This window comes from Psychroserpens sp. (assembly GCF_036960315.1).
GTDB lineage: Bacteria > Bacteroidota > Bacteroidia > Flavobacteriales > Flavobacteriaceae > Psychroserpens.
In genome coordinates this window covers 1-115,343 of the sequence record NZ_JBALVR010000005.1, presented here as the reverse complement: position 1 = coordinate 115,343, position 115,343 = coordinate 1, and the positions used below count along the sequence as shown (strand labels likewise).

At 34.9% G+C, this 115,343-nt stretch carries 101 protein-coding genes and 1 tRNA gene (1 of these 102 running past the window's edge); 61 read left to right on the top strand and 41 right to left on the bottom strand.

Annotation, left to right across the window (positions count from 1 at the left end):
• From V7719_RS10240 to V7719_RS10155, 18 genes are all read left to right on the top strand, one after another.
• A protein-coding gene (locus V7719_RS10240) for a YceD family protein (RefSeq protein ID WP_335729995.1) crosses the window boundary here: on the top strand, nt 1-115 show its final stretch. Its footprint begins 428 nt before the window's first position; 115 of the gene's 543 nt are visible here — the last part of the coding sequence; its start codon lies beyond the left edge, outside the window; it ends in the stop codon at nt 113-115.
• A gap of 8 nt (nt 116-123) precedes the next feature.
• Entirely contained in the window at nt 124-327 is a 204-nt protein-coding gene (gene rpmF / locus V7719_RS10235) for a 50S ribosomal protein L32 (RefSeq protein ID WP_335729808.1), read from the top strand.
• A gap of 179 nt (nt 328-506) precedes the next feature.
• Nucleotides 507-1,502, top strand: a complete 996-nt coding sequence (locus V7719_RS10230) for a beta-ketoacyl-ACP synthase III (RefSeq protein ID WP_335729807.1) — start codon at nt 507-509, stop codon at nt 1,500-1,502.
• A 37-nt stretch (nt 1,503-1,539) separates the two neighbouring features.
• Nucleotides 1,540-2,022, top strand: a complete 483-nt coding sequence (gene accB / locus V7719_RS10225; RefSeq protein WP_335729806.1) for an acetyl-CoA carboxylase biotin carboxyl carrier protein — start codon at nt 1,540-1,542, stop codon at nt 2,020-2,022.
• A 76-nt stretch (nt 2,023-2,098) separates the two neighbouring features.
• Nucleotides 2,099-3,448, top strand: a complete 1,350-nt coding sequence (gene accC / locus V7719_RS10220) for an acetyl-CoA carboxylase biotin carboxylase subunit (RefSeq protein ID WP_335729805.1) — start codon at nt 2,099-2,101, stop codon at nt 3,446-3,448.
• Nucleotides 3,449-3,769: 321 nt separating this feature from the next.
• Nucleotides 3,770-6,040, top strand: coding sequence for a zinc-dependent metalloprotease (locus V7719_RS10215; RefSeq protein WP_335729804.1), 2,271 nt, complete (start codon nt 3,770-3,772; stop codon nt 6,038-6,040).
• A 231-nt stretch (nt 6,041-6,271) separates the two neighbouring features.
• Nucleotides 6,272-8,530: a zinc-dependent metalloprotease gene (locus V7719_RS10210; RefSeq protein ID WP_335729803.1), complete on the top strand. Its 2,259-nt coding sequence runs from the start codon at nt 6,272-6,274 to the stop codon at nt 8,528-8,530.
• A gap of 50 nt (nt 8,531-8,580) precedes the next feature.
• The gene (locus tag V7719_RS10205; RefSeq protein WP_335729802.1) at nt 8,581-9,690 is read left to right on the top strand and encodes an NAD(P)/FAD-dependent oxidoreductase; all 1,110 of its coding nucleotides are present in this window, start codon (nt 8,581-8,583) and stop codon (nt 9,688-9,690) included.
• Between the two features lie 9 nt (nt 9,691-9,699).
• Nucleotides 9,700-10,407 carry a monofunctional biosynthetic peptidoglycan transglycosylase gene (mtgA, locus tag V7719_RS10200; protein ID WP_335729801.1) on the top strand — a complete coding sequence of 236 codons (708 nt, stop codon included), beginning with the start codon at nt 9,700-9,702 and terminating at the stop codon, nt 10,405-10,407.
• Entirely contained in the window at nt 10,391-10,852 is a 462-nt protein-coding gene (locus V7719_RS10195; RefSeq protein WP_335729800.1) for a 3-oxoacyl-ACP synthase, read from the top strand. The genes mtgA and V7719_RS10195 overlap by 17 nt, the downstream gene beginning before the upstream one ends.
• Before the next feature lie 65 nt (nt 10,853-10,917).
• On the top strand, nt 10,918-12,048 hold the full coding sequence (locus V7719_RS10190) for an NAD(P)/FAD-dependent oxidoreductase (RefSeq protein WP_335729799.1): 1,131 nt from the start codon (nt 10,918-10,920) through the stop codon (nt 12,046-12,048).
• A complete protein-coding gene (locus tag V7719_RS10185) occupies nt 12,045-12,758 on the top strand; it encodes a methyltransferase domain-containing protein (RefSeq protein ID WP_335729798.1) in 714 nt (237 codons plus the stop codon). Before V7719_RS10190 ends, V7719_RS10185 begins: the two co-directional genes overlap by 4 nt.
• A 1-nt stretch (nt 12,759) precedes the next feature.
• Nucleotides 12,760-13,812: a type III polyketide synthase gene (locus V7719_RS10180; protein ID WP_335729797.1), complete on the top strand. Its 1,053-nt coding sequence runs from the start codon at nt 12,760-12,762 to the stop codon at nt 13,810-13,812.
• On the top strand, nt 13,806-14,603 hold the full coding sequence (locus tag V7719_RS10175) for an SDR family NAD(P)-dependent oxidoreductase (protein WP_335729796.1): 798 nt from the start codon (nt 13,806-13,808) through the stop codon (nt 14,601-14,603). The genes V7719_RS10180 and V7719_RS10175 overlap by 7 nt, the downstream gene beginning before the upstream one ends.
• A gap of 3 nt (nt 14,604-14,606) precedes the next feature.
• The gene (locus V7719_RS10170; RefSeq protein ID WP_335729795.1) at nt 14,607-15,047 is read left to right on the top strand and encodes a 3-hydroxyacyl-ACP dehydratase FabZ family protein; all 441 of its coding nucleotides are present in this window, start codon (nt 14,607-14,609) and stop codon (nt 15,045-15,047) included.
• Between the two features lie 7 nt (nt 15,048-15,054).
• A complete protein-coding gene (locus tag V7719_RS10165; RefSeq protein WP_335729794.1) occupies nt 15,055-16,326 on the top strand; it encodes a beta-ketoacyl-[acyl-carrier-protein] synthase family protein in 1,272 nt (423 codons plus the stop codon).
• A gap of 3 nt (nt 16,327-16,329) precedes the next feature.
• Nucleotides 16,330-16,584, top strand: coding sequence for an acyl carrier protein (locus tag V7719_RS10160; protein ID WP_335729793.1), 255 nt, complete (start codon nt 16,330-16,332; stop codon nt 16,582-16,584).
• The gene (locus tag V7719_RS10155) at nt 16,581-17,150 is read left to right on the top strand and encodes a 4'-phosphopantetheinyl transferase family protein (protein WP_335729792.1); all 570 of its coding nucleotides are present in this window, start codon (nt 16,581-16,583) and stop codon (nt 17,148-17,150) included. Before V7719_RS10160 ends, V7719_RS10155 begins: the two co-directional genes overlap by 4 nt.
• 101 nt (nt 17,151-17,251) lie before the next feature.
• On the opposite strand, the gene V7719_RS10150 is transcribed toward V7719_RS10155, so the two are convergent.
• The 10 genes from V7719_RS10150 to V7719_RS10105 all read right to left on the bottom strand — a co-directional run bounded on the left by V7719_RS10150 (nt 17,252) and on the right by V7719_RS10105 (nt 31,077).
• Complete coding sequence (locus tag V7719_RS10150; protein ID WP_335729791.1) at nt 17,252-18,163, bottom strand: ABC transporter ATP-binding protein; 912 nt, start codon at nt 18,161-18,163, stop codon at nt 17,252-17,254.
• A gap of 70 nt (nt 18,164-18,233) precedes the next feature.
• Nucleotides 18,234-20,402 (bottom strand): prolyl oligopeptidase family serine peptidase, encoded by a 2,169-nt coding sequence (locus V7719_RS10145; RefSeq protein ID WP_335729790.1) that lies wholly within the window; start codon nt 20,400-20,402, stop codon nt 18,234-18,236.
• Nucleotides 20,403-20,491: 89 nt separating this feature from the next.
• A complete protein-coding gene (locus tag V7719_RS10140; RefSeq protein WP_335729789.1) occupies nt 20,492-22,939 on the bottom strand; it encodes an FG-GAP-like repeat-containing protein in 2,448 nt (815 codons plus the stop codon).
• An 80-nt stretch (nt 22,940-23,019) separates the two neighbouring features.
• Entirely contained in the window at nt 23,020-25,068 is a 2,049-nt protein-coding gene (locus V7719_RS10135; protein ID WP_335729788.1) for an FG-GAP-like repeat-containing protein, read from the bottom strand.
• Between the two features lie 16 nt (nt 25,069-25,084).
• Entirely contained in the window at nt 25,085-26,452 is a 1,368-nt protein-coding gene (locus tag V7719_RS10130; RefSeq protein WP_335729787.1) for an Ig-like domain-containing protein, read from the bottom strand.
• A gap of 388 nt (nt 26,453-26,840) precedes the next feature.
• Entirely contained in the window at nt 26,841-27,614 is a 774-nt protein-coding gene (locus V7719_RS10125) for a glycosyltransferase family 32 protein (protein WP_335729786.1), read from the bottom strand.
• 50 nt (nt 27,615-27,664) lie between these two features.
• Nucleotides 27,665-28,654 (bottom strand): aspartate-semialdehyde dehydrogenase, encoded by a 990-nt coding sequence (locus tag V7719_RS10120; protein WP_335729785.1) that lies wholly within the window; start codon nt 28,652-28,654, stop codon nt 27,665-27,667.
• Between the two features lie 196 nt (nt 28,655-28,850).
• A complete protein-coding gene (mscL, locus tag V7719_RS10115) occupies nt 28,851-29,255 on the bottom strand; it encodes a large conductance mechanosensitive channel protein MscL (protein WP_335729784.1) in 405 nt (134 codons plus the stop codon).
• 72 nt (nt 29,256-29,327) lie between these two features.
• Nucleotides 29,328-30,437, bottom strand: coding sequence for an alanine racemase (gene alr, locus V7719_RS10110; RefSeq protein ID WP_335729783.1), 1,110 nt, complete (start codon nt 30,435-30,437; stop codon nt 29,328-29,330).
• A complete protein-coding gene (locus V7719_RS10105; RefSeq protein ID WP_335729782.1) occupies nt 30,424-31,077 on the bottom strand; it encodes a thymidine kinase in 654 nt (217 codons plus the stop codon). The genes alr and V7719_RS10105 overlap by 14 nt, the downstream gene beginning before the upstream one ends.
• 103 nt (nt 31,078-31,180) lie before the next feature.
• Here V7719_RS10105 and V7719_RS10100 point away from each other — a divergent pair, with 103 nt between their 5' ends.
• Complete coding sequence (locus V7719_RS10100) at nt 31,181-31,903, top strand: hypothetical protein (RefSeq protein WP_335729781.1); 723 nt, start codon at nt 31,181-31,183, stop codon at nt 31,901-31,903.
• Nucleotides 31,904-31,923: 20 nt separating this feature from the next.
• A complete protein-coding gene (locus V7719_RS10095; protein ID WP_335729780.1) occupies nt 31,924-32,304 on the top strand; it encodes a DoxX family protein in 381 nt (126 codons plus the stop codon).
• Here the strand turns inward: V7719_RS10095 and V7719_RS10090 are convergent.
• Entirely contained in the window at nt 32,273-35,674 is a 3,402-nt protein-coding gene (locus V7719_RS10090; RefSeq protein WP_335729779.1) for a DUF7933 domain-containing protein, read from the bottom strand. The genes V7719_RS10095 and V7719_RS10090 overlap by 32 nt on opposite strands.
• A 174-nt stretch (nt 35,675-35,848) precedes the next feature.
• Between V7719_RS10090 and rsmI the strand changes: the two genes are divergently transcribed.
• The 3 genes from rsmI to V7719_RS10075 are packed head-to-tail and all read left to right on the top strand — an operon-like array spanning nt 35,849 to nt 37,806.
• A complete protein-coding gene (gene rsmI, locus V7719_RS10085; RefSeq protein ID WP_335729778.1) occupies nt 35,849-36,538 on the top strand; it encodes a 16S rRNA (cytidine(1402)-2'-O)-methyltransferase in 690 nt (229 codons plus the stop codon).
• A gap of 30 nt (nt 36,539-36,568) precedes the next feature.
• On the top strand, nt 36,569-37,138 hold the full coding sequence (locus V7719_RS10080; protein ID WP_335729777.1) for a uracil-DNA glycosylase family protein: 570 nt from the start codon (nt 36,569-36,571) through the stop codon (nt 37,136-37,138).
• The gene (locus V7719_RS10075; RefSeq protein WP_335729776.1) at nt 37,135-37,806 is read left to right on the top strand and encodes a hypothetical protein; all 672 of its coding nucleotides are present in this window, start codon (nt 37,135-37,137) and stop codon (nt 37,804-37,806) included. The genes V7719_RS10080 and V7719_RS10075 overlap by 4 nt, the downstream gene beginning before the upstream one ends.
• A gap of 50 nt (nt 37,807-37,856) precedes the next feature.
• On the opposite strand, the gene V7719_RS10070 is transcribed toward V7719_RS10075, so the two are convergent.
• Nucleotides 37,857-38,459, bottom strand: coding sequence for a carboxymuconolactone decarboxylase family protein (locus V7719_RS10070; RefSeq protein WP_335729775.1), 603 nt, complete (start codon nt 38,457-38,459; stop codon nt 37,857-37,859).
• A gap of 56 nt (nt 38,460-38,515) precedes the next feature.
• On the opposite strand from V7719_RS10070, the gene V7719_RS10065 reads away from it, so the two are divergent.
• Genes V7719_RS10065 through V7719_RS10055 form a run of 3 tightly spaced genes read left to right on the top strand, consistent with a single transcriptional unit; the run spans nt 38,516 to nt 41,929 of the window.
• Nucleotides 38,516-38,938 carry an OsmC family protein gene (locus V7719_RS10065; protein ID WP_335729774.1) on the top strand — a complete coding sequence of 141 codons (423 nt, stop codon included), beginning with the start codon at nt 38,516-38,518 and terminating at the stop codon, nt 38,936-38,938.
• Nucleotides 38,939-38,960: 22 nt separating this feature from the next.
• Nucleotides 38,961-40,649: a single-stranded-DNA-specific exonuclease RecJ gene (gene recJ, locus V7719_RS10060; RefSeq protein WP_335729773.1), complete on the top strand. Its 1,689-nt coding sequence runs from the start codon at nt 38,961-38,963 to the stop codon at nt 40,647-40,649.
• A gap of 2 nt (nt 40,650-40,651) precedes the next feature.
• Nucleotides 40,652-41,929, top strand: coding sequence for an MFS transporter (locus V7719_RS10055; RefSeq protein ID WP_335729772.1), 1,278 nt, complete (start codon nt 40,652-40,654; stop codon nt 41,927-41,929).
• Here the strand turns inward: V7719_RS10055 and V7719_RS10050 are convergent.
• The 5 genes from V7719_RS10050 to V7719_RS10030 all read right to left on the bottom strand — a co-directional run bounded on the left by V7719_RS10050 (nt 41,919) and on the right by V7719_RS10030 (nt 46,616).
• Entirely contained in the window at nt 41,919-43,226 is a 1,308-nt protein-coding gene (locus V7719_RS10050; RefSeq protein WP_335729771.1) for a sulfatase-like hydrolase/transferase, read from the bottom strand. The genes V7719_RS10055 and V7719_RS10050 overlap by 11 nt on opposite strands.
• 63 nt (nt 43,227-43,289) lie before the next feature.
• A complete protein-coding gene (locus tag V7719_RS10045) occupies nt 43,290-44,045 on the bottom strand; it encodes a UDP-2,3-diacylglucosamine diphosphatase (protein WP_335729994.1) in 756 nt (251 codons plus the stop codon).
• Between the two features lie 10 nt (nt 44,046-44,055).
• On the bottom strand, nt 44,056-44,508 hold the full coding sequence (locus V7719_RS10040) for a 6-pyruvoyl trahydropterin synthase family protein (protein WP_335729770.1): 453 nt from the start codon (nt 44,506-44,508) through the stop codon (nt 44,056-44,058).
• A 171-nt stretch (nt 44,509-44,679) separates the two neighbouring features.
• Nucleotides 44,680-46,014 carry an MATE family efflux transporter gene (locus V7719_RS10035; protein WP_335729769.1) on the bottom strand — a complete coding sequence of 445 codons (1,335 nt, stop codon included), beginning with the start codon at nt 46,012-46,014 and terminating at the stop codon, nt 44,680-44,682.
• 95 nt (nt 46,015-46,109) lie between these two features.
• On the bottom strand, nt 46,110-46,616 hold the full coding sequence (locus V7719_RS10030) for a GNAT family N-acetyltransferase (protein ID WP_335729768.1): 507 nt from the start codon (nt 46,614-46,616) through the stop codon (nt 46,110-46,112).
• Nucleotides 46,617-46,676: 60 nt separating this feature from the next.
• Here V7719_RS10030 and V7719_RS10025 point away from each other — a divergent pair, with 60 nt between their 5' ends.
• Entirely contained in the window at nt 46,677-47,471 is a 795-nt protein-coding gene (locus tag V7719_RS10025; RefSeq protein WP_335729767.1) for a universal stress protein, read from the top strand.
• A gap of 7 nt (nt 47,472-47,478) precedes the next feature.
• Nucleotides 47,479-47,552: transfer RNA gene (locus tag V7719_RS10020), tRNA-Ala, on the top strand.
• Between the two features lie 100 nt (nt 47,553-47,652).
• On the opposite strand, the gene V7719_RS10015 is transcribed toward V7719_RS10020, so the two are convergent.
• From V7719_RS10015 to V7719_RS09995, 5 genes are all read right to left on the bottom strand, one after another.
• Entirely contained in the window at nt 47,653-48,495 is an 843-nt protein-coding gene (locus tag V7719_RS10015; protein ID WP_335729766.1) for an alpha/beta hydrolase family protein, read from the bottom strand.
• Nucleotides 48,495-51,257, bottom strand: coding sequence for a PD-(D/E)XK nuclease family protein (locus tag V7719_RS10010; protein ID WP_335729765.1), 2,763 nt, complete (start codon nt 51,255-51,257; stop codon nt 48,495-48,497). Before V7719_RS10010 ends, V7719_RS10015 begins: the two co-directional genes overlap by 1 nt.
• A gap of 67 nt (nt 51,258-51,324) precedes the next feature.
• Nucleotides 51,325-52,692, bottom strand: coding sequence for an OmpA family protein (locus V7719_RS10005; protein WP_335729764.1), 1,368 nt, complete (start codon nt 52,690-52,692; stop codon nt 51,325-51,327).
• A 125-nt stretch (nt 52,693-52,817) separates the two neighbouring features.
• A complete protein-coding gene (gene kbl, locus V7719_RS10000; protein WP_335729763.1) occupies nt 52,818-54,011 on the bottom strand; it encodes a glycine C-acetyltransferase in 1,194 nt (397 codons plus the stop codon).
• 22 nt (nt 54,012-54,033) lie between these two features.
• A complete protein-coding gene (locus V7719_RS09995; protein ID WP_335729762.1) occupies nt 54,034-57,186 on the bottom strand; it encodes a UvrD-helicase domain-containing protein in 3,153 nt (1,050 codons plus the stop codon).
• Nucleotides 57,187-57,299: 113 nt separating this feature from the next.
• On the opposite strand from V7719_RS09995, the gene V7719_RS09990 reads away from it, so the two are divergent.
• On the top strand, nt 57,300-57,908 hold the full coding sequence (locus tag V7719_RS09990; RefSeq protein WP_335729761.1) for a superoxide dismutase: 609 nt from the start codon (nt 57,300-57,302) through the stop codon (nt 57,906-57,908).
• Between the two features lie 593 nt (nt 57,909-58,501).
• On the opposite strand, the gene V7719_RS09985 is transcribed toward V7719_RS09990, so the two are convergent.
• The 5 genes from V7719_RS09985 to purN all read right to left on the bottom strand — a co-directional run bounded on the left by V7719_RS09985 (nt 58,502) and on the right by purN (nt 63,392).
• On the bottom strand, nt 58,502-60,400 hold the full coding sequence (locus V7719_RS09985) for an amidophosphoribosyltransferase (RefSeq protein WP_335729760.1): 1,899 nt from the start codon (nt 60,398-60,400) through the stop codon (nt 58,502-58,504).
• Nucleotides 60,401-60,489: 89 nt separating this feature from the next.
• Entirely contained in the window at nt 60,490-61,416 is a 927-nt protein-coding gene (locus tag V7719_RS09980) for a PfkB family carbohydrate kinase (RefSeq protein ID WP_335729759.1), read from the bottom strand.
• Nucleotides 61,417-61,470: 54 nt separating this feature from the next.
• Nucleotides 61,471-62,109, bottom strand: a complete 639-nt coding sequence (locus tag V7719_RS09975) for a ribonuclease H family protein (RefSeq protein WP_335729758.1) — start codon at nt 62,107-62,109, stop codon at nt 61,471-61,473.
• Nucleotides 62,110-62,122: 13 nt separating this feature from the next.
• On the bottom strand, nt 62,123-62,818 hold the full coding sequence (locus V7719_RS09970; protein ID WP_335729757.1) for a cyclase family protein: 696 nt from the start codon (nt 62,816-62,818) through the stop codon (nt 62,123-62,125).
• Between the two features lie 4 nt (nt 62,819-62,822).
• Nucleotides 62,823-63,392 (bottom strand): phosphoribosylglycinamide formyltransferase, encoded by a 570-nt coding sequence (purN, locus tag V7719_RS09965; protein WP_335729756.1) that lies wholly within the window; start codon nt 63,390-63,392, stop codon nt 62,823-62,825.
• A 186-nt stretch (nt 63,393-63,578) separates the two neighbouring features.
• Here purN and V7719_RS09960 point away from each other — a divergent pair, with 186 nt between their 5' ends.
• The 5 genes from V7719_RS09960 (at nt 63,579) to pyk (ending at nt 67,885) form a co-directional block, all read left to right on the top strand.
• Nucleotides 63,579-63,812, top strand: a complete 234-nt coding sequence (locus V7719_RS09960) for an acyl carrier protein (protein WP_008269813.1) — start codon at nt 63,579-63,581, stop codon at nt 63,810-63,812.
• A 14-nt stretch (nt 63,813-63,826) separates the two neighbouring features.
• Nucleotides 63,827-65,077 (top strand): beta-ketoacyl-ACP synthase II, encoded by a 1,251-nt coding sequence (gene fabF / locus V7719_RS09955; protein ID WP_335729755.1) that lies wholly within the window; start codon nt 63,827-63,829, stop codon nt 65,075-65,077.
• Between the two features lie 7 nt (nt 65,078-65,084).
• Entirely contained in the window at nt 65,085-65,828 is a 744-nt protein-coding gene (gene rnc, locus V7719_RS09950) for a ribonuclease III (protein WP_335729754.1), read from the top strand.
• Nucleotides 65,829-65,960: 132 nt separating this feature from the next.
• On the top strand, nt 65,961-66,443 hold the full coding sequence (locus tag V7719_RS09945) for an IPExxxVDY family protein (protein WP_335729753.1): 483 nt from the start codon (nt 65,961-65,963) through the stop codon (nt 66,441-66,443).
• Nucleotides 66,443-67,885, top strand: coding sequence for a pyruvate kinase (gene pyk, locus V7719_RS09940; RefSeq protein ID WP_335729752.1), 1,443 nt, complete (start codon nt 66,443-66,445; stop codon nt 67,883-67,885). Before V7719_RS09945 ends, pyk begins: the two co-directional genes overlap by 1 nt.
• A 148-nt stretch (nt 67,886-68,033) precedes the next feature.
• Here the strand turns inward: pyk and V7719_RS09935 are convergent, their stop codons facing one another.
• Nucleotides 68,034-69,038: a TolB family protein gene (locus V7719_RS09935; protein WP_335729751.1), complete on the bottom strand. Its 1,005-nt coding sequence runs from the start codon at nt 69,036-69,038 to the stop codon at nt 68,034-68,036.
• A gap of 92 nt (nt 69,039-69,130) precedes the next feature.
• On the bottom strand, nt 69,131-70,243 hold the full coding sequence (gene dinB, locus V7719_RS09930) for a DNA polymerase IV (protein ID WP_335729750.1): 1,113 nt from the start codon (nt 70,241-70,243) through the stop codon (nt 69,131-69,133).
• Between the two features lie 124 nt (nt 70,244-70,367).
• Here dinB and V7719_RS09925 point away from each other — a divergent pair, with 124 nt between their 5' ends.
• Entirely contained in the window at nt 70,368-70,838 is a 471-nt protein-coding gene (locus V7719_RS09925) for a CYTH domain-containing protein (RefSeq protein WP_335729749.1), read from the top strand.
• A gap of 47 nt (nt 70,839-70,885) precedes the next feature.
• Here V7719_RS09925 and V7719_RS09920 read toward each other — a convergent pair whose 3' ends face one another.
• The gene (locus V7719_RS09920; RefSeq protein ID WP_335729748.1) at nt 70,886-71,395 is read right to left on the bottom strand and encodes a heavy-metal-associated domain-containing protein; all 510 of its coding nucleotides are present in this window, start codon (nt 71,393-71,395) and stop codon (nt 70,886-70,888) included.
• A 93-nt stretch (nt 71,396-71,488) separates the two neighbouring features.
• Between V7719_RS09920 and V7719_RS09915 the strand changes: the two genes are divergently transcribed.
• Nucleotides 71,489-72,367 carry a DMT family transporter gene (locus tag V7719_RS09915; protein WP_335729747.1) on the top strand — a complete coding sequence of 293 codons (879 nt, stop codon included), beginning with the start codon at nt 71,489-71,491 and terminating at the stop codon, nt 72,365-72,367.
• A 55-nt stretch (nt 72,368-72,422) separates the two neighbouring features.
• Here V7719_RS09915 and V7719_RS09910 read toward each other — a convergent pair whose 3' ends face one another.
• Both V7719_RS09910 and V7719_RS09905 read right to left on the bottom strand, forming a co-directional pair.
• Nucleotides 72,423-74,468, bottom strand: coding sequence for a M16 family metallopeptidase (locus V7719_RS09910; RefSeq protein WP_335729746.1), 2,046 nt, complete (start codon nt 74,466-74,468; stop codon nt 72,423-72,425).
• Nucleotides 74,469-74,479: 11 nt separating this feature from the next.
• Nucleotides 74,480-75,814, bottom strand: a complete 1,335-nt coding sequence (locus tag V7719_RS09905) for a M16 family metallopeptidase (protein WP_335729745.1) — start codon at nt 75,812-75,814, stop codon at nt 74,480-74,482.
• Nucleotides 75,815-76,162: 348 nt separating this feature from the next.
• On the opposite strand from V7719_RS09905, the gene rplU reads away from it, so the two are divergent.
• Nucleotides 76,163-76,699: a 50S ribosomal protein L21 gene (gene rplU / locus V7719_RS09900; RefSeq protein WP_335729744.1), complete on the top strand. Its 537-nt coding sequence runs from the start codon at nt 76,163-76,165 to the stop codon at nt 76,697-76,699.
• 27 nt (nt 76,700-76,726) lie between these two features.
• Nucleotides 76,727-76,987, top strand: a complete 261-nt coding sequence (gene rpmA, locus V7719_RS09895; protein WP_335729743.1) for a 50S ribosomal protein L27 — start codon at nt 76,727-76,729, stop codon at nt 76,985-76,987.
• Nucleotides 76,988-77,058: 71 nt separating this feature from the next.
• Here rpmA and V7719_RS09890 read toward each other — a convergent pair whose 3' ends face one another.
• The 5 genes from V7719_RS09890 to V7719_RS09870 form a co-directional block, all read right to left on the bottom strand.
• The gene (locus V7719_RS09890) at nt 77,059-78,828 is read right to left on the bottom strand and encodes a MutS-related protein (protein WP_335729742.1); all 1,770 of its coding nucleotides are present in this window, start codon (nt 78,826-78,828) and stop codon (nt 77,059-77,061) included.
• 81 nt (nt 78,829-78,909) lie between these two features.
• Complete coding sequence (locus V7719_RS09885) at nt 78,910-79,656, bottom strand: succinate dehydrogenase/fumarate reductase iron-sulfur subunit (RefSeq protein WP_335729741.1); 747 nt, start codon at nt 79,654-79,656, stop codon at nt 78,910-78,912.
• Between the two features lie 8 nt (nt 79,657-79,664).
• Nucleotides 79,665-81,680 (bottom strand): fumarate reductase/succinate dehydrogenase flavoprotein subunit, encoded by a 2,016-nt coding sequence (locus tag V7719_RS09880; RefSeq protein WP_335729740.1) that lies wholly within the window; start codon nt 81,678-81,680, stop codon nt 79,665-79,667.
• Between the two features lie 3 nt (nt 81,681-81,683).
• Nucleotides 81,684-82,379 carry a succinate dehydrogenase cytochrome b subunit gene (locus V7719_RS09875; protein WP_335729739.1) on the bottom strand — a complete coding sequence of 232 codons (696 nt, stop codon included), beginning with the start codon at nt 82,377-82,379 and terminating at the stop codon, nt 81,684-81,686.
• Between the two features lie 96 nt (nt 82,380-82,475).
• Nucleotides 82,476-83,711 carry a hypothetical protein gene (locus V7719_RS09870; RefSeq protein ID WP_335729738.1) on the bottom strand — a complete coding sequence of 412 codons (1,236 nt, stop codon included), beginning with the start codon at nt 83,709-83,711 and terminating at the stop codon, nt 82,476-82,478.
• A 310-nt stretch (nt 83,712-84,021) separates the two neighbouring features.
• On the opposite strand from V7719_RS09870, the gene V7719_RS09865 reads away from it, so the two are divergent.
• Nucleotides 84,022-84,180: a hypothetical protein gene (locus tag V7719_RS09865; RefSeq protein ID WP_335729737.1), complete on the top strand. Its 159-nt coding sequence runs from the start codon at nt 84,022-84,024 to the stop codon at nt 84,178-84,180.
• 208 nt (nt 84,181-84,388) lie between these two features.
• Here V7719_RS09865 and V7719_RS09860 read toward each other — a convergent pair whose 3' ends face one another.
• Nucleotides 84,389-87,226, bottom strand: coding sequence for a VPS10 domain-containing protein (locus V7719_RS09860; protein WP_335729736.1), 2,838 nt, complete (start codon nt 87,224-87,226; stop codon nt 84,389-84,391).
• Between the two features lie 185 nt (nt 87,227-87,411).
• Here V7719_RS09860 and V7719_RS09855 point away from each other — a divergent pair, with 185 nt between their 5' ends.
• From V7719_RS09855 to V7719_RS09845, 3 genes are all read left to right on the top strand, one after another.
• Nucleotides 87,412-87,711, top strand: coding sequence for a hypothetical protein (locus V7719_RS09855; RefSeq protein WP_335729735.1), 300 nt, complete (start codon nt 87,412-87,414; stop codon nt 87,709-87,711).
• A 101-nt stretch (nt 87,712-87,812) separates the two neighbouring features.
• Nucleotides 87,813-88,388, top strand: a complete 576-nt coding sequence (locus tag V7719_RS09850) for a Crp/Fnr family transcriptional regulator (protein WP_335729734.1) — start codon at nt 87,813-87,815, stop codon at nt 88,386-88,388.
• 74 nt (nt 88,389-88,462) lie between these two features.
• The gene (locus tag V7719_RS09845) at nt 88,463-89,755 is read left to right on the top strand and encodes an aminopeptidase P family protein (protein WP_335729733.1); all 1,293 of its coding nucleotides are present in this window, start codon (nt 88,463-88,465) and stop codon (nt 89,753-89,755) included.
• Nucleotides 89,756-89,794: 39 nt separating this feature from the next.
• Here V7719_RS09845 and brnQ read toward each other — a convergent pair whose 3' ends face one another.
• A complete protein-coding gene (gene brnQ, locus V7719_RS09840) occupies nt 89,795-91,090 on the bottom strand; it encodes a branched-chain amino acid transport system II carrier protein (protein WP_335729732.1) in 1,296 nt (431 codons plus the stop codon).
• A gap of 78 nt (nt 91,091-91,168) precedes the next feature.
• Here brnQ and V7719_RS09835 point away from each other — a divergent pair, with 78 nt between their 5' ends.
• Both V7719_RS09835 and V7719_RS09830 read left to right on the top strand, forming a co-directional pair.
• Nucleotides 91,169-91,942 carry an alpha/beta fold hydrolase gene (locus V7719_RS09835; protein ID WP_335729731.1) on the top strand — a complete coding sequence of 258 codons (774 nt, stop codon included), beginning with the start codon at nt 91,169-91,171 and terminating at the stop codon, nt 91,940-91,942.
• A 407-nt stretch (nt 91,943-92,349) separates the two neighbouring features.
• Entirely contained in the window at nt 92,350-92,625 is a 276-nt protein-coding gene (locus V7719_RS09830) for a hypothetical protein (protein ID WP_335729730.1), read from the top strand.
• On the opposite strand, the gene thiL is transcribed toward V7719_RS09830, so the two are convergent.
• Nucleotides 92,606-93,658 carry a thiamine-phosphate kinase gene (gene thiL / locus V7719_RS09825; protein ID WP_335729729.1) on the bottom strand — a complete coding sequence of 351 codons (1,053 nt, stop codon included), beginning with the start codon at nt 93,656-93,658 and terminating at the stop codon, nt 92,606-92,608. The genes V7719_RS09830 and thiL overlap by 20 nt on opposite strands.
• A gap of 161 nt (nt 93,659-93,819) precedes the next feature.
• Here thiL and V7719_RS09820 point away from each other — a divergent pair, with 161 nt between their 5' ends.
• The 12 genes from V7719_RS09820 to V7719_RS09765 all read left to right on the top strand — a co-directional run bounded on the left by V7719_RS09820 (nt 93,820) and on the right by V7719_RS09765 (nt 102,960).
• A complete protein-coding gene (locus V7719_RS09820; RefSeq protein WP_335729728.1) occupies nt 93,820-94,059 on the top strand; it encodes a hypothetical protein in 240 nt (79 codons plus the stop codon).
• 159 nt (nt 94,060-94,218) lie between these two features.
• Nucleotides 94,219-94,545 carry a HesB/IscA family protein gene (locus V7719_RS09815; protein WP_335729727.1) on the top strand — a complete coding sequence of 109 codons (327 nt, stop codon included), beginning with the start codon at nt 94,219-94,221 and terminating at the stop codon, nt 94,543-94,545.
• A gap of 9 nt (nt 94,546-94,554) precedes the next feature.
• Nucleotides 94,555-96,006 (top strand): Fe-S cluster assembly protein SufB, encoded by a 1,452-nt coding sequence (sufB, locus tag V7719_RS09810; RefSeq protein ID WP_335729726.1) that lies wholly within the window; start codon nt 94,555-94,557, stop codon nt 96,004-96,006.
• A gap of 10 nt (nt 96,007-96,016) precedes the next feature.
• Complete coding sequence (locus tag V7719_RS09805; RefSeq protein WP_335729725.1) at nt 96,017-96,454, top strand: hypothetical protein; 438 nt, start codon at nt 96,017-96,019, stop codon at nt 96,452-96,454.
• A gap of 1 nt (nt 96,455) precedes the next feature.
• A complete protein-coding gene (sufC, locus tag V7719_RS09800) occupies nt 96,456-97,208 on the top strand; it encodes a Fe-S cluster assembly ATPase SufC (RefSeq protein WP_335729724.1) in 753 nt (250 codons plus the stop codon).
• Nucleotides 97,209-97,343: 135 nt separating this feature from the next.
• Entirely contained in the window at nt 97,344-98,657 is a 1,314-nt protein-coding gene (sufD, locus tag V7719_RS09795; protein ID WP_335729723.1) for a Fe-S cluster assembly protein SufD, read from the top strand.
• Between the two features lie 131 nt (nt 98,658-98,788).
• On the top strand, nt 98,789-100,009 hold the full coding sequence (locus tag V7719_RS09790) for an aminotransferase class V-fold PLP-dependent enzyme (protein ID WP_335729722.1): 1,221 nt from the start codon (nt 98,789-98,791) through the stop codon (nt 100,007-100,009).
• Between the two features lie 51 nt (nt 100,010-100,060).
• Nucleotides 100,061-100,555 (top strand): hypothetical protein, encoded by a 495-nt coding sequence (locus tag V7719_RS09785; RefSeq protein ID WP_335729721.1) that lies wholly within the window; start codon nt 100,061-100,063, stop codon nt 100,553-100,555.
• 57 nt (nt 100,556-100,612) lie between these two features.
• On the top strand, nt 100,613-101,035 hold the full coding sequence (locus V7719_RS09780; protein ID WP_335729720.1) for a SufE family protein: 423 nt from the start codon (nt 100,613-100,615) through the stop codon (nt 101,033-101,035).
• Nucleotides 101,036-101,041: 6 nt separating this feature from the next.
• Nucleotides 101,042-101,368, top strand: a complete 327-nt coding sequence (locus V7719_RS09775) for a DUF59 domain-containing protein (protein WP_335729719.1) — start codon at nt 101,042-101,044, stop codon at nt 101,366-101,368.
• A gap of 1 nt (nt 101,369) precedes the next feature.
• Complete coding sequence (locus V7719_RS09770) at nt 101,370-101,876, top strand: DUF2480 family protein (RefSeq protein WP_335729718.1); 507 nt, start codon at nt 101,370-101,372, stop codon at nt 101,874-101,876.
• A 145-nt stretch (nt 101,877-102,021) separates the two neighbouring features.
• The gene (locus V7719_RS09765) at nt 102,022-102,960 is read left to right on the top strand and encodes a DUF3078 domain-containing protein (protein ID WP_335729717.1); all 939 of its coding nucleotides are present in this window, start codon (nt 102,022-102,024) and stop codon (nt 102,958-102,960) included.
• Nucleotides 102,961-103,029: 69 nt separating this feature from the next.
• Here the strand turns inward: V7719_RS09765 and hflX are convergent, their stop codons facing one another.
• Nucleotides 103,030-104,244: a GTPase HflX gene (gene hflX, locus V7719_RS09760; RefSeq protein ID WP_335729716.1), complete on the bottom strand. Its 1,215-nt coding sequence runs from the start codon at nt 104,242-104,244 to the stop codon at nt 103,030-103,032.
• Between the two features lie 72 nt (nt 104,245-104,316).
• Between hflX and V7719_RS09755 the strand changes: the two genes are divergently transcribed.
• From V7719_RS09755 to V7719_RS09735, 5 genes are all read left to right on the top strand, one after another.
• Nucleotides 104,317-105,282: an endonuclease/exonuclease/phosphatase family protein gene (locus V7719_RS09755; RefSeq protein WP_335729715.1), complete on the top strand. Its 966-nt coding sequence runs from the start codon at nt 104,317-104,319 to the stop codon at nt 105,280-105,282.
• Between the two features lie 215 nt (nt 105,283-105,497).
• Nucleotides 105,498-110,726, top strand: a complete 5,229-nt coding sequence (locus tag V7719_RS09750; RefSeq protein WP_335729714.1) for a gliding motility-associated C-terminal domain-containing protein — start codon at nt 105,498-105,500, stop codon at nt 110,724-110,726.
• A gap of 59 nt (nt 110,727-110,785) precedes the next feature.
• Entirely contained in the window at nt 110,786-111,688 is a 903-nt protein-coding gene (locus V7719_RS09745) for a PorP/SprF family type IX secretion system membrane protein (protein ID WP_335729713.1), read from the top strand.
• A gap of 19 nt (nt 111,689-111,707) precedes the next feature.
• Nucleotides 111,708-113,621, top strand: a complete 1,914-nt coding sequence (locus tag V7719_RS09740) for an OmpA family protein (RefSeq protein WP_335729712.1) — start codon at nt 111,708-111,710, stop codon at nt 113,619-113,621.
• A 144-nt stretch (nt 113,622-113,765) separates the two neighbouring features.
• On the top strand, nt 113,766-115,343 hold a 1,578-nt coding region (locus V7719_RS09735; RefSeq protein WP_335729711.1), incomplete at its 3' end, for a fibronectin type III domain-containing protein.

Genomic DNA, 115,343 nt, shown 5'->3' with positions numbered 1-115,343 from the left:
TATACTTAAAAAGTTAGAAGAGTTAAGTCCGAAAGACTTAGAAGAAAAAGAAGAAACATCTGAGGAAACAGATCCTCGCTGGAATACATTAAAAAAACTATTAACGGATAAATAACATATACAATGGCACATCCTAAAAGAAAAATATCTAGAACAAGAAGGGATAAAAGAAGAACACATTACAAAGCATCTGTTCCTACAATTGCTACGTGTCCTACAACAGGAGAAGCACACCTTTACCATAGAGCACACTGGCATGAAGGTAAATTATATTACAGAGGTCAAGTATTGATTGACAACTCTGAAGTAGAAGAAAATTTAGCATAAGTCTTATGCATGCATATAATAAAACGCTCACTACTGAGCGTTTTTTTTATGTTTAATTTCTCTAAGTCTTAAAAACGACTTAATTTGCACCATATTCGTTCAAAATTTAGTAATTTCATTAAAATTTTACCATTTTTCGATGATTTTTGTCTTTTTTGGACTGTTTTTAAAAACACAATATGAGTAAAATCACAGCGGCAATTACAGGAGTAGGCGCATATTTACCTGAATATAGATTAACTAATCAAATTTTGGAAACCCTGGTCGATACCAATGACGAATGGATTACATCACGTACAGGTATTAAAGAACGTCGCATTCTCAAGGGAGAAGGAAAAGGAACCTCATATTTAGCCATAAAAGCCGCACAAGACCTTATCAATAAAAAAGGGATTGACCCCAAAGACATAGAATTGGTAATTGTTGCAACTGCAACACCAGATATGAAAGCTGCCTCTACCGCAGCTTTTACTGCAACTGAGATAGGCGCAACAAATGCGTTTTCTTTCGATTTAGAAGCTGCATGTTCTAGTTTTCTCTTCGGAATGTCTGTTGCTTCAAGCTATATAGAATCGGGAAAATATAAAAACGTTTTACTTATCGGAGCCGATAAAAACTCGTCTTTTATCAATTATAAAGATAGAGCAACATGCATTATTTTTGGTGATGGAGCTGGAGCCGTTTTGTTTGAACCTAATCATGAAGGCTTAGGTCTTCAGGATGAATTATTGAGAAGTAATGGTGAAGGACGTGAGTTTCTTCAAGCGACATATGGTGGGTCTTCATATCCAATTACTGCAGATACGTTTAACGAAGGGAAACAATACGTTTTTCAAGAAGGGAAAACAGTCTTCAAGAATGCTGTTTTCAACATGGCAGATGTTACCGAGCGTATTATAAAAAGAAATAACTTGACTAACGATGATATTACTTGGTTGGCAGCGCATCAAGCGAATAAGAGAATTATAGAGGCTACCGCAAACAGAGTGTCTTTAGAACCAGAAAAAGTAATGATGAATATCCATAAATATGGAAATACAACTTCAGCTACGTTACCTTTACTGTTACATGATTACGAATCACAATTAAAAAAGAACGATAAAATTATATTCGCAGCTTTCGGAGGCGGATTTACTTGGGGCTCAATTTATTTAAAATGGGCTTATAATTCATAACCAACTTTTAACTAACTAATTAAAACGACTATTAATTATGGATATTAAGGAAATTCAAAACTTAATCAAATTTGTGGCCAAATCTGGGGCAAGTGAGGTTAAATTAGAGATGGACGACATCAAAATCACCATAAGAACTGGTGGAGATGATAGAGGGGAATCTACCACTTATGTTCAACAAATACCAATGAACCAACCTTTAGCGCAAGCTGTTCCTGCAGCTGCTCCATTAGCAGAATCTGTTCATGCAGAAGCTCCTGCAGCTTCTGAGGATTCAAAATACATAACAATTAAATCACCTATTATTGGTACATTTTACCGTAAGCCGTCTCCAGACAAACCTATGTTTGTTGAAGTAGGAAGCTCAATAGGTGAAGGTGATGTACTTTGTGTTATTGAAGCCATGAAATTGTTCAATGAAATCGAATCTGAAGTCTCAGGAAAAATCGTTAAGATATTAGTCGACGATTCATCCCCAGTAGAATTCGACCAACCTTTATTTTTAGTAGACCCATCATAACCAAATTTAAAATTCCAAAACGCAATTTCTATTATCATTGAAATTTGGAATTTGAAATTTTAAATAGTAATAAGTTATGTTTAAAAAAATATTAGTAGCTAATAGAGGTGAAATAGCACTACGTGTTATTAGAACCTGTAAAGAAATGGGTATCAAAACAGTTGCTGTATATTCTACAGCTGATGCCGAAAGTTTGCATGTAAAGTTTGCCGATGAGGCCGTTTGTATTGGTCCACCTTCAAGTAGTGAGTCTTACCTTAAAATATCGAATATCATTGCAGCTGCAGAAATCACAAATGCAGATGCCATTCATCCAGGTTACGGATTTTTATCAGAGAACGCTAAGTTTTCTAAAATCTGTGAAGAACACGATATTAAATTTATTGGTGCCTCTCCAGAGATGATTAATAGAATGGGAGATAAGGCAAATGCAAAAGCAACCATGATTGAAGCAGGAGTGCCATGTGTTCCTGGAAGTGAAGGAGTTATAGAAAATTTCGAAGACTGTATAAAAGTAGCTTTAGAAACCGGATATCCAGTAATGCTTAAAGCATCAGCTGGTGGAGGTGGAAAAGGAATGCGAGCTGTTTGGAAACCTGAAGAGCTCCAAAACGCTTGGGAATCTGCGCGAGCAGAATCGAAAGCAGCCTTTGGAAATGATGATATGTACATGGAAAAACTCATTGAAGAACCACGCCATATCGAAATTCAAATTGTAGGAGATTCAACAGGTAAAGCCTGTCATCTTTCAGAAAGAGATTGCTCTATACAACGTCGACACCAAAAGTTAACCGAAGAGGTGCCTTCACCTTTTATGACTAAAGCCTTACGTGAGAAAATGGGTAAAGCGGCAGTAAAAGCTTCAGAGTATATCAAGTATGAAGGTGCTGGAACTGTAGAATTTTTAGTTGATAAGCACCGTAATTTCTACTTCATGGAAATGAATACTCGTATCCAAGTAGAACATCCAATTACAGAACAAGTCATTGATTTTGACTTAATTCGTGAGCAAATTTTAGTGGCTGCAGGAGTGCCAATTTCAGGTAAAAACTACTTACCACAATTACACTCTATAGAATGTAGAATTAATGCTGAAGATCCCTTTAACGATTTTAGACCATCACCAGGACGTATCACAACGTTACATGCTCCAGGAGGACATGGAGTTCGTTTAGATACGCATGTGTATGCGGGTTATGTGATACCGCCTAACTACGATTCTATGATCGCAAAGTTGATTACTACAGCACAAACTCGTGAAGAAGCAATCAATAAAATGAAACGTGCTTTAGAAGAGTTCGTAATCGAAGGAATTAAAACAACAATTCCATTCCACAGACAGTTGATGGAGCATCCAGATTATATAGCTGGAAACTACACAACTAAATTCATGGAAGATTTCGAAATTCAACCTGAAGAAGATTAATATAACAACTCCGAAATTTACGTTTCGGAGTTTTTTTATGCTTATTATTTGGGTGTTCTTTTATCTCGAAGAGTTGAGACAAAAGACACGCTATCCGTTAAATCTTTTTTGAAAAACTAAAAAGGATATCACTTCTATCCTTAACACATCTAGCATTGGCTACTTCTCTTGATTAAGGCAAGGTGGATTCAAACATAAGCTATGAAATGAGAGGGATTAAATTAGATTTAAGCAATATTAAGACGCTATATTTGATGGATATTTATTTTTTAATTGTTTATTTCACTAAAACCTACTAATTTCACAAAAAAAAGCACACTTATGAAAAAAAATAGTTTAAAAAGGTATGTCATTATCATGATATGCTTAAGTTTTTCTTTTTCCTCATTTGCCCAAAATAACTTATGGAAAGAAATTTCAAATGACACTGATATTTCTCAAGATAAATGGCAAAGAGATGTCACACCAAATACAAGTAAATTATTCTCATTGAATCTTGAAGCGGTCAAAGAGATCCTTGCTAATGCACCAAGTAGAAAAGAAGCCACGATAGCTTCTGGAGTTCTTTTAGATTTCCCTAATGCTGAAGGCAAGCTGGAAACGTATAAAGTTCTTGAAGCGTCAGTGATGCATCCAGACCTTCAAGCACTACATCCAGATATTAGATCGTATGTTGGTCAACATGTAGACAAACCTTATATCACCATTAGATTTAGTATTTCTCATAAAGGATTAAATGCGATTGTTTTAAACTCAGAACTTGGGTCGCAACATATTGATTGTTTAACGAAAGATCAAGCGATTTATCAAGTTTATAAAATTAAAGATGTTGATGTACCAAGTGATGCATTTGTGTGCTATACAGAAGACGAAGGTGTAGATCTAGCCAACAGAGAACCATCACTAGATAATCTTCAAAGAAATGCAGACGATGGCCTTTTAAGAGAATATAACTTAGCGCTTGCATGTACACAAGAATACGCTGCATATCATGTTACCGAAGCAGGTTTAGATATGGCTTCAGATGCTCTAAAAAAAGGCGCTGTCTTGGCTGTCATGAGCGATATGATGACAAGAATAAATGCAGTATATGAGATAGATTTATCTGTTACAATGACCTTAATACCAACGAATGAAAATATTATTTTTCTAACAGACTCATTTTTATCAAATGATAATTTGGGCGCATTAATTGACGAAAGCCGAAATTTTCTTCCTTCTCTAGCAGGGTCAGGTTTTGAAATAGGTCATATGTTAGCGAATACATCGGGTGGTCTGGCTTATGTATCTCAGGTATGTAATGATGCTTTTAAGGCAGGTGCTGCTTCAGGAAGATTTGGTGTACCAGCAGGCTTGGTTCATGAAAACATTGTTAGACATGAAATGGGTCACCAATATGGTGCACTTCATACCTACAATTCAACCAATTGCGCAGGGCCAGCTACAGCTTCAACGGCATATGAACCGGGAAGTGGGTCGACTACAATGTCTTATGCGGGTATTTGTGCCGCTTCTTCAAATGTTATATCAACTAACGACTTATATTTTCATCAAATTAGTTTACAACAAATATGGACTAATATATCTTTTGGAAATTTTAATTGCTCTACGGATGTATCTAATGGTAATGCTTTACCAACAGTAGAAGCGGGTGCTGATTATTTTATTCCTATTGGAACACCTTATAAACTGACAGGTGTCACTACAGATGCAGATGGCATAGGTACACACACTTATTGCTGGGAGCAATTTGACTTAGGTCCTGCTGCTACAAATCCAGGGCCGACCACATTGGCAGGACCAGTGGTTCGTTCTTTTCCACCAGATCCTAATCCAACAAGATACATCCCAAGGTTAGAAGATGTCCTTGTAAATGGAGGTAACTCCACACAATGGGAGAAACTAATGTTAATCGCTAGAGATATTAATTTTAAGTTAACAGTAAGAGATAATGGTGTTAACGGTGGACAAACTGTTGTAGATGACATGAAAATAACTACTGTTCAATCAGGATTCTTCAAAGTCACTTCTCAAAACACAGGTGCAATTTCTTATGATGGCGGCACAACTCAAGCCGTTACTTGGAATGTAGCAGGAACTACGGGTTCTGGAATTGATACAGCACAAGTTAATATATTATTATCAACTGATGGTGGTGTAAACTTTGATACTATTTTGTTAGCAGCTACAGATAATGATGGTACTGCAGACGTAACGATTCCTAATGGGACTAGTTCAACTGAATGTAGAATAATTGTTGAAGCTGTAGGAAATATTTTTTACAATGTAAATCTAGCAGAATTTGAAATAGTGAGTACGCTTAGTATAGATGACGAAGATTTAAATGATAACCTAATTGTCTATCCAAACCCAAATAAAGGAGAGTTTAGTATTAAGTACACAAATGGATCTAGTGACGGTTTACAGATAGACATCTATGATATAAGAGGCCGTTTTTTATTATCCAAAACATACGATAACACAGGAGATTTTAATGAAACTATTAAGCTTCCTAATGCTAAAACAGGACTGTATCTTTTAAGCGTAACAGTTGGAAATCAAAAAAGCATAAGAAAATTAGTGATTCAATAACGTTTAATATTTACTAAAAAGCCCCTAATTTTAGGGGCTTTTCTTTTTTCATGAACTATAGTTACTGTAAAATAAAATCATGTTGAGCCAAAATAAACGATATAATTAATTATAAATGTATTTGTATTATACATTTGGATACAAGTAATTTGAAGGCAGTAAGCCCATGAGTAATGTTATTTAAGTTGTGTATCTCGCTAAAACCTGTTAATTTCGCAAAAAAAGACACTTATGAAAAAGAATACTTTAAAAAGGCATGTCATTGTAATGATATGCTTGAGTTTTTGTTTTTCTGCTTTTGCTCAAGACAACTCATTGTTTTGGACACTTGTAGAGGAAGACGCTACTTATGAACGATCAGGAATTGTGCCTTCAAAAGAAACATTTTTTGAATTAAATTTTGTAGGGATTAAGGAGGCTTTGACAAATGCACCAGACAGAAAAACTGCAAATGGAGTTTCGAATGTAATTCTTCAATTCCCAAGCACTACAGGTAAATTACAAGCCTTTAAAATTTTTAAAGCGTCAGTATTACACCAAGAACTGCAAGAGAGGTTTCCAGAGTTGGGTTCATTTATTGGACAAAGTATTGATAACCCAAGTCATATTATTAGGTTTAGTATCTCTCCTTACGGTTTCAAATCTGTGTTACTTGGTTCAAATAAAGGAACTGAATACATTGAGGTTGTTTCAAATAATGACAATGTTTATAGTGTTCATTTAAGACAAGACCTTCCGCCAGAAATAGATCAATTTGAGTGTGGTGTTACAGATGAAATGTCAATTAATGAATGGACTAATTCATCGTCAAGTGCACAAAGAAACGCAAGTGATGGCCAGTTAAGAGAATTTCGTTTGGCTTTAGCCTGTACTGAAGAATATGCTGCTGTTCATGTTAATGCTGCCGGATTAAGTGGAGGAACAGATGCTCAAAAAAAAGCAGCAGTTTTAGCAGAAATGAATGATGTAATGACGAGGGTAAATGCGGTATATGAAAACGAATTATCTGTTACAATGGTTCTGGTTCCAACCAATGAAAACATAATATTCCTAAGTTCTCCATTTTTAAATAACTCGAATTATCCTCTATTAATTGATCAGAGCCAACAATTTATTGACGCTTTTGTAGGAAGTCTTTATGATATTGGGCATATGCTATCAACAGGTCCTGGTGGATTAGCCCAGTTATTTTCTCCTTGTACTACTAATAAGGCTAGAGGTGTTTCTGGTGTATCATCAGGGGGAGGCACACAATTCGAAGGCATATTGATGCATGAAATGGGACACCAATACGGATCAACTCACACATGGAATGGTAGTGAAGGCTCATGTTCTGTTAGTAATATAACAGCTTCAAGTGCATATGAACCAGGCAGTGGCTCAACCATTTTGAGTTATTCAGGTATTTGTGGTAGTCAGAATGTCCAAGGGAGTAGAGATTTATATTTTCATCAAAAGAGTCTTCAGATGATGTGGGATAATATAACGTTTGGAAATAGTCAATGCGCTGCAATGACGCCATCTGGTAATAGTGCACCTACAGTAGAAGCTGGAGCTAATTATATTATTCCTATCGGGACACCTTATAAACTTACAGGCGTCTCAACTGACACAGATGGCACAGGAGCACACACCTATTGCTGGGAACAATATGACCTAGGCCCTCCAGGAATACCTTCAACAACCACATTACAGGGCCCATTAGTTCGTTCTTTTCTACCAGATGCTAGCCCAACACGGTATATTCCAAGGTTGGAAGATGTCCTTGCAAATGGAGGAAATTCTACTCAATGGGAAAAATTAATGCTATTGGCTAGAGACATCAATTTTAGATTAACGGTTAGAGATAATGGAGTTAACGGAGGGCAAAATGCAGTAGATGGTATGACAGTAACCACTGTTCAAACAGGTTTTTTTAGAGTTAATTCTCAAAACACAGGAGGAATTTCTTATGATGGTGGAACTACTCAAACAGTGAATTGGACAGTAGCAGGAACTACGGGTTCTGGAATTGATACGGCCCAAGTTAATATTTTACTATCAACAGATGGAGGCGTCAATTTTGATACGGTTCTCTTAGCAAATACTGATAATGATGGTACTGCAGACGTAACGATTCCTAATGGGACTAGTTCAACTGAATGTAGAATAATTGTTGAAGCTGTAGGAAATATTTTTTACAATGTAAATCTAGCAGAATTTGAAATAGTGAGTACGCTTAGTGTAGATGACCAAGATTTAAATGACAACTTAATCGTGTATCCAAACCCAAATAAAGGGGAGTTTAGTATTAAGTACACTAACGGATTTAGTGCAGGTTTGCAAATAGATATCTACGATATTAGAGGTCGTTCTATATTTTCTAAGAAATTTGATAACACTGGTGATTTTAATCAAACGATTAAACTTCCTAATGCAACATCGGGTGTATATATTTTGAGCGTTAAGGACGGAGATCAAAAAGGTATAAGAAAATTAGTGATTCAATAACATGTGATATTTAATAAAAAGCTCCTAATTTTAGGAGCTTTTCTTTTTTTATGAATTATAGCTACTGGGAAATAAAATCATGGTTTACTGATATAGATTATACTATAGTTGGTAGCGGTATTGTAGGCCTAAACTGTGCGCTTCAATTAAAGAGCCGTTTCCCCATGGCGAAGATTCTTGTTCTAGAAAAAGGGATGCTTCCTCAAGGTGCAAGTACTAAAAATGCAGGATTTGCTTGTTTTGGGAGCTTAAGTGAAATCATGGATGACCTCAAAACACATTCTGAAGATGAGGTATTTCAATTGGTTAAAAAGCGTATTGATGGGCTTAAATTATTAAGAGAGACTCTAGGTGATGCCAATATTAACTATCAGCAGAATGGAGGCTATGAGTTGTTTTCTAAAACCGATGATTTATTCGAACAATGCCAATCGCAAAATGAAGCCATAAATCAACTTCTCAAACCACTTTTTAATCATAAGGTGTTTAGTTTTCAACCAAATACATTTGGTTTTAAACACTGTTATGATCGTTTGAGCTTTAATCAATTTGAAGGTCAAATCGACACAGGAATGATGATGATGTCATTGACTCAACTTGTACAAAACGCAGGCATTAAAATATTAAACAATGTTGCGGTTGAACATTTTTCTGAAGATTCAAATTCGGTGAAAATCAAAACGAATCAATTAGAATTCTCGACTTCAAAATTACTAATAGCTACAAATGGCTTTGCTTCAAGGTTGAATATTTCCGAAGTAAAACCGGCAAGAGCTCAAGTACTCATTACTAAACCTATAAAAGATTTACACATCAAAGGCACATTTCATTTAGATCAAGGATATTACTATTTTAGAAATATTGATAATCGCATTTTATTTGGAGGTGGACGCAATTTGGATATCCAAGGAGAAGAAACAACAGATTTCGATTTAACAGATTTGATTCAGAATACTCTTGAAGAACTGTTACAATCGACTATATTACCAACAACACCTTTTGAAATTGAACAGCGTTGGAGTGGTATTATGGGTGTTGGTCATCAAAAAAAACCAATCGTTAAGCAATTAAGTAGCAATGTATATTGTGGTGTTCGTTTAGGAGGAATGGGGGTTGCTATTGGAAGCTTGATTGGTAAAGAATTAGCCGATTTATTATAGCTAAAAAGCATGAAATTTATTAAACGTTTTTTTAAATTAATCCTTAAAACACTGTTTTGGTTTTTTGTGTTTTCCATTGTTATAGTATTTATATTTAAGTGGCTTCCTGTACGAATTACACCATTAATGGTGATTCGAAATATAGAACAAACAGATTCAAACAAAAAAGGCTACGAACACGATTGGATTCCAATAGAAAAGATATCTAACAATTTACAATTAGCCGTCATTTGTAGCGAAGACCAGAATTTTTTGATCCACCATGGGTTTGACATCAAAGCTATTGAGAGGGCTTATGAAAACAATAAAAAAGGAAAGGCGTTAAAAGGCGCAAGTACCATTAGTCAACAAACTGCAAAAAATGTGTTTCTCTGGCCACAACGTAGTTGGTTACGTAAGGGATTAGAAACCTATTTTACGTTTTTAATAGAATTGGTTTGGAGCAAAGAACGGATTATGGAAGTCTATCTTAACAGTATTGAAATGGGACCTGGCATTTATGGAGTAGAAGCAGCTTCACTGTATTGGTTTAAAAAACCGGCTGCAAACCTCACCAAATATGAAGCGGCTGCAATTGCCGCAATATTACCAAATCCGTTACGATATAAAGCAAATCCTGCAACAGCATATATAGAAAGCAGAAAATTATGGATTACTAAACAAATGGTTTATTTTGGACCATTAAATTATCCTGAGCGAAATGAAAAAGAGCAATGATTTAAAACAAGAGCTATTTAATAAATGTCAGGTTTTTATTGACAATCGCTTGAAGGCTGTTCAACTAACAATTTGGGAGATTCAAGAATCACTCACATCAGAAACTAAAAGTTCGGCTGGAGATAAGCACGAAACAGGTCGTGCAATGTTGCAATTAGAGCGTGAAAAAGCAGGGCGTCAGTTAGCTGAAATTCAAAAAGTTAATCAATTATTGGCTAAAATTGATATCTCAAAATCTTCAAATATTATCGTACTAGGATCTATAATATATACAACGCAAGCTAATTATTTTATCACCATTAGTGCTGGAGAATTGAAAGTAAACAATCAATCATTTTATGCGATATCAGCTAATACACCTATTGCAAAGTTGCTTTTAGGAAAAACTGTTGGAGACCAAATTCGATTTAGAGACCAGGAATTTGCTGTTATCAAAGTTATCTAATTTTTATCTCAATCAATTTCGACTTATCTTTAAGCATATTGTATTAGAAAAATAAATTGAATACGATGCCCTCAACATTTGATGTTATTATCGTTGGAGGTGGATTGGCTGGATTATCAAGCGCGATTCACTTATCAAAACAAAGTTTGAGCGTTTTAGTCATCGAAAAAAACAGCTATCCTAAGCATAAGGTTTGTGGTGAATACATTTCTAATGAAGTCTTGCCATACTTAGATTTTTTAGGCATTGATGTTTTTAAACTAGGCGCCAAAAAGATTAATAAATTCCAATTATCTACAACAAAGAGTAAGCTTATTTCAACACCTTTATCATTGGGTGGTTTTGGCATTAGTCGCTTTTGTTTGGATGATGCCTTAGCTAAGAAAGCGATTCAAAATGGTGTAAACATTCTTCAGGATGCTGTTGAAGACATTCACTTTTCTAATGATGAATTTTCTATAGGAACAAAAAACAAGACAACTTTCAAAGCTAAAATGGTGATTGGAGCTTATGGTAAGCGTTCAAATTTAGATGTGAAATTGAATCGTCAATTCATAAAAAACAAGTCACCTTATCTGGCCGTGAAAACGCATGCTATTGGAGATTTTCCTGAAGATGTCGTGGCACTTCATAATTTTGAAGGTGGTTATTGTGGCGTTTCTAAAGTAGAGAACGAGAGTATCAATTTATGCTATATCACCAATTTTAAAACTTTTAAAAAGTATAAGGATATTGCCGAGTTTCAGCAAGAAGTCATGTTCAAAAACTTGTATTTAAAGGCTATTTTTAGTCAAACAACTGCCGTTTTTGAACAGCCACTCACGATTAGCCAAATTTCATTTGAAGATAAAAAACCAGTAGATAATCACATCATCATGTGCGGCGATACAGCTGCTTTAATTCATCCATTATGTGGTAACGGAATGAGTATGGCGATAAGAAGCGCCCAAATCGCTTCATTATTAATTATCAAATTTTTTAATTCGGAAATTTCTGATAGAGAAACTTTAGAAAAACAGTATCTTAGAGAATGGAATAAAGCGTTTAAGTCGCGTTTAAGAACAGGCCATATTGTAGCCAAATTATTTAACCAACCTAAAATTTTTGAAGTATTAATGCAAGGCTTAAAATGGTTTCCAGGTATTTTACCTCATATTATAAAACGAACCCATGGTAAATTAATGCGAGTTGAATGAGTTTTCTAGTTAGTACAACATATAGAAGTGAGGAAGAGGAAATTATGGACGATTTGGATTATAATGGTCCAATACTTCATGATGCACTGGATAAACTCGCAAAAATCAACCAGTGGTTAGGCGGAAATAAAGTTACAATTAACGGACTTAAAAAAGTGCTCAAAAATCATCCAAAAAATGAAGTTATAACCCTAATTGATTTAGGTTGCGGTGGTGGAGATATTTTCAGAGAAGTCTCACGATTTGGAAAGCGTAATGGTTACAAATTTCACTTAATTGGAATAGACGCAAATCAGCACACAGTTGATTATGCCAACACATTATCAGAAACCTATGATAATATAGAATTTAAGGCGATAGATGTTTTTTCTGAAGACTTTAAACAGCTAAAATATGATGTGGTTTTAACAACGCTATTTCTTCACCATTTTAAAGAGGACGAGCTAGTTTCGTTTTTGAAACCAGTTTTAAAAAACGCAAAATTAGGGATTGTTGTTAACGATTTACATAGGCACAAACTTGCCTATTACTTATTTAAGGTACTATGTACAACCATAAAAAATAAAACCATTGCTGAAGATGGATTAACCTCAGTATTACGAGGATTCAAACGACTAGAAATAGTAAATATATCAGAGCAATTAAATGCAAACTATCATATACAATGGAAATGGGCATTTCGTTTTCAATGGATATTGAAGCAAAAATAATATGAGCGTAAAAATAACGTCTGTAGCAAAACAGTTACCAAAATATACAAGAGAAACTAAGGATATCATTCCCTACTTAAACGTATGGATGTCTGGTCAAGAAGAGCGTTTTCAACGCAAAGTGATTAAGCTTTTTGAGAATGCTGGAGTTGATAGACGTTATTCTATTATGGATGCAGAGGAAGTATTTTTAAATTCGTCATTTGAAGAAAAAAACGACATCTACTCACGCGAAGTTGTAAAGCTGGCAGAACAATCACTGGTTAAAGCTTTAGAAAAGGTTAACCTAAAACCAACAGATATTGATTATATCATAACGGTTAGCTGTACCGGAATTATGATTCCGTCAATGGATGCATATTTGATTAATAATCTCAAAATGAAGCAGGATATCGTGCGACTTCCCGTAACCGAAATGGGTTGTGCAGCAGGTGTTTCAGGAATTATTTATGCCAAGAATTTTTTAAAAGCGAATCCAAATAAACGCGCAGCTGTAATTGCTGTAGAATCACCCACGGCAACATTTCAATTGGATGATTTTTCGATGGTCAATATTGTAAGCGCAGCAATTTTTGGAGATGGTGCTTCGAGCGTGATTTTATCGTCCTATGAAAATGAAGAAGGGCCGAAAATAATTGATGAAGGTATGTATCATTTTTATGATGCGGAAACCATGATGGGTTTTAAATTGGTGAATACAGGCTTGCAAATGATTTTAGATAAAGCAGTTCCTGAAACCATTTCAGAACATTTCCCTAAAATTGTACATCCGTTTTTAGAACGAAATGGAATTACAATTGAAGATATAGATCATCTTATATTTCATCCAGGCGGAAAAAAAATCGTACAAACCGTTGAAGATTTATTTGGATCACTCGGAAAGAATATTGACGATACTAAAGACGTTCTTAAATTGTATGGCAATATGAGTAGTGCAACAGTACTTTATGTTTTAGAGCGTTTTATGGATAAACAATTACCCAAAGGAGATAGAGGTTTAATGTTGAGTTTTGGACCAGGTTTTTCGGCACAACGTATATTATTAGAATGGTAAAAGAATTTCAAGATAAAAATTATTGGGCGCTCATTTTAGGAGGTTCTAGCGGATTAGGCTTAGCTACGGCAAAAAAGCTAGCTCAACATGGTATGAATATTTGTATTGTTCATCGAAACTCAAGAACTCAAGACCAAGCGATTAATGCCGAATTTGATAAAATAAAAGCGGAAGGTATTCAGTTCAAATCTTATAATGTAGACGCCTTTAAAATTGAAAAACGAGATGAGATTATTTTAAAGTTAAAAACTATTTTAGGCACAGAAGGAACTATTAGAACCTTAGTTCATAGTGTTGCTAAAGGCAATTTAAAACCTATGCTTGATGATGATAAACCAACATTAAAAAGCGATGATTTTAGCCTTACCATAAACGCCATGGCCATAAGTTTATATGATTGGACCAAGGCTGTTTTTGAAGCCCAATTATTTGCTAAAGACACTCGGATTATTAGTTTTACTAGCGAAGGAAATACTAAAGCTTGGAAGAATTATGCTGCAGTATCCGCAGCAAAAGTTACACTAGAAGCGATTACTAGAAATATGGCACTAGAGTTTGCGCCTTTTGGGATTAGAGCGAACTGTATACAAGCCGGAGTGACAGATACGGCTTCACTGAGAATGATTCCTGGGAGTGATCAGATTAAAGCACATAGTTTACGCCGTAACCCGTTTAAGCGATTAACCCAACCTGAGGATGTGGCAAATGCTGTTTATTTATTGAGCAAAGATGAAGCAGGTTGGATTAATGGTTGTGTGATTCCGGTAGATGGAGGCGAACATATAAGTTAACAAATGACGTCAGAGAAAATCATATCGCTATTACCATATCAAGAACCGTTTCTGTTTGTTGATGAATTAACCGAAATATCTTCGGAAGGCATAACGGGACACTACACTTTTAAAAAATACGCGTATTTCTATGAAGGGCATTTTAAAAATAACCCAATAACACCTGGAGTGATTTTAACGGAATGCATGACACAAATTGGTTTAGTATGTTTGGGAATTTATATGCTGAAAGATCAATTGTCTGAAGATAATCAGCCACAAATTGCCTTAACTTCAAGTCAGGTTGATTTTTTTTTACCTGTTTTTCCTGGAGAAAAAGTCACTGTGGTTTCAGAGAAAGAGGTCTTTCGTTTTAATAAACTGAAATGTAATGTCAAACTTTTTAATGAAAAAGAGGAATTAGTGTGTCGTGGAAAAATTTCAGGAATGATGCTAGCTAATTAAATAGAACATGAAAAACAGAGTTGTTATCACAGGTTTAGGAGTCGTTGCACCAAATGGAGTTGGACTCGATGCGTTTTCGAAAGCCATTAAAAACGGTGAATCTGGAATTACGTTTCATCAACAATTAGCCGACTTAAATTTTTCGTGTTGCATTGGAGGCATTCCGCAAATTTCCGAAGAAAAGAAACTTGAATACCTTACACCTTTGCAGTTACGAGGATTTAATAGCTCCGGAATTTTATATGGCTGTATCGCTGGAATAGACGCCTGGAAAGATGCTGGATTGTCTGTAGATGCTGAAAGCGAATTAGATTTTGATAGTGGAACCATTTTTGGCACAGGAACGTCTGGCGTTGAAAAATTTAGAGAAGCCATTTATAAGCTAGATGATAACCAAGTGAAACGACTAGGAAGTACTGTTGTTGTGCAAACTATGGCAAGTGGAATTAGCGCATTTTTGGGTGGAATTTTAGGATTAGGCAATCAAGTGACAACAAATTCTTCGGCATGTACCACAGGAACAGAAGCTATTTTAATGGGTTATGAACGTATCAAAAATGGTCAAGCCAAACGTATGTTGGTTGGTAGTTGTAGTGATGATGGTCCATATATTTGGGGCGGATTTGATGCCATGCGCGTGATGACTTACAAGCATAATGAGTCGCCAAAACAAGGTTCTCGACCAATGAGTGCTAGTGCTTCTGGATTTGTTCCGGGCGCAGGTGCAGGCGCTTTAGTTTTAGAATCTTTAGAGAGTGCTCTAGAGCGAAATGCAACCATTTATGCTGAGGTTTTAGGCGGACATATTAATTCAGGCGGACAACGACAAGGCGGAACCATGACAGCTCCAAATGCTGAAGCTGTGCAACGCTGTATCAAAGAAGCGATTGTAAATGCTAACATTTCGGCTAATGATATAGATACTATTAATGGTCATTTAACAGCCACGTCAAAAGATGGTTTGGAAATAGAGAATTGGACCAAAGCGCTAAATCGAAAAGGCGATGATTTCCCATATATCAACTCTTTGAAATCTATGGTTGGTCATTGTTTGGCTGCAGCTGGAAGTATTGAATCTGTGGCAACTGTACTTCAATTGAAAGACCAATTTGTGTTTCCTAATGTCAATTGTGAGGATGTGCATCCTGAGATTTCCACATTGATTTCCGACGAGAAGATTTTAAAGCACCAATTGAATACCGAATTAAATATTGCCGCAAAAGCTAGTTTTGGTTTTGGCGATGTGAACGGTTGTATTATCTTTAAGAGATATAATTAAACTATGACCAAAGATGAACTTATTGCCAAATTAAAAACCATTGTTCAACCTTATATTCAAGACGAAGATGCTTTTGTTAATCTTTCTGAAGACACCGATTTTATTAATGATTTGAAGATCAACTCTGCAAATTTGGTGGATGTGATTTTAGATGTTGAAGACGAATTTGACATCAGAATTGAAAATGATGACATGGAAAAAATGACCTCTGTAAAAGCAGCCATGGCTATTGTTAATGAAAAACTTGAAGCCAAATGATAGGCAACGATATTGTCGATTTAAAATACATCTCCTCTAATTGGCAGCGACCTCGATTTTTAGAGAAAGTCTTCACGAAAAAAGAGCAAAATCTTATTCTAATTTCTGAACATCAGCATCAAATGATTTGGTTGCTCTGGAGTATGAAAGAAGCGGCTTACAAAATCCATGTTCAACAGTTTGGAAAACGTTTTTTTAATCCGAAACGGTTGGTGTGTGAGCTCATTTCCGAGGATAAAGGGAACGTGAAAATTGACAATAATAGCTATTATACGAATTCAATAATTACTGAAGATTATATTTATACAATTGCAAAGCAGGATCAGGATCAGGATATAAACTCTTCTGTTTTTAAAACTGAGAACCCGTCTCAGAGTACTCAAAGTAATGTGTTGAAACAGCGTTTGCTGAAATCAATTTCTGAACGAAAAGAGCTAGCAATTCAAAATTTAGAAATCAATAAAACGGCGATTGGGGTCCCTGAAATCTATGACAATTCGGTAAAACTAACAATCCCATTGTCTTTGACGCATTGTGGTCGATTTTCTGGATTTGCTTATCATTAAAGCAGAAAATCAGACCAACCGAAGTTAGCTCGCTTTTTCCTTTTTAAGATGTATTATCTATGTCGTTTTCTTTGACATATAGAAGTTAATATTGTGGGTGTTTAATTTTGAATTGCTAAAAAAATATCTTGATTTTTTTGAAGTTGAACCTCATTTACAAAAAAAACCTTCTGTCCATCTAAATCTGCTTCAACTAGATAATAACTTCCTTTAAAATAACTTGTGATAACTGTAGCTTTTAAATGAGATTGCTCAACAACTTGAAGTTGATGTGCGTAAACAATTGTGTCATTTATGACATTAAATTCTCCAAAAAACGAAGCAATAAGAGGTGTTTTCGGGGTTTTATATAAAGCTTCAGGAGTATCGTAAGCTTCTATTTGATTGTTGTTAAGAAAAATTATTTTATCTGAAAAACCCAAGACATCATTCTTATCATGAGTCGCCACAATACAAGCAATATTTTTCTCTTTTAAATATTTAAAAACGCTACGTCTTAACGACTGTTTTTTGAAGTTATCAATATGGCTGAAGGGTTCGTCTAGCAAAATGATTTCAGGTTGTTTGGCCAAAGCTCTGGCTAATGCTACACGTTGTTTTTGTCCACCAGAAAGGGTTTTTACTTTAGTTTTCGCAAAGGAAGTGAGTTGAACGACTTCGAGTAATTCTGCTGTGCGTTTTTGTTTTTCTTCCGGAAAGAAATTAGAGAGGAATTTTCCGATATTTTCTTCTACAGAAATAAATGGCATCAAGTCAAATTCTTGTGCGACATACTTCATGAAATCGTAGCCAACAACCAAATTAAATTTAGGCCCTAGAATCTCATTGTCTTTCCAGTAGATATTTCCGAAGCTTAAATCATATTCACCATACAAGACCGTTAAAAGGGTGCTTTTTCCTGAACCACTTTCACCAATGATTGCCAAGTTTTCACCTTGTTCAACTTTAAAGGACAAATCCTTTAAAACAGGTGTTTTATGATATGAAAAAGTGAGGTTTTTTACGTTCAGCATAGCGTTGCAAAAATACTATAAAAAAAGCCGCTCAATAGTAGAGCGACTTTTAAATATATTTAGAGAAATATTAGCCTTTTACTTTCTCTTTAGTTTTACTTGGTAAGACATCAAATCCCATGTTATAGAGCGTGAATCCAAAAATATCTGCATATTGCTCAATGGTTTTACTAACGGGTGTTCCTGCACCATGACCAGCATCGGTTTCAATACGTATAAGCGTTGGGTTATTTCCAGTTTGTTTGTCTTGTAATTCTGCAGCAAATTTAAAGCTATGTGCTGGTACCACACGATCATCATGATCTCCAGTAGTCACTAAAGTTGCTGGATATTCTACACCTGCTTTTACGTTATGGACTGGTGAATATCCTTTAAGGTAATCAAACATTTCTTTGTCGTCTTCTGCTGTTCCGTAGTCATAAGCCCAACCTGCTCCAGCAGTAAATGTATGATATCTAAGCATATCTAACACGCCTACTGCAGGCAATGCTACTTTCATTAAGTCTGGACGCTGAGTCATAGTCGCCCCAACCAATAAACCACCATTAGAACCACCTCTAATTGCTAAATAATCACTTGAGGTGTATTTGTTTTCGATAAGGTATTCTGCAGCAGCAATAAAATCATCAAAGACATTTTGCTTCTTTAGTTTAGTCCCTGCTTTATGCCATTCTTTTCCGTATTCTCCACCGCCACGAAGATTAGGTACAGCATAAATACCACCTTGCTCCATCCAAACAGCATTGGTGATACTAAAAGATGGATTTAAACTAATATTAAAACCCCCATACCCATAAAGAATGGTTGGATTTTTTCCGTTGAGTTCAATCCCTTTTTTATGAGTAATAATCATTGGTACTTTCGTCCCATCTTTTGATGTGTAAAATACTTGATTACTTTCATAATCATCACTATTGAATTCAATAGAGGGTTTCCAATACAATTCAGATGTACCTGTTTCAACATTATAGGTATAAATGCTACTTGGTGTATTATAGTTTGTAAATGAATAGTAATCTGTCTTACTTTCTTTTTTACCACCAAAACCACCAGCATTTCCAACACCTGGAAGTTCAATATCTCTAATGAATTTTCCGTCATAATCATACTGTTTTACTTTGGATACAGCATCAACCATGTATTCTGCAAAAAAGTAGCCACCACCTGTTGAAGGGCTTAATACATATTCTGTTTCCGGTATAAAATCTACCCAATTTTCGGGAGTTGGATTAGACACATCTGTCGTAACAATTTTTTGATTAGGAGCATTAAGGTTAGTCACTAAATATACTTTACTGCCTATATTGTCAATAGGGTAGGTGTCGCTATCTGTGTGATCTAAAACAGTTATTAAGGGACTATTTGGTTTTGAAAGGTCTTTGAAAAACAACTTATTTCCTGAAGTTGATACACTTGCGGTAATCACAAGATAGTTGTCGTCTTCAGAGACACTACCACTAACATAACGATGCTTCTCAGTTGGTGTTCCTCCAAAAATAACAGGATCATTTTTTTGTGATGTGCCTAGTTTATGGTAGTATACTTTGTGTTGATCCGTTTTTGCAGATAACTCACTTCCTTCAGGCTTGTCATAACTAGAATAATAGAAGCCTTCATTTTTGTACCATGACATTCCACTGAACTTTATGTCTACAAGCGTATCTTCGATAATTTTTTTACTTTCGGTATCCATGATTAGAACTTTTCTCCAATCACTCCCTCCTTCTGAAATAGCGTATGCTAGGGTTTTTCCATCTTTAGAAAAGCTTGTGCCTCCAAGAGAGATGGTCCCATCTTCATTAAAGGTATTAGGGTCTAAAAAAACAGTTGCTGTACTTGGATCATCTCCAGTTTTGTAGCGATAGATGACGTATTGATTTTGTAATCCGTCATTTTTATAGAAATAGGTAAAGTCACCTTCCTTGAATGGTGAGCCTAGTTTTTCATAATTCCAAAGCTTAGTAAGTCTTTCCTTTAATTCTTCACGATAAGGAATATTGTCTAAGTAGCCAAAAGTAGATTCGTTTTGAGATTTCACCCATTTTCCTGTTTCTTCACTTCTATCATCTTCTAACCATCGATATGGGTCTTTAACATCGGTTCCAAAATAATTAGTAACAGTATCTACTTTTTTTGTTTCAGGATAATTAACCACAATGTCTGTTTTTTGTTCTTTAGCCTCTTCTTTACAAGCACTAAATGCCACAATGGCTAATATTAGTAATGAAATTTTTTTCATTTTACTGATGTCTTTGATTATATTCAAAAATAATGAAAAATGCCTCTACAATTCAATGTAGAGGCATTTTTAAAATATCGTTAAGAATATTATTGTTTAATAAACTTTTGATTTTTAATAATGTTATCAGACATTATGCTTAATATATAATTTCCAGCACTTAGTTCGGACACATCAATTGTTTTAGAATTATTTAAAGAGTTGGTCATTACACGTCTTCCACTAATATCATAAATATTATAGATTGCATTTTGTAATTCCAGTCCAGTCTTAATAGTAAGTATATCTTTTGTTGGTGTTGGAGTTAAGATTAAATCAGAAGTATGTGCCTCGTCATCAACAACTCCTAATGTAGAACATGCAGATCCTCCGCCTTCTATAGCATTAAATGGCTGGTTTATATCTGGATTCATGTAAGTTTCACAACCCGTATTTGGCCAATAGATAATAATATGAGAAATAGCAGCATCAGTACCAATACCAAAATGTGTATTTAATGTACTCATATATTCAAACCCTTCACCACTTCTTACATCTCTAATTTGAACGCCAGAGCTTGTATAAAGTTCTACTCTTGCTCCAATTCCGTCAATATTGCTTTGTACACCAATAGTATTTATGGTAATCCAGTTATTGCTTGTAGTAAGATTCCAATAGATGTTTCCGTTGTAATAGGCATCTAAAAAACCATCATTATTTAAATCTCCAAAAGAGCCATTTTTATAATCGAGTTGGCTACTATCTGAGTCTTCAAAAGTTAAATCACCTTTTCCATATAAGATGGTACCATTACATAAAATATCTAGGTAACCATCATTATCTATATCATGACTTACATTTTCATGTCCAGTTGGAGCACCACTTACTCCAGCGCCAGAAGTTACATCAGTAAATGTGCCATCCATATTATTACGCATCAGTTTATGAGTACCAGAACTTGCACCTACAAAAAGATCCATATCACCATCATTATCATAATCTGCCCAAGACGAAGACCAAGTTTGCATTGGGTCGTCTAAACCTAGAGATGCTCCGTTTTCAGTATATGTACCATCACCATTACTTGTTAGCATGATATTTCTTCTTCGATCAGTAACACCACCGCATTTAGCGATGAACATGTCTATATTTCTATCATTATTATAATCAATCCAAATAGATCCGTAGTTGCCACCAGAAGGATAATCTCCTAAATTTGCAGGAGCATCAGGAGTAGTATTAGATTGATAGAATGTCAAATTCCCTGAACCATCATTAATATAATATACATTCGGTTCAACATCATGACAAACAAAGGCATCTAGATGACCATCTTCGTTAATGTCAACAAAGTTAGAGCGTTGTGAAAATACGTAGTCGGAGCCTGAAAGTTCGGTAAAACCAGTTCCTGCACTATTTTGTTTCATAAAGGTAACACCATTTCCAGCACCATATAATAAATCTGTTTTTCCATTTCTATCAAAATCTGCTGCAGCCATACTCCAACCTGGTAAAAAATTCGCATTAGTTGTTGCGATATCAACCTCATTAAAACCTCCAGCACTTAATTGGTAATGTATATTAACATTTGTAGCACTTGCAGAAACAATATCATCTAAATTATCACCGTCCATATCAACTACCGTCAAATCATATCCACCAATTGGCATCGATTGTGTCGTGAAATTAACACGAGCAGGATTAAGAGTTGCAAAAGCAACAGGGCCAATCCAGTTACTGTAATCTGTACCTCCACAAAATCCTCTTACGTATACTTCGTAGCTTGTTCCAGCAGATAAACCAGATAAAGGATTTGGGTTATTTAATGTAGTAGCTGTACCAGAACCAGCAGGAATACCCAGTCCAGAAGCTTGTACGGCCACTTCCCAATCTGATTCTACATCACCAGCTTGCCAAAAAACATTGGCAGTGGTTACGGTAACATTTGATACAGTAAGACCTGAAATATTAGGACATACAGGAGGTGTTTGAGAGCTTATTGTAGGCGATTGCATACAAAATCCCCATCCCCAGAAACCACCAACTTGAAAATCATCATAATAGAATCTATATTGAAAATTAGTTAACTGGTTTGAAGTAAACGAGGCAATGCTCAACGGATTTGAAGTAAACCCTACTGCGCTACCAGAACAAAAATCATCATTAGTACTCGTTGTCGTAGGAGCAAATGCATCTCCCCAATCAACCCATGATCCACTATCTGCATTCCAATATTGTAGTTGTAATATTTCTCCAAGAGAACGAAATACATAACTCGTTCCTACAGTAAGCCAGTTTTCGCCAGCATCACTTGCTGCTGTAAGGCTTATTATAGGTGACTCGGCTGCGATACTATCTTGGTGACCGTTTCCAGCATCATCATCATCGTAAGCGAAATTACTGTCCGACGCAGGGTTTGCTTCGAAGGCATTAGCATCTGTTAGATAACTTCCAGATATGGACCAGTTCGAATTTGGCCAGTTTGCAGGCTGGTTTAGAGTTTGAGAGAAACTAAAAAGCGCACTTAAACAAAAGAGTGCTAAAGTAATTTTTTTCATAAATTGATAGATTATTTAATTAAGAAAGTCTATAAAAATAATGAAAATGCCTCTTAATTATTATTAAAGAGGCATTTTATTTAATTTTTCACAAACTTTTGACTTTTTATTTTAGTACCAGATACAATACGTAATATGTAATTGCCTGGCGTTAATTTTGAAACATCAATTGATGCTGAATTAAGCTTAGAATTCATGATTCTTTTACCTGTAATATCAAAAATTGTATAAATGGCAGACTCATTAAGTTCTAATGACTTGATATTTATAACATCCTTTGCAGGGTTTGGATAAATAACTAATTCATCTGTAAGAGAATTTTCTAAACTCAAAGTAGCACCTTCAACAATTTCTAAAGCATCATTTATTGATGGATTTGAAATTGTATCAATAACACCAGATGGCCAATAAACTACTACGGTGTTGATAGTCGTTTCTGAACCAATTCCTATATGTGTGTTAAGAGAATTCATATATCTAAAACCATCACCACTTCTAACATCTCTAATTTTGACACCAGAGTCAGTGTAGACTTCAACACGTGCTCCAATACCGTTGATATTACTAACCGTTCCTATAGTATGAATCTTTATCCAGTTATTGTTGCTTTCAGCATTATTCATAAAAACATTTCCAGAATTAAAAGCATCTATATAACCATCATTGTTTAAATCTCCATAAGACCCAGAACCTGGGAAGACGTTAGTATAAACATCAAATGACATATCGCCATGACCAAATAAAATATTATTTCCAGATACTAAATCTAAATTACCATCATTATCAAAATCAAAGGTCACTGTTTCTGTTGATGTGGTTGAAAGCACACTTACTCCAGAAGTTCCTGTTATATCCGTGAAACTTCCATTGTCGTTTCGCATTAATTTGTGAGGACCAGAACTTGCACCAACAAATACATCCATATCACCATCATTATCAAAATCACCCCAAGCTGAGGACCAAGTTTGCATAGGATCTGCTAGACCAATAGCGGCAGCGTTTTCAGTATAATTTCCAGCACCATCGTTGGTATGCATTTGGTTGGTTCTACGGGCAGTATTTCCACCACATTTTGCGATGAACATGTCCATGTCTCTATCATTGTCGTAGTCTACCCAAATAGACCCATAGTTTCCTCCTGAGGCATAGTCACCAAGTCCACCTTGATTAAAGGATAAGTTACCACTACCATCATTTAAATAATATACATTAGGTTCGACATCGTGACACACAAAAGCATCTAGATGACCATCATTATTAATGTCTACAAAGTTTGAACGTTGAGAGAAAACATCTTCAGGACCAGAAACTTCTGAAAAACCTGTTCCTGTACTATTAGCTCTCATAAAGGTTACTCCACTTCCAGCGCCATATAATAAATCGTTATAACCATTCCTGTCATAATCTGCAGCTGCCAGACTCCAAGAAGGTGCGAAGTCAGGATGTGCTGTGGGAATTGTTGACTTTTCAAAACCACCACTAGCTAGTTGGTAGCTCACAAAAACATAAGGTCTTGGAACCGTTACATTACCATCACCATTATTATATGTTGAATCTCTATTAACACAAACTAAATCATCTAAGTAATCTCCATTCATATCAACAGTTGCAATTTTGTATGTTCCAGATGTCCCTCCAGCTTGAGCGGTAAAGGTTACGGGTACTGGCGGTGGTGGTGTGTAATTTATAGCCTCTAAACAAAAAGCAACATCAGAAACCGCTCCTGAAAAGTCATATATTTGTATAATAAGCTCATCTCCGATATCCCAACCGGTTATATTATTTGTTTCGAAAGTATCTGTACATGCAATTTCTATAGACCCAGTTGAATCCCAAACGACTATACCCGGATTTCCCGGACTTTGGGATGAGAAGAATAAGGCAGTAGTTGTTGCGGTCCAAGTAAAAAATTGGTCTAATCCTGATATTCTACAACTGCCTTGAACACCACTATCAGTAGTGCCATCTGAAGCATAAGGTAGATAAAAAGTTGATATAGAACAACCTGTCCCTTCAGGTGAAGGTGTTATAGGAATTGCTCCGCTTACATTATCATTTGCTGGCTGCCCAAAAGTTTGAGCGCAAAATGCTAAGGATAAAATTGTTAATACTAGTAATTTTGATTTCATAATTCTTAATTTTATTTTATTCGCATTCTCCGTTGAGGGAATTAATCCATTCATCTATTAATCTTACACCTTCTAGATGTGTTAAGGTTCTTCCTAATAGTGGCATTCTATTTTGCTCTTCGGTAGAGTTTAGTCTAAATCGAAGAACAGAAGTATCTATATTACCTGGGGTAACGATATGTGATGTCCCAGCAATTTGAGTATCAGGTGAAACACAAACCCCTTTATTGACATCATCTTCATTATCATTAAAAGCAAAACGCATTGGTCTATATTCACAATAACTTTCATCAGAATGACAGTGCGCACAATTAATATCTAAATATGATCGTAATCTTAAATTGAGATCCAACGATTCGTCTTCCCAATTAACAGTTGATACGATAGAAGTGGGAAGATTGTTTTCTAAATAACCTACTTCAATCCATTTTTGCAATTGGTTGCTTGTTCCGTCAGTGTACGCCACATCTCTATTTAAGTTTTGAGGCTTTGGACCAATTGGAACAGGTGTGTCAAATTTATTATGACATGTAAAACATTCGCTTCTTGAAGGAATTCTATAGTTTACGTTGTTAGTAATTTCATTTTCTATCCATTGAATATCTATAAAACTCCCAGAATTTGTGAACGTAGCTTCAGTTTGATCTTCATTCCACACATATTTCGCAAAATCCCAACCTTCCTCAGTCATATACATTAGTCGTGTTTCAATTATCCTTGTGGTATTACTTGGCTGTACATTGTCATAATAAAAATTCTTGATAAGTACAGCTCCAACAGGGAAATCTAAAGGTGTGAAATCATTGTTATAATTTGATTTGGTGCTATCTGGCATCCATACAAATCGTTTCTTATGAGCATAATCAGTAAAAAGTGTAGAATTTAATTCATAAGGCAATACGCCAAATACAGGATCTAAATCTTTTATATCACCTTCAAAAAAGGTGTACTCTGAAAGTGTTGGATAAGGTATTTCATCTAAATTAAAACGCACTGGAGACACAGGTGTAACGGTTACTGTAACAGTTCCATTAGCGCAATTATTACTGTCATCACAGATGGTATACTGAAATGTATCGTTGCCTACAAAGTCTGAGTTTGGTGTATAAAGTATAACATCATCAGATGGATTGTCAGGGGTAGAATTAGAATCTAAAACTTGATTAGTACCATTTTGACCATTAATAGCAGAGAGAGTTCCGGTATTTGGAACGTTAATATCGTTTGATAAAACAGCTATTGAAATCGAACTGTTTTGAGAAACTACAATAGTATCTGTATTAGCTTCAATAACGATAGGCACATAATTGTCATCGTCGCTACATGAAAAAGAGACTAAGACAAAAGCAAAAATGCCAATAGGTTTCAAGTAATTTTTAAACATTTACAGTAAAATTTGGATAGTAAATATAATTACAAAGTGAGTACCTAAATAATTAATTGGTTGTAATACACTTTTTATCAGACAACAAGAGTCCAAATGCTAAAAAATCTGTTAAATTTTTTAGTCGATATAGACTTTGCAACATTTACTATTATTTAAACAACTTTAATGCGTAAAACCCTACCATAGATGATAGAATTGATTAAAGTAATTTGCTTTCTACTGAATATCAGTAATTGAAATGTATGTTTAGCAGCATTTTTTATTAGATTATGACATACAATCTACATATTCAATATGTTAGAATGTGGGCTGTCACGATGAACTCTTTTGATTAGAATATGGTCGTTTTTTATAAGAAAAAAGATAAAGATCTAGATAACTAAGACTAGTCAGTTGGTTTTTTGAATTTTGAAATAAGTTTTCTTAAATTAAATAAACTAATAATTTTTTCCGTCGTTTTAAGCCCAATTAGCTTTATGACTTCTAGTCTTATAACATTTAAAAGCGTAAACCATGAATGATTAAAATGATGGATGCAATAGGTGTTTTTTGATTTAAAGACTTGACGTGTTTGATGATCTTTAGGGCTAAAATATTCGTAAGGAAATAAAAACACTGTATTTTTATCTTCAATCAAGCTATCAATGCCATCAACCTCATTAGTTTTGAGTTGAACTGTTTTTTTGTATTGCTCAATTTGAGATCGCATTATAACAGGTAAGATCTCTTGGTCATAGCTTCCGTTTTTTTTTATAAAAGATCTATTGTCATAATACTCTAAACAATTTTGGATCCAATCAGACCCTTTTTGTGCGCCTATAACTGCAGCTTCAATGCCATCGCCGCGATCAACCCCCATAAAGTAAGGTAAATCAAGTAGGTTGTCAAAGGTTTTTAAAACTTCAACATCACTATCTAAATAAATGCCTCCATAGTTGTAAAGCGCATGTAATCTTATGTAATCTGCTGCAAAGGCATATTGTTTGGCTTCAAAGGCTTGTTTGGTCCAGGTTGTTGAATTGATGTCGAATTTCTTTGTATCCCATAAAACAAGTTCGTAATCTGGGAGTTTTTTTTGCCAAGACTCGATACATTTTTTAATAATTTTCGGATATTCGTCACCACTTAACCAACAAAAATGGATGATTTTTGGAATCATATTTGTTTTTTTACAAGCATTTGTTTTTACAAGTTACATTTTATAAGAACTTACACCAAGTTATTAGCAACTAAATATTCGGCAATTTGAATTGTATTTGTTGCGGCTCCTTTTCTAAGATTATCACTAACAATCCACATATTTAATGTGTTTGGTTGTGAGCCATCACGACGAATTCTACCAACGAAAACATCATCCTTTCCATGAGCATAAATTGGCATTGGATAGGTATTGACATCAACATTGTCTTGAACAACAATTCCAGCAGACTCATTAAGTAATTGTCGTAATTCAGTTACATTAAAGTCGTTTTCAAATTCAACATTTACAGCTTCACTATGTCCACCAGTAGTAGGGATTCTAACTGCAGTTGCAGTAATTGCAATTGTACGATCATCTAATATTTTTTGAGTTTCTCGTACCAATTTCATTTCTTCTTTAGTGTATCCGTTTTCTTCAAAAACGTCACAATGCGGAATAGCATTTTGATAGATAGGATAAGGATAAGCCATTTCTCCTTTAATACCTGCGAGTTCGTTTTCTAATTGTCTTACAGCTTTAACACCTGTTCCTGTTATAGATTGATAAGTAGAAACGACGATACGTTTGATTTTGTATTTTTTATGAAGTGGAGCTAACGCAAGGACCATTTGTATGGTTGAGCAGTTAGGGTTAGCAATAATTTTATCTTCGGAAGTTAGCGTGTCTGCATTAATTTCAGGCACAACCAGTTTTTTACTATGATCCATTCGCCAGGCCGAAGAATTATCAATCACAGTAATTCCAGCTTCTGCAAATTTAGGAGCCCATTCTAGAGATGTGTCTCCGCCAGCAGAAAACAAGGCCAGATTTGCTTTCATATCAATGGCATCTTGCATACCAACTACTTTATAGTCTTTCCCTTTGTAGGAAATCAATTTACCTATAGATCGCTCTGAAGCGACAGGTATTAATTCTGAAACAGGAAAATTACGCTCTTCAAGAACTTTAAGCATAACTTCGCCAACAAGACCAGTTGCACCAACTACAGCTACTTTCATTTTATGAAATTTTAGGATATAAAATTATAGTTTTTATTATATTAAACCTGCTTTCCAGCACTCTTTTTTTGTTAAAAAATTGGTGCAAAAAACCACTATTTATAATTTGAAAAAGGTTTTTTTAAGAATTACATAAAAAAACCGCCTCTGTAAAGAAGCGGTTAACGTTAAAATATGGTGCAGCGATTGCTACAAATTATTTTTTAAGAGCATCTCTGATTTCTGTTAATAAATCAATTTCAGATGGTCCTGATGGTGCTGGTGCTTCAACTGGTTTTTTAGTTTTGTTATATGCTCTTACTATCATAAACATGACAAGTCCTACAATAAGTAAATTGATAATTGTATTAATCCAAGATCCGTAAGCAATTACTGCTGCACCTGCTTCTTTAGCAGCCGCTAATGATGCATACTCTGTTCCGTCCATCGCATAATGAAGGTCTTCAAAATTAATTCCGCCTGCAAAATACCCAATAAAAGGCATAGCAATGTTAGAGACGAAACCATTAATAACAGCGCCTAGAGCACCTGCCATAATTACTGCAACAGCGAAATCAATCACGTTACCTGTCATAATAAAATTCTTAAATTCTTTTAACATAATTTCAAAATGTTTTAATAGTTAGTTAATATTAATATGACACTAAGTTAATTAAAAAGTCACAAAAATGGATTAATCTCGTATAAAAGAGCGTTTTACACGTTGAGAAATTGCCGTGATAATCTCATATGAAATTGTATCAGCGGTATCTGCAAATTGCGAGGCATCTGGATGTGTTCCGAAGATAATTACCTCGTCACCTTCATTGCAATCAATACCAGTAATGTTCACCATAATCATATCCATGCAAACGTTACCAATAATTGGTGCTTTTTCACCGTTAATTGTAACAAATCCTTTTTGGTTGCCATATTGTCTACCAATACCATCAGCATGACCAATAGGTATGGTTGCTGTTTTTTTTAAACCGTCACTTACAAAAGCTCTGTTATAACCCACGGTCTCCCCTTTCTCAATCTTATGAATTTGAGAAATTATAGACTTGAGTGTCGCGATAGGTTTTAGGTTTTTGTTCTCTGTTTCAGAATTTCCAAAACCATATAAACCAATGCCTGTTCTTACCATATCCAGATGTGCTTCTGGATAATTAATAATTCCAGACGTATTTGTTAAATGAAGTATAGGCTGAAAACCTATAGCTTTTGAAAACTCATCTGAAATTACTTGAAAACTATTAATTTGGTTTTGAGTAAATTCTTTTTCATTCAAATCTTCACTTGCTGCTAAATGTGAGAACAATGATTTTGCTTTTACAGCTGAAGTGTCTTTTAGTTTTGAAATAATATAGTCTACATCATTTTTCCAAAACCCTAATCGATTTAAGCCCGTATTAAATTTGATATGAACGGGATAGTTGCTTTGTTTTTCTTCGGAAGCAATCGCGATAAATTCATTTAAAACTTTGGCATTATACAAACTAGGTTCTAAGCAACGTTCAATTAAGGTTTTAAAATTTACAGCTTGCGGATGCAACACTAAAATAGGAGTTTGTATACCAGCATCTCTCAAAGCAACACCTTCATTTACATAGGCAACACCAAAATAATCAACACCTAAACCTTGAAGATAGTTGGCAATGGTATTAGCATCGCTTCCGTAGGCAAATGCTTTTACAACGGCTAATATTTTGGTATCGCTTTTAAGTTTTGATTTAATATACTCGAAGTTATGTTTGAGTGCCTTTAAATCGATTTCTAAAACAGTTTCTCTAGCTTTTGGCATTGGATTTACTGTCTTTATTAGAAATTTCTTCAGCGTCATTGACTTTCATGCTCTTTACCTTATCGCGTAACATGGCTTTGTAGTATGCAGCACGACTCAACGGTTCATATTCATCAACTTCACCTAACAACACCAATGCATCACTAGACGCTTTACGATAACTGTATTGAGCGAGATTTCCTGTCCTAGTGCATATGGCATGAACTTTTGTAACATATTCGGCAGTTGCCATAAGGTTTGGTATTGGTCCAAAAGGGTTTCCTTTAAAATCCATATCCAGTCCTGCAACAATTACACGAACACCTTTATTGGCAAGATCATTACAAACCCTTACAATTTCATCATCAAAAAATTGAGCTTCATCAATACCAACCACATCACAACCGTCTGCTAGTATAGGAATATTAGCCGCCGCAGGAACAGGAGTAGAGCGTATTTCATTAGAATCGTGAGAGACCACCATATCTTCATCATAACGCACATCAACAGCAGGTTTAAAAATTTCAACCTTTTGTCTTGCAAATTGGGCTCGTTTGAGTCTACGAATCAGTTCTTCTGTTTTGCCAGAGAACATTGAGCCGCAAATGACTTCAATCCATCCAAATTGTTCTTTCTGATTTACTGTATTTTCGAGAAACATTTTGTAATTTTAACACTAAAACCTACCTAGAGTTCGTTTTGCATAAAGGTGGCGCAAATTTATTAAAAAACAAAAACCTATTTGGGAATAAAAATTAAAAGTTATGAAGAAGAAGCTGGAAGCAGAATTAGTTAGCATTGCACATAGAATTTTAAAGCTTAAGGGTAAGGAAGATGTTATAAAATTACATTCTGAAGCTGGTGCATTATATGAAAAATTAAGTGTTCTCAAGTTTGCAAATGAAAATTTTGAAGGCGATTTACCAACAATTGGTGGCGATTCTTCTTTCTTCGGAATGTTGGACACCGCATTCAATAATAAGATAAGCGACAATATTGAAATTGAAGATAAGATTTACGTCAATCTTGATGAAAAGGAAGATGATCATATCTATGAACCAGTTATGGAGAAAATTAAGGATATGGTTGCACAAATGCCTCAAGAATCACAACAAGTAGATGACATGGTTGAAACGGCAGTTGCTAATAAACCACAAGAACACTTAGAGGACATCACTGCTGGTTTTGAAGATATTCCAGTTTTTGAACCTGTGTCTACAGAAACCACTAAAAAATCATTAAATGACAAACTTAAAAACGGTGGACTTAATATCGGACTTAACGATAAACTCGCTTTTATTAAACACCTTTTTAATGGCGAAATTGAAAATTACGAACGCGTATTATCTCAATTAAAAACAACAAATTCTATCAAAGAAGCATTACACCTTATTCACGACATTGTAAAACCAGATTACAACAATTGGGAAGGTAAAGAAGAATTTGAAGAACGCTTTTTATCAACAATAGAGCGTAAGTTTGATTAGCTGATTTCGACAACCGTTAAATGAAAACAACCAAAATACTGTATTGGATTGCCACAATCCTCTTATCGTTTCTGTTTCTATATTCAGCTCAGATGTATTTTTTTAATACTGAAATGGTTCAAGGCTATTTTAAAGTTCTCAATTATCCATCTTATATTGTTATTCCTTTAGCGATCATAAAGGTTTTAGGCGTCATTATGATTCTATGGCGGAAAAGTAATTGGCTGACCGAATGGGCTTATGCTGGTTTTTTCTTTGATTTAGTTTTAGCAACTGCGGCACATCAATATGCAGGAGATACATTAGGTCTTTCTGTAGTTGGAATTCCTATTTTATTTATTTCCTATTTCCTCGGAAAACAAGTGAGACCTAGTAATTTAGGTAAACCCAACCTAGTATAGGTTTTTCTCCATTATTCAAGTCTAGAATATAAAAATAGGTACCAACAGGAAGCAAGCCTGTAGTGGTTGGAATTCCCATATTTGGCCTGCCATCCCAATCGTTTAGGTAATTTCTCCTTTCATAAATCTTAACACCTAATCTATTGTAGATTTTAAGGAGGTTATTTGGATATTCTTCTATACATTGTATCGTAAATAGATCGTTTAAACCATCGTTGTTTGGCGAAAGTCCTTCAGGAATAAACAAGCAAAATCCAACAACAACTTCAGCGTCATCCATATTATTTGTGTCATCCCTGTCGGGTTGTTCAACGCTATTTAGAAAAGCTACATTTAATAAATTACTACTAGAATTCACTTGCGCTACAAGCGTTAATGTTTCAGATTGGTTACTCATTAAAGCATCAATGGACCATATAAATGTCGAGCTGTTAAATGCACCTTCAGATGCAGTTGCTGATACAAGAGACATTCCTACAGGAAAGATATCTGAAACCTCAATTATGGTACCCTCAGTTGTTCCTAAATTAGTAGCAGTAATTAGAAAGGTTACTTCATCTCCAACGAGGGCTTCTTCCGGGAAAACACTTTTTAAAATTTCGATATCTACATCAGAATTATCATCCAATACAGTTAATGTCGCATTGGTTTGAGAGGTATCAATATTATTTTGTGATTCAATATTATTAGTATCATTGAGATATACTCCAGGAACGTTGCAAGTCAATATAACACTAAAGGTGCAAGTCGATACACCTTCAGGGAAAACTAAATCTGTAATGCCAGTAAAATTATCACCTGTAGTACCTATAAAAGTTGCCGTACAACCATTACTCATTACCCAATCTGGTGGTGAAACCACTGTGATTTCCGAAGGAAAAACATCAGTAAACGAAATATCACTTTGTGTAGGGTTTGACGGTAAATTAGTAACCGTAAACACGAGCGTACTTTGTGCACCTACAGTTATGGTTTCTGGATCGTAAATTTTATCCAATACAGGCGCTACAATTTGAACATTGCTAATGGATGTATTGGTTTCTGGTGAAATCTCTAAGTTATCATTTTCATCAGGAGTCGCCACAGCAATATTATTGTAGGCACCTCCAAAATTAGGGGCTGTAACCGGAATTGTAATTCGTATCGTAGAGCCAGCGTCCATATTTGCTATAGTTCCGGTTACGAGATTTCCATTCGAAGCCAAATCAGTACTACAAGTTGCATTTCCGTCGGTAATTATACACGTTGGTGTTCCAGTTATTGTAAAGACATTATTTATGGTGTCTTCAAAGAAAATATGTATAGCATTAGAGCTATTTTCACTATTGGTAATATCTATAATCCAATTAAACTGCTGATTAATATTTACCTGAGTAAACTCTGGAAATGTTTGCACTACCAAATCCACGCAAGGTGCTATAAACGTCACAACTTCATCACTGTTATTCGACGTATTATTGTCAAAAGTACTGTCGGTATGGTTAATTTCAACGAGATTAAAAACAGGTATAGGAGCGATATCGCAATCAGTTTCCCAAGCTACAGTGGCCTGAAATGTTACCGAACTGTTTGCGGGTAAACCCCAATTATCATCTGCGACAATTTTCCAAAAGGTATCGGGTTCTCCATTGAGAGAAACACCATCTAAAGGCACGCCAATGTTTATAGTATTAATAGTAAAACACTCTGCGCTTCCTGTTGTGGAAATACATTCAACAGACATAAGCGTTCCTGTATAACCAACATTTCCTGAATTTTCAGTAAAATCGATTAGCTCTATAATCGCATCCATATCACTTTCGTTAGATGCTGTAATTTCATAGGTTACAGTTCCTGCTTGTATCGTGTTATCTGGCGATTCACCATTAGGTAAAACAGGGTCTATTTGCATTTTGGTCACACCTAAATCAACGACAGGACACCCTACAGTAGCTGGCAACATTACAAAATCAGTTTGTGCACTATTTTCAATAACGTTATCAAAAATATCTGCTTCTAAAACATTGGTGCCACTTCTTACATTAGCCATGCTAATTTCGGTATCTAACGAACATTCGGGTTCTAAAAACTGAACAACAGTTGTAATTGTAATGGTTGCACCAACAACTGGCATTATAAAGGGTTCACTCACCCAAAATTGATCATTAATATTTATAGTGATATCCTCGCAATTTATATTCCCTGTTGTTTGAGTGCATGTCACAGATATGATTTGCCAGTCTATAGCTGGAGATAAGTTTTGCACAAAAAATGCAATAGTAGCATCAAGCGGACCATTATTACAAACAGTAGTTTCAAAAGTTACATCTTGGTTCCAATTAGCTACGGTTGCAGGATCTGGATCGGTTTGGATTGTGTCAATACAGATATCGGTGACTTGACATAATTCGGCTTCTAATAAATCGGTCACAACAACATTAGATGAATTGGAAGACACATTAGTATGATCTAATGTTATAGATATTCCACTTGAAACTACTATAGGCTGTAATTCTACTGCACATGACGGATCTAAATATTCGTAAACAATTTCAAATGTTGCAGACCCACCAGTGGCAAAGACATGAGGTGTTGTAAATGAAAACAGCATTGATGTAGCACTTACCAAAGACGTCATGCCAGGAGCAATACCCGAAACATCGGGACATGCTGTGCCACCAGTTGTTTCAATACAATTAATTGATGTTATACCTACATTTGGGCGACCATAATCGATATCAGAAACTAAGGTAAGATCACCTACAAAACTATTAACAGGGAAGTCAATAGCACTATTATTAGTAATTGTAAACTGATAGGTAACAGAACTATTCCATGATGAAATTGGCGTCCCTTGCGCAGGAGAAATTTGTGAATGTGTTACAGTAAAATCAATCTCAACATCTATCACGTCTATTGAAATAAGCGATTGATTATTGGAACTATTCGTGTCTGTCGTGCCATTTGGAGGAGCGATAATAGCATTAATAGCGATACCTCCAACAATTGAAGGCGCAGTGACATCAATTTTTAATTCTACACTAGAATCTGTAGGTAAGTTGGTAACACTACCAGTTAATACATTATTTGTGAGTATTAAATCTGAAGCATTTGACGCACCACCAGAATTATTTTGAGAACTAATATTACCAATATCTAGATTTTGCAAGTTGTTAGATAAAGTGATTTCAAATGTGGAATTATTAACTGGATTGCCAGAGTTTATAATGGTTACTATGTACTGAAAATCCTGAAAAATCTCAACTTGAGACACAGCAGTTCCACCTGTATTTTGTGCTTGAGCAACAATAGATAAATCGGTAGTTTGACTATGCAATTGAGTAAATAATAGAAAGAAAAGAATTAAGCGGAACAGTAATTTTGCTTTCATAAGATAATAGTTTTGACTTGTGCAATGAGAAAATGAACAACCTCAAGACTATAACAGATAAATATAGAATTTTCCTACTATAAACCCTTAACTGACAAAAAGACCCTAATTATTGCAATAGGTTGCGTTAATATACTTGAAAACGTTGTAAATTTGAAAAGAAATCCCTTACAAATGAGTAAACTTTTTCTTGTTCCTACACCTATTGGAAATTTAAAAGACATGACCTTTCGTGCTGTTGAAGTTTTAAAGGCTGTCGATTTGATTCTAGCAGAAGACACGCGTACTTCTGGGAAATTGCTCAAGCATTATGAAATTGGGACACAAATGCAAAGTCACCATATGCACAATGAGCATAAAATGGTTGATAATTTGATTCAAAAACTGAAGAGCGGATTGTCAATTGCATTGATTAGTGATGCAGGAACGCCTGCCATTTCAGATCCAGGGTTTTTATTGACAAGAGCTTGTGTTGAAAACAATATAGAAGTCGATTGTTTGCCTGGAGCTACAGCTTTTGTGCCAGCATTAGTCAACTCTGGATTACCAAATGATAAGTTTATCTTTGAAGGGTTTCTTCCTGTAAAAAAAGGACGACAAACACGATTAAAGTTTCTTGCTGAAGAATCGCGTACAATGATTTTTTATGAGAGTCCGCATAAACTCATAAAAACACTAACTCATTTCTGTGAGTATTTTGGAGAAGAAAGATCAGTTTCGGTATCAAGAGAACTAAGCAAACTCTATGAAGAAACCATAAGAGGTACTGCAAAAGAGGTTTTAGAGCACTACACCAATAAACCACCAAAAGGCGAAATTGTGATTATTGTAGGAGGAAAGAAGAAGTCGATAATGGACATTTAATTATTATCACTTAAACTTAGGACTGTTTTTATGGATAAATTATTACACGACATACGACAATGCAAAATCTGCGAACAGCATTTGCCACTTGGCCCAAGACCTATTGCTACAGGGCATCCAGATTCTAAAATTGTCATCATTGGTCAAGCACCTGGAACAAAAGTCCATGCTTCAGGAATTCCTTGGGATGATGCTAGCGGAAGACAATTGCGTAAATGGTTAAATGTTTCTGACGACGTTTTTTATGACGAATCTAAATTCGCCATTATACCTATGGGATTTTGCTATCCAGGAAAAGGAAAAAGTGGTGATTTACCACCTAGAACAGAATGTGCACCACAATGGCATCAACCCTTATTTGAACATATGAAACATGTGGAGTTGCTCATTTTAATTGGCATGTATGCCCAAAAGTATTATTTAAAAGAGCAAGCCAAACGTACCTTAACCGAAACGGTAGCGAATTACAAAGCGTACTTGCCTAAATATTTTACATTGCCACACCCTAGTCCGAGAAACCGATTTTGGCTGACTAAGAACCCTTGGTTTGATAAGGAGGTTTTACCTGAGTTGAAAAACTGTATCGAAGCTGTATTATGAAAATATTATACCTATTCTTAGCGGTATTGATAATTAGCTTTTCCAGTCAAGCTCAAGAGGAAATCTCATGTGATTTATTACCCAGCGTTACTACGAATTCTCCTTCGAAATTTTATTTAAATGAGATTACAGCTGAAACATTTAATTCCAAAAAAAGAGTTAACACCAATGCCCTTGTTTTGTTTTCTAATAGTGATTCGATTGAGAATATATTACAACACAAACATCCTAAGTTGTTTAAAAAGAAAAACGGAAAATATCTATTTAAAAACATTGATAATCAAGTTATTACGGTTAGGAATAATTTAGTAGAAGATAAAACGTATTCTAAATACGCGTTTAAAGCTCAATTTAAAAACTACATTGTTGTTTTTCAGGAGTATTATGAAGGTGCTATGTCTCTATTGATTGATACAAATACAAATAAAGCTTATTCACTTCCTGACAAGCCTTACTTTATTACTGATAAATTAGTTTATAGTTATGGGCTCTATAGTGGAGGAGGTACTATGTTGACCATATTAGATATAGGTAAAAATGAATATATATCGTTTGACTTTGATAATATCATTTTTGAAAGCACCTATAATATTTCGATTAATTTAAGATTCAAAATTAAATGTATGTACTCTGACGAAACAAAATATTTAGAAGTATGTAGATATTAAAGACCTCTCCATTTCTGAAGAGGTTTTAAAACGATCTTTAGTATGACAGCTTAATACTTCGAGCCATCATGTTTCCCGACTTCGAAACCGTGTTTTCCAAGGTATTGGTTGCCACTTTCTACAGCATCGTCTTCAATAGAAGTTCCCATAGAATCATTCCAACGGTTGAGGTAACCAAATAAGGAAATCACACCAAGCATCTCTACGATTTCACCTTCATCCCAATGCTCGTATAAACGTTTTTTAATATCAGCATTCACACCATTTGGGACTTGACTTGCAGCTAAACTAAAATCGAGAGCCGCACGTTCTGCATCAGAAAAAGCAGCGTGTGTTCTGTACTCCCAAATATTATCTAGTTGTTCCTGTTCTGCTCCATAACGTTCGGCAGCACGAATGGCATGAGCTTGACAATAACGACAACCAGTTGAATTGCTACTTACCCAAGCAATCATTCGTTTTAAAGCCGATGTCACGCGACCTTCATTAGCCATAACCGCTTTGTTTAAATTGATAAAAGCTTTTGAAATTGCTGGACGACGTTGCATCGTTAATACCGAATTTGGACAAAACCCAAGAGTTTCATTAAAAAATTCGGCAAGTTGTTTTGTTTCCGGATCGTGTTCCGCAGATAAAGGAGTTACTAATGCCATATATTATGTTTTTAGTGGTATTTTTGAGTTAACAATAAACGAAAAATTCTTCAGATATGTCTCATAAAGTAGTCACTCATTGGAAAGGAAACTTACAGTTTGAATCGGATAATCCTAGCGGAAAAACGATGTTGATTGATACCTCACCAGAAAATGGCGGTTACAATTCTGGATTTGCCCCTAAAGCTATGATGTTATCTTCTTTGGCAGGTTGTTCTGGATTGGATGTAGTATCTATTCTTAAAAAAATGAAGGTGCCTTTTTCAGATTTCAGAATTGATACGTTTGGCGAATTAACCGAAGAGCATCCTAAATATTATCATACAGTTTCTGTCGAATATCATTTATATGGCGAAAACCTTGATGAAGCTAAGATTAAAAAGGCCGTTGACCTTTCCGTTGAAAAATATTGTGGTGTTATGGAAATGTTTCGGAGATTTTCAGAAGTAAAAACATCTATTCATTATCATAACGTATAGAGAAAATGTTCTATATTAGTGTATGCGTTGGACACTTAAACCAAAACCAGATTTAAAAACCGTTGAAGCTTTGAGAAAAGCACTTCAGGTAGATGCCTCTGTTGCCACCTTATTGATACAACGTGGTATTGAAACGTATGAAGATGCCAAGACATTTTTTCGACCTAGTTTAGCCGATTTACATGATCCTTTTTTAATGAAGGATATGGACAAAGCAGTAGAACGGATCGAAAACGCATTAGCTAATGATGAGAATATTTTGGTGTATGGCGATTATGATGTAGACGGAACAACGTCTGTCGCTTTAATGTCATCGTATTTAAAAACAAAATCAGGTAGCATTGCCACTTATATTCCGGATCGTTATGATGAAGGTTATGGCATATCATATAAAGGCATCGATTTTGCTCACGACAACGATTTTACACTTATTATTGCATTGGATTGTGGCGTAAAAGCTATTGATAAAGTGGATTATGCTTCGGAAAAAGGCATTGATTTTATTATTTGTGATCATCATAGACCGGGAGATAAACTTCCAAAGGCTGTTGCCGTTTTAGACCCAAAACGAGACGATTGTGAGTATCCTTATAAAGAATTGTGTGGCTGTGGTGTTGGCTTTAAATTGGTTCAGGCTTTAGCGTCAAAAGATGATAAAACCGTTGAGGATTTAGGCGAATATTTAGATTTAGTTGCTACAGCAATTGGCGCAGATATTGTTCCGATTACTGGAGAAAATAGAGCATTAGCTTATTTCGGATTGCAAGTGATTAATACAAATCCGAGACCAGGAATAAAAGCGATTATAGCGCAAGTGGAAAAGAAAATACTCACCATTACTGATGTTGTTTTTATTGTAGCACCTAGAATTAATGCTGCTGGGCGAATGAAGCATGGTAATTATGCCGTGACTTTATTAACCGAAACTGATGAAGGGTTGGCTAAAACCTTTGCAGCAGAAATTAATGAGTTTAATCTGGATAGACGTGAGACTGACAAACGGATCACCGAAGAAGCATTAATTCAAATTACTGAGAATAACGAACAGGATAGAATAACCACTGTGGTTTATCATGAGTCATGGCATAAGGGTGTGATAGGGATTGTTGCGTCTCGGTTAATCGAAACCCATTATAGACCAACGCTTGTGTTTACAAAAAGCGGTGATAAATTGGCAGCTTCGGCACGATCGATAAAAGGATTTGATGTGTATAATGCTTTGGCAGCTTGTAGCGAACATATCGAACAGTTTGGCGGACATAAATATGCAGCAGGATTGACGCTTAAAGAAGAAAACTACGACGCTTTTAAACAAGCCTTTGAAGATGAAGTATCGAAGACAATTGATAGAAATTTATTGACACCAGAAATTAGTATGGATGCGCAGATTGAATTAAACGATATTACACCTAAATTTTACCGAATTTTAAGCCAGTTTGCTCCTTTTGGACCAGGAAATATGACACCTATCTTTATGACACAAAATCTACAAGATACAGGTTACGGAAAATGTGTGGGCGAAGATGATAAGCATTTGCGATTAACAGTTACACAAAGCCATGCGAAACTTGTTGGAATAGGTTTTAGTTTAGGAGATAAATTACATTTGATTCAGAATAGACAATCCTTTGATGCTACATATTCTATTGATGAAAACCATTGGCAAGGCAATGTGAGTTTGCAATTAAAATTACGAGATATTAAAGCTTAAATATGTCCAAAAAAGATCCATACGCAGCATTGCGATATAGAGAATTCAATATATTTTTATTGGTGCGTTTTGCCTTGATTTTTGGTTGGTCTATGCAATTTATTGTTATCGAGTGGCAGGTTTATGCTCTAACGAAAGATCCCTTGAGTTTAGGTTTAATAGGTCTTTTTGAGTTTGCTCCTGCTTTTGTTATGGCTTTGTTTGCAGGTCATATTGTAGATCAGCGAGAAAAACGAAACCTGTTAGCTTTATGTATTGCTGCTTTTTCTTTAATAAGTTTTGGATTATTTTGGTTGACTTCTCAATCTGTGATTGAGTCGTGGTCTAAAAATAGTATACTCTATTCCATTTATGCTTTGGTGTTTTTTGGTGGGTTTTTAAGAGCGTTTTTTGGACCAACTATTTTTTCCCTTGTCGCCTTAATCGTACCTAAAAAGATTTATCCTAATGCAGCAACATGGAATAGTTCTACTTGGCAAATGGCACGTGTTTTAGGAGTTGGTTTTGCAGGATTTTCTATTAGCTGGATTGGTGTGCACTGGTCTTTATGTATCGTTTTTGGTTTAGTACTATTTTCATTAATAACTATTTTTCAAATACCTCGAAAACCAATTCTTAATCCAAAAATTGGTGAGAATCTTTTTTCGAGTTTATCAGAAGGGTTATCATTTGTTTTTAATACTAAAGCGATATTGGGTGCAATTACTTTAGATATGGTTTCTGTTTTATTTGGAGGAGCAATAGCTCTCGCAGCGGTTTTTGCAGAAGATATTTTGAAAGTAGGGCCTCAAGGTTTCGGGATTTTGGTTGCAGCTCCTTCGGTTGGCTCTTTTTTAACTATGCTGGTGACTGCATACATACCAATAAGTAAAAATGCAGGTATGAAACTATTGGTTGCTATTTTTGGTTTTGGACTTTGCATAATCGTATTTGGGTTATCGTCTGTATTTTGGATTTCTGTCGTAGCACTCTTCTTTAGTGGTGTTACAGATGGTGTCTCTATGGTGATTAGACAAACTATCCTTCAAATTAAAACGCCAGATCATATGCGTGGTCGTGTATCGTCAGTAAATTCTATGTTTGTAGGGTCTTCTAATGAATTGGGTGCGCTTGAAAGCGGCTTAACAGCTAAACTCATGGGAACAGCAACTGCAGTTGTTTTTGGTGGCACGATGACTTTGATAACCGTTGTTACTACAGGATTAGTTTCTCCTTCGTTTAGAAAATTAGATTTAACTAAGGATATAGAGGAACATGAGAAGGACGAAACTACTGTCTAATTTCATTGAGTCTAGAAATTAATTCATCTTTTATCAAACTATTTTCAGTACTTAATGGTAATTGATTTGGGTTTAACAAGTTTGGGTTTTCAAGGGGATTAATACTTAAATCAAATAAAGCCTCTGAGCCATCATCAAAGTATATGTATTTATGAGTGCTATTTCTTATCGTATAATTTGAACCCCCAGTTTCATTACCAACTTCGGCATAAACATAGTCTCTTGTATTACCATTAGAGCTTGACAATAAGTCTTTAAAACTTTTGCTATCATTTATTTCAGTAGTATTATTTCCTGCTAATTCAGAAATGGTAGCAAACAAATCGGTTGTATTAATTAAAGCATTTTCAATAGCATTTATACGAGTCACATCTTTTCCATAAATAACCATTGGTACATTAACGCCTCCTTGGTAAACACTTCCTTTAGCACGGAAACTACTATGCTCCTGAACGACTTGATTAGGTGTTCCATTGTCACCAATAAATATAAAAACAGTATTCGCTTTTTCTTCTTCACTCATCGAATTGATGAGCCTTCCCATTTCGGTATCCATCGCTTCAAGCATTGCCATATAGTAAGGTAAAGGATTAGCATCTATACTTGCTTGGTCTGATGGTAAATTTCCTTGATAATGTAAGTCGTTAGGCGGTAAATGAAAAGGCGTGTGAGGTGCATTATAAGCCAACCATAAAAACCAAGGTTGTGATTGTTGGTCAATCCAATCTATCGCTAAATCTGTAAATTTTGTTGTAGTATATTCTGTAGATGTTGAGGTTAAGCCATTTTCAGTTAGGTTCCAATTGGTATAAGATTGAACACCTCCATTTAAGAGTCCAGCATAATAATTAACCCCCATGTTTGTTGGATGATTCACATCATTAGATAAATGCCATTTCCCAATAACCGCATGATTGTATCCTGTGTTATTATTGTCTAAATATTGATGTAATGATAATTCTGAAGTAGATAAAATATCATTTGCTTTTAAAACGTTAGTTCTAAATCCATATTTACCAGTAAGAATACTTCCTCGAGTAGGTGTACAAACAGGATTTGACCATAAATTGTTAAACCGAACACCAGAATCCATCATATTTTGTAATGTTGGCATATTGGGTTTTACACTTCCAATGCTGTAGCCTGGAGAGGCATCTAAGCCCATGTCGTCAGCGATAATCAATACAATGTTTGGCTTGGTTAAAGATGGACTAACTGTAATTGTTGAATCGTCATTTCCACAAGAAAACAATAGTATAAGACATACTATTGAAGCACATAGTTGAGTAAGTTTCATGAAATAAATTTCATCTAAGACTTATTAATAACAAAAAGGTTTAAAGCTGTTTATAAGAAGGCTTTATTTGAAAGTCTTCAATTCAAAATGATCACCTTCAAAAACACCATAAGTATAGTATTGAATCCAGTCACCAAGATTGACATATTTAGAATTGTCTTGTAAAGGAACTTCCATTGGTAAGTGTCGATGACCATATACAAAATAGTCACGATGTGATTCTTGTAATTTAGATTTACTGTATTGTATGAGCCACTCTTTATCTTCTCCTAAATAAGTAGCGTCATGTTCACCAGAAATAAGTTTATTTTTCACTGATAAGTATTGGGCAATTTGCATACCAATATCTGGATGGAGCCATTTAAATAAAAATTTAAAGACAGGGTTAGTAAATACTTTTTTCATGCGTTTATAGCCTTTATCAAAAGGGCCTAAACCGTCACCATGTGCAATGTAAAAAGAGGTGTTATTAAAGATGAATTCTTTAGGTTCATGAAATACAGCGATGTTGAGTTCTTTCTCAAAATAGCCGTTCATCCATAGATCATGGTTACCAACGAAGAAATAAATTGGAATACCAGAATCACTTATTTCTGCCAATTTCCCTAAGGTTCTTGTAAACCCTTTTGGAACCACAGTTTTATACTCAAACCAAAAATCAAATAAATCACCTAATAGAAAAATAGCTGCAGCATCTGTTTTGATTTCATCTAACCAAGCTACAAATTTCTTTTCACGAGGTAAAGACGCTTCTATAGTTGGAGCGCCCAAATGATTATCTGAAGAAAAATAGATTTTCTTTCCCTTCGGAATGGTTATGTTGGTAGGTTTAGTCATTATCTGAAGCAAACCACTGGGCATAAGAAGTTGCAGTTTCTTGAAGTTTTAAAGAGTGTAGTTTGATATTATCAGGGAGTCGTTGTTTTATCTTTTTAGCAAAATCAATAACCATCATTTCACTTGTTGGTTGGTAATTGACTAATAGGACATTGTGATCTCTGTCTTGTAATTCTTTTGCTAACTCAACATGTGGCGTGTTTTTATTGAAAACAGTTGCATGGTCAAACACATCAACGATTTCTTCTTTGACAATTTTTTTAAGATCACTAAAATCAATTACCATCCCAAATTTCACATTAGTGTTATCTGTAATGGGTTGGCCAATAACAGTAACATCCAATCTATAGCTGTGACCATGTACATTTTTGCATTTTCCATCATAACCATACAACGCGTGGCCAGTTTCAAAAGAAAATTGTTTTGTAATACGAATGTTACTCATTAGCGTCTTTTATTACGATTGTAGAAATAAACAATAACTAGAATGATTCCTAAAATAAGGAATAAACCACTTCCACTTATAAATGACATAAAATCCATAGGATTGTTTTTGTTTATTTAGAACTATTAACTGTAAATTAAACTGAAGTTTAATATACATAATGTGTCAAAGTTACGTCTTTTGTGAAAGTGACAAAAATAGTTGTCTGAATTTTATGATTAAAGGTATGCCTCTGGCGATAATCCAGCAGGTTAAGGCAATAAACACGCCATATAGTTTAAGGTCGTAACTATCCAATAGAAATAAGATTGGAATAAAAACCAAGCCTGTTGAAAGTAACAATAGGTTTCTTAAAAACTTCATTTTCCCCATACCTTTAAACATGCCGTCAAAAATAAATGCCAATGCGCAAAGAGGTTGCATCACTAGAACAATCCAAAACACATTATAGAATTGGTCAATTACGGCTTGATCTTTTGTAAAGATAGGACCAACAAAGTTGTACGTTAGTAATCCAACAACGGTTAAAATGAAACCAACTCCGATACCACATTTTATCAAAAGCCGACTCAATTCTACAAGCTTTGAATACTCTTTGGCGCCTAATAATTTTCCTGATAGGATATTTCCAGCGCTAGCATATCCATCAATAATGAATGCGCCCAAAAACCATAGATTTATGGCAATGGTGTAGGCTGCAATATATTCGGTACCATAAGAAGTGGCGAATCGTGTAGCGAAATATAGTGTGGCATTTAAAGCTAAGGTTCTTACAAAAAGGTTTAAGATCATTATAGAGAACGTCCTAATTTCTTTATTAAACGGAAATGTGATGCGCAACGAAATATCAGTCTTTTTGAGTAAATAATAAGCCGAGCATATGGCCATGATGATTTGAGCAATCACACTTGCCCAAGCTGCACCTTTGATATGCATCGGATTGATAAGACCTTCGATACCGTAAACGAAGGCAAAGTCTAAAACGATGTTCACAACGGTTCCGATGATGGCAATAATCATTGGATAAAATGTATTTTGAAGCCCTCTAAATGTTCCGAAAATAGCAATAGTGAATAAGGTAAACGGAAACCCCCAAACCCGTATTCCGTAGTAATCGATGCTAAAGTCTAAAATGAGATGTGATGCATTATAGAGTTTAAAGATTTCCGAAGAAAACGGTAAAGTAGTAACAATAATGAGGATACTTATGGATGTAATTATGAAAATAGCTTGAGCAGGAAGGTTTTTCACTTTATCTAATTGGTTGGCGCCTAAATGTTGCGAGACAATAGATGAAATGGCGCTTCTGGTTTGACCTAATACCCAAACGAGCATCGAAATAAAAGTACCTACAATACCAACAGCAGCTAAAGCTTCAGCAGCATTATAATCGACATTACCAATAATGGCAGTGTCGGTTAAAGACAAAATAGGTTCTGCAACGCCAGATATTAATGCTGGAATAGCAAGTTTGTTGATGTTTTTTAATGTGATAGCTGTTGTCAAAGGCTTATACCAATTAAATTTTGATTAGTTGAGGCGTATAGCCTTAGTTACATTATTAAACGAAAAGTCATCTAAAAAGAAACCATTTGTATATGTTATTTTGATGGTATCAGTTCATAACAATGGAAAGGGTATTCACTTTGCTTCGGAAAATAAATATCACCCAATTGTCGATAGCCACGAAGTTCGTAAAACTTTTGGTTTCTTTTGTTCTGAGAGAAGGTGTCTAATCGTATAGAAGTATAGTTGTTTTCTATTGCAAATCTTTCGGCAAAATCCATAAGCTGTTGTGCATAGCCTTGTCCTTGATGCTCTGGGTGAATGGCTAAACGATGAATATAGACGTTGTTTTCATTAGATGTTAACCAGTCTATAGGAATGTATTCTTCATCCATTACTGTTGAAATGACAATACAGCCATTAATATGGTTTTCAGTTTCTAATACATAGAGTTCATTTCTCTGTACATCTTTTTCAAAAGCAGTAGCATTTGGATAGTGTTCATTCCATTGAAAAACTCCTTTGCTAATCATGTGTCTTGCACAAGCTTTGGTCATTTTTATGATGTCATCTATATCGTTTAGAATTGCTTTACGTATCATTCGCGCATATTAGTTACCTTTGGCAAGTATTTACACAAAGTTACTTTTAAATATTTGATTATGAAGTCTATTCTTGTTCCAGTTGGATCGTCAAAAAATGCTGAAAGCCATTTACAATATGCTGTAGATTTTGCACGAGCTTTTGGTGCTAAATTATACGTTGTTCAAGTCTACAATGTATATACTAAAGCTGGTACAATGATTAAGATAGATCATATTTTGGAGCGTGAGAGTTTAGCCTTTTTAAAAGGGCACGTATCTAAAATAGATAAGAAAGGTGTTGACATTATTATCAAAACGTTTAAAGGGAAACTTGTAGATACTATCGAATTGGCTTGTGAAGCCTTACACGTTGACCTCATTTTATTAGAGCCAAGAACGAACTCGATTAAGGATGAAGTATATCTAGGAAAGACTTCAGGGAAGATTGTAAAGCAAACAAATATTCCGGCATTGATCATTCCTGAAGGTTATGTTTACAGACCCATTGTAAAAATATTGGTAGCGGTTAAATCTGCTATTATCAAGAAGGACGATGCTTTAATTCCATTAAAGACGGTTAAAAACAAATTTAAATCGGTTGTGAATTTACTTTTGGTGAAAACACCATTTCACAATGAAGGTGATTTTGATGTTAATGATGATTTAGCAAGTTTAATCACTAACACTACAATTGCCGAAAATGCGACAACTCATCAAGGTGTTTTAGAACATTATAAAAATAATAACCCAGATTTATTATGTGTTGTACGACGTAAGCGTGGCTTTTTTGTTAAGAAATGGGAAAAGAATACGATCTTAAAGAAAGACTTCAGTAGCGCCTTACCAGTATTGGTTTTAGGCGGATTAAAATAATTTTTTCGGGGCATTAGCTCATTTGGCTAGAGCGCTACGCTGGCAGCGTAGAGGCGATCGGTTCGAATCCGATATGCTCCACATCAAACGGAAAAATACTGCATCATATTTGATGTTTGATTTTCTATTTGCAGAAGTAAATCATATTGTATCAGCGAAGCTAATCCGATATGATTTACTTCTATTCTTTTATAAAAGCAAGAGTTTTATTAACCACGATTTCCAAAGCTAGAGGTAGATGATTTTTATCCCATGGATGGCTTGCATCAAATACGTGATTAGAATTTTCAATAGCAATTAGTTTATTGTTAGGATTCCAAGCGTGTAAAGTTTCTGCTTCGTCAAATTTCACCGAAGGATCATCTTTAGCATGAATGATTAATACTGGAACATCAATTTTTTTTATTGCCGATTCTATATGTAGTCGTTTTTCGTTCGCATTAAAATCTTTGTAGAACTGAAAATTGTGAGGCATTTGCTGTTTTGTCCTGCCGTTTAGAACATATTTCACACCTTCTTTTCGCCATTGTTCTAACTCTCCACTTGTAGCAGTTCGTTTACCAAAATCACAGATGCTTGCCCAAGTAATTAACCTTTTTATGCGTTTATCTTCGGAAGTTTTTATGATTGAAATTCCGCCACCTCTTGAATGTCCGATGACTGTCACGTTGCTCGTGTCGATATTATTTATGTATTCAAATTCTTCAGATAAAAGAAGATTTAGTATGGTGTCTAGGTCGTCAAGTTCTTTAGAATAGTTGTTTTCTGCAAAGGCTTCTAAATCAGGGAAATCGATTGGATTATCAACCGTTCCACCATTATGTGAAAAGTTGAATTTCACGAAAAAGAAGTCTTCACGGCTAAAGGCATCGGCAACCAAATCCCAAGAACCCCAATCCTTAAAACCTTTATATCCATGACAAAAGACGACCAAAGGTTTTTGTTTTCTGTTGTTATTAAAAAAAGCGTCCCAAACAATGGGCTTTTTATTTGCTCGATATAGAATCTGGTTTTTTAGTGTCATTATACCTCTTTTTCGATGAAATCAATAGTTGGATTATAGAGTTCTGAAATTAATTTTTTAAGCTCAATTTCAAAAGCATTTAGCGTTTCCGTGGTAATAGAATAATCTTTAGATCTACTATTAGATGATGGTTTTGTGGCGAATCGTATGACTCCCGAATTCAATCTTTTGAACGAAATAATTCCAGCTTCTACAGGTAGGGATATGAGATTGCTTTTATGCATCATATATGCATACATCAACACTTGAAAACTCTTGCTGTACTTATCGTAGTCTGTTGTAATATCGGCCCAATCTACGATTTCTACTTTGCCAGACTCCACTCTGCCTGTTTTGTAATCTATAATTCGTGTCGTTCCATTATATTCGTCTACACGATCTACTTTTCCGGTAAGATTTACAGTTTTTGAAATATCTTCAACATGAAGTGACACGTAGTTTTTGGTTTCTATGGCTATAATTTTAATCGTATTTCCTTGTTTGATGTCCTCGATTTCAAGATTTAAAAAGTTTGAAATGTAGCGCTTTGCAATTTCAAATATGATGAGGTTTTTCCCGCTAGAGATATCACCTTCTTTAAATTCTTCCCTAAAATGATGAGAGACGACAGCATCAATTTTGGATGTCATGTTCTTGATGTGATTAACGTCAAGAAACTCACCTACAAATGGCTTATAAAAATCTTCGAGTGTGTTATGGATTATAGTTCCTAAGGTATTGAAAGCAACATTCTCTTCGACATCTTCGTACTGATCAATACCTAATATTTTTTCAAAATAGAAGTCAATAGGGTTTCTTATATAGTTAGTCAATGAAGAAGGGGAGAAGCCTTTTTTGGCAACACAATCTAGTGCATGGATGACTTCTGCTGTCTTTTTTATGTGTTGTAAAGTGTGTTCTACGGAGGGCACTCGCGACGAAAGTACATATGATTTAATGGGATGAATTCCTTCAACTTCCAATTGTGTTATAAACCTGCTTTTTTCACCTCCATTTAACACGTCTGGCTCTGTATTATAAAGAATGTACGCAGTTTTAGCACGTTGAAGCAAGTGATAGAAGTGATAGGTATATACAGCGTCTTTTTCTTTATAAGTGGGTAAATTATTTTCTAGTTTGACATCAAATGGAATAAACGAGCTGTTTGTTTTTCCTGTTGGTAATATGCCCTCGTTAACCGATGTTATTATGATGGTTTCAAAATCAAGTACACGGGATTCTAGCATACCCATAATTTGTAATCCCTTGAGTGGTTCTCCTTTGAAATCTAGAGTTTCACTTTTTATCAATTCTCTGTACAAACTAAAGAGTGTAGCAATGTTATTGATATGCGAGAACGAATTGTTTAAGGTTTCAAGCGTATTAAAAACCTGATTAAAACGATATAAGTATTCTAATGATAATAAGTTGTTTTGCTTATCGTCATCTAAATCCGATTTTAGTTTAGAAATAAGTTTAGAACAGTTTTGTATTGCCGTTTTGGGTTTATCGTGCCAAGACCCAAATAGGATGTCAATTGCATCTTTATGATGTGCTGTTATCTCTTTTAAGCTTTCTAGTGAGAGATACGTTTTATTGTTGGTTCTAATGTGTTTAATGATAGCTTCAGCATCATTGACTTCACCATTTTCAAAAAGAGATGTCACAAATTGATTTGACAATACATTAATGACATCTTTATAGTACAGGTTTTGGTTAGAAGACTTATGGATATTAAACAACGACTCAAAAAGCGATGCTAATGGAATGACTTTTAAAGGCAATCCCATTGTAATATTAATGGCATTGATGGATTTAGGAATGGAATTTAGTAATGGTAGCAATAGGGTTTCGTCACCCAATATAACTGCTGTATTTTGAAGATTTTGTTTTTCGCTATAAATTTGTTCTAAAAGTTCTCCAACATATTTTATCTGACTGATATTTTTTGGAGCTCCAATGACATGAATATCTTTTTCTTCGGAATAATTGTTTGTAACCCAATTGAAGTCGTGTTTATCGAAGTATTTCCAATTGGATTTGTGATGACGCATAAACAGTCCAGCATCATGAATGGGGTTGTCTATAAAGGCTTTATCTATATCCCAGTAAATACAAGCCAGCTCTTGTTGTAATAGCTCCTGTATAATCAGTTCTTCTGCTCTATTTAAAGCATTGAATCCAACAAATATGAATGTCTTATTTGCATTTACTGCAATGTATTGCTCAATGTTCTCTACAGCTTCTCTATAAACCAAACCTTGATAGCCTTTTTTCTTTGAGCTGAGTTGTGTTTGAAATTCATAATAATAGAATTTTAAGCGATTCCAAAACAGTAAATAGTTTTTAATATACTGGGTTGGCTCTTCGTCAAGTGACCAATGTTGATGTTCGATTTCTTTTATAGCGCTTAAGTAATCAAATACTTGGTTCTGCGGAATGAGATAGCGATCTATTTCATTAAAGTCTTGTAGTAGTAACTGAGCCCATTTTGAGAATTTATCAAAGGGTTCAATTTGATTCTTTGGTGTATGTTTAAGGTAAACGTCATAAAATTCGAAGAGTAATTCGGCATTGGTAGCATATTGAAAATCTGATAGTGTTTCAACAAACTCTTCGATGGAGAGGATTTCAGGAGAAAAGATGGTTTTATTGACGTGTTTTGGGATGGCGTGCTTTAAGAAAGTACCAGCACGTTTACTCGGTAACACAAAAGTCAATTGAGAAATGTCATAACCTTTTGCGATTAAATCTAAAATGACGTCGTCTATGAATGTTCTCATTCTATAAAAATAAAAAACGCTTCGGATATCCGAAGCGTTTTTTAGTATTAAATGTATTGTGTTATATTTAGTTCTTCCTTATATGCACTACTTCTACACGTCTGTTGTTAGCTCTTCCAGCTCTTGATTTGTTTGTGTCGATTGGGTTAGCTTCACCATAACCAGCAGAAGCTAATCTATCGGCATTAATTCCGTTAGCGATTAAGTAATCTCTAACAGTATTAGCTCTTCTTTCAGATAAAATTTGATTAGAAGATTCAGCACCAACACTATCAGTGTAACCATCAATAGAGAATTGAGCTCTTGGGTACTCTTTTAAGATAGCTGTGATATTTTGTAATACAGCTTCAGATTGATTCTTAATTGTTGCTTTACCTGTATCAAATAATATTGTTTTAGCGTAATCATTTAACGTTTTCATTACAGCAGGTGTAGGAACAACTTCTGGGCAACCATTGTTTGCAACAGTACCAGCTTCGTTAGGACATTTATCATCTTTGTCTAACACACCGTCACCATCAGTATCAGCCCAAGGGCATCCTTTGTTAGCAGAAGGTCCTTTTTCATTTGGACATTGATCATCTTTATCAGCAACACCATCGCTATCAGCATCTGGGCAACCGTTTAATGCTTTCAATCCAGCTACTGTTGGACAGTCGTCATCTTTATCAGCAACACCATCGCTATCTGAATCTGGACAACCATTAAACTCAGCTAAACCAGCTTCGTTAGGACAATCATCTTTAGAATCTTCGATACCATCGTTATCAGAATCTGGACATCCGTTGAATGCTTCTAAACCAGGAACATCTGGACAAGCATCATCTTTGTCATATATACCATCACCATCAGTATCTTTACCACCAAATCTCACGTTTAATCCAACCGAATGTTGCCAGTGTTTAGGTAAGTAATCTTCGAAAGCATGTTTGTATGAAGTTTGAAAGTTAAGACCAAAATTTTCATTAAACCATACGTCAAAACCTAGAGTACCATTTAAAGTACCAGCACCAATCTCATCAATCCAAGTGTAACCACCACCAACACCTAAATAAGGATCGATAGTTGAAGAATTAATTATATTAGCAAAGCTATATGAAATTGTACCATCGGCACTGTAATAAGATAAGTCATCAGCTCTTGAATCTCCTACTTTATCAATTTCGTTAAAAGCACCTGCTACCGATATAGTAAACCCATCACTTAAATATCTCGATACAGAAAACCTTGATAAAGAAGGTACGAAGTTGTAATGATCGTTAGCGTTTAAAAATTCATCAAAGTAATCACCTAATGGTGCATCTTCTCCAACTGGATAAAGGTCAACAGCATTTGTACCGATTCCAATTTTCCATGGGTTGTTTTCGTCTTGTGCGTTAGCATTGAAGCTGACTACGAGCACTATAGCGAAAAATAATCTGCTAAGATTTTTCATATTCTAAATAATTTAAATTTTAAGTGTTAATTAAAAGCAAAAGTAAGTTGTTAAATTTAGTTAACAAAGACAAATATATAAAAATATTGCTTATACCCATTAAAAATAGGGAGTTTGGACTGATTTTAAATAACCTCAAGTCTTTCTCCAACCTTAATAAAAGCAGCAATAGCTTTATCTAGGTGTGCTTTAGTATGAGCTGCAGAAAGTTGTACGCGTATTCTTGCTTTTTCTCTTGGTACCACTGGGAAAAAGAAGCCAATAACATAGATTCCTTCTTTTAAAAGCATTTTTGCCATAGTTTGCGATAGTTTTGCATCATAAAGCATAACAGGAACTATGGCTGAGTCTCCATCAATGATATCAAAACCAGCGTCTTTCATCCCTTTTTTGAAATAATTAGTATTGCTTTCCAGCGTGTCTCTTAAAGCGGTGTCATTCGCTAACATATCAAATACCTTTATTGATGCTCCAACTATAGCAGGAGCTAAAGAGTTTGAAAACAAATAAGGTCTTGAACGTTGACGAAGAATTTCAATGACTTCTTTTTTGGCAGTTGTGTAACCACCCATAGCGCCACCCATAGCCTTACCAAGCGTACCAGTTATAATGTCTATACGCCCTAAAACCCCTTTTTCTTCAAGGGTTCCTCGACCTGTTTCTCCAATAAAACCTGTAGCGTGACACTCATCAATCATTACTAGAGCATCATATTTATCAGCTAAGTCACAGATTTGATCTAAAGGCGCTACTAATCCGTCCATAGAAAACACACCATCTGTAACAATAATCTTGAATCTCGCGCCATTTTCATTAGCTGCTATTAGCTGCTGTTCTAAGTCTTGCATATTGCTATTCGCATAGCGATATCGAGCGGCTTTACAAAGACGTACACCATCAATAATAGATGCATGATTCAGAGAATCGGAAATTATAGCATCTTCTTTTCCTAGTAAAGGTTCAAAAACGCCACCATTAGCATCAAAAGCTGCAGCATATAATATGGTGTCTTCAGTGCCGTAGAAATCTGCAATTTTTTGTTCTAGTTCTTTATGAATATCTTGTGTTCCGCAGATGAAACGAACAGATGACATTCCAAAACCATGAGTGTCCATAGTGTCTTTTGCGGCTTGTATCACATCTGGATGAGATGATAACCCCAAGTAATTATTCGCACAAAAGTTTAAAACTGTTTCACCTGTACTCAGCGTAATTTCTGCGCCTTGAGGTGAAGTAATAATACGTTCTTCCTTAAAAAGACCATCATTTTTTATCGATTCAATTTCGTTTTGTAAGTGCTCTTGTATCTTTCCGTACATAATTGGTTTAATTTTTACAAATTTAGAATTCTTTTATTACAATATCATCATTAATATATATAAGAACTTTCTTTACGGTTTGATACCCCATATCTTCTAAAACATATTGATAATCGTAGAGCTGCTCTTTGTGTTTTGAGTTTTCTAACCCTGTTTTATAATCAATAATTATGGCTTGGTTGTTCGCGTTTATCACAACTCTGTCTGGTCGTAATAATTGACCTTCTTTTGAAATAATATCCTTTTCATTATAAATAGTCAATGTGCTATCAAAAAACGGACTTAATTGTTCATGGGTTACAATGCTATTGATTATAGGTTTGAGTTCTTTAAATTGTTCAGAATTTATGATTCCAGAATCTAGAAAATGATCTAAGGCAAAATCAATGTCATCTTTTGTTTTAATAAACGACATGACTTCATGTACCAAATTACCACGTTCAATTGCTTTTTCCTGTGCTGTATCCCAAAGATATCCTGAGCTTGTAACAATATTGAGATTGTGATCTTCTTTTTTGGTTGAAATAAATTGGTTTTGTTCAATGGTATTGGTCTCTTCTTCTCCGACTTCGGAAGGTTCTCCAATTGCTCCAAAACTGTACTCTGTTTGATTATCATTCCATTTACCAATCGATTTTAAGTAATTGATAAATAATCCTGAATAATGCGTCAGTCGTTCACTTTGAGTTTTCTTATCTGTATCGAATTCCGAAATCACATAGAGCTGTCCAACGGCTCTGGTCAATACAACATAAAGTAGATTGAGACTGTCCAATTCCAGTTGCGAACGATAGTCATTATATTTTTCGGCTCCTAGCGCATTAAATTCTTGTAAATCCTTATTCATATTAAGGTATAAATATGAAAAGCCATTAAATAGCTTTTCATCTACCGGAAACCAAACCTTCGGATTCATATCAAAATATATATCCTGATTCGCATATGGAAAAATAACTACCGGAAATTCTAAACCTTTAGATTTGTGAATGGTCATGATTTGAACGGCATCCTTTCCTGAAGGTGAAGCGATCGTAAGCTTGTCTTTTTTGCGTTCCCAATACTCTAGAAATCCAGAAAAACTAGCATTGTACTTTTGTGAATAATCAAAAACTTCATCCAAATAAAACTGGATGTATGCATTAGATGTTTCATTTAAATGAAACCCTCTTATGATACTTTCAAGCGCTTCATAAATGGGTAATTGTAAAAATTCTGAGAAGTCAAAATCAAAGCCGAATTCATTTAATTTTTTAAAAAAAGATGCAGAATTTAAATGAATCAAACCATCAAAAAATTCGTGTTTGTTACCCAACTGAAGTTTGTCCGCGATAAAACTTAAAAGCTGAGTTTTTATCTCATCGTTTTTTGGCTGTAGGCTCAAAGTGATAAGATTGTTTATAAACTGAACTTCGGTAGAATTGTTAATCAATAAACTTTCCGAAGAAATAATAGCAATACCCAAATCACTAAGATATTCGGCTATAGCAAAACCTTCTTTTTTTCGCCTTACTATAATGCAAATGTCTTTGAGCGAAAACCCATGACCTTGTACTTTTTTTATGGTATTAAAAACGGCCTCACAATGCAGTTCGTTTTTATCTTCAGTTTCGGTGTTTAAAAAGGAAAGCTCAACATAGCCTTCTTTGTCAATATGTGTATTCTGACTTGCATTATTATAGATGTGTTGATGTTGCTCATTAGAGAAAGCAAAGTCAGCAACATGATTAAAAAATTGATTATTGAATTCTATAATAGTTTTATGACTACGGAAATTGGTAGGTAGATTTTCAACGTTTATTTTTACATGAAATGGGTTGACTTTTTCCGAATACAAATCAATGAATTGTTCGGCTCGTCCACCTCTCCATCTATAAATGGCCTGCTTGGCATCGCCAACAATCATAGTGGTTCCAGTGTCTCCTTTTTCATTTTCGCCAACAATAGCATTGCTTACTAACGGAATCAAGTTTTCCCATTGCAGCTCTGAAGTATCTTGAAATTCATCAATAAAATAATGTTTGAATTTCTCGCCAATACGTTCGTAAATAAAAGGCGCAGGCTGTGCTTTTATCTCTGTGTTTATGATTGAATTAAATTCGGAAATCAACAATAAGTCATCTTCATCCTTAATGGTCTGAAGCGTTTGACTAATGGCAGTCAAGACTGATAAAGGCGTAATATTTTTTAAAGCGTTTTTTAGAAACTTAATCTTTAAAATAGCCGCTTTAGTATTAGAGAAGTCTTGAATTAATTGAGGTCTCAATGTCTCAATACTAGCGCCAATTTCTTGTGTTACGCGTTTGGGGTAAATTGGTGCTCCTTCTAAAAGGTCGTTTTGCCATTTTGGAGAAAAGGATACATTGAAATTTTCAGCAGACAACTTGATAAAGTACTTAGGGATAAAACTGCTGCTAAAATCGTTGTGCTCTAATTGAGATTCTTCAATCAAAGCCAAAACACCTTGAGCAACTTCAACAACTTGAGAAGATAATATCTTTAACTGCTTTTGCAAATTAATTTTAAGAGCTTTAAAATCGCTTAAAGTTTTATCTTTAAGTTGATTTAAATATGGAAGATCATTCTCTTTGACTAATAATTCGGCTATGGCATTAAAATCGTATGAGATGTCCCAACTTCTGTCATCATCTGTTTTTTCGATTGCAAAATCTACTAAAACCTTCGTGAGCTCTATATCGCTTCCTGCTTTATCAATAAGTTTATCTACTGCCTTTCCAAGCATCGTTGCGGTATCTAGTTCGACTTCAAAATTCACAGGCAACTTAAGATCGTAGGCAAAAGTTCTAATGAGTTTATGGTTGAATTTATCAATAGTTGAAATGTCAAAAGCAGCATAGTTATGTACAATGGTTAGCAAAATAGTTTTTGATCGCTGGTGTAATACTTTGGGTTCAATCTCAAGTTCTTCAACCAAACAGGTGAACATATTATTAGGTGTGTCGAGAATTTTTTCTTCGGAAAACGCCTTAAGCATGTCAATGACACGTTCTTTCATTTCACCAACCGCTTTATTGGTGAAGGTGAGCGCTAGAATATGCCTGAAAGCTAATTTGCTTTTCGAGTTAAATAAAATCTTGAGGTAATCTTTTACTAACGTAAAAGTTTTTCCACTTCCAGCCGAGGCATTGTAAATTGTAAAAGGTGATTGATTTTGCACGCTTAAAATTATAAAAACTATCTATGAGTTCATAGGTATTTAATATTTTTAATTGCGCTGTTTTATACGTAAATTTGGTATCATTATACATAAACAATAAAAAACTAAATATTATGGCTTTCGAACTACCGAAATTAAAATATGCATACGACGCATTAGAACCACATATTGATGCACGTACAATGGAAATACACCACTCTAAACATCATAATGGGTATACAACAAAACTAAATGCTGCTATTGAAGGTACAGATTTAGAAGGAAAATCTATCGAAGATATTTTAGGTAACCTTGATATGAATAATAAAGGTGTGCGAAATAATGGAGGTGGCTTTTATAACCATTCATTATTTTGGGAAGTAATGAATCCTGAAGACAAAGGTTATTTGTCTGGAGAATTAAAAGGTGCTATTGAAGCAGAATTTGGTTCTAAAGAAGGTTTTGTAGAAGCGTTTAGTAAAGCTGCAGCAACACAATTTGGTTCTGGTTGGGCTTGGTTATGTGTTCATAAAGGTGGAAAGGTAGAAGTGTGTTCTACGCCAAACCAAGATAATCCATTAATGCCTGGGGTGCCTTGTGGCGGAACTCCAATTATAGGTCTTGATGTTTGGGAACATGCTTACTATTTAAACTATCAAAATAGAAGACCAGATTATATCGATGCGTTCTTTAAAGTGATTAACTGGAATGAAGCTGAGCGACGTTACGCAGAAGCAAAATAATAAAGTCTATATAAAAATACAGAAAGCAAACTCATTTGGGTTTGCTTTTTTTATGTCTTGTAATGTCTTCGGAAATGGAAAGCGATTAATTTAGGAATGGACTAAAAATGAAAAAAGCCGGACGAGAGTCCGACTTTTTTGCCCCAAATCTACCATAAACTTAACCTACTTATGTTATGGTGAAACAAATATAACAGCACTTTCATTTAATACTTTGATTTTTTAGACCAACGACGAATAAATTGGCTTAAACGAAAAAATAAGTGTTTCTGATGGTTGAACAGCTCAAAATAAACTTGAACTTTAGGTCATCCTATAAATGGATGGACTAACAATCAATCGTCAAAAAACTAAAAGAGAAGGAATTGGAAGTTTAACTTATTGAAGAATTAAAAAGTTATGTCAATAAAAAAAGGTGAACAGAAGTTCACCTTTTTTTGCCCCAAATCTACCATGAACTTAACCTACTTATGTTATGGTGATGCCAATGTATGTGTTTATTAGATAAGGTTTGTTAAATATTAGACGAACTACATTTTTATCAGATAAAAAGCAATTTTTTCAGGATAAAGTGCCGAAATCCAACCGTTTATCTAGTAGGCTCTTTCCTTGTTGCCTTCATAAAAATTAACAAAGGCCTTGTTAACCACTCGGTTACCTCCATCTGTTGGATAGTTTCCTGTGAAATACCAATCGCCTAAGTTTTTAGGACAAGCTTGATGCAAATTCTCTATAGGCTGAAAAATGGTCTTCACTTTTGCTTTTACAGTATCGTCAGAAATCAATTGAGCAATCTTATCTGAAATTTCATCAGCTGTAAATTCACGATATAAATCTTTGACAAAGTTTTTAACCTCTTTATCTTTTAATTCTAATTGAGCTTTACATTTATGATACACCTCTTCAATCATATAATACTTATCATTCTCCTTCAAAAGTTCAAGCATAGCTCTAAATGCAATAAGGCTTTCAAGATTTGCCATATCTATTCCGTAGCAATCCGGATAACGAATTTGAGGAGCTGAAGAAACTACAACAATCAGTTTCGGATTTAAACGATCCATCATTTTGATGATACTCTTTTTGAGCGTTGTGCCTCTAACAATACTATCATCAATTATAACTAAGTTGTCACTAGGTTTAATAACACCGTAAGTCACATCGTAAACGTGAGCCACTAAATCATCGCGACTACTATCTTCGGTTATAAAGGTTCTTAGCTTTACATCCTTGATGGCTATTTTTTCAATACGAGGCCTTTCAGAAAGTATTTCGGTTACATTTTCTGCAGAAAGTTTTCCATTACCATTTAATATAGCTTTTGTTTTTCGTTCGTTAAGGTGTTGCTCAACTGTTTCTATCATTCCGAAAAAAGATGTTTCCGCAGTATTTGGAATATAAGAAAACACCGTATTTTTAGTATCGTTATCGATAGCCTCTAATACTTTTGGCATCAATAATTTACCAAGGGTTTTTCGTTCCTGATAGATTTCGGCATCACTTCCTCGAGAAAAATAAATACGTTCAAACGAACAGGCTTTTCGTTCTAGAGGTTCTAGGATTTGCTCTATAAATACCTCTCCAGATTTTTTCGTGATAATAGCATGACCAGGTGCTAACTCTTTAACATCATCAAAATCAATATCAAAAGCGGTTTGAATTACTGGACGTTCTGATGCCACTACAACAATCTCTTCGTCTTCATAATAATATGCTGGACGAATACCAGACGGATCACGTAAAACAAACGAATCACCATGACCTAAAAGGCCAGCCATCGCATAACCACCATCCCAGTTTTTGGCCGCTTTCTTTAAGATTTTAGCAACATTGAGCCGTTCTGCAATTAATGGTGAACATTCACTTTTATTGTAACCTTCTTTTTTTAGTTTCTTATAGATTTTGGCGACAGCATCATCTAGGAAATGACCAATTTTTTCCATGATTGTAATGGTGTCTGCCTTTTCTTTTGGATGCTGACCTAATTCTACCAAGCCATCAAACAAATGATTTACATTGGTCATATTAAAGTTCCCAGCGACGATAAGGTTTCTGTGCATCCAGTTGTTTTGCCTTAAAAATGGATGAACACTCTCAACACTATTTTTTCCGAAAGTACCATAACGTACATGGCCTAGAAATAATTCGCCAACATAAGGAATATGTCGTTTTTGCAAGGCCACGTCATCTTGATATTCGGGATGTTCGGTAAGTTCGTCATTAATGCGTTCATTAATTTGAGCAAAAATATCTTGAATAGGTTGCTGAGCAATCGAGCGCACACGACTTATATATCGCTCTCCAGGTTTGGTGTCAAGTTTTATGCTTGCAAATCCAGCACCATCTTGTCCACGATTATGTTGCTTCTCCATAAGGAGGTACATTTTATTGACGCCATAAAACGCACTTCCGTATTTTTCTTTGTAATACTCTAATGGTTTTTTAAGTCTTATGAGTGCTATTCCGCATTCATGTTTTAAAGCATCGCTCATTGTTGTGTTGTTGTTTTTGCGTGTACCAAAATTATAAATTTGGGATTTAGTATTAATTAAAAAACGCGCTCAAATTTGAGCGCGTTGGTTTATGATAATTCTATATTAAATTGTGTGAGTTGTTTAAACTGCTGCATTCGTTTATGAACTTCTTCGTTTTCTAAATTCACCATGCGTTCTGTTCCAAATTTCTCTACACAAAATGATGCTAGTGTAGATCCATAGATAACAGCGTTTTTCATATTCTCAAAGGAGTAATCTTCTGTTTTTGCTAAGTAACCAGAAAATCCTCCAGCAAATGTATCACCTGCCCCTGTTGGATCAAATACTTCTTCCAAAGGTAAAGCAGGTGCATAGAACATATGGTCATCATGAAATAGTAATGCACCATGTTCTCCTTTTTTAATCACTACATATTTAGGTCCCATTTCATGAATCTTACGAGCAGCAACTACAAGAGAATATTCTCCAGTGAGTTGTCTTGCCTCTTCATCGTTTATGGTAATCACATCAATTTTCTTGATCACATTATGCAGGTCTTCAAGCGCACAATCCATCCAGAAGTTCATGGTATCTAAAATAACGAGTTTAGGTTTTGTCGTCATTTGTTCTAAAACGCCCAATTGTACTATTGGATGTAAATTACCTAACATGACAACTTCTGCATCTTTGTATGCTTCAGGAACAATAGGATTAAAATCAGCTAAAACATTTAACTCTGTAGCTAAGGTATCACGAGAGTTCATATCATTGTGATACTTACCACTCCAAAAGAAGGTTTTACCATCTTTTACGATTTCAACTCCATCAATATTGATGTTTTTGTCGGTTAATAAATCTAAATATTTTTGTGGAAAATCACCACCTACAACAGAAACTGCAGCGGTATCAACATTAAAATGTGAAGCTGCTAGACCAATAAAGGTCGCCGCACCACCAAGAATTTTGTCGGTTTTACCAAAAGGTGTTTCAATAGCGTCAAAAGCTACGGTTCCTACGATAACTAATTTGCTCATAAAGCTTTTAAAATTTGCTGCAAATATACATTTTTTAAGGACTAAAAAACGAATTTATTTTCGACCAAAATCTGCAGGAATTTCGCCCCAAGCTTTAGTCTCCCATTTTACTACAGTTGTGTTGTAGGAATTGCTTTTTAACCAATCGACAGCGCGATCAACCAATTCAAACAAGGCTTTATTTTTCTCATTGCGTTCTAGTTTGGTGTTGCAGATTTTTTTTCTAACCCAACTCATAGCCGTTCTAGAATCAGTATATAAGATGCGATCACTATTGTGTTTTTTTAGAAAACCCAACCCATGCACCAATGCTAGAAACTCCCCTAAATTATTGGTGCCTTCAGGAAATGGACCTTGTATAAAAAGTTGCTTTTTTGTTTTAGTATCTACACCACGATATTCCATAATACCAGGGTTTCCAGAAGACGCGGCATCAACAGCTATGGAATTATAATTTGGCTGTCCAATTTTTTTGAGTTGTACTGCGGAAAGTTCGCTAGTAAATGATTTGTTTTTACCTATGTAATCAAAATAGTTGCCCTCCAATGCTTTATTTGCAGCATCAAACGTGGCGAACGATTTATATTGTGCACCTTGAAAATCTTTAATTTGCGCTTTGCAGGCGTTCCAAGATTCAAAAACGCCTGTGTGATGACCTTTCCAAACGGTATAATATTTTTTTTTCTTTGACATTTATAAACTAAAGCTAGGTTTCAAATATTGCGACAGCTCTAACAGGAGAACCTGTTCCGCCTTTAATTTTAAGAGGCAATCCAATAAATCGAAATCTATGTCGCCCAATTAATTTATATAGATTTATCATGTTTTCATAATGTGTAAATCTTAGTTCGCCACAAATATGATGAACCTCTTTATTTGAAATCCCCGAAACTCCAGGAGACATCGTTTCCACACCGAAAGCAGATATGTTTTTATGACCTAACCATCTAGCGGCATCGGCACTAACTCCTGGTCCTTTATTCCAATTTTTAGTTCCAAATGCTTTTCTATAATGATCAGTATATATTAATACAGTATCGTTTTTTAATATTTTTAAATCTTGTTTTTTGCAAGCTTCTTCAATATCGCTTACTTCGATTAATTCTCTAAATGATTTATGTGAGAGGTCCAAGCATATGCCTTCAGTATAAAACATTGACAATGGCATTTTATCTATGGATTGACCTTCATGTTTTTTGGCCATATGATTAATAGCATCTACATGAGTCCCAGTGTGCTCTCCAAGTTCTAGTTTATGAACAGCAGGTGTTCTAGTTGTAGCTTCAAAATCCCCATCCCATTCTTCATGTGTATTATGAATCGACATTTTAACCTGTGGTAGGTCCTTGTAAACAGGCATACCCTCATATATTTCTTGACTTAAATCAATAATTTCGGTCATAGTCTTATTCTGAAATTAAAAGTTCTTCTACCACTTTCGGAAAGTATTCCATCTCCAACTCATGGATTTTATCTGCTACATCTTGAGCAGAATCAGTATCGAGTACAGCACATTTCGACTGAAAAATAATGGCACCTTCATCATAATGCGCATTCACATAATGAATGGTGATGCCTGTTTCAGATTCTTTATTGGCAACAACGGCGTCATGAACATGCTTACCATACATGCCTTTGCCACCATATTTTGGAAGCAGAGCAGGATGGATATTAATCACTTTATTTGGAAAATGGCTTAGAATTGCTTCAGGAAATTTCCAAAGAAAACCCGCTAAAACGATCAAATCTGGTTTGGCCGATTTTAAAATATCTAATACATCATCGGTTTCAGTAAATGCTATTTTATTGAATGACAGCGCACTAACATTTAATTTTTTGGCGCGTTCTAAAACTTTGGCGTGAGAATTGTTAGTGAGTACCTGAATAACAGAAGCATTTTCTCTGTTGTGAAAAAACTTAATTAAATTTTCAGCATTAGTTCCACTTCCGGACGCAAAGATTACAATACGTTTCATTTACAGATAAAATAGGTTAGATTATTCAGAAACAAAAAAAAGAATAATAATTAACAATTAGTGCGTAAAAGATAAATTCTTCAAAGTAATTTTAGTAAATTACAGACACATTTTTAAATTAAAGGGGTGTATTGAAATAAAGTTTTTTTATTTTTGCAAACTAATTAAAACTTAAAATTAAAAATTATGTCAGACATTGCATCAAGAGTAAAAGCGATTATCGTAGACAAATTGGGAGTTGATGAGAACGAAGTTGTTACTGAAGCGAGCTTCACAAACGATTTAGGAGCAGATTCATTAGACACTGTCGAGTTAATCATGGAATTTGAAAAGGAATTCGATATTCAAATCCCAGATGACCAAGCTGAAAACATTGCAACAGTTGGTCAAGCGATCTCTTATATAGAAGAAGCAAAATAATCCAATAAATCTTTATGGAATTAAAGCGAGTAGTAGTTACCGGTCTAGGAGCACTTACACCTATAGGCAATACCAAAGATGAATATTGGGAAGCACTTATTAGTGGTAAAAGTGGTGCTGCGCCTATAACATATTTTGATACTGAAAAGTTCAAAACAAAATTCGCTTGTGAATTAAAAGGCTTTACCGCTACCGATTTTCTTGATAGAAAAGAGGCTCGTAAAATGGATAGATTTACACAGTATGCTATGGTTGCTTCAGATGAGGCGATTGCAGATTCTAAGTTAGATCTAGATAAAGTAAACAAATTACGAGTAGGTGTTATTTGGGGCGCAGGAATTGGAGGCTTGGAAACATTTCAAAATGAGGTATTAAATTACGCAGATGGAGATGGTACGCCAAGATTTAATCCGTTCTTTATCCCAAAAATGATTGCCGATATTGCACCAGGGAACATATCTATCAAGCATGGATTCATGGGGCCCAATTACACAACGGTATCTGCTTGTGCTTCTTCGGCTAATGCTATGTTCGATTCATTAAATATGATTCGTTTGGGTCATTGCGATGTAATCGTTACAGGAGGAAGTGAAGCAGCAGTAACTATTGCGGGAATGGGTGGTTTTAATGCCATGCATGCTCTATCAACAAGAAATGAAAGCCCAGAAACAGCCTCTAGACCCTTTGATGCTACCAGAGATGGTTTTGTATTAGGCGAAGGAGCAGGAGCTATTATTCTTGAAGATTATGAGCACGCAAAAGCTAGAGGAGCTAAAATTTATGCTGAAGTATTAGGAGGTGGTTTATCTTCTGATGCGTATCATATGACAGCGCCTCATCCTGATGGAATTGGAGTTATTGCTGTAATGAAAAATTGTTTAGAAAATGCGGGTATCAAACCTGAAGAAGTTGATCATATCAACACGCATGGTACATCAACACCTCTTGGAGATGTTGCTGAACTAAAAGCGATTTCTGAAGTGTTTGGAGACCACGCAAAAAACATCAATATTAACTCAACGAAGTCCATGACAGGACACTTATTAGGAGCTGCAGGCGCTATTGAGTCTATTGCATCAATTTTAGCAATGGAACATGGTATTGTGCCTCCAACAATAAATCACAAAGTCGTAGATGAGAATATTGATCCGAAACTTAATTTAACATTAAATAAAGCACAAAAAAGAGACGTTAAAGTTGCTATGAGTAATACGTTTGGATTTGGCGGTCACAACGCTTGTGTATTATTTAAAAAAATAGATTGAATCCCGAATGAGTTTCATTCGTAACATACTAAAAAATTCCCGTACTCATAAAGACGGGAATTTTTTTTTATTACTGAACGTTATTCTAGGCTATAAGGTCAAGAATAAGTCCCTTTATATCAAGGCATTTACCCATCGTTCTATGAATATCAAGGACGAAAAAGGGAATGCAATTAACTACGAGCGATTGGAGTTTGTAGGAGACGCCATGTTAAGTGCCGTTATTGCTTCTTATTTATTTGAAGAAGTACCTCATGGAGATGAAGGTTATCTAACAAAAATGCGCTCTAAAGTGGTGAGTAGAGAGCATCTTAATGAGTTGGGTAAAGAGCTTAATCTGATAGATTTAATAGAAAGTAAAATTCCAAAATCAAACTTCGGAAACAATATTCACGGTAACCTTTTTGAATCTTTGGTAGGTGCCATTTATCTAGATAAGGGCTATAAGTACTGCGAAAAATTCATCCATAAACGTATTATTACACCTCATGTGGATATTGAAACGTTAGAAGGTCGAGTTATCAGCTATAAGAGCTTGTTAATCGAATGGTGTCAGAAAGAAAAGAAAACCTTTGATTATAACGTTTATGAAGATACTGGAAATGATGATTTAAAGCATTTTTCTGTTAAGTTATCAATTGACGATAAAGTGATTTCCAAGGCAAGAGCCACTTCAAAAAAGAAAGCTGAGGAAAAGGCATCCAAACGTGCGTTTTTTGCATTTCAGCGAGAAATAAGCAAAGTGTTTTAAGTTTGTATTTCTTTTTTAAATTTAACTTGCTAACTACAACGTTTTCGTTGTTGTGGGTGCTATAAGATTAACCAAAACTTCACAAATAGATAGCTTTTATATAGTATCTTTACAACTTGTAGTTGATTAATTATGGCATTACACAAATTAGTTGTTGACGATTTTTATGATGCTTCTTTTTCACTTCTAGCTATTCACTGTAGTCTAGAAGATTATCGTTTGGCTTATCTTCTCAATAAACATTTAGAACTTAATTTAGAACGTAAAGCAAAAGATTTAGACTACAATTATTTTGCAGCGTCCTTTTCTATTTACGAATGGGGAAACACAAAGTTTGATATCGTTTGGAATTTGGTTTCAAACGTCTGTAAAAAGGAAGAAGCTTCGCTCCAAAGTTCTGGGTCATTGTTTCAAAACTCATCTACAGTGACAAGAACCTTTAACTTATTACCAGAATTAAAAACAGTAGATTACCTTATTAAAGTATCCAACGAACACAGGAATTTTAATGAGAAACTAATCATAAACAAGATACAATCTATACCTCAAGTCATTACCACTTATAGTGTAGATATCGATCAGATAAAATCTAAAGACCACCTAATTTTTGATTAATGTTAAGAACGAAAAAAACCAAAATAGTAGCCACCTTAGGACCAGCAACAAGTAGTAAAGAAGTGCTTAAAGGCATGTTGGAAGAAGGCGCCAATGTATTTAGAATCAACTTTTCGCATGCAGATTATAAAGATGTAGAAGAACGCGTTAAAATGATTAGAGACCTCAACGAAGAGTTTGGTTATAATGCCTCTATTCTTGCCGATTTGCAAGGACCAAAATTAAGAGTTGGCGTTATGAAAGGTGAGGTTATTGTCAATGAAGGCGACGAAATTATTTTTGCTACAGGTGAACGTTTTGAAGGCACAAAAGATCGTGTTTACATGACTTATGATAAATTCCCGCAAGACGCAAAGCCGGGAGAGAGAGTTCTTTTGGATGACGGTAAACTAATTTTTGAAGTGGTCTCTACCGATAAAAAATCGGAAGTTAAAACACGTGTTATTCAAGGTGGACCTTTACGTTCTAAAAAAGGTGTTAACCTTCCCAATACTGATATATCGCAACCTGCTTTAACTGAAAAAGATATTGAAGATGCTATTTTTGCTTGTAGTTTACAAGTGGATTGGATGGCATTGTCTTTCGTGCGTCACGCCGAAGATTTAATGCAACTCGAAGAATTAATCAAAGAGCATAGTGATCAAAAAATTCCAATTATTGCCAAAATAGAAAAGCCAGAAGCTGTAGAAAATATCGATAAGATTGTCGCCTATTGTGATGGATTGATGGTTGCTCGTGGTGATTTAGGTGTAGAAATTCCTGCCGAAGAAGTGCCTTTAATTCAGAAGCAACTAGTACTAAGAGCTAAACGTGCTAGAATTCCGGTAATTATTGCGACCCAAATGATGGAGACAATGATTACAAGCTTAACACCAACACGTGCTGAGGTAAATGATGTTGCTAATTCTGTTATGGATGGTGCAGATGCAGTGATGTTGTCTGGAGAAACGTCTGTTGGAAAATATCCAGTTCAGGTGATTCGTCAAATGGCAAATATTATAAGAAGCGTTGAAGATTCAGATTTAATTCAGGTTCCACAATCGCCTCCACATATCAAAACCAAGCGTTACATTACAAAATCTATTTGTTATCATGCCGCTAATATGGCAAACGAAATTAGTGCTAAAGCTATCTCTACATTAACGAATAGTGGTTATACAGCATTTCAAATTTCGGCTTGGCGACCTAGTGCTCATATTTTAGTATTTACGTCTAACAAACGAATCTTAACTCAGCTGAGTTTACTTTGGGGCGTTGAAGCATTTTACTATGACAAATTTGTGAGTACAGACGAAACTATCGAAGACGTAAATGCTATTGCTTGCAAAAAGGGTTATCTAGAAGTAGGAGACATGCTTATTAGTTTAGCAGCGATGCCTATTCAAGATAAAGGAATGGTAAATACCTTACGAGTATCTGAAATTACAACCTGTAGTTTTTAAAAGTTGGGCGTTACCACAAGGGTCGCGCTTTCCACTATATCTTTTTACTTTTTCTCGATACAATGCTTCTTTTAGTCGCATCACTCGAAATGATGTAAAAAGGATGCCGTTACAATCGCTAACGCGGAAATCACATTGTCCTATATATTTAGTTCTCAAATTTGCTAATCAAATCCTTAAAATCTGTCTTGTAAATCCGACTTGAGCCATTGTCATACCTGTTGATTTCGTTCATGAGTTCCTCAAAATTAGTATAGCCAGCATCTTTTTTATCGATGTGGCTTCTTCGGCTTGTTAAATATAGCGTTCCTGTTTCCTTATTTACAAACGGACAATACTCCATATATTTTGAATTGATCTCTTTTCCTAAGTTTTTTGCAGGAAGCCATTCACCATTTTCACGTTTACTGATATATAAATCACCACTACCAACACCACCTGATCTACGCCATCCACTAAATAAAATATAGGATTCGTCTGGAGCGACGTAAGCGTTAAATTCGGCGCCTTTGGTATTCACACCTTCACCTAGAGGCTCGGGTTCAGAATAGTTCCCATCCTTCCATTCACACATAAAGATATCATCCTGAGACTCCAACTCTTTTTTGATGGTTGTAAAATAGATGTTATTAGAATATGTTACTGAGGGATAAAACTCGTCTAAAGATGAATTTACAGGAGCTCCAATATTAATAGGTTCCGACCAATTTGCACCTAATTTGTCGCGCTGAACATACCAAATATCAAAATCCTTAACGATGGTACTATCCTTAGAAACAGGTCTGTTTGAAGCAAAATAGAGTTTTAATCCATCAGGGGAGAGGAAAGGTTCCAAGTCTTTATATTGACCAGAAAAGCTTGTTATTTTAGGTTCTTGCCAAGTATCATTGTCTTTTTGTACATGCATGATAACCGATAGCTCTCCAAAAGGGCTCAAGAGAGTAAAATAGGCTTCACTCTCTTTTGCAGAAATGGTAAAGTCTCTAACATTCGTAAACTGGGAAAATATGTTTGGAGCAAATGGGACAACAGCTCCTTTTTTATAGATAATCTCTGAAACACTGCTAATTTCTTTAAGGTCTTCTTTAATCTGTTGTGTTTTATTACAACCAAATAATACAAGACCAAACACAATAATAAATAGCTGTTTCATAAGGATTGATTTATGTTACAATGTATAAACTATCTTAATTAATAGAGATACATTAACATAATTTAGCACTTCGTACCATCTTCAAAATACAATTAGAAATCAAACCTTAATTGTACACTTACGCTTTTTTTGTCATCTACTTTAGGTTTCGCTTTTTTACCTTTATCGGTATTTAAATTTGATAACGAAATTCCTAGGAGACGTACTGAGTTATTTAGCTTTTCCTGATACAACAAGTTTTTAGCAGTTTCTAAAATCAAACTTTTATCGCTAACAAAATATGCTAAGGTCTTGCTTCGAGTTTGTAATGTAAAATCGCTGTATTTTATTTTTAAGGTGATGGTTTTTCCAGCGACATCATTTTTTTTGAGTCGCTTCGCGACTTCTTCAGCAATATGATCCAGTTTTTCGAGCATAAATATTTCCGAAGATAAATTTTCACTAAAGGTTCGTTCGGCAGCGAGTGATTTTCTAATACGATTAGGCTTGACTTCGCTGTTGTGAATCCCTCGAACCACCGAGTAATAGTAACGTCCAGATTTCCCGAAGTTTTTATCCAGATATTCTAAAGATTTTGACTTTAGATCTTGACCTGTAAAAATCCCCTTTTGGTACATTTTTTCAGCCGTAACCTTACCAACACCATAAAATTTCCGAATGTCTAAATCTTCTAAAAACTGAAGTACTTCTTCAGGATTTACGGTTTTTTGTCCGTTGGGTTTGTTATAATCACTAGCCACCTTTGCAATAAATTTATTGATAGAAATGCCGGCAGAAGCCATTAAACCTACTTCATTAAAAATACGTACTCTAATTTCTTGAGCGATTAAAGAAGCGCTCGGATTACCTTTTTTGTTTTTGGTAACATCCAGATAGGCTTCGTCGAGCGATAGTGGTTCGACTAGATCTGTATAATCATAGAAGATGCTTCGTATCTGTTTTGAAATTTCGGTATAACGAGCGAAATCGGTTTTTACGAAAATGAGTTCTGGACATAATTTAATGGCTAATCGTCCAGACATGGCACTTTTTACACCAAATTTTCGAGCCTCATAACTTGCAGCACTTATGACACCTCGAGTTTCACCACCTCCAACAGCAATTGGTTTTCCTATAAGCTCAGGATTATCCATTTGTGCCACAGACGCATAAAATGCATCCATGTCAACATGAATAATCTTTCTAATAGGTAATTCCTCTAGCATAGTGTAAATTTATGAATTCCTGCGAATGCAGGAATCTCATTTGTTGAGATTTATTAAAATATTAATTAGTACTCATTATTTTTGAGTGTTTTTAAATAGATTGCCGTTTTCACGGGAAGTAATCATGATAGAAATAGAACGTAAATTTTTAGTCGTTTCAGAAGATTTTAAAACAGAATCTTATAAACAAACTCGGATCATTCAAGGGTTTTTAAATACTAATCCTGAACGAACGGTTAGAGTTCGACTTAAAGGCGAAAGAGGTTATTTTACGGTAAAAGGAAAATCTACTAACGATGGCTTATCACGTTTTGAATGGGAAAAAGAGATTTTGAAAACTGATGCCGAAGATTTATTACAGCTCTGTGAAAAAGGAGTGATCGATAAGGTACGATACGAAGTAAAAGTTGGCGACCATTTGTATGAAGTTGATGTGTTTTCTGAAGATAATGAAGGTTTAATCATTGCTGAAGTCGAACTCAACCATGAAGATGAATCATTTGAAAAACCAGATTGGTTAGGTCAGGAAGTTACAGGAGATAAGCGTTATTACAATTCGCAGTTAAGCCTGAATCCTTTTAAATCTTGGACATAAAAAAACCACTCAAAATGAGTGGTTTTTTAACTATATAAATGTTACGGTTACGCTTTAGTAGCGCAACAGTCTTTTTTACAGTCTTTTTTGCAAGCTGCTTTTTCGGCATCCGTTTTGTTGGCACAAGCTTCTTTATCACAATCTGCTTTGCATACATGTTTTTCAGAAGAAAAAGAATCGACAGTTTTCATGTCTTTTACTTTATAAGTATCACCTGCTTTAGCTACTGCCTCTTCTAATGTTTTAGGAGTTACCATAGCTTCATCATACTCAACCATTGCAATTTCTTTTTCGAAATCTACTTTTGCAGATTTCACACCATCCATCTTAGCGATTTTCTTTTCGATAGTCTTTGCACAACCCATTGCACAAGTCATTCCTTCAATACCAAATTCTGCTTTAGCATAAGTGGCATTGGGATTTAGTTTTTTGGCAGCATTCGTATTAATTTCTGAAGTAGTCTCAATAGTTTTTACCTCAGGGCTTGTTTCACTCTTACAGGCAATCATTGATATAGAAATTAGCGCAATTGCCAATATATTTTGTAATGTCTTCATAGTTATTTAGAATAGATTTATAAACAAACTTAATAAATATTGATGTTTCTTGCATGAAAATTAACGAATTTTGTGAATTAGTTAAGATAACTTATGCAGAACACAACCAAAAAATGGGTCTATCTACTTATTTTATCGATAATCTGGGGTAGTTCTTTTGTTCTAATTAAGAAATCCTTACTAGGTTTAACTCCTTATCAATTAGGGGCATTACGAACAATCATTACCGGTATTTTTTTATTTGCTGTAGGTTTAAAAAGTTTAAAGGCCATTAATAAAAGAGAGTGGAAATGGATTGTCATTACTGGGTTTTTGGGGTCTTTTATTCCTGCCTTTTTATTCGCTATTGCTGAAACTGAAATTGACAGTGCTATAGCTTCAATTCTAAATTCTCTAGTACCTCTTAATACGGTGTTATTTGGTTTTGCCATTTTTAGAATAGCATCTACCAAGCGTCAAATACTGGGTGTAATAATTGGTTTTATTGGGACGAGTATATTGATATTAAAAGGAGCAGATTTAAATCCGAATCAAAATTATTTATACGCTGGTTATGTTATCATTGCTACTGTGATGTATGCTTTAAATGTGAATATTATAAAGAAGCATCTTCAAAACGTAAAACCGTTAGGTATTGCAACAGGCAACTATGTTGCTATTATGCTCCCAGCACTAGTTGTTTTATTGTTCACTGATTTTTTTTCTGAAAAGACCTATAGTAATTCACATTTTGAAATGGCAATGGTATACGTTGTTATTTTATCATTATTTGGAACTGCGCTCGCGAAGGTTTTGTTTAATAGTTTGGTTCAGATTTCCACACCTGTATTTGCCTCTTCAGTAACCTATTTAATGCCTATTGTAGCATTAGTTTGGGGATTATTGGACGGAGAAACTTTCGGCTTTATGCAAGTCATCGCTGGTGTCATTATTCTTCTGGGTGTTTACTTAGCGAACAAAAGACATGCATAAAAAAAAATCCGAAGCAATTGATGCTCCGGATTTTTATAATTAAGTGTATTATATCTTAGTCGAAATCGGCATCACTTACACCTTCGTTTACTTTAATTTCTTTTATTTTGAAATCAAAACGTCTAGGTCCCATTGTTTGACCAATAGTAAACGGGAATTTAATTCCGGCAACGTCTTTGTAATCTCCGTAGAACGTAGATTGAGCTCCAGCTTCACTAGTTTTAACCTCTTTAATTTTTAAACCCGTATCTACATTATAGTAGATAGTTGTTTTTTCATCTACATTGATTTTGTAAGCTTTCTCGCCATCAACCATTTCGATTTTTTCTAAAGTCACACCACCATTTAGATAGTTAACTTCAGGAAACGGAGAAGATTCTACTTGAGCTTCTTTTACTTCCTCTTCGGTCATGTCTTTCTTTTGTCCTTGTGAAAAAGAGTAACCTGTATTACCATCTAAAACCTGTTTTTGAGATTGCCCCATCACATTGATTTCTTGTAGCATTTGGTTTTTTACAGTTTTCTTCATTTCCAAATTCATCATCATACCTGGTTGTAATTCTGCTTCAGCAGTCATAAAAACCGAGTTTACTTTATCTAATGCAACTCTTCCACCAACAGCATCAATATAGGCTTGCATGACTTTAGAAGCATCCATATCTGCTGGCATTTCTATCTCATAAGAAGGCTTATCTGTTGCAGTAGCATATTTATCGTAGTATTTAATAGGAATACCTGTTTTTTCGAGGTTTTCTAATACTTCACTACCTTTTCCAATAACAACAATACGAGCATTTTCAGTTTTGAAATATTTATTAGCTACACGATTTACATCATCTGCAGTCACTGCATTAATCTTTTGTAAGTATGTTGTGTAAAAATCATCTGGAAGATCATTCAGCTTTATATTTAAAGCATAACGAGCAATAGTTTGAGGGCTTTCTAAAGCCAGCACAAAATCTCCAACATATTTAGCTTTCGCATTTTTAAGCATGTCTTGTTCAACAGGTTCTGTCTTAATACGATTAATCTCTTTTAAGGTATTAACTACAGCACTATCTGTAACCATATTTCTTACAGCTGCACCAGCTCTAAAACGAGAAGCGTATTTGTCTGTTCCAATACCTGATCTTGCTCCATAGGTGTAACCATGCTCTTCACGAAGATTCATGTTTAAGTAACTATTAAAACCTCCACCTAGAATTTTATTAGCAATCAATACAGAGTGGTAATCGTCGTCTTTCATTTCTAAATCCACGTTGTTAGTTAATGAAATGTTTGACTGAACCGCATTAGGCATATCCACAAAGTTGATTTGTGTGTATTGTGCATTAGGAGCCTCATTTGGAACTGTATAAGCAATTCCTACAGATTTTATCCATTTAGAAAAATGCTTTTCTATTTGTTTCTTAACATCTTTATACTTCACATCACCAACCACAACTAAATAAGCATTGTTCGGATTGAAATATTTTTCATAAAATGCAACAGCATCTCCGTAAGTCACATTATTTACTGTTTCTTCAGTAGTGAATTCGCCATAAGGATGATTTTTTCCATAAGCTAAGGCAGAACCAACTCTACCAGCAACAGCATCAACACTATTTGCTTCAGTTTTTAAACCGTCAATAAGCTTGGCTTTTTCTTTTCCAAATTCTTCTTCAGTTAATAATGGGTTGATTGCTGCATCTGCCATTAATTCTAAAATACGATCTGAGTATTTAGATAAAGAGCTAGCAAAACCACCTCTAAAACTAAAACTTAGTCTTGCCCCTAAAAAGTCCACTTCCTCGTTAAATTCATCCTTAGAGATGTTTTTAGTTCCATTACCTAGCATGGCTCCAATTAAACTCTCGACACCTCCTTTTTCTCCTACAGTCATTGGCTTATTGTCAATGGTTAATGAGTAAGATACTCTAGGTAGTTTATGGTTCTCTACAACTAAAACAGTGAGACCGTTTTTTAATGTAAATTCTTCAGGTTTCTCCAATGAAATTTTTGGAGCTGGACCTGGTTCTGGCATTTTAGATCGATCAACTTGTGCAGATGCACCAACCGACATTAAAAATGCTACTATTAATATTGATATTTTTAATTTCATGTGTTTATTTTTTAGTTGTCAGTTTTTTCTTTTGGCAAGTATTCTAATTCAACACGTTGATTAGGATTCAAGTAATTTTTTACAACATCTTGAATTTCTTGTCTAGTAATAGAACGATAGATATCAATTTCAGAGTTAATTAAATTGATATCATCATATAATACATAATTTCTTACCAAAGAATTTGCGATACCTTGAATGCTAGAATTTGAATTTACGAATCTGTTTTCAAATTTATTCTGAAGTTTCTGATAGTCTTTTTCTGAAATGAGTTCGTTTTGCATTTTTACGATTTCTTTATCCATTTCGGCAAGCAAATCATCCAGTGATGTTTCTCCTAAAGGCAATCCATAAATGGCGTATATACTATAATCCATTTGATCAATATTAATAGCGCCTACTTGAAGTGCCATTTTTTTCTCATCAACTATTTCCTTGTATAATTTAGATGTTTTACCATCACTTAAATATGCAGATACCATACTTAACACATAGGCATCACGTTCTTTAAAACCAGGTGTTCTGTATGCAGTTATAATTGCGGGAATTTGAATGTTACTATCGAAAAATTTTGCTTCGATAGTCTCTGTAATAGGATCTTCTTTTTGGAAGTTTCTTGTAGGGACTGGTCTGCTCTCAATATCTTTAAAGTATTTCTCAACCAATTTTTTAGCTTCTTTGCTATCAATATCACCAGCAACAACTAAAGCAGCATTGTTTGGTCCATACCAATCTTTAAAATATTTTTGAAATTCCTCTAAAGTAGACGCATCTAAATCTGCCATTTCACCAATATTCTTATTCTTGTAAGGGTGCTTGTTAAATAAATTCTCACTTACAGCAAACAAGAACTGTCCGTAAGGGGAGTTGTCATAGCGTAAACGTTTTTCTTCTTTAACTACTTCATTTTGTGTATCAACACCAACTTGATCAATCACTGGGTGCAACATGCGTTCTGATTCCATCCAAAGGCCTAATTCTAGATTGTTTGATGGGAATACTTCATAATAGTATGTTCTATCAAGAGACGTGTTGGCATTGTTGCTTCCGCCATTTGAAGATACAATTGTAAACCACTCTCCACGATCTATATTTTTGGTTCCTTCAAATAACAGGTGCTCAAAAAAGTGAGCAAAACCAGTACGAGGCGCTTCTGGGCTACCTCCTAAATCTTTTCCTCCAACATTATACATTACACCAACTGTTACTACAGGAGCCGTGTTATCTTGGTGTAAAATAACGTGAAGTCCGTTATCTAAGTCAAATTCTTCAAATTCAACCTGTTGAGCATTGGCCGAAAAGCCAACTAGCACCAAAGAGGCTAAAATTAATAGGCATTTTTTCATTGTGAGTTTGTTTTAAATTAATTGTGAGTTTGTTTTAATCTTTTCAACTAGTGTCATAAGTGCATCATTTTAAGAAAATGTTACACTATTCCACAAAAATAGCAAATAGCATTGCTTTTTTTAAATTTTCATATTAAAAAAAATCTTAAAACTTAGCTTTAAGGCGGTTAAAGCATTTTTTTTATTGGCGAACCCCCATTGTTTACTGTGATTACACAAAAAAGACAGAATCTATATCAAAACGTATAAATCGTTTGTAGATTAACTAATTAGAATGTATATTTGCACCCGCTTTCTGAATAGAAAGTACACATTTTGAATAACAATAATTAATAAAAACGTTACGCTATGTACGCAATTGTAGAGATAGCAGGGCATCAATTTAAAGTTGAAAAAGACCAAAAAGTTTTTGTTAACCGTTTAGCAACAGAAGAAGGTAAGAAAGTTTCTTTCGATAACGTTCTTTTAATTGACGATGGTAACAATGTAACTTTAGGCGCCCCAGCTATAGATGGAGCACAAGTAAGTGCAAAAGTCTTAAAGCACCTTAAAGGTGATAAAGTGATAGTTTTCAAAAAGAAAAGAAGAAAAGGTTACCGTGTAAAAAACGGACACAGACAATCTTTATCTGAAATCGTAATTGAAAGCATTGTTGCTTCAGGAGCTAAAAAAGCAAGTCCAGTGAAAACTGAGAAAGCTGCTCCGAAAAAAGAAACTAAAAAAGCAGAACCTAAAGCAGAAGCTAAGCCAGCTGCAAAAGTTGAAGAGGAAACTCAAGACTTAAGCAAAATGACTGTTGCACAGTTAAAAGAAATGGCAAAAGCTAAAGGAATTGAAGGTATTTCTTCCATGAAGAAAGCTGATTTAATTGCTGCATTAAGTTAATTAATAACAATATAAAACCTTAAGACAATGGCTCATAAAAAAGGAGTAGGTAGTTCTAAAAATGGTAGAGAATCAGAATCGAAACGCTTAGGTGTTAAGATCTTTGGAGGTCAAGCTGCAATATCTGGTAACATTATCGTTAGACAAAGAGGTAATACACATCACCCAGGTGAAAATGTGTATGGAGGAAAAGATCACACTTTACATGCTAAAGTTGATGGTTTAGTAAAATTCACTAAGAAGAAAGATGGTAAGTCTTTTGTTTCTATTGAGCCGTTTGAAGCTTAATCGAATTTTAATCCAATAATATTAAAAGCCCATTCTCAAAGAGAATGGGCTTTTTGTTTTTTAGACACTTTTTAAACAATCTCCATCTTCTTCAATAGAAAACTCGCATTCATATTTTGACAAATGCCTTTTTTGAATTTGTAGTCAAAATAAAGCTCGTCATTAACTATTTCAGCATCAAAATAATAGTTTTTCACTTCATCGAGTTGATCAGAAATTTCACATAAACTCAAATCGTGTGTTGCTATAATACCAGTAGCGTTGCCAGCAACTAATTTCTCGACAAACTTTCTTGAACCAATCGCTTTATCTGTACTGTTCGTACCTTTTAATATTTCATCTAAAATAATAAAATACGGTTCCTTTAGAATAGCATCAACGATGAATTTCAATCGTGTTAATTCCGAAAAGAAATAACTACTATCATCGGTTAACGAATCACTAGTTCGCATACTCGTAATGAGTTTTACAGGCGAATACGTACTCGATGAAGCAGAAACCGGCAAGCCAACATTGGCCATAACTATGTGTAAGGATATAGTTCTAAGAAATGTGCTTTTGCCAGCCATATTGGCTCCAGTAACAATAAAAAATTCTTGCCCATTAATTTTCACATCACTATCCACACGTTTAGATGCGTTGAGTAATGGATGGCCTAAACCTTTAGCATTTATAATCGTTTTGTCTTTTGAAATTTCTGGAAATACATGCTCTTGATGATTAAAAGCATAATTACCTAAACTGTTGTATGCATCAAAAAATGAGACCACTTCAAACCAATCTTCTACCTTGTGTGCGTACTCTGAAATCCACTGTTCTACTTTGTAAGCGTTTCTAATATCAGACAGCAAGTACCCATTTCCGAAGATGGCTCCGATAAGATTATTACGATTATCTAAAGCATCTAAATGTTTTGAAAACTCAGAAAATATAGTAGATGCTTTTTTGTTTTCAGATTGGATTTGTTGTTGTTTCTCTTGAAGAAGCTCTGACGTAAAACTTTCATTTTCTATTTGAAGGAGAAGTGAAGCATATTGTCTAAACGAATCTTTAGCCTTATCACTATTTAAACCTAATTTATTGATGTTTTTTAGGTAGATTATTGTGATGGCAAACCCAACAAAAATCCAGTAACCAAAGAGTAAAATATCAATCACTTTAAGAATTCCCAACCCTAATAAGCTTATTGAGATTAAAGAGAAAATTAAAGGCACCCATTTCATAGACTTTGGGATGCAGGACTTATGAGTTTTTAACCAATCGATGATTTTTGGAGCAGGTGTATCGGTTTTTATTAAGCTTGCTGTTGCCGCATATTGTTGAGTCCATTCTGTTTTTTCGGAAAGTTCCTTTATGGCTATTTGTCGTTCTTCAATTTGAGAAATAGTATTTGCTTTTAGCGTATTTGCTAGTTGAAGTTGCCCTTCCGAAGATATAGTTCGGTTTATATATTGAAAGAAAGACCCTTTTCCGAAGAGATCGATATCCAAACTATAAAAATGTTTTGGGTCTTGAAATTGATCTCCAGTATTTCTATGATGAAAATCACCAGAAGCAATTTTTAGTTCCTCTTCATTAATATGAACTATGGCTTTATGAAGTTCTCTTTTTCCTTTTGTATCGGTATATTTGGATAGTAAGAACAGAAAAACACCCAATCCTATTATACCTAAAATAGTTGCTATTTGCCAATTAGAGCGTGCCAAATAAATGGCTGTAATTGTAGCTGTAAACACCAATAAACGTAAAGTGCTTAGAAGTATTATCTTTTTTTGAAGTGAAGCAACTTCATTTTGATGTTGTTCTAATTCGGCTTTATAAAATGAAATGGGATTAGTCATGGCTTAATTTGAGGTATAAAGAAACAAAAAAACCCAAGTCGTTGCTACTTGGGTTTAATATATATTTAGAATTTGGATAATTTAACCTTTAAGCGATGCTTTCAAATATTCCTGATTCAGACGTGCGATGTTCTCTAAAGAAATACCTTTTGGACATTCTACCTCACACGCTCCAGTATTTGTACAGTTTCCAAAACCTTCTTCATCCATCTGTTTTACCATATTTAAAACACGATCTGTAGCTTCCACTTTTCCTTGAGGAAGTAAAGCAAATTGTGATACTTTTGCACCAACAAATAACATGGCACTGGAGTTTTTACAACTCGCAACACATGCACCACAACCAATACAAGTAGCTGCTTCAAAGGCGGTGTCTGCATCTTGTTTATTTATAGGAATTACATTCGCATCAATCGTATTTCCAGAGGTATTTACTGAAACAAATCCTCCAGCATGCTGGATGCGATCAAATGCGGTTCTATCTACAATTAAATCTTTAATCACAGGGAAGGCCTTTGCTCTAAATGGTTCGATATATATCGTATCACCATCCTTGAACATGCGCATGTGCAATTGACACGTAGCGATGCCTCTATCTGGACCATGAGCTTCTCCATTGATGTAAAGTGAGCACATTCCGCAAATTCCTTCACGGCAATCATGATCAAAAGCAACAGGTACGTCTCCTTTATTAATTAACTGCTCGTTTAATACATCTAACATTTCTAGGAAAGACATATCTGGTGAAATATCGTTGACTTTGTAATCAACTAAACTTCCTTTATCGTTAGCGTTTTTTTGACGCCATATTTTTAACGTTAAATTCATAGCTTTCCTTATTTGTATGATCTTTGTTTTAATTCGATATCATTAAACTCCAACTGTTCTTTATGTAAAACAGCATCACTTGGTTCTCCTTTGTATTCCCAAGCTGATACAAAAGCGAAATGTTCATCATCACGTTTTGCTTCGCCTTTTTGTTCACCATCTAATTCAACCGCATCTTCTCTAAAGTGTCCTCCACAAGATTCTTCTCTGTCTAAAGCATCTTTCGCGAATAATTCTCCTAATTCTAAGAAATCTGCAACACGACCAGCTTTTGCTAGCTCTTCATTGTATTCTTCATTAGTTCCAGGGACTTTAACTTCTTTCCAAAATTGTTCACGTAATGTTTTTATTTCTGAGATGGCTTCGGTTAACCCTTTGACGTTACGAGACATCCCTACTTTATTCCACATGATTTTCCCTAATTTCTTATGGAAATAATCAACGGAATGTTGCCCTTCATTAGTTACGAAGAAATTTAATATCTCTTTAACTTCGTTTTCAGCGTCTTCAAATTCTTTAGTGTCTGTAGAAATTGGACCTGTACGAATATCATCAGAAAGATAATCTCCAATAGTATAAGGTAGTACGAAATAACCATCTGCTAAACCTTGCATTAATGCCGAAGCTCCAAGTCTGTTTGCGCCATGATCAGAGAAATTTGCTTCTCCAATACAGTACAAGCCTGGAACAGTAGTCATTAAATTATAATCGACCCAAATGCCTCCCATAGTATAGTGAACGGCTGGATAAATCATCATTGGTGTATTGTATGGATCTTGATCTACAATCTTCTCATACATTTGGAATAAGTTTCCGTATTTGTTTTTTACTACTTCTTGCCCTAATTGTTTTACCAGTGCTGCATCATCTTCATTTAAACCTTTGACGTGAGCAGTTTCTTTTCCGTAACGTTGAATTGCAGAAGCGAAATCTAAAAACACGGCTTCACCAGTTGCATTGACTCCAAAGCCAGCATCACAACGTTCTTTTGCTGCACGAGATGCTACATCACGAGGCACTAAGTTACCAAAGGCTGGATAACGACGCTCTAAATAGTAATCACGATCTTCTTCAGCTAAATCTATTGGTTTTAATGTTCCATTTTTTATAGCTTCAACATCTTTCTCATGTTTAGGCACCCAAATACGCCCATCATTTCTTAAAGACTCAGACATCAATGTTAATTTAGATTGATGATCTCCAGAAACAGGAATACATGTTGGGTGAATTTGTGTGTAACAAGGGTTTGCAAAGTAGGCGCCACGTTTGTGAGCTTTCCATGCTGCTGTTACATTACTTCCCATCGCATTCGTTGATAAGAAGAATACATTACCATAACCACCAGTTCCTAAAACAACAGCATGTGCCGAATGTCTTTCAATCTCACCAGTAATTAAGTTGCGTGTTATAATTCCACGAGCTTTTCCATCAACTTTTACAACGTCAAGCATTTCATGACGGTTGTACATTTTGATTTTTCCTCGTCCAATTTGACGATTCATTGCAGAATATGCTCCTAATAATAATTGCTGACCAGTTTGTCCTGCAGCATAAAATGTTCTAGACACTAATACACCACCAAACGAACGGTTATCTAATAGCCCACCATATTCACGAGCAAAAGGAACACCTTGAGCAACGCATTGATCAATAATATTTCCTGATACTTCCGCTAAACGATATACGTTAGCTTCACGTGAACGGTAATCACCACCTTTTACGGTGTCATAAAATAAACGGTAAGTAGAATCTCCATCACCTTGATAGTTCTTTGCCGCATTGATTCCACCTTGAGCTGCAATTGAATGTGCACGTCTAGGAGAATCTTGAAAACAAAATGCTTTTACGTTATATCCTAGTTCTGCTAATGTTGCTGCGGCAGATCCACCTGCTAATCCTGTACCAACAACAATAACATCAATGTTACGTTTGTTTGCAGGATTCACTAGGTCAATGTGATTTTTATAATTGGTCCACTTATCTGCAATTGGACCTTTTGGTGTTTTAGAATCTAAAGTTGCCATATGCTATGATAATACGTATTTAAAATGATGAAATAATGCTATAAAAACAAAACCTAAAGGAACAAGTATTGCATATGCCTTACCAAATCCCATTAAACCTTTTGTGTATTTGTTATTTGCGCCAACCGATTGGAATGCCGAATTAAAACCATGAAGAAGGTGTAATGCTAAAAAGACAAATGAAATAACATATAATATGGTTCTTACATGACTATGAAATTTGTGTTGTAGTTCTTCAAAATATCTAAAACCACTTTCTACATTATTTGGATCTGCAAGACCAGACATGTCACCTACTATGAATTTTGTATTGATTTCTGGGAACCAAAAATCGTAAAAATGAAGTCCAATAAAAGCTAATATAGCTAATCCACTCCAAATCATATTACGACTCATCCATGATGAATTGGCCGCCCCATTGTTTTTTGCATAACTAATTTTTCTGGCACTCCAATTCTTGAATTCAAGAATGAAACCCATTACAAAATGAAAGATTACACCTAAAATTAAAACAGGTTGTAAGGCATATTGCACTAATGGATTTGTTCCCATAAAATGTGATACTTCATTAAAAGTATCTGCATTAAATACAGAAAGAATGTTAATTGCAAAATGTTGTAAAAGGAAAAACATGAGGAAAAAAGCTGAAAGTGCCATGGCAAACTTTCTTCCAATCGAAGAATTTAAAATTCCGCTCATTATAATTGTAGTTAATTATTTGTACAACAAAGATAGGGTTAGTAGATGTGCGCTACAAATTTTCACTTCTATTTTAATTATTTAGAATGGGTTTAATTAAAAGTTGAATCTTGGGTTGACTATCGAATTATAAATCGACCCAAATTGGTAGCTAAAACCAATACTAACAAAGTAGTTGTAACCAGATTGTAATTGCTGTTGTTGTAATAATAATTCTTCTAATGAAATGTCTCCTGCAGGAAGATTTATTTGGTCTCTGGTGATACGATAATTACCACTTACATTAAAGTTGAAGCCTTTAAACACACGAATGTTCGCGCCGAGGAAAAAGCCTAAATTGTTTAAAGTGGTGTCATGTAAGTATTGACTGAAAGATGCCTCGCCGTTAATATTCCCCCATTCTTGACGTACACTTCCACCTAAAAGAAAGGAATGTTGGACTAAGAGTTCTTTTTCTTCGCCAAAGACAGAGCGTTCGATGTAATTATTAGATACTAATCCATTTCTGTAGGATAAGATTAATTGCTTTTTTGCCGATTCTTCATACTTAAAAAAGTTATATTCAAGAGCTGGTCTTAAGCGCCAAAATAAATCATAGTTACTGTAGGTCGATGTTCCAATATTTCCGAATAACCCATAAGACCAATGGTCGTTAATGCTTATAACATCACTAACATTTAAAGATTTGTTATTATTTATAGCAACTATATCTTCACCATCAAAAGTAAATGTTGATTTGTTTTCACCAAAATTGACTCTAAACGAAAATTTATTTTTCTCTGTAACTCGTCTAGCAGAAAGATTGATATTTAAATTGCTAGAATTATTAGATTCTTGACCATTAAAATACCCATTAGCTCCTACTCTAAATACCCAATAATTCCATGGATCTATTTCGTCCTTTTCTTCCGTTTCATTTTCCGGGCTTGGGACAGATACAGATACGTTTGTCATATTATCATTCGCAATCCAAAACCTAACAAGACCAAGTTTAATATATTCTAGCGTCCGTTTTCTAACATCATCACGAGTCATATTAGAATCTGTAGAAAATGATAGTTTATAGTTGATGTTTTCAAATTCATTTTTACCAATAAACTCGATGTCATAGGAGCGTCCCCCACTTCCATTTCGTTGTGTTACAAAAAATAGGTGTACATCACTCAATCCTTGGTCTCTTACAAATTGAACATTACCAAGGTTTTGCTTCATATATGTGTGGTCACATACATTACAATCGAGAAATATTTTGAGGTCATTATTTAAATCTTCTTGAGAAAAGGTAACAGATGAGATAAACAATGCAAGTAGTAATAGGGCGGACTTTAACATAAGTAGTAATAATTTGTTTGCAAATATCTTTTTATCTAACGGAAAAAGAAATGGTTTAGTTTTATTTATGAAAACTTTATGTTAAAACTAAATCATGCTTTATTAAATCATGTCAAAAAAATGCAAAAGAAGTGTGAATAGTTGTCAAATGTTAGATGATTCTATTTTCACAATATTGGATTTTGAATTAATAATGCTTTAATTTGAGGTACTATGAATTAAACCTCTCAATCCCGTATCCACCACTTGTTCTGCAGCTTCGGGTTCGTATTTGTCATCGGCATTAACTTCGGTCCACTCAAAGCTATTATTGATAGAAAATGAAAGTGCAACTGTAATATCTTGGGTTTCATTACCAGTGATGCTTAATCCGTTTTCAAACGCGCCAGTAACCACACAAGAACCTTGTGGAATTGGCGATGATTCAAATAATGGGTTCGGAACAGTGGTTGCACCTTCTGGAGCTTAACCTTGTGTAGTAAAGCCTAGGGCTTCAAAGGCCCAAACGTTCTTGAGTAGGATCAAATTTTAACTTGATGATTAATTTAGGTTGTGCAGGTCGAGGTGCGTTGTCTTGATCATCACCAAAGGACACAACAAGTGCTAAAACAAATTATGTAAGGATTTTTAGCTTTTGCATCGATTCAGAGTTTTAGTATAAGAGAAATACTTGAGATTTATTTTACCTCAAACCTTGTTTCCTCTTCACCAATTTGAATGGTATACACCCCTTTTGGCACATAATATTTACCATTATCTGCTTTATTGATATCAATGCTTGTGTCTTCTTTAAGCAATGCTTTTTTGCCTTTTTCAGTAAGTGTTAAATCATAACTTGCATAGTTAAATCCTTTGTCAGCACTAACTTTCATTTCGTTGAGTAAAGTTCCTTTTTCTGACATTATTTTTATCGTTTTTTCTTCGGAAAGATTAGAATAAAAAGACAGGCCTAACTCTGGTTCAAAAGGATCGGAAAATTGGCTAAATGAACTTCCCCAACGTGGAGAAAATCTAGTATTCTCAGCCTTAAATAATGTTGTCGGTTTTGACTGCATCTTATCATCCATTTGCTGAAGCGGCGAAATATCAGTTTTATAAATACTTCGACCATGAGTTCCTAATAATAGATGTTTAGATTCCGGCTGAATCACAATATCATGGACAGCCACATTTGGGATGCCATTACTAAACGATTCCCAACTTTGACCTTGGTTGAAGGATACATACGCACCATTATCTGTTCCTAGGTATAATATATTTTCGTTTTCAGAATCTTCTCTAATCACATTTACAGGTGAAGCAGGAATATTAGAGCTGATGTCTTTCCATGTGCTTCCGTAGTCATTACTCCTATAAGCATACACTTTAAAATCATCCCAACGATAGCCATTTAAGGTGACATAAACACGTTCCTTTTTATGTTGAGAAGCCACAACACGACTTACCCAAAGGTCTTTTGGTAATGTGTTAGAAATATTTTCCCAACGTCCACCAGCATCTTTAGTCATATATACTAATCCATCATCACTTCCTGTATAAATCATTCCAAATTGAAAAGGAGATTCACTTATAGCTGTTAAAGTTCCGTAAGGAACATTCCCTTTTTTACCTCCATTAGTTAGGTCATCACTAATGGCTGTCCAATCGTTTCCTTGATTCATAGAACGCATTAATTTATTTCCACCTAAATACAAGATATCCTGATTGTGAGGTGACAACAAAATAGGCGTTTGCCAATTAAATCGATAAGGTGTATCACCCAAATCATGTTTTGGTTGAATGTAAGTTTGGTCCTCGGTTTCTAAATTGAGTCTAAAATAAATTCCATATTGAAAACCAGTGTATACGATGTTATGATCTCTACTGTCGATTTGAATTTGCATTCCGTCTCCACCCATAATACGTTTCCAGGGGTATTGACCGCTTTGATGCCAGCGTTTATTTTCACGAGCATTATTTGCACCAACCCAAACACCATTATCTTGTAAGCCACCATAGACATTATAAGGTTTGGCATTGTCTATATTAATCGCATAAAATTGCCCTACTGAAGGCGAATTGTTTTTTATCCAGTTTTCACCATCATCATAGGTGATATTAACACCACCATCGTTACCATTTATAAGGTGATTAGGGTTTTTAGGATTGATCCAAAGAGCATGATGATCGGCATGTACGTTATCTGCACTTATAGACTTAAATGTTTTTCCGCTATCTTTTGATTTTACAATTGGCACACCATAGATATAGATGTTATCTGCATTGTTTGGAGCCACATAAATATGACCAAAATAGTACCCATAACTGTGGTAAATGCCATCTAGGTATTCGTCATGTGTTTTTTTCCAGGTCATTCCACCATCGGTACTTTTGTAAACTTCAGTTCCAATAACAGGTGTGTCAAAAAGCAAAGAGTTGGCATCTTCCAAATAACTAGCAAGATCAGCAGGTTTTACGTTTCCGCTTCTCACCATTTGCTTTACATTATCAGCTCTATATTTTTCTTGAAAGCCATTCATTTTTAAATACTCATTAAGCTTTTTGTTGTCTAGTTTTAGAAAGCCATCAGTAGTCATCGATTTAAAATCATCTTTAGAAAACATATCTGAATCGTCGTCTTTATCTTCGGAAGGTCTGCGAAACTGACTATCATGAACAGCATAAACAATATTATTATCATAAACGGCTAAACCAATTCGTCCAACGCCTTGACCAGTAGGAAAACCACTTTTTTCGGTTGATACTTTTGCCCAAGTATTACCTGCATCTGTACTTTTATAGATAGCAGAATTATTTCCGTTACCATCGAAATTCCATGCTTTACGGTCTTTGGTCCAAGATGATGCAAACATCAAATTAAAATTATTTGGATTGTGTTGTACATCAATAATTCCACTCATATCATCCACAAACAATTTTTGCGACCATGTTTTTCCGCCATCAGTAGTTTTATAGATACCACGTTCTTGGTTTGGAGAGTATAAATGCCCAGTGGCACCTACGACCACTTCATCAGGATTGTTTGGGTTGATTAAAATACGACCGATATGATGAGCGTCTTTTAGACCCATATTTTGCCATGTTTTTCCGTTATCTGTAGATTTTAAAATACCAATACCTGCATAGCTAGAGCGCGAACTGTTATTTTCTCCGGTTCCAACCCAAATGGTTTTGGTTTTCCAATCAACAGCAATATCTCCAACATTTTGAGTTTCCGAAGTATCAAGAATAGGATTAAATGTTGTCCCATTATTAATAGTGTGCCAAACACCTCCAGATGCATAACCAACATAAAACTCGGTTGGATTATCAGGATTGACTGCCAAATCTGTAACACGACCACTCATTATAGTTGGTCCAATATTTTCAAACGCTACATTTTTTACTAAAGACGTTTCGCTAAGGTTTTGCTTTTTTGATAAGGCATCTTCTATAGTTTGAGAGGATGTTGCTGGTTGTTGAGCGTTTATAAATAATGAAGTACTAAGAAAGAAGAAACAAATTCGTTTTAACATGATGGTTGATTTTAATTGCACATAAAGATAACAAATATGAATGATGGATCTTTTGAGAAAAAACGCAACAAATCCTGTGATAATTACTGATTCTTCATAAATATGTTAATTACATTGAATCATTTTTGTTTTTTTAACTAAATTTTTTATTACTTTTCAAAATATTAACTAACAACTTTATTAAAATGGAAGAGTATTTACCTTTAATTATTCAATTGGTTAGTGGTGCTGTTGGAGGAAATCTAGCAGGTACACTAATGAAAAAGTTTTCTTTAGGAACACTTGGTAATTCAATCGTAGGAATCTTAGGAGGCGGACTTGGAGGTTACCTTTTAGGAATGCTGGGATTAGGAGGAGCAGAAGCTGCTGAAGCTTCTTCAAGTATGGACTTATCTAGCATCCTTGGCAGTGTTGCGGGTGGTGGTGTTGGAGGCGGAGTTGTCATGGCTATCGTTGGAATGATAAAGAATGCTATGAGTAAATAGCTTTATAGTAATTACATTAAAAAAGGCGCTCCAAATATTTGGAGCGCCTTTTTTATTATAATCTGCCTATTTTTAGAGTACTTTAAAAATTAAATGAAGTGATGAAAACAAATTTTGAAAGGTATTTAAAAGCTATTATTAATGACTTAGAGCTTATAGAGTTTATTTCAGAAATTTCGAATGCATTCCAAAATATGGATTTAAAAAAGAATGATTTCTTTGTCAAAGAAGGTAAAGTTTGCTCTTATTTTTGTTTTATCGACGCTGGAGTTTTGCAGCATTCAATAGCCGTTTTGGGAGAAGAGAAGACAACATACTTGGCTATGAAAAATTCGTGTACGTCTGCACTTAAAAGCTTTATTAGTAATACTCCTTCAAGGAAAAATATAAAAGCAATTAGCGATTGTAATCTTTGGGTAATTGAGATAGATGCGTTTCATTATTTACTAAAAAGCAATAAGGCGTTCAATAAATTTTATTACAATCTTATTGAAAATCAAATTTATCTCATTGATGATTATCGTATCGACTTATTGACGCTCACTCCTGAAGAGCGCTATAAAAAGTTATTAAGTAACGACCCTAAATTATTACAACAAGTTCCGCTTCATTATTTAGCATCTTTTTTAGGAATTTCTTCAAGACATATGAGCCGAATTCGTAAAAATATAAATTAAGGCCATTTGGCTACCTAAATACATTTATGTTTTAATTATTTTTGAAGACATCAAGAATTAAAACTCATATTCTCATGAAATACCACAAAGTAAACCGCAAACTTTTTATTAATAATCGCAAAAACTTCATGTCTCAAATGAAGCCAAGCAGTTTAGCGGTTTTTAATTCTAATGATACATACCCAATAAGTGCAGATAGTACAATGCCTTTTGAACAACATCGTGATATTTTTTATTTAAGTGGTGTTGATCAAGAAGAGAGTATTTTGGTGTTATTTCCAGATTGCCCTAAAGAAAAGCATCGTGAAATTCTGTTTTTAAAGGAAACCAACGAACATATTGCTGTTTGGGAAGGTGAAAAATTAACCAAACCTGCGGCTCTTGAAACCAGCGGAATTAAAACAGTGTATTGGCTTCAAGACATGGAAAAAATCATGTTTGAGTTAATGACGCAATGCGATACGGTTTATATAAATACCAATGAACATTACAGAGCTTCTGTAGAAACTGAAACACGCGAAGACCGTTATACCAAATGGTTGAAAGATAAATATCCAGCACATAGTGTTGCCAAAAGTAACCCAATATTACAGCGTCTGCGTTCAGTTAAAAATCAAATTGAATTAGACTTATTGCAGCAAGCCTGCGATATCACCGAAAAAGGATTTCGTCGAGTATTAAACTTTGTCAAACCAGAGGTTTGGGAGTTTGAGATTGAAGCAGAATTTATGCATGAATTTTTGCGAAATCGCTCAAAAAAATTCGCTTACACGCCAATTGTAGCTGCTGGTAATAATGCCAATGTCTTGCATTACATAGAAAACAATCAACAGTGTAAAGCTGGTGACTTAATCCTAATGGATGTTGGTGCAGAGTATGCCAATTACAGTAGTGATATGACCAGAACTATTCCTGTATCTGGACGTTTTTCTGACAGACAAAGAGCAGTTTATAATGCGGTTAATCGTGTGAAAGATGAGGCTACAAAACTACTAGTGCCAGGAGCGCTATGGGAAGCTTATCATGTTGAGGTTGGGAAATTAATGACTTCAGAATTATTAGGTCTTGGCTTACTGGATAAAGCTGATGTTCAAAATGAAAACAAAGATTGGCCTGCCTATAAAAAGTACTTCATGCATGGTACATCTCATCATATGGGACTAGATACGCATGACTACGGAATTTTAACTGAGCCAATGCAAGCCAATATGGTATTTACAGTAGAACCTGGGATCTACATTCCTGATGAAGGTTTTGGAATTCGTTTGGAAGATGACGTTGTCATTCAAGAAACAGGCGAACCGTTTAATTTAATGCGTAATATCCCTATTGAAGCAGATGAGATTGAGGAGATAATGAATTCATAGAACTATTCAGAATATATTTTGAAGCCTAAAGCAAATGTTTTAGGCTTCTTTTGTTTTATTTGCCAACAACCCAATACCTAGGCACGTCACCAATGCAGGTAATACCCATCCTAATTGATGCTTTGCTAAAGGGATGTATTTGATGGCATCTTGGAAGGCTTCCGACGGACTTATGAACCCAATTACATCGGGAATACTAAAGACTAATGTCACAATCACTACTGCTCTAAACACTATAGGTGTGGCAAATTGTTTTGGTAATACATTTAAAAATATAAGCACAATCGTTATTGGATAAATAAAATATAGAACAGGAATGGCGATGACAATAATTGAATGAAAATCTAATTGACCTACAACAACGCCAAATACGCAGGCCATAATTGAAGTTATGCTATAAACCGATTGTGAATTGCCAAGTAAACCTTTAAAATAATCGGCAGTTCCGGCAATTATACCTACTGCAGTTGTAAAACAAGCCAATGAAATTAAGATGCTTAAAATAGTATTTCCAAAATTCCCTAAAGCTGCAATACTAATGCCTCTTAATAAGTTTGCACGTTGCATATCGTTACTTAATTCTGAATCAATATCGATTTGAGATCCATAATATGCACCTACAGAAATCAATCCAGCATAAATTATAAATAAACCAAAACCAGCTATCCAACCAGATTTAGCGATAAGTGTTTTCTTTTCTTCAAAACTACCTTTGTTTCGCAAGTTGATAGAAATAATAATAAAAGCGCCAACAACCACTGCGCCAATGGCATCAAAGGTTTGGTAGCCTTCTAGGATTCCACTAACTATTGGTGTGTCAAATTGTGATGTGCTCGTAACCATTTCCGAAGAAAAGAGTCCGATTCCAATAACCATCAATAGTATAATCACAATTAATGGTGTCAAGAACTTACCTATAAAGCTGAGCATCTTTGAGCGATTGAGAACAAACACTAAAACGAGTGCAAAATAAATAGCACTTGTTAGTAACGGACTCGTCCCAAAGGATGGGTGAATAGCAATTTCGTGTGTTGCAGCAGCTGTTCTTGGTGATGGTATGGCAACAGCAATAACATAAATGAGAATACAATAAATGAGACTAAATTGAGGAGAAACTTTCTTGCCAAAGTCATATAGAGTCCCTTGTAACTTAGCATGAGCTAAAATACCAATAATAGGAATCACCACAGCAGTAATCATAAAACCTACAGCGACCCAAAACCAATTGTCTCCAGCGTTGTAGCCTAAGAGAGGCGGTAATAATAAATTTCCTGCTCCAAAGAACAGAGAGAATAATCCAAAACTTGTAATAAAAAGTTCTTTTCTAGAATTCAATAAAGTGATTTTAGAGGTTGTCATCAAATATAGTAAATACTTAATTGCAAAATCCGCTCATACTGTATCTTTGTAACTATGATATTACAGTATAAAGGCATTCCAGTTTTTTATAAAGATGAGGGTAAAGGTGATGTGGTAATTTTACTTCATGGTTTTCTAGAGAATTCAACAATGTGGACAGATATTAAACCCACGTTACTTGAAAGTCATCGTGTGATTTGTGTTGATTTGTTGGGTCATGGTCAAACGGGATGTTTGGGCTATATTCATACCATGAGTGATATGGCTAATACCGTTTTAGCAGTATTGAATCATTTAAAAATCAAACGATATACAATTATAGGTCATTCTATGGGTGGATATGTTGCTTTGGCTTTAGCAGAAAGTAAACCAAATGCAATTTCAAGAATGTGTTTGATGAATTCCACCTATTATGCAGATGATAACGAGCGAATAGAATTACGAAGAAGAGCCAATAAGCTGGCACAAAATAATTATGAAGCTATGGTGCGTATGTCGTTTACAAATTTATTTTCTTCGGAAAGTAAAACAACTCATAAAAAAGAATTGGAATCTGCTTTGAAAGGAGCCTTAAAGACACCTTTACAAGGTTATATGGCAGCGCAAGAGGGCATGTGCATTAGAGAAGACAAGCTTGAATTTTATAAGGGTTTGAATTCTAAAAAAACAATCATCATTGGATTAAAAGATCCAGTAGTTGATAGTAGTCGTATATTAAGAGAAACAAAAGACTCTTCTATAGTTTGTCATCAATTAAGCTATGGACATATGAGTCATATTGAGAATAAATCAGAATTAACCTACATATTAAAGCGTTTTATCGAATAAAATTACTTTTAGGCGTTTAAATGTCTTTTTTTTAATAGGTTTATAGTCCCCAAATCTAAGAGTCATGAAAAATACTACTACGAAGTCTTCCAGTCCGTTAAGAATTTACTGCGATATATTTGGTCATAATTATGAGATGACTAAAAAAGTAACTTTGCATGTAAAAGAGTATACTTGCAAATGTTGTAGGCGTCAATTAACTACAAATAGTAATGGTAAACTTACAGAATTAACGCCTAAGTATCAGGAGATAAATGCCATTTTAGAAGACATTTATACACGCAGAATGTCACGTTTAAAGAATAAATCACTCAGTTCATCGATATATTAAGGTAAAATCTCACCTTTTTATTTGATTTTTATATATTTAGATATCCTCTAATTTAATAACTAAATAATTTAATACAGTGAAAAGTCTCTACTGCTCAATTTTTGGTCACCACTACGACGTATCCAAAAATATTACATATCACGTAAAAGAATACAAATGTTTGCATTGTAGTTCTGAAGTTACAACAGATGGTAAAGGTGGTTTAACACTACTAACACCAAAGTATAAAGAAATCAATTCGGTTTTAGAACGAATTCATAATAGAAGAGCTCTAAGAATTCAGCAAAAAGCAGTTGTAAAAGCTGCACCTGTTGAGCAACCAGTATTAGATTTTACTCCTCATTTTTCATAGCATTCCAACCTTTAGCTATAATAGGAACTACTTGTTCGCCTCGTGTGATTAAGTGCATACCTCTTTCTTTTTCTGTGATATAACCTATGACCGTAAGGTCTGGGTTGCCTTTTATCTTAGGGAAGTCTTCCTGAGAAATTGTCATCAATAACTCATAATCCTCACCCCCATTTAAAGCCATAGTTGTGCTATCTACATTGAATTCTTCACAAGTAGAAATGACTTGAGGGTCTAACGGAATTTTATTCTCATAAATCTCAACACCTACATCACTTTGTTTGCAAATATGTATGACTTCTGAAGACAAACCATCGCTAATATCAATCATAGATGTTGGTTTTACATCTAGTTTTTTTAGTAGTTCTACAATATCCTTTCTTGCTTCAGGCCTTAATTGTCGTTCTATGATGTACGTATAAAGCTCTAAATCTGGCTGATTTTGAGGGTTTACTTTAAATACTTCTTTTTCGCGTTCTAATACTTGCAATCCCATATAGGCTGCGCCAATATCACCAGTGACTACAAGTAAGTCATTAGGTTTTGCACCATCTCTATAAACAATATCTTCTTTTTTAGATTCACCAATTGCGGTTATCGAAATGATAAGACCTGTTGTAGAAGAGGTTGTATCTCCTCCTACAACATCAATATTGTAAACCTTTGCGGCAGTTTCAATTCCAGCATATAATTCTTCTAAAGCCTCAAGAGGAAAACGATTGGATACGGCAATAGAAACTGTAATTTGAGTCGCAACGGCATTCATGGCATACACATCACTCAAGTTGACAATCACAGCTTTGTAACCCAAATGTTTTAGAGGAACATAAGAGAGATCAAAATGAACATTCTCCACCAGTAAATCTGTAGTAACTACAATAGGGTTGGATTTAAAATCTAAGACAGCAGCATCGTCACCAATACTTCTAACTGTAGATGTTTGTTTAATGTCAAAATTCTTAGTCAAATGCTCAATAAGACCAAACTCTCCTAGCTGTTCTAATGAGGTACGTTGCGGATTTTTATCTTCTATCATGCTGCAAAAATAGGAGCTTTTTTTGAAGCAAAGTATTCATTTAAGGTATTTTTAAGGTCTTCAGAAATCTTAAAACGTGTATTTCATCGAAAAAACGTGTATTTCAACGATATTCAAAACTAAAACCCTTATGTTAGCCATCCCAAATCTTATTACCTACTATGCAAACCAACACTACTAACGAGCTATCATGCTCGGTATTTGGACATAATTTAGAGCGCTCATCAATGACGATTCCTTCTAATGATGAATTGACATGTAAAACCTGCAATTCAAAAATTTCGGTTAGTGATAGCGGAGAGTTCGAAGTAATTCCATTTAAAAACCGAGATATCAATACAGCGTTAAGACAGCTTTTTCTTTTAAATAACCAGTGTTCTAGAAAGCAATTTTCGGTTTAAAAAACACCTGATTTGTTAATTAGGTTTTAATCAATATACATTCTTTATATGTATAACATAAGCCTATGCTATTATTTGCTAATATAATGTTAGGAATTATGAATTAACACTACTTATGTCTTATATTTGCAATCTATTTAGACAAATTCTATATAAGACATGATTAAAGTATCAGATACAGCTAAAAAGAAAGTAATTGAGCTCATGAGCGATGATGGCTATAGCGCTACCGACTTTGTTAGAGTTGGTGTGAAAAGTGGTGGATGCTCTGGTTTGTCGTATGATTTGAAGTTTGATAAGGAACAAAAGGAAGACGATAAAGTTTTTGAAGATAATGGTGTTAAAATCATCGTTGATAAAAAGAGCTTTTTGTATTTGATAGGTACAACCTTAGAGTATTCTGGAGGGTTAAATGGTGCAGGATTTGTGTTTAACAATCCTAATGCTAATCGAACCTGTGGTTGTGGAGAATCTTTCTCACTTTAAAAAAGATTTATGAGTAATAAATATACAGAAGATGATTTAAGGGAAGAATTAAAAACCAAAGAATACGAGTATGGTTTTTATACAGACATTGAATCAGAAACCTTTCCTATTGGTTTAAATGAAGACATTGTTCGCGCTATTTCTAAGAAAAAAGAAGAGCCTGAATGGATGACTGAATGGCGATTAGAAGCATTTAGTGCATGGAAAAAAATGGCAGAACCTGAATGGGCGAATGTACATTATAAAAAACCAGATTTTCAAGCCATAGCTTATTATTCTGCTCCTGTAGCTGTAGATCCAAATAAAACATTAGATGACGTAGATCCAGATCTATTAGCGATGTATAAAAAACTGGGTATTTCGGTAGATGAACAGAAGAAGATGAATAATGTGGCAATGGATATTGTTGTAGATTCTGTTTCAGTAGCAACAACATTTAAAAAGACTTTAGGCGAGAAAGGAATTATCTTCATGAGTATTTCCGAAGCTATAAAAGAACATCCAGAACTCGTTAAAAAATATTTAGGAACTGTTGTTCCGCAGAAAGATAATTTCTATGCTGCTTTAAATAGTGCCGTGTTTAGTGATGGTAGTTTTTGCTACATTCCAAAAGGCGTACGTTGCCCAATGGAATTGTCAACATACTTTAGAATCAATCAAGCAGGAACAGGTCAATTTGAAAGAACGCTTGTTATCGCAGATGAAGGTAGTTATGTGTCTTACCTAGAAGGTTGTACAGCACCAAGTCGTGATGAAAACCAATTGCATGCCGCAGTTGTAGAGTTAGTTGCCTTAGATGATGCAGAAATTAAATATTCTACTGTTCAAAACTGGTATCCTGGAAACGCCGAAGGTATAGGAGGCGTTTACAACTTTGTTACCAAACGTGGTCTATGTGAGAAAAATGCGAAAATCTCTTGGACTCAAGTAGAAACAGGAAGTGCTGTGACTTGGAAATATCCTTCATGCATTTTGAAAGGTGATAATTCGGTAGGCGAATTTTATTCTATTGCTGTGACTAATAACTATCAGCAAGCAGATACAGGCACAAAGATGATTCACTTAGGGAAAAACACAAAATCCACAATTATTTCCAAAGGAATTTCAGCAGGAAAATCTCAAAACTCATACAGAGGATTAGTACAAATAAGCTCAAGAGCTGACAATGCACGTAACTTCTCTCAGTGTGACAGTTTATTAATGGGTAACGAATGTGGAGCGCATACATTTCCGTACATAGAAGTTAAAAATAAAACGGCTCAAATAGAACACGAAGCAACAACTAGTAAAATTGGTGAAGATCAAATTTTCTACTGTAATCAACGTGGTATTGATACCGAAAAAGCCATTGCCTTAATTGTTAACGGGTTTAGCAAAGAAGTGCTTAATAAGTTGCCAATGGAATTTGCCGTAGAAGCACAAAAATTATTAGAAATAAGTTTAGAAGGTTCTGTAGGATAAAACTAAGATTATGAAAAAAGCAGTTTTACTATTTATGATTTTCGCAGTTACAATAAGCTGTAAAGAAGATAAAAAAAATGATACTGAAGCAACTCAAGAAGATAAAACTATAGTTGCCGAACCAGGAAAGACCCTAAAGCAAAGCGACGGTCTAATTGCATTACAAGGTAACTTTATTTATTCAGAAAAAGATAAAGCGGCTGTGTTACAAACATCTACTCAAATGTATGGTATTGTCATCGACAAAAAAATGCACGAATTAGATCGACAAGTGCAGCAATATAAAACAGAAGATACAGATATGGTTCCAGTAACCATTCGCGGACGAATGTTTAAAAAAGATCCTAACGTTGAAGGTTGGGAAGATATCATTGAAATAAAAGAAATATTACAGGTGTCTGAACCTAATCCAAACGAAAACGAAGTTATTAAACTAGGTAGCAAATAGTATGTTAAAAATAAATAATTTACACGCAAGTGTTGAAGATAAGGCCATTTTAAGAGGCATTAATTTAGAAGTAAAAGCAGGAGAAGTCCATGCGATTATGGGGCCAAATGGTTCTGGAAAAAGCACATTAGCTGCTGTTATTGCAGGTAAAGAGGAATATGAAGTTGACAAAGGAGAGATCCTTTTAAATGGTGAAGATATTGACGAATTGGCTGCAGAAGAACGTGCTCATAAAGGTATCTTCTTATCATTTCAATATCCAGTTGAAATTCCTGGAGTTAGTGTTACTAACTTTATGAAAACCGCAATCAACCAAACTAGAAAAGCAAAAGGCTTAGAAGACATGCCTGCTAAAGAAATGCTGAAAATGATTCGTGAAAAATCTGAACTCCTTGAAATTGATAGAAAGTTTTTGTCACGTTCTTTAAACCAAGGATTTTCTGGGGGAGAGAAAAAACGTAATGAAATTTTCCAAATGGCAATGTTAGAGCCTAAACTGGCGATCTTGGATGAAACAGATTCTGGTTTAGATATTGATGCGTTGCGTATTGTTGCAAATGGCGTAAACAAGCTTAAGAGTAAAGATAATGCTGTGATTGTGATTACACATTACCAACGTTTGTTAGATTATATAGTGCCAGATTTTGTGCATGTTTTACACAATGGTCGTATTGTGAAATCTGGAACAAAAGAATTGGCGCACGAGTTGGAAGAAAAAGGTTACGATTGGATTAAAGAAGAAGTTGACGCTTAATTAGTTCACAGTATTCAGTGGTAGTTTGCACTAGCTTACTTAAACTGAATATGCAAATTAAAGGTCGGAAGGTCATAAAATGCGGTTTGTGTTTATTCAAAACTGAGACTGAGACTGAGACTGAAAACTGAAACAATGGATTTAAAAGATAAATTAGTATCGTCATTTATGGCATTTGAGAACACGGTAGATATCGATGCTCCAGTTCATAATGTGCGTAGTAAAGCGATAAAAACATTTGAAGATATAGGCTTTCCATCTAAGCGTGATGAAGCTTGGAAATACACGTCATTAAACAGTGTTTTAAAACATGATTATAGCGTTTTTCCGAAGCAAGAAAACGCCATTGAATACAGCGATGTTAAGAAATATTTCATTCACGATATCGATAGCTACAAGATTATTTTTATCGACGGAAAGTATTCTTCACATTTATCACAAACCACACATGATGGTATTGATGTATGCCTAATGTCGTCTGCTTTATCAAAACCAAAGTATCAACTTATTATTGAAAACTATTTCAATAAAGTGGCTTCAAAAGACGGCTTATCATCTCTAAACACAGCATTCTCTCAAGAAGGTGCATACATACATATTCCAAAGAATAAATTGGTAGCAAAACCAATTCAGATTATTCATTTCTCAACAGGAAATGAATCGGCTGTAATGTTGCAACCTCGTAACTTGATTGTTGTAGATGAAAATTCTCATGTTCAGATTATTGAACGTCATCAAAGTTTGACTGAAAATCCTGTTTTAACTAATAGTGTTACAGAGATATTTGCTAATAAAAGAGCAATTGTTGACTATTATAAAATCCAAAACGATAAAGAAAGCGCATCATTGATTGATAATACATCTATCAATCAAAAAAGACAAAGTCATGTCTCAATGCATACCTTTACTTTCGGCGGAAAATTAACACGTAATAATCTTAATTTCTATCAAAATGGTGAGCGTATAGACTCCACTTTAAACGGCGTTACTATTATTGGAGACAAGCAACATGTAGATCATAATACGTTGGTGCATCACATAGAACCAAATTGTGAAAGTCATCAAGATTATAAAGGTATTTTTTCAGATAAGTCTACGGGTGTTTTTAATGGAAAGGTTGTTGTAAATAAAGAAGCTCAAAAAACAAATGCGTTTCAATCTAATAATAATATATTATTGAGTGATAAAGCATCAATTAATAGCAAGCCTCAGTTAGAGATTTTTGCAGATGATGTAAAATGTTCACATGGTTGTACTATTGGTCAATTAGATGAAAGTGCAATGTTTTATATGCGCTCTCGCGGAATTCCAGAAAAAGAAGCCAAAGCCTTATTAATGTTTGCGTTTAGTAATAACGTTTTAAATTCAGTTAAAATTCCCGAAATCAAACAACGTATCACTAAGATTATCGCTAATAAATTAGGTGTGAATATTGGGTTTAATCTTTAGTTCCATAAAGCGTAAGAATCTTTAAATAAGAATCATAATTAGTATTTGAAGCTATTTCCAGCTTTCGGCAGTCGCTCTCTGCGAGGAGCTCCAACAAATGCCTCAATCTGGGCTAGTAAAAATTAAAAGCCATGCTAAAAGTCGATAAAATCAGAGAAGATTTCCCAATCCTGAACCGAAAGGTCAACGGGAAGCCCTTAATATATTTTGATAATGCAGCCACCTCACAAACACCACAACAGGTGATTGATGTGATTGTTGATTATTACTCTAATTATAACGCAAATATTCATAGAGGTGTTCATACGTTAAGCCAGGAAGCAACCGATCTATATGAAGAAGCGCGCTTAAAGATTCAGAAGCATTTCAATACGAAGCATAGCCATGAAGTCATTTTAACATCTGGAACGACTCATGGGATCAATTTGGTAGCAAATGGATTCTCAAGTTTACTCCAGAAAAAGGATGAGGTTTTGGTTTCGGCTTTAGAACATCATAGTAATATTGTGCCGTGGCAAATGTTATGTGAACGTACTGGCGCTACTTTGAAAGTGATTCCTATGAATACCAATGGAGAGTTGATTATGAGTGCCTATGACGCTTTGCTTTCAGAACACACAAAACTCGTTTTTGTTAACCATATCTCAAATGCATTAGGAACGATTAATCCCATTGAAGAGATGATTTATAAGGCGCATCAAGTTGGTGCAGCTGTTTTAGTGGATGGCGCGCAATCGTGTCCGCATATCAAACCAGATGTTCAAGCCTTGGATGTTGATTTTTATGTCACATCAGCTCATAAAATGTGTGGACCAACAGGCGTTGGTATGCTCTACGGAAAAGAGGAATGGCTTAATAAATTGCCGCCTTACCAAGGTGGAGGTGAAATGATAGATCAAGTTACTTTTGAGAAAACCACCTATGCTGGCTTGCCACATAAGTTTGAAGCAGGAACGCCAAATATTTGTGGAGGCATTGCTTTTGGAGCTGCTGTAGATTATATGAATGCCATTGGTTTTGATGCCATAGCATCTTACGAGCATGAGCTTTTAAAATATGCTACAGAACAGTTATTACAAATTGACGGTTTGAATATCATTGGTCCAAAAGATCTTAGTCATAAAACGTCAGTCATCTCTTTTAATCTAGAAGGGATTCATCCATATGATGTTGGGACAATTCTAGATAAAATGGGAATTGCAGTTCGAACAGGTCATCATTGTGCACAACCTATTATGGATTTCTTTAATATTCCGGGAACGATAAGGGCATCGTTTGCATTTTACAATACGAAAGCCGAAATAGATGCTTTAATTGAAGGTGTTAAGAAAGCCAAAATGATGTTGTCATAAAGTTTGGCTTCTTTTTTGTAATATTACTATAAACACTTAAAAATTGATAGTATGAAACTAATTATAAGTTTACTCGTTATACTGATTTCAGCAAAAGAATGTGATAAAAATAAAGCGCAGGCGGCAACAAATGATGTGACAACAGAAATGACTGTGGAAACGTCAGAAATGAGACTTCAGGAAAATATGAAAATCAGCTATCGTGCTTCGACAAGAGGGTTTTATTTGCAAATATGGATTGAAGGAGATTCTATAACATATACAAAGGATTATAACTTAAAGGATATGACAACACGTCTAATTCCGAAGAAAGAAAAAGAAGCCTTTATCAAATTATTAAAAGAGATTGATGAAACATCACTTTCAGAGTTAGAAGCACCTTCTAAAACACATCAATATGATGCTGAACCAGCAGCTTCCTTAGAAATTTCAAAAGGAGAAGAGATATATAGAACCAATAACTTTGATCATGGAAAACCTCCTAAAACAATTAATGACCTCGTAGAAAAGATATTATCTATCAAAGCTATTGTTGAGAAACAATAGAGAAGCCTTATCTTTGTGTCTTTGGAAATGAATGTTGCTACAGCTAAAAAATTGAAGATGACAATTGCAGAAATACAAGAAGAACTAATAGATGAGTTTTCAATGTTTGAGGATTGGGAGGAACGTTACCAATATATGATAGATCTTGGGAAGAGTCTGCCTCTAATAGACTTAGAATTCAAGACTGAAGACAATATCATTAAAGGCTGTCAAAGTAAGGTTTGGCTGCATGCTGAAATGGATGATGATAGTTTGACTTTTACTGCAGATAGTGATGCGATTATTACCAAAGGTATTATAGCCATTTTGATTAGAACATTTTCTAATCAACATCCAAAAGCTATTATTGAAAGCAATACCGATTTTATCGACAAAATAGGTCTTAAAGAACATTTATCTCCAACACGAGCCAACGGATTGGTTAGTATGGTTAAACAAATCAAAATGTATGCGATTGCATACCAAACACAATTAAACTAGTTCAAGATGAGCGAGACAACATTAGACACAAACCTTTTAGGTGAAAAAATAATAAGAGTTATTAAAACAATTTTCGATCCAGAAATTCCGGTTGATATTTACGAATTAGGCCTTATTTACGACGTGTTCGTCAATGAGGATTATGAGGTCAAAATCTTAATGACTTTAACTACACCAAACTGTCCAGTTGCAGAGACACTTCCCTTAGAAGTTGAAGAAAAAGTCAAGTCATTAAACGACGTGAAATCTGCTGAGGTTGAAATTACTTTCGATCCGCCTTGGACTCAAGACTTAATGAGTGAAGAAGCAAAACTCGAATTAGGAATGCTTTAATATGGCTGATGAGATCATAAATAGAGTTGCGCAAAGTAAATTGATGGTTGTAGATCTTGAAGACTTCTATCCTGAAGGCGAACGATTTGTTTTTGATATCAAAGATTGGTTATATGAAGGCTTTGTGCTTAGAGAAAAAGAGTTTAGACAACTAGTTAATGATTATGATTGGTCTACGCATCAAAATCAATATGTCGCCTTAACTTGTTCTACCGATGCGATTATTCCTGCTTGGGCTTACATGCTCTTAACTGTTGAGTTACAACCTTATGTCAACAACGTATGTATAGGTGATTTAGAAACTCTTGAGACGGTAATCTATCTAGATATTATCAATACACTTGATCTTAAACCTTATATAGATAAACCAATTATTATAAAAGGATGTGCAAACAAACCTGTACCTTCAAATGCTTATATTATGCTGTCTAGCAAATTAAAACCAGTGGCTAAATCTATCATGTATGGAGAAGCATGTTCCTCGGTTCCTCTTTTCAAAAGAAAATAAAACTGTCGTTGTGACTTTTAAGTAAACGGTGTGTCCAATTTAACAATTCACATTTCTATTTTATTTCAAATAACTGGTGTTCAAGTGACTAATAAATTATATTTACACTCGAATTAATAAATCGGAAACTATTAAAACTAAAATTATGACTAAAAAATTACTTTTAACTGCAGTATTGATGTTATCAATGGCTTTTGGTTTTTCGCAAACTAAAGAAGAGTTGCAAGCCCAAAAAGCAGAAAAACAAGCTGTTGCTGATGCAGCCCAAGCCGAAGCAGATGCATTGCAAGGACAAATAGACGCTTTACCAGGTTGGAGAGTTGGTGCCTTTGGTGTTATTGGAGGAAGTTTATCTAACTTCAAAAACTACTATGCTCAAGCTGCACCAAATAACTCCTCTGGAAACATAGGGTTTACAGTTAATGGATATGCTAATTTAATTCAGGATAAATTTTTCTGGAGAAATGCTTTAACAACTAATTTAAACTGGACAAAGTTAGACAACAAAGACACCGATTTAGATAGTGACGATTTCGAACCAACAACAGATATTTTTAATATTTCTTCTTTATACGGAAGAAAATTAAGTGAGAAATTCGCTATCTCAGGATTAATGGAATATAGAACTACGCTTTTAAACAACTTCAATGATCCAGGATATTTAGATCTTGGTGTTGGTGCAACATGGACACCAATTGAAAATTTGATCGTTGTGATTCATCCATTAAACTACAACTTTGTATTTGCAGAAAATGATTCTGTTTTTGAATCTTCTTTAGGTGCGAAAATTGTAGCTGATTATACACGACAAATTGGAGCTGTAGCTTTTAAATCTAATTTATCAATGTTTCAAAGTTATAAAAGTGGAGATTTGTCTAACGTAACTTGGACCAATTCTTTTAGCTATACCCTTTGGAAAATGATAGGTGTTGGTTTTGACTTCGGATTAAGAAGTAACAAGCAAGAAGCATTAAATTTCGCTTTGGCTAATTTTGATGGAGATGTAGCAGATACGCCTACATTTGATAATGTGGATAACGACTTACAAACCTATTATACTTTAGGACTGACTTACAAATTCTAAATCACAGATTTCATTATAAAAAAAGCATCCCGATAATTTCGAGATGCTTTTTTTATAATGAATAGCTAATTATTTGGTTTCTTCGGAATAATCAGGATACAAAAAATGATTATAAGGGAAGCGCGTCACGTGAATTTCTCTTACTTCATCATAGATTCGTTTTTTGAACGTATCTATGTTCTCCTTGTTTAATGCCGAAATGAACAGTGCATTTTTTCCAACGCGATTCATCCAAGTGTTTTTCCACTCATCAAGAGAGTAATGTAATGAGGTTCTTTCGGTTACCAAATCATCATCATCAAATGGTTCAGCTACATAGGTATCTATCTTGTTAAATACCATAATAATTGGTTTGTCAGAACTATCTATTTCACCAAGAATCTTATTTACAGATTCTATATGTTCTTCAAAGTTTGGGTGCGAAATATCAACAACATGAAGTAATAAATCGGCTTCTCTAACTTCGTCCAATGTGCTTTTGAAGGACTCAATTAATTGCGTCGGTAATTTTCTGATAAAACCTACAGTGTCAGTTAACAAAAAAGGTAAATTTTGTATCACCACTTTTCTTACTGTAGTGTCTAAAGTTGCAAATAATTTATTTTCAGCAAAAACATCACTTTTGCTAACGACATTCATTAATGTTGACTTTCCAACATTGGTATATCCAACTAAAGCAACGCGAACCATTTTGCCTCGATTGCCACGCTGTACAGCCATTTGTTTGTCAATCGTTTTAATTTTTGCTTTTAGTAAAGCAATTTTGTCACGTACAATACGTCTATCGGTTTCAATTTCGGTCTCACCAGGACCGCGCATTCCAATTCCACCTTTTTGTCGTTCAAGGTGTGTCCACATTCCTTTAAGCCTAGGAAGTAAATATTCGCATTGAGCTAATTCTACTTGGGTACGAGCATAACTTGTTGTTGCTCGTTGAGCAAAGATATCGAGGATGAGATTAGTTCTGTCCAACACTTTACAACCTAATATTTTACTAATGCTTCGTTCTTGGCCTGCAGAAAGTTCGTCATCAAAAATTGCAGTTCCAACATTATGTTCTTCAATATAACTCTGTACCTCTTGCATTTTACCAGAACCAATAAAAGTTTTTGGATTTGGCATCTCCATTTTTTGGGTAAAACGTTTTAAAACTTCACCTCCTGCAGTATAGGTCAAAAACTCGAGTTCATCTAAATATTCATTAGACTGTTCTTCATTTTGATCTCTGGTAACAACACCAATAAGTACTGCTTTTTCTAATCCTATATCTTTTTTTTCAATCATAAAGTCAAATAATTTACAAAGTTACGTAATTGAAAATTCCTCATATTACATTTTAAAATTTAAATTTGTGACATGAATTCCCAAGATTTAAATACAATGACATATACGGTTGCATTTTATAACCTCGAAAATCTATTCGATATCTATAATGATGCCACCAAGCATGATAACGATTTTTTGCCAGGCTCAGATAAGCGCTGGACAAAAAAACGGTATGATCGAAAACTTTTCAAATTAGGTCAGGTCATTTCTAAAATTGGATTTATTGACACTCAAAAACCACCAACAATTATAGGTTTGGCTGAGGTTGAAAACAAGAATGTACTTCAAGATTTAATCGAAAGTAAAGATTTAGAACCGTTTGATTATGGGATTGTACACTATAACTCTCAAGACGAAAGAGGTATAGATGTCGCTTTGATTTATGATAAAACGGATTTTACAGTTGAAAACTCTAAGACATTTTCAGTCTATCTTGAAGATGAAATAGGAGACCAAGATTATACGAGAGACATTTTGTTGGTATCAGGAATTCTGCATTCTGAAAAAGTTCATTGTATTGTTAACCATTGGCCTTCGAGACGTGAAGGCGAATTGGAATCTATGCCAAAGCGCATGAAAGCTTCAGAAAAAGTTATAGAAATTATCAATCAATTGAAATCAGAAGACCCAAATGCTAAAATTCTTGTCATGGGTGATTTTAATGACAACCCAAGTAATGAAAGTATAAAACTTCTTTCCAATAAAGGAGAACTCTACAATCCTATGGAAACAATGTTATCCTATAGTAGAGGAAGTTCAAATCATAATTTTAAGTGGAATTTATTTGATCAAATTTTATTTTCTACTAATTTCTTCGAAACCCAAAATAATAAGCTAAAATTTGACAGTGCAGATATTTTTGATGAAAAGTTTTTAACGCAGTATAAAGGGAAATATAAAGGGCAACCGTTTAGAACTTATGTTGGCAAAAAATATAAAGGAGGATATAGTGATCACTTTCCAGTTTATGTGCAATTAAATACTACCGAAGCTTAAGTTCTTAACGTCTTTTCCTTTTTGTCGATAATAATTGCGTTTTATCTATTATAACATTGTTAACGGTTTGTTAACAGTCTTTTTTTTTTATCTTCGGTTGCTTAATTGAGCCATATAATATGACTCTTTTGTCGAGAATTCCCCATTCTACCTTGGGAACAACATTTAAGGCGCTAACAATCAATTGATTAAATAATTAAATAGCATTCATTAATATGAAAAAAATTTTACTCTCGTTATCATTCCTTTTTGCTTTCTCAATTTGGTGTGCTGATGCACAGATTACGTCCTATCCATACTTAGAAGATTTTGAATCCGGAGATGGTGGATGGATTATAGATACAGCTAATCCAGGAACTTGGGCTCTTGGAGCTCCAACAGCTGCAATTATTAATAGTGCCGACTCTGGCACCAATGCTTGGGTTACTAACTTAGCAGGTGACTATAATACTAATGAAAATGGAATTGTAGTAAGTCCGGTTTTTGATTTAACTTCCTTATCGGCACCTTCTATTGAAATGAGTGTTTGGTGGAATTCCGAATTTAGTTGGGACGGTATGGTTTTACAATCGTCGATTGATGACGGAACCTCTTGGCAAAACGTTGGAAATGTAGGTGATCCAAACAATTGGTATAATGATGGAACCATTGCAGGGAATCCTGGAGGACAAGACGACGGTTGGACTGGACGAGGAACAACTGGTTCTGCAGGTTGGGTAGTTGCAAGACACGCCTTAAATGGACTTGGTGGACAAGCCAATGTCATTTTAAGAGTGGCATTTGGATCTGATGGTTCTGTTCAAGATGAAGGTGTTGCTTTTGACACGGTTACAATCTTTGAGGTAAGTTGCCCAGAGCCTTCTGGAATCGCTATAACAGCTGCTACAGAAAACTCGGTTGAAGTAAACTGGACTCCTGGAGGAGCAGAAACTACATGGGAAATAGCAATACAAGATGCCGGAACTGGTTTACCAACTGGTCCAGGTGTTACAACAATGAATAACAACCCATATAATGCAACAGCATTAACTCCGAGTACAGCTTATGAAGTATATGTAAGAAGTGATTGTAGTACAGATGGTTTTAGTAATTGGGTTGGTCCTATTAACTTTACAACATTAAATATACCACCACCACCGCCTAACGGAGTTACCTGTGCTTCAGGTTCTTCTTCTTTCATCTTCACAGAAAACTTTGACCAAGATCCTCCTTTAGGTTGGACAGGTACAGGCTTTGATGGAAGTAATGGTAATTGGGATATAACTGGTGCTGGTGGAAATTCGGGAGGAACTGGCCCAGCAAATGCTTATGATGGAGGAACAGGAAATCACCTTGAATATGAAGCATCAGGCGATGCTACTGATATAGCCTCAGCTATTAGCCCAGCAATTGATTTGACATCGGCTTTAGATGGTGCTGAATTATCTTTCTTTTTACACGCTTTTGGTGCAGATATGGGAACCTTAAATGTTGGTGTTTCTACTGATGTTGCTGGTCCATTTACTTCCCTATTTACTTGGGTAGGAGATTTGCAAATTGCCGATACTGAAGCTTGGGTGCCTGTAGGAATCAACTTAGATGCTTATTTAGGACAAGTGATTTATCTAGAATTTAACTATGGTGGAGCTGGTACAGGTTTTGAAGGCGATATGTCTATTGATTTTATCAGAGTAGAATCTTGTGGAGCATTCTGTATTCCACCTAGTGGGATCGCTATCGCTAATATTGGAGGAACTTCTGTAGATATTAGTTGGACAGCAAACAGTGGCGAAACATCATGGGAATATGTTGTTGTTCCAGTTGGAACAGGAGAGCCTTCAGGTCCTGGAACTACAGTGTCAACACCATCGGCTTCAGTTACTAGTTTAGATTTTCAAACAGAATACGAAGTTTGGGTAAGATCTAATTGTGATGCCAATGGATTTAGTACTTGGGTTGGACCTGTTACTTTTACGACAACAGTTCAGTCAAATTATGCTATTGATTGTACTCAAGCTCCAACTCAAATTAATTACTGTTACGATAATAACGATACTACTAATTGGACATTCACATCAACAGATGGAAGTCCAATTAGATTGACTTTTAATGCCGGTGGAATTGAAGGTTGTTGTGATGATATATTAGTATATGATGGTGCAGATAATACAGCGCCGTTAATATTTCAAGGAAATAACGGTGGAGATCTTTCTGGATTAGAATTTGACTCAACTGGAGATACCATGTACATGGAAATTGATTCTGATGGCTCTGTAAGTTGTGCATCTGGTAGTGGATGTTGTACTGCGCCTTGGGATTTTACCGTGGCATGTGCCACTTGTGTTCAGCCAGAAGCTACCTATACTGTAGTTTCAAATTGTCTAGTTGGACCAGAATTCTTTGTAGATGTTGACTTAACAAATTTAGGTTCTGCGACATCAATTACAATGAGTGATGATCAAGGGAGTGCTTCTCAAACGGTAAGTGCTTTAGGGATTGTGACTTTTGGACCATATCCGAATAATACACCAGTTGAAATTACTATAGCCAATGATGATGATGCTAATTGTACAATATCTAGTCCAACATTTAATCAGGAGTTTTGTACTGAAAATTTGGTAGATTGTACTGCAGGTCCAGTAAACTCATTCTACTGTTATGATAATAATGATTCAAACCAATTTTCATATACGAGCTCAGATGGGTCACCATTAAATTTAACAATTAACACTGGGGAAATTGAAGGCGCGCCTTTTGATTTCTTAGTGGTTTTAGATTCTGATGGTATCACTGAACTATATAATGGAGAAGGTAATAATGGTGTCTTAGATGGATTAACATTTCAATCTACAGGAGATACTATTTACTTCCAAATTACTTCAGACGGATCAGTAAGTTGTCAATCTGGAAGTGGTTGTTGTTTAAATGGAATCGATTTCACGGTGTCTTGTGCAACATGTATCAATCCAGCAGCAACCTATCAAATCGTAGATGATTGTGACAATGGAGATCAATTCTTAATAGACGTAAATATCACGAGTTTAGGAGATGCTACATCGCTTACCATATCAAACAATATAGATGTAACAACAGTGCCAGTTACAGCAACAGGTGTTTATCAAATTGGACCATTTCCATTTTTAGTAGATGTCATTGTTTCGATAAGCAATGATCAAGATATCAACTGTGTAATTAATAGTAATGCAATTGAGTTGTTGGCTTGTCCACCAGAAAATGATAATCCGTGTAATGCTACGGTGGCAGCTGTTAACGATGATGATTCTTGTGTTTTGACAACATCAGGAACATTAATCGAAGCAACAGACTCTGGAGTACCAACTGGATCATGCGGAGGTAATCCTAATGATGATGTATGGTTTGAGTTTACAGCTTTAAGTGAAGTGCAATTGATTTCATTAGTAAATATTAATGGAGGTTTTAATACCGATATTGCTTTGTATGAAGGGGCTTGTGATGCACTAATAGAATTAGAATGTGCTGATGGAGATGCTATGGTTTCTCCTCAATTAGTAGTAGGAAACACCTATTATATTAGAGTGTTTTCTGGAGGAAACGACGCTGTAACGACAACATTCGATTTATGTATTAAGGAAGCACCAACAAATATAATTTGTGAAAATGCAGAGAACTTTTGTGCTGAACCAGGTGGAGCATTAACAACTTCTAATATTATTGGGATTCCAGATGCTACAGATATTGCATGTTTATTTTCTGCACCAAACCCTACATGGAACATTCTTCAAATTGGCGATCCTGGATTAATTGAAATAGAAATTGCTCAGGTTGACGATGCCGGAAATGGATTGGATGTTGATTTCGTGCTTTGGGGACCATTCGATTCTTTAGCAAATGCTTGTGGAAACCTAGATCTAGGTTGCCCTAATCCTGGAGGAGATTGTCCTAACAACACAGGAGATCCTAATTTCTATCCTTTTGGAAATATTGTGGATTGTAGTTACTCGTTTGTTTCCGTTGAAAATCTTACCATAGATAATGCTCTAGCAGGAGAAATATATGTTTTGTTGGTGACCAACTTCTCAGACAATCCAGGAACTATTTCTATTAGTCAGACTAATTCTGGAGGAACAGATGATGGTGATATTACTGCAGAGATTGAAGTAGACTTAGGGGCCGATCAAGAGTTTTGTGGTTTCCCTGATTATGTATTAAATGCAGATTCACCTTTTGCTGATATCTACGAGTGGTACGAAAATGGTTTTATCATTGCTGATGAAACTGGACCAACATTGACAGTGACTGCATCAAATACCTATACCGTAATTGCTTATGACGAACAGTGTGACTCTCAAGCGCAAGATTCAGTAACGGTTACATTTGGTCTTGAACCTGTAGCAAATGCGGTTGATGACATTATTACTTGTGATGATATTTCAGCAGATGAAATTGAAGATTTTGATTTAAGTATTCAAACATCAGGAATTTTAGGAGCACAATCTGATACAGATTTTAATGTTTCATATCACTTAACTTTATCAGATGCTCAGTCTGATATCAACCCATTACCATTAAACTATACAAATACATCTAACCCACAAACTATTTATGTAAGAATAGAGGATGCTAATGCAGAGTTTTGCTCTGCTACAACTAGTTTTGATTTAATTATTTCTGGCCCAATACCAGATGCTACTAGTGTTCCAATTGAAGTTTGTGATGACGATATAGATGGTGTTGCTTTATTTGATTTAGCAGCCAACGACTCAAATATTTTGAATGGACAAAGTAGCACAGATTTTACAGTAACTTATTACGAGAGTGAAGCAGATGCTGAAGCTGGTGTGAATGCAATAGATACTTCTTCACTATATAGTAGTGCCTCTCAAACAATTTATGCTAGAGTTGAAAGTAATATTTCTTTTGATTGTTTCTCAACAACACCATTTGACTTAATAGTTAAGCCATTGCCAAGTACTTCATTTTCTACAGATTTCGATTATGAGGTATGTCCTAATGCAACAGTTGCAGTTTTGATTACTGCAACAGCTAATAACTATACCGAATCTGAAGTAACCATCGTATGGTATCAAGATGGAGGAGTTATTGCTGGTGAAAACAGTTTATCATTGCCTGTATTAGAAGCTGGACTTTATGAAATTGAAGTGACGCTTAATGATGCAACCATGTGTTCAAGCATAACTTCACAAACAATCATAGAACTTGATAGTTGTGTTATCCCACAAGGGATTTCACCAAACGGAGATGGTATGAATGATACTTTTGATTTAAGTAGCTATGATGTAAGTAAACTTGAAATATTTAACCGTAATGGGACTTTAGTGTTTTCTAAGACCAACTATACTAACGAGTGGTATGGACAAACCAATGATGGTGATGAATTGCCAGTAGGGACATATTTCTATACTATGGAATATGAAGATGGTAAGCGAAGAAGTGCATGGGTTTATATACAGCGACTCAATTAATGACCAAATAAAATTAAAAAAAGGATTCAACCAAACAACTAAAATCAAATAACTAACAAATGAAAAAATTCTATATCATTATTGTATTGCTGATCGCAACACAAGTGTATGGACAACAAGATCCACAATATACACAATACATGTATAATATGAACGTCATCAACCCAGCATACGCTGGTTCTAAGGAGAATCTCTCATTTGGGTTACTATATCGTACTCAATGGGCTGGTATTGATGGAGCTCCTGAGACAGGTACCTTTTTTGGGCACCTTCGAGTTGGAGAAAAAGTTGGTGTAGGCTTGTCTATAATAGCAGACAATGTTGGACCAATTAAAGAAACTAATGCATATGCCGATTTTTCATATACATTACAATTAGGAGGAGATCACAGATTAGCATTCGGTGTTAAGGCTGGAGCTACATTTCACGATATTGGCTTAGCCGATATTGACCTTATCGATCCTAATGATCCGTTCTTCCAAAACATCAATACGACCACTCCAAACATTGGAGCAGGATTATTCTATTATACAGAGAATTATTATCTAGCTTTGTCTGTTCCAAATATTTTGAATTCCGTTCACTTAGATGCTGATGGTAACAAGTTAGGTTCAGAAAAATCGCATTATTTCTTTACAGGTGGATATGTTTTCGAATTATCTCCAAACACAAAATTAAAACCTACATTTTTAGTGAAATCTGCATTTGACGCACCAACATCTTTTGATGTTAACCTTAATGCTTTGTTTTATGAAAAATTTGAAATAGGTGCTTCTTACAGATTAGACGACTCTTTTTCTGGGATGATTAATTTCGCAATAACACCTTCTTTACGAGTTGGGTATGCTTATGACAGTGTGAATTCAGATATTAAAAAGTATGCACCAGCATCACACGAATTTTTGTTGTTATTTGATTTAAACTTTCCAAAGAAAGTTTCACGCTCACCTAGATACTTCTAAACAATTAAGCTAAAACATTATGAAAAAATTATTAACACTTTTTACAATAGCAGCATTAAGTAGTTTCAGCTTAATTGCTCAAAATAAAGACACAAAAAAAGCAGATAAACACTTTAATAGATTTGAATTTGTCGAAGCTGCTAAAGATTATGCCAAATTGATTGAAAACGGGAAAGGAGACCCTTATGTATACGGTCAATTAGCAGAATCCTATTACAACGTATTTAATACTCAAGAAGCTGAACGTTGGTATGCTAAGGCTCTTGAAGGTTCTAATGAACCAGAAGTGATTTTTAAGTATTCTCAAATGCTAAAGGCTAATGGGAAATATGAAGAATCTAATGCTCAAATGGCAAAATTTGCTTCAATGCGTCCAAGTGATGATAGAGCGATAGCATTCAAAAAGAATCCTGATTATTTACCGAAAATTTTAGAAAAGGGTAAAAAATTCAATATTCAAAACCTAGGGTTTAATACTAAGTATTCAGATTTTGGAGGAACACTTCAAGATGGTAAACTTTACATCACATCTGCTAGAAATACAAGCCGTAAAACTTACGGATGGAATGAAGAACCATTTTTGGATATATATGAATTAAGTAAAAATGATGACGGAACTTACCAAGCTGCTAACTTAGCTGGAGGTAAAGTTAATACAAAATATCATGAAGGTATTGTAGCATTTTCTCCAGATGGGAAAACTATGTATTTTTCTCGTGAGAGTTATTTTGAGAAAGAATACGAGAGAGATTCTATTACAAATTATAGAATAAGTCAGCTTCAATTGTTCAAATCAATAAAGACTAGTGATGGATGGGGAAATGTTGAAGGATTCCCAATCAATAGTGATAATTATTCGGTTAAAAACCCATCTGTAAGTGCAGACGGTAAAACATTGTATTTTTCTTCTAACATGCCAGGAGGATTTGGTTTATACGATATTTATAAAACATCTATCAATAGTGATGGTTCTTTAGGTGAGCCAGAAAATCTAGGCCAAAAAGTAAATACTCAAGGTCATGAAATGTTCCCTTATATAAGTAGCAATAACACATTGTACTTTTCTTCAAATGGACATTTGGGTCTAGGGAATCTAGATGTGTTTTACTCAAAAGTAGTAGACGGTAAAATGGGTCCAGTAAGAAATATTGGAGTGCCAGTTAATAGTAATGCAGATGATTTTGCCTTCCATTTAGATGAAGAATCCGAAGAAGGTTTCGTGTCTTCAAACCGAGATGGTGGATTAGGAGGCGATGATGTTTATGCTATAAAAAAATTACAACCACTATGTGATGTGCTTATAACAGGTACAGTTACCGATTCTAAAACAGGTGAGCCAATTAATGCTGCCTCTGTAACATTATTTGATGACCAAGGAAATATGGTTTTATCGAAAGTGACCAACGCTGATGGTACTGTTGAATTTATTGTTGAATGCGGAAAGCAATCAGGATTAGAAGTTGTGATGGATGGTTATGAAAGTCAGAAAATCACTGTAAGTGCTTCTGAAGAAGAAGAAGAAGAAGTTAGTATCATGTTAGATCCTATTGAAGAAATAGTTGGCCCAGAGATGGTTAATCTTAATCCTATTTATTTTGAATTTGATAAATCAAATGTTACAGCTCAAGCGGCTTTCGAATTGGATAAGTTAGTTCAAATTATGAACAAATACCCAGATATGGTTATTAGTGCCATGTCTCATACTGATAGCAGAGGATCTGCTCCTTATAATGAAAGATTATCAGATAGAAGAGCAAAAACAACAGTTCAATATGTGATTTCTAAAGGAATTGATAAAGCTAGAATTTCTGGAATGGGTAAAGGAGAAAATGAACTAAAAGTAGACTGCGGTTCTAACTGTACAGACGAAGAACACCAAATGAATAGAAGATCTGAATTTATTATTGTGAGTGGAGGACCACAAGCTCAGTAAAAACCATAACTAAATGATTAACTAACTATATAAAAAGCTCTGACACTAATCATGCAGAGCTTTTATTGGATATACTCAAAAAATGGCTTCAATGATTTTATGCTAAAAATCATTAAAAGAAAAGTTTTAAAACAACCAACACAAATGAAAAAAAACATCTTATTTATTGTGCTAATATTTACCTTTTCTATGGTAGAAGCACAAACGTATTTACAAGAAAATTTTGATGCGGAGATTCCAGCTACTTGGACAGTTACCGATGAAGGAGGCGCTACAGGTGACTCGTGGATTTCTGGACAACAAGGAGGTGGGAATACTCTCAATGGAACAAATTGTGCCATAGTTGATAGTGATACGAATGGTAACGGAACAGAACTTATTGAAACCCTGACTTCACCAGTTTTTGATACTACTGGAGCTGTAGCATTGTTTTTTGACTTCGACCAGTTTTATAATAACATTGGAGCTGATAGTGCTGTTGTAGAAGTTTTTGACGGAACAAACTGGGTTGAATTATTAAACCAAACTGCTAATGCTGGAAATTTTGATGCGCCAGACGAACAGCATATTGACATTACTGCGTATTCTAATGCGAATATGCAAGTTCGATTTATTTACAATGATGGTAACGATTGGGCTTGGTATTGGTTAGTTGATAATGTACAAGTTTACAATTCTACTTGTAATTTTCCTTTAGATTTAGCTGTGGCAAATATCACATCTACAACAACAGATTTAAGCTGGACCCCTGGAGGAACTGAAACAGCATGGGAAGTTATTAATCAAGATGCTGGAGGGCCTGCGCCAACGGATACTGATGCAGGAACTATGACGACTAATAACCCATATACAGTTATGGGATTAGTAGAAGGAACGAATTATGAATTTTATGTTAGAGCTGATTGTGGTGCAGACGGAACAAGTATTTGGGTTGGACCATTCGCCTATAGAGTAAGTGGACCTGGGGAAGTTTGTGAAAGTTCAATCGTAGTAACAAACCCCTTGCCTTATACAACTACAGACGATACATCAAATTATACCGATGATTATTCTGGTACTCCAGGAGCTGATTGTGGTTCTGGAAACGGATACTTAAATGGCGATGATGTGGTATATGCATATACACCAACTGCCGATACATCTATTGATATTACTGTATCTAATTTATCTGATAATTATACAGGTGTTTTTGTGTATACTGATTGTGCAAATATTGGTAACCAATGTGAAACAGGAGCAATTAATGGTTTCGCTCAAGATGATTTAATCATTGATAATTTAACTGTTACTAACGGTCAAACCTACTATATTGTTATTTCTACTTGGGCATCACCTCAGAACGTTGCTTATACGCTAACAATTACCGAAAACACTTGTGTTGATCCTGTTGTAGACTTCGCGGTTAGACAAGATTGTATTAACGGCCCACAATTTTTTGTAGATGTAAATCTAACCGATTTAGGTTCTGCAACTTCAATGACAATTTCTGATGATCAAGGAAGTGCGCCTCAAAATGCAACGGTCGCGGGAGTATTTTCTTTTGGACCTTTTGCAAATAATACACCAATTATAATTACAGTTGTAAATGACGATGATGCCAATTGTAATCTCACAAGTACATCCTTAACGCAAGATCAATGTGTGTTAAACCTTGTAGATTGTACACAACCACCATTACAATTTAATTATTGTTATGATAATAATGATGATACAGCTTGGTTA

Excerpts from the sequence above, each read along its gene's own strand:
- rpmF (WP_335729808.1), top strand. The coding sequence starts at position 124 with ATGGCACATCCTAAAAGAAAAATATCTAGAACAAGAAGGGATAAAAGA.
- V7719_RS10230 (WP_335729807.1), top strand. The coding sequence starts at position 507 with ATGAGTAAAATCACAGCGGCAATTACAGGAGTAGGCGCATATTTACCT.
- accB (WP_335729806.1), top strand. The coding sequence starts at position 1,540 with ATGGATATTAAGGAAATTCAAAACTTAATCAAATTTGTGGCCAAATCT.
- accC (WP_335729805.1), top strand. The coding sequence starts at position 2,099 with ATGTTTAAAAAAATATTAGTAGCTAATAGAGGTGAAATAGCACTACGT.
- V7719_RS10215 (WP_335729804.1), top strand. The coding sequence starts at position 3,770 with ATGAAAAAAAATAGTTTAAAAAGGTATGTCATTATCATGATATGCTTA.
- V7719_RS10210 (WP_335729803.1), top strand. The coding sequence starts at position 6,272 with ATGAAAAAGAATACTTTAAAAAGGCATGTCATTGTAATGATATGCTTG.
- V7719_RS10205 (WP_335729802.1), top strand. The coding sequence starts at position 8,581 with ATGAATTATAGCTACTGGGAAATAAAATCATGGTTTACTGATATAGAT.
- mtgA (WP_335729801.1), top strand. The coding sequence starts at position 9,700 with ATGAAATTTATTAAACGTTTTTTTAAATTAATCCTTAAAACACTGTTT.
- V7719_RS10195 (WP_335729800.1), top strand. The coding sequence starts at position 10,391 with ATGAAAAAGAGCAATGATTTAAAACAAGAGCTATTTAATAAATGTCAG.
- V7719_RS10190 (WP_335729799.1), top strand. The coding sequence starts at position 10,918 with ATGCCCTCAACATTTGATGTTATTATCGTTGGAGGTGGATTGGCTGGA.
- V7719_RS10185 (WP_335729798.1), top strand. The coding sequence starts at position 12,045 with ATGAGTTTTCTAGTTAGTACAACATATAGAAGTGAGGAAGAGGAAATT.
- V7719_RS10180 (WP_335729797.1), top strand. The coding sequence starts at position 12,760 with ATGAGCGTAAAAATAACGTCTGTAGCAAAACAGTTACCAAAATATACA.
- V7719_RS10175 (WP_335729796.1), top strand. The coding sequence starts at position 13,806 with ATGGTAAAAGAATTTCAAGATAAAAATTATTGGGCGCTCATTTTAGGA.
- V7719_RS10170 (WP_335729795.1), top strand. The coding sequence starts at position 14,607 with ATGACGTCAGAGAAAATCATATCGCTATTACCATATCAAGAACCGTTT.
- V7719_RS10165 (WP_335729794.1), top strand. The coding sequence starts at position 15,055 with ATGAAAAACAGAGTTGTTATCACAGGTTTAGGAGTCGTTGCACCAAAT.
- V7719_RS10160 (WP_335729793.1), top strand. The coding sequence starts at position 16,330 with ATGACCAAAGATGAACTTATTGCCAAATTAAAAACCATTGTTCAACCT.
- V7719_RS10155 (WP_335729792.1), top strand. The coding sequence starts at position 16,581 with ATGATAGGCAACGATATTGTCGATTTAAAATACATCTCCTCTAATTGG.
- V7719_RS10150 (WP_335729791.1), bottom strand. The coding sequence starts at position 18,163 with ATGCTGAACGTAAAAAACCTCACTTTTTCATATCATAAAACACCTGTT.
- V7719_RS10145 (WP_335729790.1), bottom strand. The coding sequence starts at position 20,402 with ATGAAAAAAATTTCATTACTAATATTAGCCATTGTGGCATTTAGTGCT.
- V7719_RS10140 (WP_335729789.1), bottom strand. The coding sequence starts at position 22,939 with ATGAAAAAAATTACTTTAGCACTCTTTTGTTTAAGTGCGCTTTTTAGT.
- V7719_RS10135 (WP_335729788.1), bottom strand. The coding sequence starts at position 25,068 with ATGAAATCAAAATTACTAGTATTAACAATTTTATCCTTAGCATTTTGC.
- V7719_RS10130 (WP_335729787.1), bottom strand. The coding sequence starts at position 26,452 with ATGTTTAAAAATTACTTGAAACCTATTGGCATTTTTGCTTTTGTCTTA.
- V7719_RS10125 (WP_335729786.1), bottom strand. The coding sequence starts at position 27,614 with ATGATTCCAAAAATCATCCATTTTTGTTGGTTAAGTGGTGACGAATAT.
- V7719_RS10120 (WP_335729785.1), bottom strand. The coding sequence starts at position 28,654 with ATGAAAGTAGCTGTAGTTGGTGCAACTGGTCTTGTTGGCGAAGTTATG.
- mscL (WP_335729784.1), bottom strand. The coding sequence starts at position 29,255 with ATGTTAAAAGAATTTAAGAATTTTATTATGACAGGTAACGTGATTGAT.
- alr (WP_335729783.1), bottom strand. The coding sequence starts at position 30,437 with ATGCCAAAAGCTAGAGAAACTGTTTTAGAAATCGATTTAAAGGCACTC.
- V7719_RS10105 (WP_335729782.1), bottom strand. The coding sequence starts at position 31,077 with ATGTTTCTCGAAAATACAGTAAATCAGAAAGAACAATTTGGATGGATT.
- V7719_RS10100 (WP_335729781.1), top strand. The coding sequence starts at position 31,181 with ATGAAGAAGAAGCTGGAAGCAGAATTAGTTAGCATTGCACATAGAATT.
- V7719_RS10095 (WP_335729780.1), top strand. The coding sequence starts at position 31,924 with ATGAAAACAACCAAAATACTGTATTGGATTGCCACAATCCTCTTATCG.
- V7719_RS10090 (WP_335729779.1), bottom strand. The coding sequence starts at position 35,674 with ATGAAAGCAAAATTACTGTTCCGCTTAATTCTTTTCTTTCTATTATTT.
- rsmI (WP_335729778.1), top strand. The coding sequence starts at position 35,849 with ATGAGTAAACTTTTTCTTGTTCCTACACCTATTGGAAATTTAAAAGAC.
- V7719_RS10080 (WP_335729777.1), top strand. The coding sequence starts at position 36,569 with ATGGATAAATTATTACACGACATACGACAATGCAAAATCTGCGAACAG.
- V7719_RS10075 (WP_335729776.1), top strand. The coding sequence starts at position 37,135 with ATGAAAATATTATACCTATTCTTAGCGGTATTGATAATTAGCTTTTCC.
- V7719_RS10070 (WP_335729775.1), bottom strand. The coding sequence starts at position 38,459 with ATGGCATTAGTAACTCCTTTATCTGCGGAACACGATCCGGAAACAAAA.
- V7719_RS10065 (WP_335729774.1), top strand. The coding sequence starts at position 38,516 with ATGTCTCATAAAGTAGTCACTCATTGGAAAGGAAACTTACAGTTTGAA.
- recJ (WP_335729773.1), top strand. The coding sequence starts at position 38,961 with ATGCGTTGGACACTTAAACCAAAACCAGATTTAAAAACCGTTGAAGCT.
- V7719_RS10055 (WP_335729772.1), top strand. The coding sequence starts at position 40,652 with ATGTCCAAAAAAGATCCATACGCAGCATTGCGATATAGAGAATTCAAT.
- V7719_RS10050 (WP_335729771.1), bottom strand. The coding sequence starts at position 43,226 with ATGAAACTTACTCAACTATGTGCTTCAATAGTATGTCTTATACTATTG.
- V7719_RS10040 (WP_335729770.1), bottom strand. The coding sequence starts at position 44,508 with ATGAGTAACATTCGTATTACAAAACAATTTTCTTTTGAAACTGGCCAC.
- V7719_RS10030 (WP_335729768.1), bottom strand. The coding sequence starts at position 46,616 with ATGATACGTAAAGCAATTCTAAACGATATAGATGACATCATAAAAATG.
- V7719_RS10025 (WP_335729767.1), top strand. The coding sequence starts at position 46,677 with ATGAAGTCTATTCTTGTTCCAGTTGGATCGTCAAAAAATGCTGAAAGC.
- V7719_RS10015 (WP_335729766.1), bottom strand. The coding sequence starts at position 48,495 with ATGACACTAAAAAACCAGATTCTATATCGAGCAAATAAAAAGCCCATT.
- V7719_RS10010 (WP_335729765.1), bottom strand. The coding sequence starts at position 51,257 with ATGAGAACATTCATAGACGACGTCATTTTAGATTTAATCGCAAAAGGT.
- V7719_RS10005 (WP_335729764.1), bottom strand. The coding sequence starts at position 52,692 with ATGAAAAATCTTAGCAGATTATTTTTCGCTATAGTGCTCGTAGTCAGC.
- kbl (WP_335729763.1), bottom strand. The coding sequence starts at position 54,011 with ATGTACGGAAAGATACAAGAGCACTTACAAAACGAAATTGAATCGATA.
- V7719_RS09990 (WP_335729761.1), top strand. The coding sequence starts at position 57,300 with ATGGCTTTCGAACTACCGAAATTAAAATATGCATACGACGCATTAGAA.
- V7719_RS09985 (WP_335729760.1), bottom strand. The coding sequence starts at position 60,400 with ATGAGCGATGCTTTAAAACATGAATGCGGAATAGCACTCATAAGACTT.
- V7719_RS09980 (WP_335729759.1), bottom strand. The coding sequence starts at position 61,416 with ATGAGCAAATTAGTTATCGTAGGAACCGTAGCTTTTGACGCTATTGAA.
- V7719_RS09975 (WP_335729758.1), bottom strand. The coding sequence starts at position 62,109 with ATGTCAAAGAAAAAAAAATATTATACCGTTTGGAAAGGTCATCACACA.
- V7719_RS09970 (WP_335729757.1), bottom strand. The coding sequence starts at position 62,818 with ATGACCGAAATTATTGATTTAAGTCAAGAAATATATGAGGGTATGCCT.
- purN (WP_335729756.1), bottom strand. The coding sequence starts at position 63,392 with ATGAAACGTATTGTAATCTTTGCGTCCGGAAGTGGAACTAATGCTGAA.
- V7719_RS09960 (WP_008269813.1), top strand. The coding sequence starts at position 63,579 with ATGTCAGACATTGCATCAAGAGTAAAAGCGATTATCGTAGACAAATTG.
- fabF (WP_335729755.1), top strand. The coding sequence starts at position 63,827 with ATGGAATTAAAGCGAGTAGTAGTTACCGGTCTAGGAGCACTTACACCT.
- rnc (WP_335729754.1), top strand. The coding sequence starts at position 65,085 with ATGAGTTTCATTCGTAACATACTAAAAAATTCCCGTACTCATAAAGAC.
- V7719_RS09945 (WP_335729753.1), top strand. The coding sequence starts at position 65,961 with ATGGCATTACACAAATTAGTTGTTGACGATTTTTATGATGCTTCTTTT.
- pyk (WP_335729752.1), top strand. The coding sequence starts at position 66,443 with ATGTTAAGAACGAAAAAAACCAAAATAGTAGCCACCTTAGGACCAGCA.
- V7719_RS09935 (WP_335729751.1), bottom strand. The coding sequence starts at position 69,038 with ATGAAACAGCTATTTATTATTGTGTTTGGTCTTGTATTATTTGGTTGT.
- dinB (WP_335729750.1), bottom strand. The coding sequence starts at position 70,243 with ATGCTAGAGGAATTACCTATTAGAAAGATTATTCATGTTGACATGGAT.
- V7719_RS09925 (WP_335729749.1), top strand. The coding sequence starts at position 70,368 with ATGATAGAAATAGAACGTAAATTTTTAGTCGTTTCAGAAGATTTTAAA.
- V7719_RS09920 (WP_335729748.1), bottom strand. The coding sequence starts at position 71,395 with ATGAAGACATTACAAAATATATTGGCAATTGCGCTAATTTCTATATCA.
- V7719_RS09915 (WP_335729747.1), top strand. The coding sequence starts at position 71,489 with ATGCAGAACACAACCAAAAAATGGGTCTATCTACTTATTTTATCGATA.
- V7719_RS09910 (WP_335729746.1), bottom strand. The coding sequence starts at position 74,468 with ATGAAATTAAAAATATCAATATTAATAGTAGCATTTTTAATGTCGGTT.
- V7719_RS09905 (WP_335729745.1), bottom strand. The coding sequence starts at position 75,814 with ATGAAAAAATGCCTATTAATTTTAGCCTCTTTGGTGCTAGTTGGCTTT.
- rplU (WP_335729744.1), top strand. The coding sequence starts at position 76,163 with ATGTACGCAATTGTAGAGATAGCAGGGCATCAATTTAAAGTTGAAAAA.
- rpmA (WP_335729743.1), top strand. The coding sequence starts at position 76,727 with ATGGCTCATAAAAAAGGAGTAGGTAGTTCTAAAAATGGTAGAGAATCA.
- V7719_RS09890 (WP_335729742.1), bottom strand. The coding sequence starts at position 78,828 with ATGACTAATCCCATTTCATTTTATAAAGCCGAATTAGAACAACATCAA.
- V7719_RS09885 (WP_335729741.1), bottom strand. The coding sequence starts at position 79,656 with ATGAATTTAACGTTAAAAATATGGCGTCAAAAAAACGCTAACGATAAA.
- V7719_RS09880 (WP_335729740.1), bottom strand. The coding sequence starts at position 81,680 with ATGGCAACTTTAGATTCTAAAACACCAAAAGGTCCAATTGCAGATAAG.
- V7719_RS09875 (WP_335729739.1), bottom strand. The coding sequence starts at position 82,379 with ATGAGCGGAATTTTAAATTCTTCGATTGGAAGAAAGTTTGCCATGGCA.
- V7719_RS09870 (WP_335729738.1), bottom strand. The coding sequence starts at position 83,711 with ATGTTAAAGTCCGCCCTATTACTACTTGCATTGTTTATCTCATCTGTT.
- V7719_RS09860 (WP_335729736.1), bottom strand. The coding sequence starts at position 87,226 with ATGTTAAAACGAATTTGTTTCTTCTTTCTTAGTACTTCATTATTTATA.
- V7719_RS09855 (WP_335729735.1), top strand. The coding sequence starts at position 87,412 with ATGGAAGAGTATTTACCTTTAATTATTCAATTGGTTAGTGGTGCTGTT.
- V7719_RS09850 (WP_335729734.1), top strand. The coding sequence starts at position 87,813 with ATGAAAACAAATTTTGAAAGGTATTTAAAAGCTATTATTAATGACTTA.
- V7719_RS09845 (WP_335729733.1), top strand. The coding sequence starts at position 88,463 with ATGAAATACCACAAAGTAAACCGCAAACTTTTTATTAATAATCGCAAA.
- V7719_RS09835 (WP_335729731.1), top strand. The coding sequence starts at position 91,169 with ATGATATTACAGTATAAAGGCATTCCAGTTTTTTATAAAGATGAGGGT.
- thiL (WP_335729729.1), bottom strand. The coding sequence starts at position 93,658 with ATGATAGAAGATAAAAATCCGCAACGTACCTCATTAGAACAGCTAGGA.
- V7719_RS09820 (WP_335729728.1), top strand. The coding sequence starts at position 93,820 with ATGCAAACCAACACTACTAACGAGCTATCATGCTCGGTATTTGGACAT.
- V7719_RS09815 (WP_335729727.1), top strand. The coding sequence starts at position 94,219 with ATGATTAAAGTATCAGATACAGCTAAAAAGAAAGTAATTGAGCTCATG.
- sufB (WP_335729726.1), top strand. The coding sequence starts at position 94,555 with ATGAGTAATAAATATACAGAAGATGATTTAAGGGAAGAATTAAAAACC.
- V7719_RS09805 (WP_335729725.1), top strand. The coding sequence starts at position 96,017 with ATGAAAAAAGCAGTTTTACTATTTATGATTTTCGCAGTTACAATAAGC.
- sufC (WP_335729724.1), top strand. The coding sequence starts at position 96,456 with ATGTTAAAAATAAATAATTTACACGCAAGTGTTGAAGATAAGGCCATT.
- sufD (WP_335729723.1), top strand. The coding sequence starts at position 97,344 with ATGGATTTAAAAGATAAATTAGTATCGTCATTTATGGCATTTGAGAAC.
- V7719_RS09790 (WP_335729722.1), top strand. The coding sequence starts at position 98,789 with ATGCTAAAAGTCGATAAAATCAGAGAAGATTTCCCAATCCTGAACCGA.
- V7719_RS09785 (WP_335729721.1), top strand. The coding sequence starts at position 100,061 with ATGAAACTAATTATAAGTTTACTCGTTATACTGATTTCAGCAAAAGAA.
- V7719_RS09780 (WP_335729720.1), top strand. The coding sequence starts at position 100,613 with ATGACAATTGCAGAAATACAAGAAGAACTAATAGATGAGTTTTCAATG.
- V7719_RS09775 (WP_335729719.1), top strand. The coding sequence starts at position 101,042 with ATGAGCGAGACAACATTAGACACAAACCTTTTAGGTGAAAAAATAATA.
- V7719_RS09770 (WP_335729718.1), top strand. The coding sequence starts at position 101,370 with ATGGCTGATGAGATCATAAATAGAGTTGCGCAAAGTAAATTGATGGTT.
- V7719_RS09765 (WP_335729717.1), top strand. The coding sequence starts at position 102,022 with ATGACTAAAAAATTACTTTTAACTGCAGTATTGATGTTATCAATGGCT.
- hflX (WP_335729716.1), bottom strand. The coding sequence starts at position 104,244 with ATGATTGAAAAAAAAGATATAGGATTAGAAAAAGCAGTACTTATTGGT.
- V7719_RS09755 (WP_335729715.1), top strand. The coding sequence starts at position 104,317 with ATGAATTCCCAAGATTTAAATACAATGACATATACGGTTGCATTTTAT.
- V7719_RS09750 (WP_335729714.1), top strand. The coding sequence starts at position 105,498 with ATGAAAAAAATTTTACTCTCGTTATCATTCCTTTTTGCTTTCTCAATT.
- V7719_RS09745 (WP_335729713.1), top strand. The coding sequence starts at position 110,786 with ATGAAAAAATTCTATATCATTATTGTATTGCTGATCGCAACACAAGTG.
- V7719_RS09740 (WP_335729712.1), top strand. The coding sequence starts at position 111,708 with ATGAAAAAATTATTAACACTTTTTACAATAGCAGCATTAAGTAGTTTC.